The sequence below is a fragment of the Nocardioides panaciterrulae genome, from assembly GCF_013409645.1.
In the GTDB taxonomy this organism is placed as follows: domain Bacteria; phylum Actinomycetota; class Actinomycetes; order Propionibacteriales; family Nocardioidaceae; genus Nocardioides; species Nocardioides panaciterrulae.
Genome location: NZ_JACCBG010000001.1, coordinates 3,245,140 through 3,357,761, shown reverse-complemented (window position 1 = coordinate 3,357,761; position 112,622 = coordinate 3,245,140). Strand labels below are relative to the sequence as shown.

At 72.9% G+C, this 112,622-nt stretch carries 110 protein-coding genes and 2 tRNA genes (2 of these 112 only partly in view); 67 read left to right on the top strand and 45 right to left on the bottom strand.

Features of this window, described 5'->3' with window-relative positions; translation table 11 throughout:
• On the bottom strand, window positions 1-72 hold the beginning of the coding sequence (locus BJZ21_RS15985) for a hypothetical protein (RefSeq protein WP_179664658.1). 498 nt of this gene lie to the left of the window's left edge; 72 of the gene's 570 nt are visible here — the first part of the coding sequence; the start codon lies at window positions 70-72; its stop codon lies beyond the left edge, outside the window.
• Window positions 65-1,192 (bottom strand): ATP-dependent DNA ligase, encoded by a 1,128-nt coding sequence (locus tag BJZ21_RS15980; RefSeq protein ID WP_179664657.1) that lies wholly within the window; start codon window positions 1,190-1,192, stop codon window positions 65-67. The genes BJZ21_RS15985 and BJZ21_RS15980 overlap by 8 nt, the downstream gene beginning before the upstream one ends.
• Before the next feature lie 139 nt (window positions 1,193-1,331).
• Between BJZ21_RS15980 and BJZ21_RS15975 the strand changes: the two genes are divergently transcribed.
• A tRNA-Gln gene (locus BJZ21_RS15975) sits at window positions 1,332-1,413 on the top strand.
• 82 nt (window positions 1,414-1,495) lie between these two features.
• Window positions 1,496-2,986 (top strand): bifunctional UDP-N-acetylglucosamine diphosphorylase/glucosamine-1-phosphate N-acetyltransferase GlmU, encoded by a 1,491-nt coding sequence (gene glmU / locus BJZ21_RS15970; protein ID WP_179664656.1) that lies wholly within the window; start codon window positions 1,496-1,498, stop codon window positions 2,984-2,986.
• Between the two features lie 14 nt (window positions 2,987-3,000).
• On the opposite strand, the gene BJZ21_RS15965 is transcribed toward glmU, so the two are convergent.
• Both BJZ21_RS15965 and BJZ21_RS15960 read right to left on the bottom strand, forming a co-directional pair.
• Window positions 3,001-4,326, bottom strand: coding sequence for a hypothetical protein (locus BJZ21_RS15965; protein WP_179664655.1), 1,326 nt, complete (start codon window positions 4,324-4,326; stop codon window positions 3,001-3,003).
• Window positions 4,323-5,279, bottom strand: coding sequence for a nucleotidyltransferase family protein (locus BJZ21_RS15960; RefSeq protein ID WP_179664654.1), 957 nt, complete (start codon window positions 5,277-5,279; stop codon window positions 4,323-4,325). The genes BJZ21_RS15965 and BJZ21_RS15960 overlap by 4 nt, the downstream gene beginning before the upstream one ends.
• A gap of 118 nt (window positions 5,280-5,397) precedes the next feature.
• Here BJZ21_RS15960 and BJZ21_RS15955 point away from each other — a divergent pair, with 118 nt between their 5' ends.
• Window positions 5,398-6,378: a ribose-phosphate diphosphokinase gene (locus BJZ21_RS15955; protein WP_425490523.1), complete on the top strand. Its 981-nt coding sequence runs from the start codon at window positions 5,398-5,400 to the stop codon at window positions 6,376-6,378.
• 170 nt (window positions 6,379-6,548) lie between these two features.
• Here the strand turns inward: BJZ21_RS15955 and pepN are convergent, their stop codons facing one another.
• Entirely contained in the window at window positions 6,549-8,960 is a 2,412-nt protein-coding gene (gene pepN, locus BJZ21_RS15950) for an aminopeptidase N (RefSeq protein WP_179664653.1), read from the bottom strand.
• A gap of 101 nt (window positions 8,961-9,061) precedes the next feature.
• Between pepN and BJZ21_RS15945 the strand changes: the two genes are divergently transcribed.
• The 10 genes from BJZ21_RS15945 to BJZ21_RS15900 all read left to right on the top strand — a co-directional run bounded on the left by BJZ21_RS15945 (window position 9,062) and on the right by BJZ21_RS15900 (window position 16,235).
• Complete coding sequence (locus BJZ21_RS15945) at window positions 9,062-9,382, top strand: WXG100 family type VII secretion target (protein WP_179664652.1); 321 nt, start codon at window positions 9,062-9,064, stop codon at window positions 9,380-9,382.
• Entirely contained in the window at window positions 9,382-9,675 is a 294-nt protein-coding gene (locus BJZ21_RS15940; protein ID WP_179664651.1) for a WXG100 family type VII secretion target, read from the top strand. The genes BJZ21_RS15945 and BJZ21_RS15940 overlap by 1 nt, the downstream gene beginning before the upstream one ends.
• Window positions 9,675-11,045: a scabin-related ADP-ribosyltransferase gene (locus BJZ21_RS15935; protein ID WP_179664650.1), complete on the top strand. Its 1,371-nt coding sequence runs from the start codon at window positions 9,675-9,677 to the stop codon at window positions 11,043-11,045. Before BJZ21_RS15940 ends, BJZ21_RS15935 begins: the two co-directional genes overlap by 1 nt.
• A gap of 11 nt (window positions 11,046-11,056) precedes the next feature.
• On the top strand, window positions 11,057-11,680 hold the full coding sequence (locus BJZ21_RS15930) for a hypothetical protein (RefSeq protein ID WP_179661873.1): 624 nt from the start codon (window positions 11,057-11,059) through the stop codon (window positions 11,678-11,680).
• Window positions 11,681-11,922: 242 nt separating this feature from the next.
• Window positions 11,923-12,585 (top strand): 50S ribosomal protein L25/general stress protein Ctc, encoded by a 663-nt coding sequence (locus BJZ21_RS15925; protein ID WP_179664649.1) that lies wholly within the window; start codon window positions 11,923-11,925, stop codon window positions 12,583-12,585.
• 71 nt (window positions 12,586-12,656) lie between these two features.
• Window positions 12,657-13,250: an aminoacyl-tRNA hydrolase gene (gene pth, locus BJZ21_RS15920; RefSeq protein ID WP_179664648.1), complete on the top strand. Its 594-nt coding sequence runs from the start codon at window positions 12,657-12,659 to the stop codon at window positions 13,248-13,250.
• Between the two features lie 25 nt (window positions 13,251-13,275).
• Window positions 13,276-14,055, top strand: a complete 780-nt coding sequence (locus tag BJZ21_RS15915) for an inositol monophosphatase family protein (protein ID WP_179664647.1) — start codon at window positions 13,276-13,278, stop codon at window positions 14,053-14,055.
• 110 nt (window positions 14,056-14,165) lie between these two features.
• Window positions 14,166-14,774, top strand: a complete 609-nt coding sequence (locus BJZ21_RS15910; protein WP_179664646.1) for an HAD family hydrolase — start codon at window positions 14,166-14,168, stop codon at window positions 14,772-14,774.
• A gap of 164 nt (window positions 14,775-14,938) precedes the next feature.
• A complete protein-coding gene (locus BJZ21_RS15905) occupies window positions 14,939-15,319 on the top strand; it encodes a hypothetical protein (RefSeq protein ID WP_179664645.1) in 381 nt (126 codons plus the stop codon).
• 214 nt (window positions 15,320-15,533) lie between these two features.
• Complete coding sequence (locus BJZ21_RS15900) at window positions 15,534-16,235, top strand: lytic transglycosylase domain-containing protein (RefSeq protein WP_343052173.1); 702 nt, start codon at window positions 15,534-15,536, stop codon at window positions 16,233-16,235.
• Here BJZ21_RS15900 and BJZ21_RS15895 read toward each other — a convergent pair.
• Window positions 16,228-17,259: an LCP family protein gene (locus tag BJZ21_RS15895; protein WP_179664644.1), complete on the bottom strand. Its 1,032-nt coding sequence runs from the start codon at window positions 17,257-17,259 to the stop codon at window positions 16,228-16,230. The two genes, BJZ21_RS15900 and BJZ21_RS15895, sit on opposite strands and share 8 nt — an antisense overlap.
• A 199-nt stretch (window positions 17,260-17,458) precedes the next feature.
• Between BJZ21_RS15895 and BJZ21_RS15890 the strand changes: the two genes are divergently transcribed.
• The 3 genes from BJZ21_RS15890 to BJZ21_RS15880 are packed head-to-tail and all read left to right on the top strand — an operon-like array spanning window position 17,459 to window position 19,723.
• Window positions 17,459-18,091 carry a PIG-L deacetylase family protein gene (locus BJZ21_RS15890; RefSeq protein WP_179664643.1) on the top strand — a complete coding sequence of 211 codons (633 nt, stop codon included), beginning with the start codon at window positions 17,459-17,461 and terminating at the stop codon, window positions 18,089-18,091.
• Between the two features lie 2 nt (window positions 18,092-18,093).
• Window positions 18,094-18,645, top strand: coding sequence for a dTDP-4-dehydrorhamnose 3,5-epimerase (rfbC, locus tag BJZ21_RS15885; protein ID WP_179664642.1), 552 nt, complete (start codon window positions 18,094-18,096; stop codon window positions 18,643-18,645).
• Entirely contained in the window at window positions 18,632-19,723 is a 1,092-nt protein-coding gene (locus BJZ21_RS15880) for a class I SAM-dependent methyltransferase (protein ID WP_179664641.1), read from the top strand. Before rfbC ends, BJZ21_RS15880 begins: the two co-directional genes overlap by 14 nt.
• A 37-nt stretch (window positions 19,724-19,760) precedes the next feature.
• Here the strand turns inward: BJZ21_RS15880 and BJZ21_RS15875 are convergent, their stop codons facing one another.
• Entirely contained in the window at window positions 19,761-20,990 is a 1,230-nt protein-coding gene (locus tag BJZ21_RS15875) for a class I SAM-dependent methyltransferase (RefSeq protein ID WP_179664640.1), read from the bottom strand.
• A 346-nt stretch (window positions 20,991-21,336) separates the two neighbouring features.
• Here BJZ21_RS15875 and BJZ21_RS15870 point away from each other — a divergent pair, with 346 nt between their 5' ends.
• From BJZ21_RS15870 to BJZ21_RS15835, 8 genes are all read left to right on the top strand, one after another.
• Window positions 21,337-22,254 (top strand): phytanoyl-CoA dioxygenase family protein, encoded by a 918-nt coding sequence (locus BJZ21_RS15870; protein ID WP_179664639.1) that lies wholly within the window; start codon window positions 21,337-21,339, stop codon window positions 22,252-22,254.
• 44 nt (window positions 22,255-22,298) lie between these two features.
• The gene (locus tag BJZ21_RS15865) at window positions 22,299-23,366 is read left to right on the top strand and encodes an NAD-dependent epimerase/dehydratase family protein (RefSeq protein ID WP_179664638.1); all 1,068 of its coding nucleotides are present in this window, start codon (window positions 22,299-22,301) and stop codon (window positions 23,364-23,366) included.
• A 75-nt stretch (window positions 23,367-23,441) separates the two neighbouring features.
• Window positions 23,442-25,352 carry an asparagine synthase (glutamine-hydrolyzing) gene (gene asnB / locus BJZ21_RS15860; RefSeq protein ID WP_179664637.1) on the top strand — a complete coding sequence of 637 codons (1,911 nt, stop codon included), beginning with the start codon at window positions 23,442-23,444 and terminating at the stop codon, window positions 25,350-25,352.
• 20 nt (window positions 25,353-25,372) lie between these two features.
• Window positions 25,373-27,541: a bi-domain-containing oxidoreductase gene (locus BJZ21_RS15855; protein ID WP_179664636.1), complete on the top strand. Its 2,169-nt coding sequence runs from the start codon at window positions 25,373-25,375 to the stop codon at window positions 27,539-27,541.
• The gene (locus BJZ21_RS15850) at window positions 27,538-29,544 is read left to right on the top strand and encodes an alginate lyase family protein (RefSeq protein WP_179664635.1); all 2,007 of its coding nucleotides are present in this window, start codon (window positions 27,538-27,540) and stop codon (window positions 29,542-29,544) included. Before BJZ21_RS15855 ends, BJZ21_RS15850 begins: the two co-directional genes overlap by 4 nt.
• A complete protein-coding gene (locus BJZ21_RS15845; RefSeq protein WP_179664634.1) occupies window positions 29,544-31,112 on the top strand; it encodes a Wzz/FepE/Etk N-terminal domain-containing protein in 1,569 nt (522 codons plus the stop codon). Before BJZ21_RS15850 ends, BJZ21_RS15845 begins: the two co-directional genes overlap by 1 nt.
• Window positions 31,109-32,587 carry a GumC domain-containing protein gene (locus BJZ21_RS15840; RefSeq protein ID WP_179664633.1) on the top strand — a complete coding sequence of 493 codons (1,479 nt, stop codon included), beginning with the start codon at window positions 31,109-31,111 and terminating at the stop codon, window positions 32,585-32,587. Before BJZ21_RS15845 ends, BJZ21_RS15840 begins: the two co-directional genes overlap by 4 nt.
• On the top strand, window positions 32,584-33,792 hold the full coding sequence (locus BJZ21_RS15835) for a hypothetical protein (RefSeq protein ID WP_179664632.1): 1,209 nt from the start codon (window positions 32,584-32,586) through the stop codon (window positions 33,790-33,792). Before BJZ21_RS15840 ends, BJZ21_RS15835 begins: the two co-directional genes overlap by 4 nt.
• 34 nt (window positions 33,793-33,826) lie before the next feature.
• Here BJZ21_RS15835 and BJZ21_RS15830 read toward each other — a convergent pair whose 3' ends face one another.
• Window positions 33,827-34,582 carry a glycoside hydrolase family 12 protein gene (locus BJZ21_RS15830; RefSeq protein ID WP_218851520.1) on the bottom strand — a complete coding sequence of 252 codons (756 nt, stop codon included), beginning with the start codon at window positions 34,580-34,582 and terminating at the stop codon, window positions 33,827-33,829.
• 322 nt (window positions 34,583-34,904) lie between these two features.
• Between BJZ21_RS15830 and BJZ21_RS21485 the strand changes: the two genes are divergently transcribed.
• From BJZ21_RS21485 to BJZ21_RS15805, 5 genes are all read left to right on the top strand, one after another.
• Window positions 34,905-35,552, top strand: coding sequence for a phosphatase PAP2 family protein (locus tag BJZ21_RS21485; protein ID WP_179664631.1), 648 nt, complete (start codon window positions 34,905-34,907; stop codon window positions 35,550-35,552).
• A 281-nt stretch (window positions 35,553-35,833) separates the two neighbouring features.
• A complete protein-coding gene (locus BJZ21_RS15820; RefSeq protein WP_179664630.1) occupies window positions 35,834-37,168 on the top strand; it encodes an MATE family efflux transporter in 1,335 nt (444 codons plus the stop codon).
• The gene (locus tag BJZ21_RS15815) at window positions 37,165-38,106 is read left to right on the top strand and encodes a glycosyltransferase (RefSeq protein WP_179664629.1); all 942 of its coding nucleotides are present in this window, start codon (window positions 37,165-37,167) and stop codon (window positions 38,104-38,106) included. Before BJZ21_RS15820 ends, BJZ21_RS15815 begins: the two co-directional genes overlap by 4 nt.
• A complete protein-coding gene (locus BJZ21_RS15810; RefSeq protein WP_218851518.1) occupies window positions 38,103-39,122 on the top strand; it encodes a hypothetical protein in 1,020 nt (339 codons plus the stop codon). Before BJZ21_RS15815 ends, BJZ21_RS15810 begins: the two co-directional genes overlap by 4 nt.
• Window positions 39,119-39,946 carry a class I SAM-dependent methyltransferase gene (locus BJZ21_RS15805; RefSeq protein WP_179664628.1) on the top strand — a complete coding sequence of 276 codons (828 nt, stop codon included), beginning with the start codon at window positions 39,119-39,121 and terminating at the stop codon, window positions 39,944-39,946. Before BJZ21_RS15810 ends, BJZ21_RS15805 begins: the two co-directional genes overlap by 4 nt.
• Before the next feature lie 13 nt (window positions 39,947-39,959).
• Here the strand turns inward: BJZ21_RS15805 and BJZ21_RS15800 are convergent, their stop codons facing one another.
• The 9 genes from BJZ21_RS15800 to BJZ21_RS15760 all read right to left on the bottom strand — a co-directional run bounded on the left by BJZ21_RS15800 (window position 39,960) and on the right by BJZ21_RS15760 (window position 50,503).
• The gene (locus BJZ21_RS15800) at window positions 39,960-41,552 is read right to left on the bottom strand and encodes a right-handed parallel beta-helix repeat-containing protein (protein ID WP_179664627.1); all 1,593 of its coding nucleotides are present in this window, start codon (window positions 41,550-41,552) and stop codon (window positions 39,960-39,962) included.
• 93 nt (window positions 41,553-41,645) lie between these two features.
• A complete protein-coding gene (locus tag BJZ21_RS15795) occupies window positions 41,646-42,482 on the bottom strand; it encodes a sugar phosphate nucleotidyltransferase (RefSeq protein ID WP_179664626.1) in 837 nt (278 codons plus the stop codon).
• Window positions 42,479-43,711 (bottom strand): glycosyltransferase family 4 protein, encoded by a 1,233-nt coding sequence (locus BJZ21_RS15790; RefSeq protein ID WP_218851517.1) that lies wholly within the window; start codon window positions 43,709-43,711, stop codon window positions 42,479-42,481. Before BJZ21_RS15790 ends, BJZ21_RS15795 begins: the two co-directional genes overlap by 4 nt.
• Window positions 43,708-45,024, bottom strand: a complete 1,317-nt coding sequence (locus BJZ21_RS15785) for a UDP-glucose dehydrogenase family protein (RefSeq protein WP_179664625.1) — start codon at window positions 45,022-45,024, stop codon at window positions 43,708-43,710. Before BJZ21_RS15785 ends, BJZ21_RS15790 begins: the two co-directional genes overlap by 4 nt.
• A 322-nt stretch (window positions 45,025-45,346) precedes the next feature.
• Window positions 45,347-46,336 (bottom strand): GHMP family kinase ATP-binding protein, encoded by a 990-nt coding sequence (locus BJZ21_RS15780; protein ID WP_179664624.1) that lies wholly within the window; start codon window positions 46,334-46,336, stop codon window positions 45,347-45,349.
• On the bottom strand, window positions 46,333-47,043 hold the full coding sequence (locus BJZ21_RS15775; RefSeq protein WP_179664623.1) for a sugar phosphate nucleotidyltransferase: 711 nt from the start codon (window positions 47,041-47,043) through the stop codon (window positions 46,333-46,335). The genes BJZ21_RS15780 and BJZ21_RS15775 overlap by 4 nt, the downstream gene beginning before the upstream one ends.
• Entirely contained in the window at window positions 47,040-48,152 is a 1,113-nt protein-coding gene (locus tag BJZ21_RS15770) for an NAD-dependent epimerase/dehydratase family protein (RefSeq protein WP_179664622.1), read from the bottom strand. The genes BJZ21_RS15775 and BJZ21_RS15770 overlap by 4 nt, the downstream gene beginning before the upstream one ends.
• Window positions 48,149-49,297, bottom strand: coding sequence for a glycosyltransferase family 4 protein (locus tag BJZ21_RS15765; protein WP_179664621.1), 1,149 nt, complete (start codon window positions 49,295-49,297; stop codon window positions 48,149-48,151). The genes BJZ21_RS15770 and BJZ21_RS15765 overlap by 4 nt, the downstream gene beginning before the upstream one ends.
• 6 nt (window positions 49,298-49,303) lie before the next feature.
• A complete protein-coding gene (locus tag BJZ21_RS15760) occupies window positions 49,304-50,503 on the bottom strand; it encodes an HAD-IIIA family hydrolase (protein ID WP_179664620.1) in 1,200 nt (399 codons plus the stop codon).
• Window positions 50,504-50,929: 426 nt separating this feature from the next.
• On the opposite strand from BJZ21_RS15760, the gene mfd reads away from it, so the two are divergent.
• The 13 genes from mfd (at window position 50,930) to BJZ21_RS15695 (ending at window position 62,705) form a co-directional block, all read left to right on the top strand.
• Entirely contained in the window at window positions 50,930-54,505 is a 3,576-nt protein-coding gene (gene mfd / locus BJZ21_RS15755) for a transcription-repair coupling factor (RefSeq protein ID WP_218852053.1), read from the top strand.
• 13 nt (window positions 54,506-54,518) lie between these two features.
• Window positions 54,519-55,223 (top strand): hypothetical protein, encoded by a 705-nt coding sequence (locus BJZ21_RS15750; protein WP_179664618.1) that lies wholly within the window; start codon window positions 54,519-54,521, stop codon window positions 55,221-55,223.
• Between the two features lie 16 nt (window positions 55,224-55,239).
• Window positions 55,240-55,917, top strand: a complete 678-nt coding sequence (locus BJZ21_RS15745; RefSeq protein ID WP_179664617.1) for a MazG nucleotide pyrophosphohydrolase domain-containing protein — start codon at window positions 55,240-55,242, stop codon at window positions 55,915-55,917.
• Window positions 55,918-56,189: 272 nt separating this feature from the next.
• Window positions 56,190-57,482 carry a phosphopyruvate hydratase gene (gene eno / locus BJZ21_RS15740; RefSeq protein WP_179664616.1) on the top strand — a complete coding sequence of 431 codons (1,293 nt, stop codon included), beginning with the start codon at window positions 56,190-56,192 and terminating at the stop codon, window positions 57,480-57,482.
• A gap of 19 nt (window positions 57,483-57,501) precedes the next feature.
• A complete protein-coding gene (locus BJZ21_RS15735) occupies window positions 57,502-58,101 on the top strand; it encodes an FtsB family cell division protein (protein WP_246298514.1) in 600 nt (199 codons plus the stop codon).
• The gene (locus BJZ21_RS15730; RefSeq protein ID WP_179664614.1) at window positions 58,098-58,667 is read left to right on the top strand and encodes a DUF501 domain-containing protein; all 570 of its coding nucleotides are present in this window, start codon (window positions 58,098-58,100) and stop codon (window positions 58,665-58,667) included. The genes BJZ21_RS15735 and BJZ21_RS15730 overlap by 4 nt, the downstream gene beginning before the upstream one ends.
• Complete coding sequence (locus BJZ21_RS15725) at window positions 58,664-59,605, top strand: Ppx/GppA phosphatase family protein (RefSeq protein ID WP_179664613.1); 942 nt, start codon at window positions 58,664-58,666, stop codon at window positions 59,603-59,605. Before BJZ21_RS15730 ends, BJZ21_RS15725 begins: the two co-directional genes overlap by 4 nt.
• Window positions 59,606-59,717: 112 nt before the next feature.
• Window positions 59,718-60,113 (top strand): phage holin family protein, encoded by a 396-nt coding sequence (locus tag BJZ21_RS15720; protein ID WP_218851516.1) that lies wholly within the window; start codon window positions 59,718-59,720, stop codon window positions 60,111-60,113.
• Entirely contained in the window at window positions 60,110-60,358 is a 249-nt protein-coding gene (locus BJZ21_RS15715; protein ID WP_179664611.1) for a DUF3618 domain-containing protein, read from the top strand. Before BJZ21_RS15720 ends, BJZ21_RS15715 begins: the two co-directional genes overlap by 4 nt.
• Before the next feature lie 43 nt (window positions 60,359-60,401).
• The gene (locus BJZ21_RS15710; protein WP_179664610.1) at window positions 60,402-60,689 is read left to right on the top strand and encodes a hypothetical protein; all 288 of its coding nucleotides are present in this window, start codon (window positions 60,402-60,404) and stop codon (window positions 60,687-60,689) included.
• Window positions 60,690-60,736: 47 nt separating this feature from the next.
• Entirely contained in the window at window positions 60,737-61,576 is an 840-nt protein-coding gene (locus BJZ21_RS15705; protein ID WP_343052172.1) for a uracil-DNA glycosylase, read from the top strand.
• Window positions 61,577-61,600: 24 nt separating this feature from the next.
• Window positions 61,601-61,674: transfer RNA gene (locus tag BJZ21_RS15700), tRNA-Leu, on the top strand.
• 161 nt (window positions 61,675-61,835) lie between these two features.
• Window positions 61,836-62,705 (top strand): Bax inhibitor-1/YccA family protein, encoded by an 870-nt coding sequence (locus BJZ21_RS15695; RefSeq protein ID WP_179664608.1) that lies wholly within the window; start codon window positions 61,836-61,838, stop codon window positions 62,703-62,705.
• A gap of 25 nt (window positions 62,706-62,730) precedes the next feature.
• Here the strand turns inward: BJZ21_RS15695 and BJZ21_RS15690 are convergent, their stop codons facing one another.
• Window positions 62,731-63,780: a GDSL-type esterase/lipase family protein gene (locus BJZ21_RS15690; RefSeq protein WP_179664607.1), complete on the bottom strand. Its 1,050-nt coding sequence runs from the start codon at window positions 63,778-63,780 to the stop codon at window positions 62,731-62,733.
• Between the two features lie 97 nt (window positions 63,781-63,877).
• Here BJZ21_RS15690 and BJZ21_RS15685 point away from each other — a divergent pair, with 97 nt between their 5' ends.
• From BJZ21_RS15685 to BJZ21_RS15675, 3 genes are all read left to right on the top strand, one after another.
• Window positions 63,878-65,299: a cystathionine beta-synthase gene (locus tag BJZ21_RS15685; protein ID WP_179664606.1), complete on the top strand. Its 1,422-nt coding sequence runs from the start codon at window positions 63,878-63,880 to the stop codon at window positions 65,297-65,299.
• A 435-nt stretch (window positions 65,300-65,734) separates the two neighbouring features.
• Window positions 65,735-66,409 carry a response regulator gene (locus BJZ21_RS15680; protein ID WP_425490522.1) on the top strand — a complete coding sequence of 225 codons (675 nt, stop codon included), beginning with the start codon at window positions 65,735-65,737 and terminating at the stop codon, window positions 66,407-66,409.
• Between the two features lie 222 nt (window positions 66,410-66,631).
• Complete coding sequence (locus BJZ21_RS15675; RefSeq protein ID WP_246298513.1) at window positions 66,632-67,264, top strand: hypothetical protein; 633 nt, start codon at window positions 66,632-66,634, stop codon at window positions 67,262-67,264.
• A gap of 254 nt (window positions 67,265-67,518) precedes the next feature.
• Here BJZ21_RS15675 and BJZ21_RS15670 read toward each other — a convergent pair whose 3' ends face one another.
• On the bottom strand, window positions 67,519-69,144 hold the full coding sequence (locus BJZ21_RS15670) for a GAF domain-containing sensor histidine kinase (RefSeq protein ID WP_179664604.1): 1,626 nt from the start codon (window positions 69,142-69,144) through the stop codon (window positions 67,519-67,521).
• Window positions 69,141-71,969, bottom strand: a complete 2,829-nt coding sequence (locus BJZ21_RS15665) for a bifunctional acetate--CoA ligase family protein/GNAT family N-acetyltransferase (RefSeq protein ID WP_179664603.1) — start codon at window positions 71,967-71,969, stop codon at window positions 69,141-69,143. The genes BJZ21_RS15670 and BJZ21_RS15665 overlap by 4 nt, the downstream gene beginning before the upstream one ends.
• A 150-nt stretch (window positions 71,970-72,119) precedes the next feature.
• Here BJZ21_RS15665 and BJZ21_RS15660 point away from each other — a divergent pair, with 150 nt between their 5' ends.
• Window positions 72,120-72,719, top strand: a complete 600-nt coding sequence (locus tag BJZ21_RS15660) for a CBS domain-containing protein (protein WP_179664602.1) — start codon at window positions 72,120-72,122, stop codon at window positions 72,717-72,719.
• A 13-nt stretch (window positions 72,720-72,732) separates the two neighbouring features.
• On the opposite strand, the gene BJZ21_RS15655 is transcribed toward BJZ21_RS15660, so the two are convergent.
• Entirely contained in the window at window positions 72,733-73,173 is a 441-nt protein-coding gene (locus BJZ21_RS15655; protein ID WP_179664601.1) for a pyridoxamine 5'-phosphate oxidase family protein, read from the bottom strand.
• 134 nt (window positions 73,174-73,307) lie between these two features.
• Here BJZ21_RS15655 and BJZ21_RS15650 point away from each other — a divergent pair, with 134 nt between their 5' ends.
• Entirely contained in the window at window positions 73,308-74,327 is a 1,020-nt protein-coding gene (locus BJZ21_RS15650; protein WP_179664600.1) for a universal stress protein, read from the top strand.
• Here BJZ21_RS15650 and BJZ21_RS15645 read toward each other — a convergent pair.
• Window positions 74,302-74,790, bottom strand: a complete 489-nt coding sequence (locus tag BJZ21_RS15645) for a CBS domain-containing protein (RefSeq protein WP_179664599.1) — start codon at window positions 74,788-74,790, stop codon at window positions 74,302-74,304. The genes BJZ21_RS15650 and BJZ21_RS15645 overlap by 26 nt on opposite strands.
• 120 nt (window positions 74,791-74,910) lie before the next feature.
• On the bottom strand, window positions 74,911-75,309 hold the full coding sequence (locus BJZ21_RS15640) for a YchJ family protein (protein ID WP_179665738.1): 399 nt from the start codon (window positions 75,307-75,309) through the stop codon (window positions 74,911-74,913).
• A gap of 74 nt (window positions 75,310-75,383) precedes the next feature.
• Between BJZ21_RS15640 and BJZ21_RS15635 the strand changes: the two genes are divergently transcribed.
• Both BJZ21_RS15635 and BJZ21_RS15630 read left to right on the top strand, forming a co-directional pair.
• Complete coding sequence (locus BJZ21_RS15635; protein ID WP_179664598.1) at window positions 75,384-76,787, top strand: magnesium chelatase ATPase subunit I; 1,404 nt, start codon at window positions 75,384-75,386, stop codon at window positions 76,785-76,787.
• Complete coding sequence (locus BJZ21_RS15630; protein ID WP_179664597.1) at window positions 76,780-78,828, top strand: vWA domain-containing protein; 2,049 nt, start codon at window positions 76,780-76,782, stop codon at window positions 78,826-78,828. Before BJZ21_RS15635 ends, BJZ21_RS15630 begins: the two co-directional genes overlap by 8 nt.
• A 157-nt stretch (window positions 78,829-78,985) precedes the next feature.
• Here BJZ21_RS15630 and BJZ21_RS15625 read toward each other — a convergent pair whose 3' ends face one another.
• The 4 genes from BJZ21_RS15625 to BJZ21_RS15610 form a co-directional block, all read right to left on the bottom strand.
• Complete coding sequence (locus BJZ21_RS15625; RefSeq protein WP_179664596.1) at window positions 78,986-79,372, bottom strand: DUF2695 domain-containing protein; 387 nt, start codon at window positions 79,370-79,372, stop codon at window positions 78,986-78,988.
• A 267-nt stretch (window positions 79,373-79,639) separates the two neighbouring features.
• Complete coding sequence (locus BJZ21_RS15620) at window positions 79,640-80,491, bottom strand: ABC transporter substrate-binding protein (RefSeq protein ID WP_179664595.1); 852 nt, start codon at window positions 80,489-80,491, stop codon at window positions 79,640-79,642.
• 48 nt (window positions 80,492-80,539) lie between these two features.
• Complete coding sequence (locus tag BJZ21_RS15615) at window positions 80,540-80,965, bottom strand: VOC family protein (protein WP_179664594.1); 426 nt, start codon at window positions 80,963-80,965, stop codon at window positions 80,540-80,542.
• Between the two features lie 36 nt (window positions 80,966-81,001).
• A complete protein-coding gene (locus BJZ21_RS15610; RefSeq protein WP_179664593.1) occupies window positions 81,002-81,463 on the bottom strand; it encodes a helix-turn-helix transcriptional regulator in 462 nt (153 codons plus the stop codon).
• 33 nt (window positions 81,464-81,496) lie between these two features.
• On the opposite strand from BJZ21_RS15610, the gene BJZ21_RS15605 reads away from it, so the two are divergent.
• Genes BJZ21_RS15605 through BJZ21_RS15590 form a run of 4 tightly spaced genes read left to right on the top strand, consistent with a single transcriptional unit; the run spans window position 81,497 to window position 84,100 of the window.
• Window positions 81,497-82,276 carry a sulfite exporter TauE/SafE family protein gene (locus BJZ21_RS15605; RefSeq protein WP_343052171.1) on the top strand — a complete coding sequence of 260 codons (780 nt, stop codon included), beginning with the start codon at window positions 81,497-81,499 and terminating at the stop codon, window positions 82,274-82,276.
• Window positions 82,273-82,902, top strand: coding sequence for a YigZ family protein (locus BJZ21_RS15600; protein ID WP_343052170.1), 630 nt, complete (start codon window positions 82,273-82,275; stop codon window positions 82,900-82,902). The genes BJZ21_RS15605 and BJZ21_RS15600 overlap by 4 nt, the downstream gene beginning before the upstream one ends.
• 23 nt (window positions 82,903-82,925) lie before the next feature.
• Window positions 82,926-83,300, top strand: a complete 375-nt coding sequence (locus tag BJZ21_RS15595; protein WP_179664591.1) for a pyridoxamine 5'-phosphate oxidase — start codon at window positions 82,926-82,928, stop codon at window positions 83,298-83,300.
• 35 nt (window positions 83,301-83,335) lie between these two features.
• Window positions 83,336-84,100, top strand: a complete 765-nt coding sequence (locus BJZ21_RS15590) for a VOC family protein (RefSeq protein WP_179664590.1) — start codon at window positions 83,336-83,338, stop codon at window positions 84,098-84,100.
• 9 nt (window positions 84,101-84,109) lie between these two features.
• On the opposite strand, the gene BJZ21_RS15585 is transcribed toward BJZ21_RS15590, so the two are convergent.
• A complete protein-coding gene (locus BJZ21_RS15585) occupies window positions 84,110-85,018 on the bottom strand; it encodes a hypothetical protein (RefSeq protein ID WP_179664589.1) in 909 nt (302 codons plus the stop codon).
• Window positions 85,019-85,098: 80 nt separating this feature from the next.
• Here BJZ21_RS15585 and BJZ21_RS15580 point away from each other — a divergent pair, with 80 nt between their 5' ends.
• Window positions 85,099-85,620 carry a DinB family protein gene (locus tag BJZ21_RS15580; RefSeq protein WP_179664588.1) on the top strand — a complete coding sequence of 174 codons (522 nt, stop codon included), beginning with the start codon at window positions 85,099-85,101 and terminating at the stop codon, window positions 85,618-85,620.
• Window positions 85,617-86,126 (top strand): GNAT family N-acetyltransferase, encoded by a 510-nt coding sequence (locus tag BJZ21_RS21480; protein ID WP_179664587.1) that lies wholly within the window; start codon window positions 85,617-85,619, stop codon window positions 86,124-86,126. The genes BJZ21_RS15580 and BJZ21_RS21480 overlap by 4 nt, the downstream gene beginning before the upstream one ends.
• Here BJZ21_RS21480 and BJZ21_RS15570 read toward each other — a convergent pair.
• The gene (locus BJZ21_RS15570; protein WP_179664586.1) at window positions 86,073-86,981 is read right to left on the bottom strand and encodes a winged helix-turn-helix transcriptional regulator; all 909 of its coding nucleotides are present in this window, start codon (window positions 86,979-86,981) and stop codon (window positions 86,073-86,075) included. The two genes, BJZ21_RS21480 and BJZ21_RS15570, sit on opposite strands and share 54 nt — an antisense overlap.
• Before the next feature lie 52 nt (window positions 86,982-87,033).
• Here BJZ21_RS15570 and BJZ21_RS15565 point away from each other — a divergent pair, with 52 nt between their 5' ends.
• The gene (locus tag BJZ21_RS15565; RefSeq protein ID WP_179664585.1) at window positions 87,034-88,248 is read left to right on the top strand and encodes an MFS transporter; all 1,215 of its coding nucleotides are present in this window, start codon (window positions 87,034-87,036) and stop codon (window positions 88,246-88,248) included.
• Here the strand turns inward: BJZ21_RS15565 and BJZ21_RS15560 are convergent.
• The 6 genes from BJZ21_RS15560 to BJZ21_RS15535 all read right to left on the bottom strand — a co-directional run bounded on the left by BJZ21_RS15560 (window position 88,211) and on the right by BJZ21_RS15535 (window position 93,642).
• Window positions 88,211-89,548, bottom strand: a complete 1,338-nt coding sequence (locus BJZ21_RS15560) for an AarF/UbiB family protein (RefSeq protein WP_179664584.1) — start codon at window positions 89,546-89,548, stop codon at window positions 88,211-88,213. The genes BJZ21_RS15565 and BJZ21_RS15560 overlap by 38 nt on opposite strands.
• Before the next feature lie 92 nt (window positions 89,549-89,640).
• Complete coding sequence (locus BJZ21_RS15555; protein WP_179664583.1) at window positions 89,641-90,051, bottom strand: hypothetical protein; 411 nt, start codon at window positions 90,049-90,051, stop codon at window positions 89,641-89,643.
• A 91-nt stretch (window positions 90,052-90,142) separates the two neighbouring features.
• Window positions 90,143-91,003: an ABC transporter permease gene (locus BJZ21_RS15550; protein WP_179664582.1), complete on the bottom strand. Its 861-nt coding sequence runs from the start codon at window positions 91,001-91,003 to the stop codon at window positions 90,143-90,145.
• Window positions 90,990-91,907: an ABC transporter ATP-binding protein gene (locus BJZ21_RS15545; RefSeq protein ID WP_343052169.1), complete on the bottom strand. Its 918-nt coding sequence runs from the start codon at window positions 91,905-91,907 to the stop codon at window positions 90,990-90,992. The genes BJZ21_RS15550 and BJZ21_RS15545 overlap by 14 nt, the downstream gene beginning before the upstream one ends.
• A 62-nt stretch (window positions 91,908-91,969) precedes the next feature.
• Window positions 91,970-93,166, bottom strand: coding sequence for a hypothetical protein (locus tag BJZ21_RS15540; RefSeq protein ID WP_179664580.1), 1,197 nt, complete (start codon window positions 93,164-93,166; stop codon window positions 91,970-91,972).
• A gap of 116 nt (window positions 93,167-93,282) precedes the next feature.
• A complete protein-coding gene (locus tag BJZ21_RS15535) occupies window positions 93,283-93,642 on the bottom strand; it encodes a VOC family protein (RefSeq protein WP_179664579.1) in 360 nt (119 codons plus the stop codon).
• A gap of 151 nt (window positions 93,643-93,793) precedes the next feature.
• On the opposite strand from BJZ21_RS15535, the gene BJZ21_RS15530 reads away from it, so the two are divergent.
• The 3 genes from BJZ21_RS15530 (at window position 93,794) to BJZ21_RS15520 (ending at window position 96,048) form a co-directional block, all read left to right on the top strand.
• Window positions 93,794-94,828, top strand: coding sequence for an alcohol dehydrogenase catalytic domain-containing protein (locus BJZ21_RS15530; protein ID WP_179664578.1), 1,035 nt, complete (start codon window positions 93,794-93,796; stop codon window positions 94,826-94,828).
• Window positions 94,829-95,050: 222 nt separating this feature from the next.
• The gene (locus BJZ21_RS15525; protein ID WP_179664577.1) at window positions 95,051-95,602 is read left to right on the top strand and encodes a DUF488 family protein; all 552 of its coding nucleotides are present in this window, start codon (window positions 95,051-95,053) and stop codon (window positions 95,600-95,602) included.
• 113 nt (window positions 95,603-95,715) lie between these two features.
• Complete coding sequence (locus BJZ21_RS15520) at window positions 95,716-96,048, top strand: cupin domain-containing protein (RefSeq protein ID WP_179664576.1); 333 nt, start codon at window positions 95,716-95,718, stop codon at window positions 96,046-96,048.
• An 81-nt stretch (window positions 96,049-96,129) separates the two neighbouring features.
• Here BJZ21_RS15520 and BJZ21_RS15515 read toward each other — a convergent pair whose 3' ends face one another.
• Both BJZ21_RS15515 and BJZ21_RS15510 read right to left on the bottom strand, forming a co-directional pair.
• Window positions 96,130-96,486: a YciI family protein gene (locus BJZ21_RS15515; RefSeq protein WP_179664575.1), complete on the bottom strand. Its 357-nt coding sequence runs from the start codon at window positions 96,484-96,486 to the stop codon at window positions 96,130-96,132.
• A 126-nt stretch (window positions 96,487-96,612) separates the two neighbouring features.
• Window positions 96,613-96,999 carry a VOC family protein gene (locus BJZ21_RS15510; RefSeq protein WP_179664574.1) on the bottom strand — a complete coding sequence of 129 codons (387 nt, stop codon included), beginning with the start codon at window positions 96,997-96,999 and terminating at the stop codon, window positions 96,613-96,615.
• A 166-nt stretch (window positions 97,000-97,165) separates the two neighbouring features.
• Between BJZ21_RS15510 and BJZ21_RS15505 the strand changes: the two genes are divergently transcribed.
• Entirely contained in the window at window positions 97,166-97,663 is a 498-nt protein-coding gene (locus BJZ21_RS15505; RefSeq protein WP_179664573.1) for a GNAT family N-acetyltransferase, read from the top strand.
• A gap of 21 nt (window positions 97,664-97,684) precedes the next feature.
• On the opposite strand, the gene msrA is transcribed toward BJZ21_RS15505, so the two are convergent.
• A complete protein-coding gene (gene msrA, locus BJZ21_RS15500) occupies window positions 97,685-98,326 on the bottom strand; it encodes a peptide-methionine (S)-S-oxide reductase MsrA (protein WP_343052271.1) in 642 nt (213 codons plus the stop codon).
• Window positions 98,327-98,459: 133 nt separating this feature from the next.
• On the opposite strand from msrA, the gene BJZ21_RS15495 reads away from it, so the two are divergent.
• Genes BJZ21_RS15495 through ilvA form a run of 4 tightly spaced genes read left to right on the top strand, consistent with a single transcriptional unit; the run spans window position 98,460 to window position 103,807 of the window.
• Entirely contained in the window at window positions 98,460-99,641 is a 1,182-nt protein-coding gene (locus BJZ21_RS15495) for a cystathionine gamma-synthase (RefSeq protein ID WP_179664571.1), read from the top strand.
• 40 nt (window positions 99,642-99,681) lie between these two features.
• Window positions 99,682-101,109: a glutamate mutase L gene (locus BJZ21_RS15490; RefSeq protein ID WP_343052168.1), complete on the top strand. Its 1,428-nt coding sequence runs from the start codon at window positions 99,682-99,684 to the stop codon at window positions 101,107-101,109.
• A gap of 9 nt (window positions 101,110-101,118) precedes the next feature.
• A complete protein-coding gene (locus tag BJZ21_RS15485) occupies window positions 101,119-102,600 on the top strand; it encodes an AI-2E family transporter (protein WP_343052167.1) in 1,482 nt (493 codons plus the stop codon).
• Entirely contained in the window at window positions 102,593-103,807 is a 1,215-nt protein-coding gene (gene ilvA / locus BJZ21_RS15480) for a threonine ammonia-lyase (RefSeq protein WP_179664569.1), read from the top strand. The genes BJZ21_RS15485 and ilvA overlap by 8 nt, the downstream gene beginning before the upstream one ends.
• A 192-nt stretch (window positions 103,808-103,999) precedes the next feature.
• On the opposite strand, the gene greA is transcribed toward ilvA, so the two are convergent.
• Window positions 104,000-104,509, bottom strand: a complete 510-nt coding sequence (gene greA / locus BJZ21_RS15475; protein ID WP_179664568.1) for a transcription elongation factor GreA — start codon at window positions 104,507-104,509, stop codon at window positions 104,000-104,002.
• A 214-nt stretch (window positions 104,510-104,723) separates the two neighbouring features.
• On the bottom strand, window positions 104,724-105,131 hold the full coding sequence (locus tag BJZ21_RS15470) for a DUF4307 domain-containing protein (RefSeq protein WP_179664567.1): 408 nt from the start codon (window positions 105,129-105,131) through the stop codon (window positions 104,724-104,726).
• 71 nt (window positions 105,132-105,202) lie between these two features.
• Between BJZ21_RS15470 and mca the strand changes: the two genes are divergently transcribed.
• Together mca and BJZ21_RS15460 are read left to right on the top strand one after the other, a co-directional pair.
• Window positions 105,203-106,099, top strand: coding sequence for a mycothiol conjugate amidase Mca (mca, locus tag BJZ21_RS15465; RefSeq protein ID WP_179664566.1), 897 nt, complete (start codon window positions 105,203-105,205; stop codon window positions 106,097-106,099).
• Between the two features lie 12 nt (window positions 106,100-106,111).
• Entirely contained in the window at window positions 106,112-106,474 is a 363-nt protein-coding gene (locus BJZ21_RS15460) for a hypothetical protein (protein WP_179664565.1), read from the top strand.
• On the opposite strand, the gene BJZ21_RS15455 is transcribed toward BJZ21_RS15460, so the two are convergent.
• The gene (locus BJZ21_RS15455; protein ID WP_179664564.1) at window positions 106,356-107,198 is read right to left on the bottom strand and encodes a methyltransferase domain-containing protein; all 843 of its coding nucleotides are present in this window, start codon (window positions 107,196-107,198) and stop codon (window positions 106,356-106,358) included. The genes BJZ21_RS15460 and BJZ21_RS15455 overlap by 119 nt on opposite strands.
• Before the next feature lie 224 nt (window positions 107,199-107,422).
• Here BJZ21_RS15455 and BJZ21_RS15450 point away from each other — a divergent pair, with 224 nt between their 5' ends.
• On the top strand, window positions 107,423-108,460 hold the full coding sequence (locus BJZ21_RS15450) for an Acg family FMN-binding oxidoreductase (protein WP_179664563.1): 1,038 nt from the start codon (window positions 107,423-107,425) through the stop codon (window positions 108,458-108,460).
• A gap of 21 nt (window positions 108,461-108,481) precedes the next feature.
• On the opposite strand, the gene BJZ21_RS21475 is transcribed toward BJZ21_RS15450, so the two are convergent.
• From BJZ21_RS21475 to BJZ21_RS15430, 4 genes are all read right to left on the bottom strand, one after another.
• Window positions 108,482-108,862: a YhjD/YihY/BrkB family envelope integrity protein gene (locus BJZ21_RS21475; RefSeq protein WP_179664562.1), complete on the bottom strand. Its 381-nt coding sequence runs from the start codon at window positions 108,860-108,862 to the stop codon at window positions 108,482-108,484.
• Window positions 108,859-109,461: a YihY/virulence factor BrkB family protein gene (locus BJZ21_RS21470; RefSeq protein WP_179664561.1), complete on the bottom strand. Its 603-nt coding sequence runs from the start codon at window positions 109,459-109,461 to the stop codon at window positions 108,859-108,861. The genes BJZ21_RS21475 and BJZ21_RS21470 overlap by 4 nt, the downstream gene beginning before the upstream one ends.
• Before the next feature lie 79 nt (window positions 109,462-109,540).
• Window positions 109,541-111,151 (bottom strand): hypothetical protein, encoded by a 1,611-nt coding sequence (locus tag BJZ21_RS15435; RefSeq protein ID WP_179664560.1) that lies wholly within the window; start codon window positions 111,149-111,151, stop codon window positions 109,541-109,543.
• Between the two features lie 95 nt (window positions 111,152-111,246).
• Window positions 111,247-112,622, bottom strand: the 3' portion of a protein-coding gene (locus BJZ21_RS15430; RefSeq protein ID WP_179664559.1) for an FtsX-like permease family protein. The gene runs 1,168 nt beyond the window's last position; 1,376 of the gene's 2,544 nt are visible here — the last part of the coding sequence; its start codon lies beyond the right edge, outside the window — the gene reads right to left on this strand; its stop codon occupies window positions 111,247-111,249.

Genomic DNA, 112,622 nt, shown 5'->3' with positions numbered 1-112,622 from the left:
GGTCAGCTCCTGCTCGACGAGCAGCACGACGTGGTAGGTCTCGCCGTTGGGGGTGGGGCTGGTCTCACTCATCGCGATCGCCTCCCGGCAGGTCGTGGACACCCAGGATCCTAGCGAGGTCGTAGCTCACCGGCTCCTCCAGCTGGCCGTAGCCGCACGACTCGGGGTCGCGGTCGGGCCGCCACCGCTTGAACTGCGCGGTGTGCCGGAACCGGCGACCCTCCATGTGGTCGTACTTCACCTCGAGCACCAGGGCCGGCCGCAGCGGCGTGAAGGACAGGTCCTTGCCCGCGCTCCACCGGCTCTGCGTGCCGGGGACGCGGTCGGGGTTGGCGATCGCCCAGTCGGCCCACTCGCCCCAGGGGTGTTCCTCGACCGGCACGACCAGCGGCTGCAGCTCCTGCCACAGCTCGGCGCGCCGCTTCTCGGTGAAGCTCGCACTCACGCCGACGTGCTGGAGCCGGCCCTCGTCGTACAAGCCGAGCAGCAGGCTGCCGAGCAGCGGGCGCTCGGGGGTGCTGGTCTTGTGCTCGCGGTAGCCCGCGACCACGACGTCGGCGGTGCGCTCGTGCTTGATCTTGAGCATCGTGCGCGCGTTCGGTTGGTACCTCGCGTCGAGCGGCTTCGCGACCACGCCGTCGAGCCCGGCGCCCTCGAACTGGTGGAACCACTCCTCGGCCACGGCCGCGTCGGTCGTCGTGCGGGTCAGGTAGCAGGGCCCGGCCAGGTCTGCGAGCGCCTCCTCCATCGCCGCGCGGCGCTCGCGGAAGGGACGGTCGACGTACGACGTGTCGCCGAGCGCGAGCAGGTCGAAGGCGACGAACCCGGCTGGCGTCTGCTCCGCGAGCAGCTCGATGCGGGACTTCGCGGGATGGATGCGCTCCTGCAGCACCTCGAACTCCAGCCGCTCCTCACCGTCGCCGGCGGAGCGTGCCACGAACAGCTCGCCGTCGAGCACGCACCGCTCCGGCAGCTGCGCGCGGGCGGCCGCCACGACCTCCGGGAAGTAGCGGGTCAGCGGCTTGGTGTTGCGGCTGGTGAGCTCGACCTCGTCGCCGTCCTTGAACACCAGGCACCGGAAGCCGTCCCACTTGGGCTCGAAGCTCAGCCCGCCGACCGACGCCGGGTCGGGGATCCCCTTCACGGCCTTGGCGAGCATCGGCTGGAGGGGCGGCATCACGGGCAGGTCCACGACGCGACCCTAGCGCCGCCGGGGCCCTCGGGTCGGGGGTCATTCCTCGGTCTGCCGGTGGGTCTGCCGGTTGGTCTGCCGGTTGGTCTGCCGGGTCCGGGTGCTGCCCCGCCGGGCGGGCCCTAGGGTTAGAGGCCATTCCCCGGTTGGTCTGCCGGCAGGGCCCGCCTGACTTTGAATCAGGACTAGCGACGTAGGTTCGACTCCTACCCGGGGAGCCACCACCACGGCGGGCTCGCGATCCGGCCCCCCGTCGGCGAGAATGCCGCGCACGACCTCGATCCCCACCCCAGGACAGGGAGCATGGCCACCAATCTCACCGTCATCGTGCTCGCGGCCGGCGGCGGCACCCGCATGAAGTCCAAGACCGCCAAGGTGCTGCACCCGATCGGCGGGCGCAGCATGGTCGGCCACGTGCTGGCCGCGGTCCGCGAGGTCGAGCCCCAGCGGATCGTCGCGGTCGTGGGCCACCAGCGCGAGCAGGTCGCCCCGCACATCCAGCAGCTGGCACCCGAGGCGGTGCTGGCGGTCCAGGAGACCCAGGACGGCACCGGCCACGCCGTACGCATCGCCGTCGAGGCGGTGCAACGTGAGCACGGCGAGGTCAGCGGCACCGTCGTGGTGGCCTACGGCGACACGCCGCTGCTCACCGGCGCGAGCCTGCGCGCCTTCGCCGAGGAGCACGAGGCGGCCCAGCGGGCGGTCAGCATCCTCAGCGGGGTGGTGCCCGAGCCGTTCGGCTACGGCCGGATCCTGCGCAACCACGAGGGCGACGTCGAGGCGATCGTGGAGGAGAAGGACGCGACCGCGGTACAGCGCGAGATCGCCGAGATCAACTCCGGCATCCTGGCGCTGGACGCGGAGTTCCTGCTCGAGGCGCTGCCGAGGATCGGCAACGACAACGCCAACGGCGAGTACTACCTGACCGACCTGGTCCGGATCGCCCGCGACGCCGGGCTCACGGTCGGCGCGCACCTGCTCGAGGACGTGATGCAGACCGAGGGCGCCAACGACCGCGCCAAGCTCGCCGAGCTCGGCCGCGAGCTGAACCGCCGGATCCTCGACCGGTGGATGCGCGAGGGCGTCACGATCGTGGACCCCGACACCACCTGGGTCGACGCCGACGTGGTGCTCGCGCCCGACGTGACGCTGCTGCCCGGCACCCAGCTGCTGGGCGCGACCGTGGTCGCCGAGGACGCGGTCGTGGGACCCGACTGCACGCTGAAGGACTGCGAGATCGGCGCCGGCGCGAAGGTGGTGCGGGCGCACGGCGAGCTCGCGGTCATCGGCGCGGGCGCGAACGTCGGCCCGTTCACCTACCTGCGCCCCGGGAGCCGGCTCGGCGCCCGCGGCAAGCTCGGCGCCTTCGTGGAGACCAAGAACTCCGTGATCGGCGAGGGCGCGAAGGTACCGCACCTGTCCTACGTCGGCGACGCCGAGATCGGCGAGGGCACCAACATCGGGGCCGGCACGATCTTCGCCAACTACGACGGCGTGCAGAAGCACCGCACGGTCGTGGGCCGGCACGCCAGGACCGGGGCCAACAACACCTTCGTCGCGCCGGTCCGCCTCGGCGACGGCGCCGGTACGGCGGGCGGCACCGTGGTACGGGAGGACGTGCCGCCGGGCGCGCTGGCCGTCTCGGGCGGCCCGCAGCGCAACCTCCAGGGCTGGGCCGAGCGGAGGCGCCCGGGGACCCCCCAGGCAGCCGCCGCCCAGGCAGCCGCCGCCGAGGCCGCCGCAGCGGAGACCCGCTCGACCCGCGACGACGACGAGGCTGCCGGGACGGACTGACCCGCGGGCGCGGCTCAGGCCGTCCAGCGACGGCGCAGGGTGGCGACCACGCTGCGCTCGCCCGAGGCGCGCTCCAGCACAAGGTCGAGCCGGCCGCCGCCGCCGAAGCCGACGCGGGAGGCGTGGAACCGCGCGTGCCCGGCGTCGGGGCGCTCCGGCATCCGGCGGGCCAGCCCCGGTGACGGCCGGCCGGTGCGGGCCTCGCGCTCCTCGTGGTCACCGACCAGCAGCAGCCGCCAGCCGTCCGCGACGCTCGGGGCCAGCAGCAGCCGGCCGCTCAGCCGGGGCTCGTCCCCGGCCGCGTCCCCGGCCGCATCCTCGCGCCGGGGCTGGTCGGGCTGGTTGAGCTCGAGCAGGTCGACGTCCGGGTGTGACCACGTCGTCACCTCGACGAGGGGTGTGGCGGTCCGGCGTACCCAGTCCAGCACCACCCCCTGCAGCACCGGCCCCAGCGAGGTGACGTCGACGCCGTCGGGGTCCGGCGGGGCCAGGGCGGCGTCCACCTGGGCCTCGCTCCAGCCGGTGGCGGCGGCGAGGTCGGCCCGGTAGTCGCGGTCCGCCTCCAGCTGGCCGGGGGCGAACCGCTCGACCGCCTCGGGCAGCTCCAGCCGCACGTGGGACGGGGTGGCGGCGGCGAGGCCGGGCCACGCCGGCTGCAGCTCGGGTGCGACGAGGTTCAGCTGGCGGCAGGCCTCCACCTCGACGGCCGGCAGCCCGGTGTTGGTCCGGTCCGCGGCCGCGACGGCGTCGAGGCCCAGCAGCCGGAAGAAGTGGACCCCGGTGTCCCCGACCTCCTCGTAGCGGAACGCCTGCAGCGTCCCGGGGGCGAGGGCGTCACGCAGCGTGCGCACCGTGTCGAGCGGGTCCAGCGGCCGCTCGTTGGCGGCCACGAACGCGGCCAGCGGCTTGCGGTTGCCCCGCCGCCGGGTCAGCTCGCGGAAGAAGCTGCGCGCGTAGTCGAACCGGTTGCGCAGGTAGACCACGCCGCGGACGTCTTCGACCAGCCCCTGGCCGCGCAGCAGCCCGACCAGCTCGGCCAGCGCCGGGCCGGAGCCGGGCCGGGTCCAGGCCTCGGAGGACATCAGCACCTGGTCGCAGCCCGACGCGGCGATCTCCGCGGCCAGGCCCTCCAGCAGCGACCGGAACTGGCGGGGGTCATAGCGCTGGTAGACGAAGTGGGAGTGCCGCATCCCGACGTCGGGCTCGTCGGTGACCAGCCCGGTCTCCGGGTAGAGCCAGCCGCGGTCGGCCAGCTCGGCGCGCCGGGCCCAGATCTCGTGCTGGATCCGGGAGGAGCCGGCCTTGAACGAGCCGCAGTGCAGCCACAGCGTCCGGGTCACGAGCCCGCCCCCGCGCCCCGTCGGCTGCCGAGGTGGGCGAGGAACCCGGCGAACCGTTCGTGGGCCCGGTCCCAGTCGAAGCGGTACGTCGGGTCCGGCTCCCGCCACCCCGGCCCGTAGTTGGCCTCCAGCAGCAGCTCCGGCCGGCGCGGCAGCAGCACGACCGGCCCCTGGGTCCCGATCCGCCGCTGCTCGGGCGGGAGGACGTCGGCCGCCGCGACCTCGCCGTACGTGTGCGGCCAGACGAACATCCGGTCCCCGCCCTGCCAGGCCGGGAACAGGTCGATCTTCAACCCGTCAGCGGTGACGACCCGGCAGTGGCCGGGGCGGCGCCGCTCGAACTCCCGGTCCAGCAGGCCGGCCTCCGCCGCGTGGGCGCGCAGGTCGCGCCACTCCCGCGCGGCGCCTGCGGCGTCGGGGGAGTCGTCGCGGCCGAGCACGACCATCAGGTCGACGTCGTCGTCGTGCCCGAGGACGGTGCCGTCCCGCACCAGGCCCAGGAGGGTGCCGGAGTTGACCAGCACCGGGTGGCCGAGCTCGCCGAAGTGCGCGGTCAGGTCGGCGACCGCTCGCCACAGCGCGTCGGGGTCGCGGCTGTCCAGCGCGAGGCTGTAGCCGTGCGGGGTGAGGGTGTAGGGCGCGAGCGCCCGCCGGCACTCCTGCCAGAACCGGTCGAACGCGTCCGCCGCGCCATGCTCGACCCGGCGCTCGCGGATCTGGCGCAGCTGCTTGTAGCTGCGGGTCGGCCGCTGGCGGAAGGTCAGGTCGACCAGCACGCTGGCCTCGCGCCAGGCCCGTCCGCGGTCGGCGGCGTCGACGGCGTCGAGGCGGGCGCGGAGCTCCTCCCACTCGGCGTGGTCCCGCTCGGGACGCGTGCCGAGGACGACGAGGCGGCGGCGTACGTCGCGCACGACCGGCCTGCTCGTGGCCGGCGTGGGTCGCTCGGGGGGCACGCCCCGGGAGCCTAGGCCATGCGAGCCCCGTCACGTGCCGGACACCGGAGTTGGTCGCGGGGGCCGGGTGGTGAACAATCCGTGTACGCACATGTTCGGCGAGCCAGGGAGCGGCCCCGTGACCGGAATGAAGCGGACCACCGAGAAGAACCTCATGGTCTTCAGCGGACGGGCTCACCCCGAGCTCGCGCAGGAGGTCGCGTCCCTGCTGGGCACCGAGCTGGTGCCGCAGTCGGCGTACGAGTTCGCGAACTCGGAGATCTACGTCCGCTACGAGGAGTCCGTCCGCGGCTGCGACGCGTTCGTGATCCAGAGCCACACGGCGCCGATCAACGAGTGGATCATGGAGCACCTGATCATGGTCGACGCGCTCAAGCGCGCCTCGGCCAAGCGGATCACGGTGGTGATGCCGTTCTACGGCTACGCGCGCCAGGACAAGAAGCACCGCGGCCGCGAGCCGATCTCCGCGCGGCTGATGGCCGACCTGTTCAGGACCGCGGGTGCCGACCGGCTGATCACCGTCGACCTGCACGCCGACCAGATCCAGGGCTTCTTCGACGGCCCCGTCGACCACCTGATGGCGCTGCCGATCCTCGCCGACTACGTCCGGGAGAAGTACGGCGCGCAGCAGCTCGCCGTGGTCTCCCCGGACGCCGGCCGGATCAAGGTGGCCGAGCGCTGGTCGGCCCGGCTCGGTGGCGCGCCGCTGGCGTTCATCCACAAGACCCGCAACATCGACCGGCCCAACGAGACCGTCGCGAACCGGGTGGTCGGCCAGGTCGAGGGCCGGATCTGCGTGCTCGTCGACGACATGATCGACACCGGCGGCACGATCGTGAAGGCCGCCGAGGCGCTGATGGCCGACGGTGCGGCCGGCGTGGTCATCGCCGCGACCCACGCGATCCTGTCCGACCCGGCCGTGGACCGGCTGAAGAACAGCCCGGCCGCCGAGGTGATCGTCACCAACACGCTGCCGATCCCCGTCGACCGCCAGTTCGACAAGCTGACCATCCTGTCGATCGCGCCGCTGGTCTCCCGCGCGATCCGCGAGGTCTTCGAGGACGGCTCGGTCACCTCGATGTTCGACGGGCACGCCTGACCGAGTCGGCGATCGCCGGTGGGCGGTGACGTGGCCGCCGGCGGTGACCACCCCCGCCGTACGCCGAGTCGCCGTCAATTGACGCCGACTCGGCGCTCCGAGTGGGCTCGAGGTGCCAACGAGCGCCGACTCGGCGTGATCCGGGTGTCAACGAGCGCCGACTCGGCGGATCAGTCCAGGTCGTCGAGGTGGTCGTTCCAGAGCCGGGCGAGCACGGTCGGCACCGAGCCGGACGCGAGCAGTGCGGCCAGCCGGTCGCGCTGGGCGGGGGAGACCTCCAGGGCCGGGAACGCCCGGCCGACGACCAGTGAGAACCCCTGGCCCCGGCGGGCGGCAACGGCGGGTGCCTGCTCGAGGTAGGCGTCGACGTACGACGTGCACAGGTCGACCCGCTCGGGGTCCCACAGCCCGGCCGCGCAGGCCTCGAACACCCGGTTGGACACCTCCGGCTCGAGCATCCTCGCCCAGGCCGTCGCCTTGGCCTCGGCGGTGGGCCGGGCCGCCAGCGCCCGGGCGGCGCCGAGGTCGCCGGCCAGCGAGCCGTCACGCACCCGTTCGGCCTCGACGCCGTCGGCGTCCAGGGCGCCGAGCGCGCACAGCCGGGTCACCACGTGCCAGCGCAGCGCCGGGTCGAGGTCGACGCCGGTGTCGCTACGGCCGGCCGCGAGCCAGGAGCCCAACAGGCCCGCGTCGCGCGAGGTCGCGGCCAGGCCGCGGGTGAGGGCGATCGCCCGCTGCTCGTCGGGGCGGCAGGCCAGGCCGGCGGCGCAGGCGGCCGCCACCGCGTCGACCAGCCCGGGCACCTGGGCCGCGGAGGCGGTGCGTGCCCGGACCGGGCCCAGGGTCCGGTCGAGGATGGAGGCGACCAGGGTCGGGTGCGGCTCGGCGCCGAGGTGACGCGAGACGAGCTCGACGTACGACGCCAGCGGCAGCGCGCCGGTGCGGACCTCGTCGAACGCGTGGGCCCACAGCACCGTGCGCACCAGGTCGTCGTCGAGGGACGAGAGGTGCTCGCGCACGAAGGCCGTCGTGCCCGGGTCCAGGCGAAGCCGGGCGAAGGTCTCGCCGTGACTGTTCGGGACCACGGCCAGCCCGGCCCACTCGGGCAGCCGCACCGGCCGGTCCTCGAGGTCGACCAGGCGGCTGCCCGCCTCGCGGCCGTCCTCGTGGAAGGCGGTCACCCGGAACCGGTGCGGCCGCACCCCGTCCCGGACCAGCACCGGCACCCCGTCCTCGCCGCACTCGACCGCGATCGTGTCGAAGCCCGAGCGCCGCAGCCACAGCTCCGCCCACTCCCGGACGTCGCGCGGCGAGGCGGCGTCCAGCGCGCCGACCAGGTCGTCGAGGGTGGCGTTGCCGAACCGGTGCGCGGTCAGGTGGGTGTTCACGCCGGCGAGGAAGTCCTCGTCGCCGAGCCAGGTGACGAGCTGGCGCAGGCACGAGTTGCCCTTGGCGTAGGAGATCGCGTCGAAGTTCGTGAACGCGCTGTCCACGTCGGGCACGTCCTCGGGGAACGGCGCCACCGGGTGGGTGGAGCGGCGCTCGTCGGCGACGTACGCCCCCGGCTTGCGGCTCGCCTCGTGGGCGACCAGCGTCCCGGCGAAGCCGGCGCCGGCCTCGGCGACCCGGTAGCCCATGTAGTCGGCGAAGCTCTCGTTGAGCCAGGTGTCCTCCCACCAGCGCATGGTCACGAGGTTGCCGAACCACATGTGCGCCATCTCGTGGGCGATCACGGTCGCCCGTCGGCTGCGCTGGTCGTCGGTGACCCGGCCGCGCGGCAGCATCTCGTCGCGGTAGGTCACGCAGCCCGGCGTCTCCATCGCGCCCCAGTTGTGACCCGGTCCGAACAGCTGGTCGTAGGAGTCGAACGGGTAGGGCTCGTCGAACAGCTCCGCGTAGTGGTCGAAGCAGTCGGTCGTCGTGCGCTTCAGCTCCTCGGCGTCGCGGTCCAGCTCGGCCGCCAGGGACTTGCGGGCGTGCCAGCCGAACGGAAGTCCGGCGTGCTCCCAGGTCACCGAGTGCCACGGGCCGGCGCAGACCACGAACAGCGACGGGCAGATGCGCGGGGTGGTGGCGAAGCTCCAGCGGCCGCCGTCGCGCGAGGCGACCCGCCCGTTGGCGATCACCGTCCAGCGCGGGTCGGCGGTGACCGCGAGCGTGATCGGGCCCTTGAGGTCGACCTGGTCGAAGCAGGGGAAGACCCGCTGCGCGATGTCGAGGGAGAGGTACGCCGAGACGTACCGCTCGCCGTCCGCGGGGTCGGTCGTGGTGTGCATGCCGTCGCCGTCGGTGACGTAGGGGACCCGGGCCTCGACGACCACCTCGGTGTCGCCGGCCAGCCCCGTGAGCAGGATCCGGCGCCCGTCGTACGACGGGGACTCGACCGGCCGTCCGTCCACGACCAGACGCAGGTCGCTGGCGTCGGTCAGCTCCAGGAACGTCTCGGCCGCGGCCGCGCGGAAGCGGATCGTGGTCCGGCAGCCGTACGTCGGGCCGCCGCCGGTGAGGTCCAGGTCGATCTCGTAGGAGACGTCGGAGACGACGTCGGCGCGGGCACGGGCTTCGTCGAGGGTGAGGCTCACGGGACCACCCTGCCAGCCGCGTCAACGGGGATCGCGACGGGTGTTTGAGGCCGGGGGGCGTGGGTAGGAGCCGTGGCACCGCACATCCTCGGGAGGCAAGCGTGGACGACCTGGCGCTCGAGCACGCCACCCTGGACCGCGCCGTCTCGGCCGTCTCGACGGTCTTCGACGAGCTGACCGTGGCGGGACGCAGGCTGGACGCCCGGGCCCGCGGGTTCCTCGGCACCGGGTGGCAGGGCGAGGCCGCCGCGGCCTTCGCCGACGGCTACGAGGAGTGGGCGGCGGGTGCGCAGGAGGTGCTTGGGTCCGTCGCGTCCATGGCCGCGCTGATCGCGCAGGCCAACCAGCGGTTCGCGGACTCCGACGCCGCCGTGGGGGGGTCGATGCAGGCGATCGCCTCCCGGCTGGGCGGCCGCGGCTGATGAGCTTCCTGGTCGACCTGGGCGGGCTGGCTGACCTCGTGGGCGACATCGGGGCCTTCGACGCCGCCCTCGCCCGGCAGATCGCCAACCTGGAGCGGGAGATCGCGACCCTGCGCACCGTGTGGACCGGCGAAGCCGCGACCGCCCAGCTCGCAGCGCACCACCGGCTGCGCGAGGGGCTGGCGTGGATGCGCGCCGGGCTCGCGGAGATGCAGGCCGCCGGGCGGACGGCGCACGCGAACTACTCCGCGGCCGTCGCGTGCAACCTGCGCATGCTGGACGGGTTGGTCTGATGCGGCTCGAGGTCGAGCCGGCGGGCTACACCCGTGCGGCCGACCCGCTGCGCGACGCCGGTCAGTGGGTGGAGCAGACCCTGGACAACCTGCGCGCGGCGCTGGCGTCGTCGGCCGCGATGGCCGGCACCGACTCGGGTGGCCAGGGCTTCGCGACGTCGTACGACGTCGCGGCGGGGTCCGCGGCCGGTGCCGGCGCCGGCCTGGCCACGTCGTTCCACCGTCTGTCCGCGCTGGTGGCCACCGCGGCCCACAACCACGGGGCGGCGGAGGCGGCCTCCCGGCGCGGGGGCGGGACCGCGCCGCCGCCCCCGAGTGGCGCCGGAGCACGGGTTACGGCCTTCTCGCCCCCGTCGGCCATGGGCGGCAGCGGTGAGAGCCCGGACTGGTGGCACTACGTGCTGGACCACGCGGAGGGCCTGGTCTGGCCGAACGCCGACACCGGAGAGCTCAGGTCGGCCGGGCAGGCGTGGCAGGACGCGGCGCGCAGCCTGATGACGGTCACGGGCCAGTGCGACGAGGCGGTGGCGCTGCTGGGGGCGCAGCGCACGCCCGAGGCGCCGCACGCCCAGGCCGCGGTCCGTCGGCTCGGCGATCTCGTGGGTCAGCTGTCCCGCCAGTACTCCTCGCTCGGCCAGGCGTGCGCGCGGTACGCCGACCACGTCGACAGCGCCCGCGAGCAGAGCACCCACATCATGGAGGGTGTGCTGGCCGGGCTGGCGATCACCGCCGTGGTGGGAATCGGGCTGACGCTCGTGACCTTCGGCGGCTCGGATGCCGCCGCGGCGGCCGCGGCCTCGGCGGAGGTGGCCGCCGGCGCCGAGGAGGTGGCCGGCGTGCTGACGGTGTGCGCCGAGGCCGCCGGGGAGGGGGCTGCGGTGGCCGGTGATGTGGCCACCACCGCGGTCGACATCAAGTCCGGCCTGGCACCCTTCGAGGCCGCCGAGCCCGAGCTGGCCGAGGTCACGGCCGTCGAGGGGACCGAGGGCGGCGCCGATGGCGCGACCACGGGGCCGCGGCAGGTCTTCCGCGCCGACACCCGTGACCCGGAGACGATCTTCCGCGACGGCTTCCAGCCCAAGGGCAGCAACACCGACCTCACCGAGCACGTCACGATGAACCCGGCCAACTCCAACTTCGTGTCGACGACGCACAGCATGGAGTCCGCCGAGAACTTCGCCGGCCAGATCAGGTCCGACTACATCTACCAGGCGCAGGCCGAGGGGATCGACGTCAACGCGACCCTCGGCGAGAGCTCTCCCTTCCCGTGGGAGAATGAGATCGCCGTTCCGGGGGGCATCCCCGGCGAGGCCGTCGAGGGCGTGTGGGGCCCCGAGGGCTGGATCCCGAACCCGGCGTACCTCCCCTGAGGATGAGGAACATGACGACCGAGAGCCTCACCGTCCCCGTTCGCGTGGGCGACCAGTTCGCCGTCGGCCGGCTCGGCGTGGAGGTCGGCGACCGCGTGCGCCTCTCGCTGGACCTCGAGGGTCATGACCCGGTCGGGGCGGAGGGAGCCGACGTCCTCGACGCGCTGACCGGGCTGCGCCGGCAGGTTGAGGACGCCGGCGGCCTGCTGTGGGTCAACGGCGCGCGGCGCAACGTGCATGCGTCGGGCATGCTGCGCGAGGCGCGCGGCGGGCGGCTCGCCTACGTGCTTCCCGAGCGTCCGACCCCCGAGCAGCCCGAGACCACCGACGTGCTGGTCGGCGCCGCGCCGGACGCCGACGTCGTGAGCTGCGCCGAGCAGCAGCGGTGGTTCGATGCTTACCGGGGCGTCCCCGAGCAGGCGCGAAGCGGCCGTCGGCCGACCCCGAGGGAGGTCGCCGAGGCCCGCGACAACCCGGGAGCCTGGGTGTACGTCATCGCGGGCGGCCGCGACCCCGACGGCGAGGTCCCCCCGGAGGCGATCGAGGGCGCCTGGAAGGTGGGGCCGGACGGGGTGATCCTCGGTGACTTCGTCGAGAACCCGCACTACCGGCCCTCGGAGCAGGCGGGCTCCTGAACGCCCCGCCGGGACGATTCGCGTGCTGGCGTGCGCGCGGCTAGACTGCTGCGGTTGCCTCGGCGAGGGAGTCCCGGACTCGGGAGCTCCGTGATCGACAGGGCTGGCAGGACCACTGGTGCGCCGCGCTGCTCGAGACGAGTGCGCGGCCCTTTTCATGTGCGCAGTGCACGTGTGGACCGCCGCCGGCCGGGGCCACCGCACCGCTTCCAGGAGAACCGAAGGTCACGAGGAGAAGTCGCATGTCCGCCGAGAAGATCACCGCCGAGGCCCGCACGGAGTTCGGCAAGGGCGCGGCCCGCCGCATCCGCCGCGAGGACAAGATCCCCGCCGTCGTCTACGGCCACGGCAACGAGCCGACCCACATCACGCTCCCGGGCCACGCCACGATGCTGGCGCTCAAGCACGGCGGCACCAACGCGCTGCTCGAGGTCGAGATCGACGGCAACACCCACCTCGCGCTGACCAAGCAGGTCCAGATCGACCCGATCACCCGCCACATCGAGCACGTCGACTTCGTCGCCGTGAAGCGCGGCGAGAAGGTCCACGTCGAGGTCGGCATCCACCTCGTCGGCGACGCCGCCCGGCAGACCCTGGTCACCGTCGAGCAGCAGACCGTCGAGGTCGAGGCCGAGGCCACCCACATCCCCGAGTGGATCGAGGTCTCGATCGAGGGCGCCGAGGCCGGCACCCAGATCCACGCCTCCGACCTGAGCCTGCCCTCCGGCTCCACCCTGCTGACCGACCCCGAGGCGCTGGTCGTCCACATCAGCAACGCGCCGACCACCGAGCAGGTCGAGGCCGAGCTGGAGGAGGCCGAGGCCGAGGCCGGCATCGAGCGCGAGGAGTCCGACGCCGAGGCTGCGGCCGAGGCGAGCGAGGGCGACGGCTCCTCCGAGGAGTGATCCTGCGCCTGCTCGCCCGTCGAGCAGCGCGAGGACCCCGAGAACGCAGAGAGGGCCGGGATTCCGCAGCCATGACAGACACCGACGTGTGGCTCGTCGTGGGGCTGGGGAATCCCGGCCCTGCCTATGCCGGGCACCGGCACAACATCGGCTACCTCGTGGTCGACGAGCTGGCCCGGCGGATGGGCTCGTCCCTGCGCGCGCACAAGTCCGGGCGCGCCGACGTCGTCGAGGGCCGCCTGGGCGCCCCCGGTACGCCGGGTCCCCGGGTGGTGCTGGCCCGGCCCCGGTCCTACATGAACGAGGTCGGCGGACCGGTCAAGGCGCTGACCACCTTCTACAAGATCCCGCCCGAGCGCGTCATCGCGATCCACGACGAGCTCGACATCGCCTTCGGCACGCTGCGCTGCAAGCTCGGCGGGGGCGACAACGGCCACAACGGGCTGCGCTCGATGCGCTCCTCGCTGGGCACCGGGGACTTCCACCGGGTGCGCGCCGGCATCGGCCGGCCCCCGGGACGCCAGGACGTGGCGGACTTCGTGCTGTCGAACTACTCCAGCGTGGAGCGCAAGGAGCTGCCGTTCCAGGTCGACCACGCCGCCGACGCCGTGGAGACCCTCATCACCGAGGGCCTCGAGCGCGCCCAGCAGCGTTTCAACAGCTGAGCCGAGTCTCGCTAGGGTGGCGGGCGTGACTTTCGAACCCGGCACCCCGCCCGCCGAGGCGGCCACCGACGACCACGTCCTCGCCACCTGGCTCGCCACTGTCGCCGGGGAGCGACTGCTCGAGGTCCGCGCCGAGGGCCTGGAGGGCAAGGAGCTCAAGGACGCCGGCGACCGCGCCGCCCACGAGCTCCTGATGGGGCTGCTCGCCGAGCACCGGCCCGACGACGCCGTCCTCTCCGAGGAGGGCAAGGACGACAAGGTCCGGCTGGGGAAGAGCCGGGTGTGGATCGTCGACCCGCTCGACGGCACCCGGGAGTTCTCGGAGCCGCCGCGGGAGGACTGGGCGGTCCACGTCGCCCTGTGGCAGGACGGCGACCTCGTCGCCGGGGCGGTCGCCCAGCCGGCGCTGGGGGAGACCTTCAACACCGGCCGGCCGCCCGTCGTACCTCCGCGCAGCTCCGAGCGTCCCCGGATCGCCGTGTCGCGCACCCGCCCGCCGGCGTTCGTGCAGGCGCTGGCCGACGAGATCGGTGCCGAGCTGGTGCCGATGGGCTCGGCCGGGGTCAAGGTCATCTCGGTGACCCGCGACGTGACCGACGCCTACGTGCACGCCGGGGGCCAGTACGAGTGGGACTCCGCGGCGCCGGTGGCCGTGGCCCGGGCGGCGGGGCTGTTCACCTCGCGCGTGGACGGCAGCCCGCTGGAGTACAACCGCGAGAACGTCTCGCTGCCCGACCTGATCGTGTGCCGGCCCGAGCTCGGCGACCAGATCGTCGCGTTCGTCCGCAAGCACGGCACCGACTGAGCCCTGGTGCGAGCCGGCCGGGGACCGGTGGGGTCGGTGGCGTGCCGCAGGCCGGTGAAGCGCCGGCCGGAATCGACCACCGTCCGCCCGGCGGGGGCTAGGCTGCGCCGATGATCAAGCACGTGCTGCTCGACGCCGACGGTGTCATGCAGCGCGTGCCCGGGGGGTGGGTCGCCGCGCTCGAGCCGCACCTGGGCCTCCGCGCCCAGGAGTTCCTCGTCGCGGTGGCCGAGGACGAGCAGCCGTGCCTGCGGGGTGGCGGCGACTTCCTCGAGGCGATGGGCGGCCGGCTGGCCGACTTCGGCCTGTCCGGCACCGCGCGCGAGCTGCACCGCGCGGTGTGGTGCTCGGTCCAGGTCGAACCGACCTCGGTGGCCCTGGTGCACGCGCTGCGCGACGCCGGCTGCGCGGTCCACCTCGGCACCAACCAGGAGGCGCACCGGGCGGCGTACATGCGCGACGAGCTCGGGTACGCCGACCTCTTCGACGCCTGCTTCTTCTCCTGCGAGCTCGGGGCGGCCAAGCCCGAGCCCGACTTCTTCTGCCGGGTGCTCGACCGGCTCGGCTGCTCGGCGCCGGAGGTGCTGTTCGTGGACGACCACGAGCCGAACGTCGTGGCCGCCCTCGAGTGCGGTCTCGCCGCCGAGCACTGGCGGCTCGACGACGGCCCGGAGCTGCTGCGGCGCCGGCTGTCCACCTACGGGCTGACCCTGGCCTGACTCTTGGGCCGACTCCGGGGCCGGCTCCTCGGCGTACGGGCGTGACCGCTGGCCGGTCCGGCGCCGAATCTGCGACGTTCGGCCCTGCCGCCGCGCCAGACGGCCCGCGCAGGCTGGACCCCGCACGGCCGGGAGCGGGTGCCCGGCCCCGACGGGGAGGAACGATGCGCCGCCGTACAGACGTCTGGCAGTACCTGGAGATCGAGCTCGAGGACGCGGGGGACCAGTCCTGGTGGGCCGGCCTGATGGCCCCGGTCGCCACCGGCTCGGACAACGCCTACCTGCGCTTCGTGGGACGGGTCTGGGCCCCTGACGGCCGCCCGACCCGGCAGGTGGTCCACGGGGAGACCTTCCCCCGGTTCGTCGACCCCGACGAGCTGGATCCCGAGGATGCGTTCACCCCGGGGTGGGAACGGGCCCTGGAGCACCTCAGACGCTGGCTCGAGGCGGACGGCTGGGTGCCGGCCGGCCGCGGCGCCGAGACGTGGGCCTACCGCTACGTCCGCCCCGTCGTCCGGGCCCAGCGTCTGCCGCGAGGCGCCTGACCACCGGGCCGGTCCGGTGGACGGCCGGTCCCGCTGCCCGGTCGGCCGGCCGCCACGCCGCGCGTCCACGCCCCGGCGGTGAGTGAGCCACCGAACCCGCCCCGGAACGGGGGATGATCCACCGCCGGCCCTCGGGCTGGGTGGGGCCCGGAAGCCCGACCGGGACACCGGCCGGAGATACTCGATCCATGCTCCCGGCCCCGCTCCCCATCGCGTGAGCGGGCGGTTCGTCGCCGGGTTGGCCGTCTCGCTGGCCGTCGTGACCGGGGCCGGCTTCGCGATGTCCGCGCACGACCGTGGGGCGACCGCTCGGGGGTTGCACGCGTCCTCACGGCGTCACGTCGACGAGCTGCGGGTCCCGCCTCCGGCCGGGCGCCGGGTGGCGGTGCTGGCGCGGCGTACCGGGATCCCCGCGCCGGCGGTCCGCGCCTACGCGCGGGGCCAGCGCGGCGCCCCACCAGGCTGCCACGTCGGCTGGACCACGCTCGCCGGCATCGGCTGGGTCGAGTCGCGGCACGGCACCCTGGGCGGCCGGACCCTGCATGCCGACGGTCGGTCGAGCTCCCCGATCCTCGGGCCGGCCCTGGACGGGCACGGCCGGTTCGCCGCGATCCGGGCCACCCCCGGCTCCGCGGCGCTGCACGGCGACACCGTGTGGGAGCACGCGGTGGGGCCGATGCAGTTCCTGCCGTCGACCTGGGCCCGCTGGGCCAGCGACGGTGACGGCGACGGGCGCGCCGACGTGCTCGACCTCGACGACGCGGCCGCCGGGACCGCGCGCTACCTGTGCGCGAGTGGCGGCGACCTGGGCACCACGGTCGGCTGGGAGAAGGCCGTGCTGGCCTACAACCACAGCGACGCCTACGTCGACGAGGTGTACGCCGCGGCCTCGGCGTACGCCGCCGCGGTCAGTTGACCACCGGCGGTGTCTCCAGGGCGGGGTGCCGGTCGACCCACGGGGCGACCCGGTCGTCGCGGACGGCGGCCCACAGCCGGGCGTTCCCGCGGTGGTCGAGCCGGACGATGCTCTGGTCGCCGGCCCAGCCGAGCCCGGCCACCGGCGCGGTGAGGTAGCGGATGTCGGCACTGCGCAGGCTGTGCATCGACAGCGCCAGCTTGGCCATGTCGTCCGTGGACCAGCCCGAGTCGACGGTGAGGTGCCTGGTGACGGTGTCGAGGAAGTCGTAGAGCATCTTCGGGTCCACCTGCATCTCCTGGTGCAGGCTGCTCTCCATCAGCAGGCGGAGGAAGTTCTGCTGGCGGCGCACCCGGTCCAGGTCCCCACCCGGCAGGCCGTAGCGCTCGCCGACGTACGCGAGCGCCTGCTCGCCGTCCAGCGTGTGCGTTCCCTCCGTCCAGGTGATGCCGCGGGCCGAGTCGGTGACCGTGCTCGGCACAGTGACCGTCACGCCGCCGACCGCATCGGTGAGATCCGCGAAACCCGACCAGTCCACGATGGCGAGGTGGTCGATGCGCAGGCCGGTGAGCTGTTCGACGGTCGCCACCGCGAGGCTGGGGCCGGCGAACGAGAAGGCGGCGTTGATCTTCGCCGACCCGTAGCCGGGCACCTGGACCCAGCTGTCGCGCGGGATCGAGATGACGGAGGCACCCCGGCGGTCGGCGTCGATGTGGACCACCATGATCGTGTCGCTGCGCTGCTCGCCCGGTAGCCAGGCGGGTGCGCGCGCCAGGCTACCCGTGGTGGGCACCTCCGAGCGTCGGTCCGTTCCGAGGAGCAGGATGTTCACGGCTCGGCGCGCCGGGCCAGCGGGTCGTGAGGGCCGGTGCTGCAGCCCGGTGAAGACGGCGTCGACCCGGTCGATGTTGCCGGTCAAGCGGTGCTGCAGCCACAGCACACCGGCGCCGGCGGCCGCCCCCAGCAGCGCCGCACAGACGAGTAGGCCGACGAGCGCCCGTCGTACTCCTCGTCGCGCCGCCATGCGTCGACTCTCATCGGAGGGTGTGGTCCGCGAGGGGCACCGGACGGGCAGATCCCCACAACTGGGCACCGTGGCCTGGTCGTGAGCCTGCGACCGGGACCGGCGGTGGCCGGCGCGCCTCGCAGTGGTGCCCCGATTTGGGGTATGTGTCACGAGAAGACCGCAGCCGCGAGGCGGCGTCGGGGAATGATCCGCAGCGATGGATGCACTTCGACTGCCCGACGGCCCCCTGCACGTGCTGTGCGTGGGCGCCCATCCGGATGACATCGAGATCGGCTGCGGCGGGACCCTGCTGCGGCTGACAGAACGAGCGGAGCTCGAGCTGACCGTGGCCGTCCTCACCGGTACGCCGGACCGGGTCGCGGAGTCGACCGGCGCGCTCGAGGAGATCTGCCCCGAGGTGACGACGCACTTCGCCGCCCTCCCCGACGGCCGCCTGCCCACCCACTGGGAGGCCGCGAAGGAGCACCTGGAGGACATCGCCCGCCGGTGCCGGCCGCAGCTGGTGCTCACGCACCGCGTCGACGACGCCCACCAGGATCACCGCACCCTGGGCGTCATGGTGACTACGGTGTGGCGCGACGCCCTGGTGCTGCACTTCGAGATCCCCAAGTGGGACGGCGACATGGGGACGCCGTCCCACTACGTCGGGCTCACCCGGGAGCAGGCGCAGCGCAAGGTGTCCCTGCTCAAGCGCCACTTCCCCAGTCAGCACCCCCATGACTGGTGGGACGAGGAGGTCTTCCTCGGCCTGATGCGGTTGCGCGGCATGGAGTGCCGCCGGCCCTATGCCGAGGCCTTCCACGTGGCCAAGGCCCTGGTGGAGGTGTGACGATGCGCGTCGAGCACACGAGCCTCGCCGATGTGCTGCTGTTCCGGCCCTCTCCGCACCGGGACGAGCGTGGTTTCTTCACCCGTACCTTCGACGCGGAGGTGGTGGCGTCGGCGGGGCTGGACCCGGCAGCGTTCGTGCAGGACTCGCAGTCGCGGTCGGCGCACGGGACTCTGCGGGGCCTGCACGGCCGTAATGGGGCTGGCGAGGCCAAGCTGGTCCGGTGTGCGCACGGCGCGATCCTCGACGTGATCGTGGACGCCCGGCCCGACTCGCCGACGTTCGGGCAGCACCAGGCCTTCCGGCTCGACGACGAGGACTTCTGCCTGCTCTACGTCCCGCGCGGCTTCCTCCACGGGTTCCAGGTGCTCAGCGGGGTCGCCGACATCTGCTACCGCATCGACCGGCCGCACGACCCGGCCGAGGACCTCTCGGTCCGGCACGACGACGCAGACCTCGCCATCGGTTGGCCACTGCCGGCGGGGATCCTCAGCCCCCGGGACCGGTCGGCCGGCTCCTGGCGCGATCTCCTCGCCGGCGATGTCCGCGGCTGAGGCCCCGCGCTGCCGGGGCTGCCGGTCGGCCAGCGGCGAGGTCGTCCTGGACCTCGGCGATCAACCGGCCGCCGACCACTTCCCGCTCGCCTCGGACCCTGGGCCGGACCCGCGTCACCCGCTCGTCATGTGGTGGTGCGCGGACTGCGGCCTGGCGCAGCTGCTCGACGACACCACGGTTCCCGACGAGCCTCGAGCGATCGAGCCGCGCGCGGCGGTCAGCCAGGCTCACGACGCCGTGGGAGAGCTCGTCCGCAGCGGCCTGCTGCGCCCGGCCGAGTTCATTGAGTTCGCGAGCCCGCATGGCGGCTCGTGGGGGGATGCCCTGCGCGAGGCCGGCTTCCGGCCGGCGACGGGGACCCGGGCAGAGGTGGTCGTCGACGTCTACGGGCTGATGCACGATCGCGACCAGGCCGCCGCTCTGCGGGCGCGCGCCGAGGCGCTCTCCGAGGACGGGACGCTGCTGCTGCAGTTCCCGAGCTACGCGTGCACGCTTCGCCGTCGAGAGTGGAACGCGCTGCGACACGGCCACTTCGCCTACCACAGCGTGCCCGCCGCGCGGCGCCTGCTGGCCGACGCAGGGTTGTCGGTGTTCGCGGCCCGCAGCTACTCCCTGTACAGCGGTTCGGTCCTGCTCCTGGCCTCGCGCAGCGGTGCCGGTCCCGTCGCCGAGGCGACGGCGGTCGAGGACCTGGAGCGCGCCGAGTGCGCCGCCGGCGTCCTGGATCCCACGGCGATGGCGCTGCTGGCAGCCGCACTGGATCGCGACGTCGCCTGGCTCCGGTCGTGGGTGGCCGATCAGCGCGGAGGTGCCTGGCTGTACGGGGCCGGGTCCAGGGCCGTCGCGGTGCTCGCCGCCGCCGACCTGCCACCGGGCGCGGTCAGCGGCATCGTGGACGGGGCGCCGGCCAAGCAGGGCCGCAGGATGCCCGGCACGCGGATCCCGATCGTGGCGCCCGAGGCGCTGATGGCCGCGGACCCGGACCGCATCCTGCTGATGCTCCCCGATCTCGAGGAGGAGCTGCGGGACACCTGGCCGCGGTTGGCCGACCGCTGGGTGGTCTACGGCGCCCGGTGAGCGCGCCCGGTGAGCGTCGCCTGATGTGCCCAGCGGCTCAGAAGACCTCGAGTCGCGGGAGCGGCACCACCAGTCGAGCGCCCCACTCCCGGGTGTACTCCAGCTGGGCAGTGATCTCTTCGCGAAGGTTCCACGGGAGGATGAGGATGTAGTCGGGCCGCGTCTCGGCCAGCTTCTCCGGCGGGTGGATCGGGATGTGTGTCCCGGGGAGGAACATCCCCTGCTTGAACGTGCTGCGGTCGACGGTGTAGTCGAGCAGGTCCTCGCGGACACCAGCGTGGTTGAGCAGCGTGTTGCCCTTGCCTGGCGCGCCGTAGCCGGCCACGGTGCGTCCGTCGCGTCGGGCGGCGATCAGGAACTCCACGAGGTCGTCGCGGGCGGCGCTGACCACGTCGGCGAAGCCGGCGTGACCCGCCACGGTGTCGAGCCCGGCCTCCCGCTCGTCACGCAGGACCTGCGCGACCCGGTCGCTCTGCGGCGTCGCGTGCTCGGTCGGCATCGACCAGGTCCGCAGCGACCCGCCGTGCGTGGAGAGCTCCTGCACGTCGACGACCGTGAGACCGGCCTCGGCGAGCACCCGCTGCGTCGTGATCAGCGACAGGTAGGAGTAGTGCTCGTGGTAGATCGTGTCGTAGAGACGGTCGTCGATCAGCCGCAGCAGGTGCGGGATCTCGATCGTCGCGGTTCCGTCGTCCTTGAGCAGCGCGCGCAGCCCCTTGGCGAAGTCGACGATGTCCGGCACGTGCGCGAAGACGTTGTTGGCCGCCACCAGGTCGGCCTTGCCGTGCGTGGCGGCGACCTCGGTGCCCGTGACCTCCCCGAGGAACTCGCAGACGGTGTCGATGCCCTTGGCCCGGGCCACCTCGGCGATGTTCGCCGCCGGCTCGATGCCCAGGCAGCGAATCCCCCGGTCGCGCACGTGCTGCAGGAGGTAGCCGTCGTTGCTGGCCACCTCGACCACGAAGGAGTCCCCGTCGAGCCCGAGGCGCTCGACCGCGGCCTCGACGTAGCGCTTGGCGTGGGCCACCCAGGAGTCGGAGTAGGAGGAGAAGTAGGCGTAGTGGCTGAAGATGTCCTCGCCCGCGAGGTACGCCGGCAGCTGCACCAGCAGGCACGAGGAGCAGATCCGGACGTGGAGCGGGTAGAACGTCTCGCCCCGGTCGAGCTGGTCGGCCTCCAGGTAGCTCTCGCACGGCGGCGACATGCCGAGGTCGACGAAGGTCTGCGTCAGGTCGCTGCCGCACAGGCGGCACTTGGCGGCGGTCATCGCCGACCCCTCTCGGTCAGGTGGCCGTGTCAACGGAAGTTGGGTGGCCCAAGGACGGGGTCGACGCTAGGGGGGCCGGCAGCGCCGGGTCCCGGTCGTGGGGTGACATACCCCGAATGCGGGAGCGGCCCGGTCAGCCCGAGGATGTCGGACAGGTCGCGCTCGCCGCTCTCGCGCTGCCGCAAACCGCCGAGGGGACGAGCGTCTCGATCCGGCCGCTGGGGAGGGGCCGGGGGCTGCTCCCCAAAGTCAGGTAACCCGCCGGCCATCCGGCTCTCATCGGCCGTGACTCGGGTGTGATCCGACGAGTGAACAAGTTCCCGGTCCTCAGCCCTTGGAGTCTTTCGTGACCAGTGTCATCGTCGATCCGACGTGCACCGACGACGAGCGTCGCCACGCCCTCTACTCCGGCGACATCGTGGTGCACACCCACTCGCCGGCCATCGAGGCCTTCGTCTCCTTCACCCGCGGGATGATCGAGGAGGCGTTCAACGGTCGCGACCCCGAGACCGCGCAGTACGACTTGGACGTCAACGAGTACGCCGCGGTGTTGTCCCGGCTCAAGCCGACGTTCATCCACCACCCGGAGTCGAAGAGGCACCTGCGGGCCATCCTCGTCGAGCACGGCGCCGACCCGGAGCTGACCTACTTCGACGTGCCGCGGCTGCGCACGTCGACGTCCGACGACTACCTGACCACCGGCATCGCCTACGCCTTCCACCCGCACCGGGACACCTGGTACTCCGCGCCCATGATGCAGCTGAACTGGTGGCTCCCCATCTACGACGTGTCTCCGGACAACGTGGTCGCCTTCCACCCGCAGTACTTCGACCGAGGCATCGCCAACGGCAGCGACCGCTACAACTACTACGCCTGGAACCGCGACAGCCGCGCCATCGCCGCGTCTCAGATCGGTGTCGACAGCCGCGACCAGCCGAAGCCGGAGGAGCAGATCGACCTCGACCCGCAGATCCGGCCGGTGCCGCCGGTGGGAGGGGTGATGGTCTTCTCCGGGGCACAGCTGCACTCCTCGGTGCCCAACACGTCGGGGCGCACCAGGATCAGCGTCGACTTCCGCGTCGTCCACCGGGCCGATGTCGAGGCCGGCCGTGGCGCCGCGAACGTCGACTCGCGCTGCACCGGTACGACCATGCGCGACTACCTGCGGGTCTCCGATCTCGAGCGACTGCCCGCTGAGGTCATCGCGCCGTACGACGCGGGCGTGCCCGACGAGCTGCTCGAGTACGCCATCTACAACAGCTGAGCCACCTCGGCTCGGCCCACACGAACGGAAGAACGGGGTCATCGATGCGTGTTCTCGTCGCGGGGGACCGTGGCTACATCGGAGCAGTGCTGGTGCCGATGCTGATCGGGGCAGGTCACGACGTCGTCGGCCTCGACGCCGGCTGGTACGACGGCTGCGACTTCGGTCCGCAGCCGGCCGGCTACCAGTCGAGGACCGGCGACATCCGTGATCAGCGGCCGGAGGACCTCGACGGCTTCGAGGCGGTGGTGAACCTCGCGGCGATCTCCAACGACCCGGTCGGACACCTCAACCCGAAGGCGACGTACTCCGTCAACGCGCACGGCGCGGCGCACCTGGCCCAGGTCGCCCGCGAGGCCGGGGTGGCCCGCTACGTCTTCTCCTCGTCGTGCAGCCTGTACGGCGCCGCGGGAGACGCCGCGGTCACCGAGCAGAGCGAGTTCAACCCGGTCACGCCGTACGGCGAGAGCAAGGTGATGGCCGAGCAGCTCATCGGCAAGTTCGCCGACGACTCCTTCAGCCCGACCTACCTGCGCAACGCGACTGCCTACGGCTCGAGCCCGCGACTCCGGGCCGATATCGTCGTGAACAACCTGACCGGTGCTGCGCTCACCCGGGGCGAGGTCCGGCTGGAGAGCGACGGGTCGCCCTGGCGGCCGCTGGTCCACGCCGAGGACATCTCGCGGGCGTTCCTCGCCGTGCTCGCGGCCGATCGCGAGGTGGTGCACAACGAGGCCTTCAACGTCGGTCGCGACGAGGACGTCGTGCAGATCCGCACCATCGCGACCGCGGTCGCGGAGCGCACGGGAGCGCCCGTGACCTTCGCGGAGGGCGCCTCCGCCGACAAGAGGGACTACCGCGTCGACTTCAGCAAGATCAGCGAGCGCCTTCCGGACTTCAGGCCGCTGTGGACGGTGGCGGCCGGGATCGACGAGCTCGCCGCCGACATGAACCGCCACGGCTTGACGACCGCGCAGTTCGAGCACACCTTCGTGCGCCTCGCTCGGATCAACCGGCTCAAGGGCGAGGGCCTGCTGGACGAGCAGCTGCGCCGCACCCAGGACGAGGCCGGCCTCCGCGGCCCGGCGGGCGCGGACCGGGGGAGCCAGTGAGGACTCCCGGTCTTCTCCTCGTCGTGGCCCGCCCCGACAGCCGCCGGCATCCGGGCCCAAGGGGGGTATGAGGAGATGTGCGGCATCGCGGGTGCCTACCAGCAGCCCGAGGGCAAGTTGTTGACCTCGGTCATGGTGGAGCGCCAGGCACATCGCGGCCCCGACGCGTCCGCGGTCCTGGAGAGCGTCAATCCCCGCGCGAGCGTCGTGCTGGGCCACCTCCGGCTCTCGATCATCGACCTGTCCTCGGCGGCGGACGGGCCGTTCACCAAGAACGGTCTGACCATCTCCTACAACGGCGAGCTCTACAACTACCGCCAGCTGCGCGCCGAGCTCGAGCGATCCGGAGTCGCGTTCGCGACCAGCTCGGACACCGAGGTGGTGCTCGAGGCCTGGCGCGCATGGGGCCCTTCCGGGCTACGGCGATTCCGGGGGATGTTCGCGTTCGCCATTCACGACGCTGCCACCGACGAGCTGGCCCTGGCTCGAGATCCCCTCGGGATCAAACCGTTGTACGTGATGCGCAGAGGCGCCGGGATACTGTTCGCCTCCGAGCTGAAGGCGATCGTTGCCGCGGTCGGACCGGAGCTGTCGGTCGACCCTCTGGCGCTGGCCGCCTCGGCGCTCTACTACTGGCTGCCAGACCAGATCACCTCGGTGCAGGAGGTGTCCAAACACCCCCCGGGGTCGTGGACCGTCTATCGCCCCGACGGCACGAGCGAGAGCGGCCGATACTGGGATCCGGCAGAGATCTCGGCACGCGCGGCCCGAGGAGGCGCGCGCGACCTCCGAGCGGTCGTCGAAGCCTCGGTCGAGGCGCACCTCGTGTCGGACGTGCCCGTGGCGTCATTCCTCAGCGGCGGCCTCGACTCGAGCCTGATCACCGCCATCGCGCACCAGCACCACCCGGGCATCGAGGCCTACTCCATAGCGTTCCGGGGTGCGGATCAGCGCCTGGAAGCGATGCCGGACGACGCTCGGTACGCCCGCCGGATGGCCCAACACCTGGGAATCCGCCTGCATGAGATCGAGATCACGCCCGACGTCGTGGACGTGCTGCCGCGAGTGGTCGACATCCTCGACGAGCCGATCGGTGACCCTGCGGCCATCAACACCCTGCTCATGTGCGAGAGCGCCCGCGAGGCGGGAGTGAAGGTGCTGCTCTCCGGGATGGGGGCGGACGAACTGTTCGGGGGATACCGCAAGCACCTGGCCTGTCTGCTCGCCCTGCGCTACCAGCGAGCTCCCGGGCTGGCTCGACGAGGCGTCGCGGACCTGACGAACCGGCTTCCGGTGATCGCGGGGCGTCGTGGCCTTCGGACCGTCCGGTGGGCCCAGCGGTTCCTCTCGTTCGCCGAGCTCGGCGAGGAAGAGGCATTCCGCCGCAGCTACACGATGTTCGCCCCCGACGAGCTCGCTGGGCTTTTGCACCCCTCGTGGGGCCCCCAGGTCGACCAGCTGGTGGCGGGGCACCGGGAAATCTACGAAGACAACGATCTGGACGGCCCGGTGGCGCGGATGTGCCTGGCCGACAGCCGGCTCTTCCTGCCCGGTCTCAACCTCGCCTACACCGACCGCTCCAGCATGGCGGCCTCGTGCGAGGTCCGGGTGCCCTTCGTCGACCCCCACGTCTTCGAGGCCGCGTTCTCGCTCGGAGAGTCCGACCGCATCCGTGGGCGGCGCCAGAAGGCGGCGTTGCGCGATGTGGCGCGGCACTGGCTCCCGGACGAGATCATCGACCGGCCCAAGGCGTCGTTCGGAGTCCCGTTGCGCGCGTGGGTGAACAACGACCTGTCCGAGATCGTCGACGACGTCCTTCTCCACGGGGAGCTGGTCGCCACGGGGGTGCTTCGACGAGAGCCGCTGGCGCGGCTGGTGGCGGACCAACGATCGGGACGACGGGACTTCTCCAAACAGGTATGGCAGCTGCTGAGCCTGGAGATCTGGTACGAGCAGGCCCGGGCCGCCGGAGTACGAGCGGTCTAGGGGCGGGTGTGGGGGGAACGATGAAGCAGGTCGCACAGAACTACAAGTCCGGTGAGCTGGTCGTGCTCGACGCGCCGGCACCCACCTGCCGCCCGGGGGGCGTGCTGGTGCGCACGATGTACTCATTGATCTCGACCGGCACCGAGCTGATGAAGGTCTCCGAGGCCCGGCTCTCGCTGATCGGCAAGGCACGGGCGCGACCGGACCAGGTCAAGAAGGTGCTCGACTCCGTGGCGCAGCAGGGCCCGCTGGCCGCCTACCAGAAGGCGATGAGCAAGCTCGACAGCTACACCCCGCTCGGCTACTCGCTGTGCGGCGTGGTGGTCGAGGTCGGTGAGGGTGTCCTCGACCTCAGCGTCGGCGACATCGTCGCCGCCGCCGGCAACGAGTTCGCGCTGCACTCCGAGCTCAACTGGGTGCCGGTGAACCTCTGCGTGCGGGTCCCGGACGGTGTCCCGCCGGAGCAGGCCGCCTTCTCGACCGTGGGCGCGATCGCCATGCAGGGCGTGCGTCGCGCGGAGCCGCAGTTGGGGGAGGTCGCCTGTGTGATCGGACTCGGCCTGATCGGGCAGCTCGTCGTGCGTCTGCTGGTGGCGGCCGGGGTCAAGGTCGTGGGCCTCGACACGGTCGCCGCGCGTTGTCGCATGGCCGAGAAGGCAGGGGCGCTCGCCTGCGCCAGTCCCACCGCAGAAGGTGTCCGGCTGGTGGAGGAGGTCGCCCGGGACAACAGCCAAGGGCTCGGGTGCGACCACGTGTTCCTGGCTGCCGGCGGGCCCTCCAACGAGCCGGTCGAAGTCGCCGTGCGACTGGCGCGAGACCGCGGGCGGGTCATCGACATCGGCAAGACCCGGCTCGATCTGCCCTGGAACGACTACTACGAGAAGGAGCTCGACGTCCGCTTCTCGAGATCCTACGGACCCGGCCGCTACGACGATCGCTACGAGCTAGAGGGGATCGACTACCCCGGTGGCTACGTCCGATGGACCGAGCGTAGGAACCTCGCGTCGTTCCTGGACCTGGTCGCCGGTGGACAGCTGGACCTGTCCGCCCTGGTCTCGAGTGTTCACGACGTCGACGAGGCCACCCAGGTCTACGCCAGGCTCGGCGACGGCACGCTCGAGGGGATCGGACACCTCCTGCATTATCCCGAAGGCGATCGAGCGGCTGCCGTGGACGCCCGGCCCAGCCCCTCCGCGCTACCGCGCGCGACGCACACCGTGGCCGCGCGCCGACGCGCGACCGGTGACAGGCTCCGCGTCGGGTTCATCGGTGCGGGCAGCTATGCCACCTCCATGCTGCTGCCCCACCTGGCCGCCCAGGAGGGTGTCGAGCTGGCCTCGGTCGCCACGACCCGCTCGCTCTCAGCGATCAACGCCCAACGCAAGTTCGGCTTCGAACGGGTGAGCACCCGGGCCGACGACGTCCTCTCGGATCCCGCGGTGGACGCGGTGTTCGTCGTCACCAGGCACCACTCCCACGCCGAGTTCGTGTGCCGCGCGCTCGAGACCGGCAAGGCCGTCTTCGTGGAGAAGCCACTGGCGCTGGATGCGACCCAGCTCCAGCGGGTCGTCGACACGGTCGAGCGCACCGGGAACGACCGGCTCATGGTCGGGTTCAACCGGCGGTTCGCGCCGCTGGTCGCCGAGCTGACCGGTCACCTGCGCGGTTCGCGCGGGCCGCTCTCGATGCGATACCTCGTCAACGCAGGTGGAATGGATCCGAAGAACTGGTATCTCGACCCGGCCGAAGGCTCCCGCTTCGTCGGTGAAGGAGGGCATTTCGTCGACACGCTGTCGGCGGTCGTCGGACAGGACCCGGTCGCAGTCCACTCCTCCGTGCATGGGGACGACGTCCACTCACTCCTCGTCTACCCCGACGGCTCCACCGGGTCGATCGCCTACGTCACCACGGGGAGTCCCCGGTTCCCGAAGGAGACCCTCGATGTCTCCGGGGCCGGTGCCAACGCCCGGTTGGACAACTTCCGGAAGCTGTCCGTCTGGGGGACGGGCCGCGAGACGACCAGGCGCGCGTGGACGGCGGACAAGGGACAACGCCGGGAGATCGCGGCGTTCGTCGACGCGGTGACCGGTGGGGGGGACATGCCGATCAGCATCGAGTCCCTTCTCGCGACCACCCGGGCCACCCTGGCGATCGGTGGCGGTACCTCCGGGGAGGTCCTCTCGCCATGAGCTTCGACCTGCGGTGGTACGCCAGGCGCCTGCGACGGATGTCTGCGACCGAGATGGCGAGCAGGACCCGCGATCTCGTGCTGCGACGCGTGTGGACATCCCGACGCGTGCGGGTCGGCCACGACGCCGGGACGGTCCCCGGCCTGCGGGCGGATCGCCCGGGTCCGGTGCCCGTTCCGCTGGAGAGCGGCACGACACTGCCCGTCCAGGCGCGCCTCGAGGTCATCGATGCCGCGAACAGGTTGCTTGCCGGCGACTGGAGCGTGCTCGGGGTCGCGCGCCTCGACATCGTCTCCCCGGACTGGTTCCTCGACCCGGTGACGGGCAGGCGTGCCCCGCACGACACGTCGGCCTTCCGCATCGACCATCGAGACGAGACCGAGACCGGCAACGTCAAGGCCGTGTGGGAGCTCTCGCGACACCACCACCTCACCGTGCTCGCCGCGGCGTACTGGCTGACCGAGGACGAGCGGTATGCCGAGCTCGTCGACCGTCAGCTGCGTTCCTGGTGGGCATCGAACCCCTTCCTGACCGGTGTGCACTGGACCAGTGGGATCGAGCTCGGCGTCCGGCTCATCTCGTGGGCCTGGGTGCGGCGCCTCCTGGACAGCTGGCCGAAGGTCGGCGACCTGTTCGAGTCGAACCAGGACGCGCTCCTCCAGATCTGGTGGCACCAGCAGTACCTCGCCAGGTTCCCCAGCCGCGGATCCTCGGCCAACAACCACGCGGTCGCCGAGCAGGCCGGCCGCCTGGTCGCGGCGTGCGCGTTCCCCTGGTACGCCGAGTCGGACCGATGGCGCCGCGACGCCGGCGCGCGGCTCACCGGTCACTTCCTCGACAACACGTGGGAGGACGGGCTGAACCGCGAGCTGGCCACCGACTACCACCGCTTCGTCACCGAGCTGGTGACGGTCGCGGCGGTGGAGGCGTCGACCCATGGCGACGACCTGCCCGCGGAGGTCTGGGAGAGGTTGGCGAAGAGCTTCGATGCTGCGGCCGCGATCCTCGACGCGGCGGGGAGACCACCGCGGCAGGGCGACGCGGACGAAGGCCGCGCACTCGTCGTAGACGAACCCGACCAGGCCTCCTGGACCGGTCTCCTCGGCTGGGGCGCCTCGGTCGTCGGTCCCCGGCCGTGGTGGCCGGAACCCCGACCCACGGTGCTCGGTGCCGTGCTCGGGAGCCTCCTCGGCAACCCCCGGGAAGCTCCGGGCCGGGCACCGGTCCGTCCGCGCTCGTTCGCCGGCGCCGGCCTGACGATCCTCTCCACTGACCCTGACCGAGGTCCCGAGATCTGGTGCCGTTGCGACGGCGGCCCACTCGGCTTCCTGTCCATCGCGGCGCACGGTCACGCCGACGCACTCTCCGTCGAGGTGCGGCACGACGGGGTGGAGGTCTTGGTCGATCCGGGCACGTACTGCTATCACGGTGAACCGGCGTGGCGGAGCTACTTCCGGTCCACTCGAGCGCACAACACCGTCGAGCTGGACCGGACGTCACAGGCTCGTGAGGGGGGACCGTTCCTCTGGAGCACGGCGGTGCCGGTAGACCACGTGGTCGAGAGCGGTCTCGACGCGGAGGTGTCGACCTGGCAGGCGCGCCACCACGGCTACGGTCGCCTGGCAGGATCGCCCGTGCACGAGCGCACGGTCGGTCTGGACAAGTCCGCACGCCGACTCACGATCGCGGACCGGATCGGGTCGGGCGAGGGGCACGAGGTGCGTCTGCACCTCCACCTGGGCCCCGCCGTGACGGTGAGCCTAGACGGGTGCCGGGCCGAGCTGACCTGGACCGGCAGGGGCGGCGTGCAGGGCGGGGCGGCACTGTCCCTGCCCACTGAGCTGGCCTGGTCGGCGCACCGCGGAGAGATCGCCCCGATCCTCGGTTGGTACTCCCCGCGCTTCGGTGTCCGGCAACCGATCACGACCTTGGAGGGCGTCGGCACCTGGTCCGGTCAAGTGCTCGAGACGACCGTCCAGTTCGACGCGGTCAGGAGGGCCTGATGCCAGAGCAGATGGACGTGAGATCCGCGTTCTCCCTCATCCGTCGGCGACGGCGCTGGCTCGCAGCCATCGCGATCTTGGGCGCACTGCTGGGCGTCGCATTCGTGACCTGGAAGCCACCGCTCTACACGAGCACCAGCAAGGTGCTGCTCCCGGTGCGCCAGATCCAGGCGAACGGTGAGCAGACGGCCTGGGAGGCGAGCACACAGGTGAGCATCGCCGAGAGCGACGCGGTGCTCGGACCGGCGGCCAGCGCTGTGTCGCCCGCGCTCTCGCGGCGCGAGGTCCACAGCCTGGTGTCGGTGAGTGCACCGACTCCGGACGTGCTCGACATCACCGCACACGGCACGTCGGGTGCGGCGGCGACGGCGCTTGCGCGAGCCGTGGCCCAGGCGGAGATCGCCTACCAGCAAGAAGCGCCGAGCTCACTGTCCAGCGCCGAGCTGGTCGGGCTGCGGAACCGCCGCGACGCACTGCAGAAGACGCTGCACGACGTCGAGATCCAGGTCGCACGAGCACAGAGACGACTCGAGTCCGAGCGCGCGGACTCGACCGTCGCCCGGCGGGACGCGAGTGCGCTGGCGCAGCTGACGGCCCAGCAGACCGCCCTGGTGCTGGAGATCAACTCGCTGGAGACGAAGATGGCGGACGCGTCGGGGGGCGCCGGTGGACACATCCTCGACAACGGCAGCTCGGCCAAGCGACCGCGGCTGGTCCTCTGGTACCTCATGGCAGGGGTGGGAGGTGCGGCACTCGCGGTCGCCCTCTCCATCGTGGTGATGGTCGGCCTGGGTCGGCGCGATGCCAAGCTCGGCACCCGTGACGAGATCGCCGACGCGATCGGCAGCGAGGTGATCGCCTCTCTCAGAAGCCAGGTCCCGCGCAGCGTGGCCGCCTGGAGCTCTCTCCTCGAGCGCTACACCCCGAGCGTGGCGGAGGGATGGACCGTCAGGCTGGCGCTCGCGGGTCTGGGGCTCGACGACCTGGCGATGCGCAACTCCGAGACCCACGCCGGCGAGGTGTCGACTGCCGGGCACCGGCTGTGCGTCCTGAGTCTGGAGGACGACCCCCGGGCCCTGTCCCTGGGTCCGCAGGTCGCGTCGTACGCCGCCTCGATCGGCATCTCGACGAGGTTGGTCCCCGAGCAGGGGGACGCGACGGCGGCGCTGTGGGCCGCCTGTTCCTCCGCCGGCAACGAGGAGATCCGTCCGCACCTGAGGGTCTCGTCCCGGCGTCAGACCACTCATCCGGCGGAGCTGACGGTGCTCGTGTCCGTGCTCGACCGGCGCTCTCCCCAGATGCCTCCCCTGCATCGCTCGGCCATCGTCGTGCTGGCCGTCTCCTCCCGGGCGGCCTCCTCCGAAGACCTCGCGCGGGCGGCCGTGGTCGCCTACGAGGCCGGCTTCCGCATCTCCGGGGTGCTGGTCGCCGATCCGGACCCCCTCGACAAGACGACGGGGAGGCAGCTGCCCCACGAGCGACTGCAGCAGCAGCCCCTGCCGTCCCGGGGGAGCGGACCGCGTCCGGTCTCTCTGCGTGACTCGTCGTGGAAAGGGGGGGCGTCATGACCTCGACCTGGCACATCGAGGACGAGACCGTCGGGCGTCGTGACCCCGAGGTGGCGCCGGCCGGTGGCACGATGAGCCTCGCGTTCGTCCGGGCCACGCTGCGCAGGCTTTGGTACGTCTGGGTCGGGAGCACCGTTCTCGGGTCCGCCCTCGCACTGTGCTGGCTCGTCCTGATCCCTCCACAGAGCATCGGCACCGTGACCCTGTTGCTCGCGCACGACCCCACGACGCAGCCCGACACCGCCATGGCGACCGACGTCAGGCTGCTCCACACCCGAGCCGTGGCCCAGAGGCTGGCCGACGAGCTGGGTTCCGACGAGTCCCCTGACCACCTGCTCAGCAGCATCCTCACCGAGCCGGCGACCTCCAGCGTGCTGCAGGTTGACATCAACGGATCGAACCCGGAGGACGCCGTACGCCGGGCGCGCCTGCTCGGCCAGACGTACCTGGGCTACCGGCAGGAGCAGCTCACCCAGCAGTCCAGGGCCGCCACCGAGGGCTACCGCAAGCGCATCGCTGCGCTGCAGACCCAGGCCGACGCCCTCACGCACCAGTACGACCTGATCACGTCGAGGGGCGAGGACAGCCAACAAGCGGCGGACGTGCTCGCCCGACGGGGCCAGATGATCGGCCAGATCACCCAGCTGCAGGACCAGATCGAGAACGACACGCTCGAGGCCGACGCAGTCGTCACGGCCAGTCGGGTGCTGGACCAGGCCGCCCTCGTGCCGCAGTCGCCGCTCCGGCGCGCCGTCCTGGTCCTGGGGTCCGGGCTGATCGGTGGTCTGATGGTGGGGCTCGGGGCGGTCATGGTGTACGCCGTCACGACCGGTCGCCTGCGAAGTCGTGCCGACGTCGCGTTGGCCATGGGTGTCCCCGTGAAGTTCAGCGCCGGCCCGGTGGCGCCCAGGAGGCGCCGCGGGGAGCGTGATGCCGCTGCACTCGACCTGCTCGTCGACGGCCTGGAGACGGCGTTGCCGGCCGGCGGAAAGCCACCCCGGAGGCTCGGCTTGATCAGCGTCGACTGCGAGCGGGAGGGCGCGAAGGTGCTCGCCGGACTGGCGCGGCGTCTCGGCACGGAGACGTCGGTGCTCGCGGTCGACCTCGCCCGAACCGGTCTGCTCGCGCAGGAGCTGGGATCGCCGGCCTCGGCTGAGGCCGATGCTGAGGCTGAGGAGACGGCGGGCTGGATCGCCGTGGTGACCGGTCCGACCGTCGATGCGGTCGCGGACGTGATGCTCAGCCTCACGCCCTTCGAGATCGGTCGAGGACTGGGGCACGTGAAGTCCACGTCGTCGCGTTGCGTGGTGCTCGTCAAAGCGGGCCGGTCCACGACGGAGCGCCTGAACACCGTCGCGAGGGCCGCGCGAGCGGCCGGCCTGACCGTCGAGTTCGTGATGGTCGTGGGTGCCGACAAGTCCGACCAGAGCTTCGGCGGCGACATACCCATGGCCAAGGCACAGCCGGCGACATGACCGTCGTGATGCTCGGACGAGGAGACACACGACGGGCCGCCTCGGCCCCGCACCTCGACCGGTGGCTCCTGCTGGCGTGGGCAGCGCTGTTCCTCAACGTGATGCCGTTCTCGAGCGCACTGGCCCTCATCCCGTTTCCAGACCTGATGGGGAAGCTCATCTCGCAGGGCGCCCTGCCGCTCGCGCTGCTGTTCGCTCTCCTCGCCAACCCCAGGGGACTGCTGCGGCCCAACGTCTACGTGGTGCTGTTCGCCGTGCTCTGCACGCTGGCGTTGATGGTCAGTCCACACAACACGTTCATGCTGAGCTCCACGTTCCGCGCGGCCAGGTTCGCCGGGTTCATGCTCGTGCTGTGGCTGCTCAGCCCGTTCTGGGGACGCCGTGACCTGGCGCTGTTGCGTTGTCACCGGAACTGCCTCGCGGTCATCATCGCCTCGGTCTTCGTCGGTGCCGTCGTCTCACCTGGACGGGCCTTCTCCTTCGAGGGCCGACTGGCGGGCGTGATCTGGCCGATCTTCCCCACCGAGGTCGCGCACTACGCGTCGGTGCTGATGGGAATCACGGTCCTGCTCTGGATGTGCCGGGTGGTGCCTGGCCGCCATGCCGCGCCGATTCTCGCCCTGACCGTTCCTGTGCTGGTCGCGACCCACACGCGGACGGCGCTCGTGGGCGGCGCCGTGGCACTCGTCCTGGCCTCGGCCAGCCTGCTGCTCGCACGCTCCCGCGCACGCCGGACGTGGATGTGGGGCGTGCTGGTCGCGCCGACCGTTCTGGCCGTCTTCACCTCCGAGCTGGTGAGCTGGTTCCTGCGTGGACAGACCTCCAACGAGGCGGCGGGACTGACCGGACGCACCAGCGTCTGGTCGGCTGTATTGTCGCAACCGCGGCCGACCACCCAGGAGGTCTTCGGATCGGGGATGTCCAACCTGTCCTACAACGGGCTCCCTATCGACAGCAACTGGGTCGGCACGTACCTCGATCTCGGACTGGTCGGTGTCGCCATCGAGGCGGTGCTGCTCATCATCCTGCTCGTGACCGCACTCCTGAGGCCGTCGGGACCCGGCCCCGCCGTCGCGATCTTCCTCGTCGTCTACACGATCTTCAGCTCGATCACCCAGACAGGCATGAGTGGTCCTACGGGGACGCTCCTCGACCTGGCCGTCGCGTCCGCTGCGCTGACCCGATCACGGGGCAGCGAGATCTGAACCGGCGGACGAAGCCGGAGCCGGGCTCCGTGAGTCAGCGTCGGGTGGTCAGCGAGAAGTCGTTGACCTTGAACCTGGCGGGGCTGCCCCCGGTGGAGACGATCTCGAAGCCGAAGTCGATCGCGCCCAGCGTGACATCGTGCGGCAGGTGACCGCGTGCCACCAGCCAGTCGAGCATCTTCTTGAGGGCGAGCTTGCCGTGGGTCAGGCGGTGAGCGGGCACGAACGCGATGTAGCCGTTGTCGTCGGTGGCCCAGACCTTCCAGCGATGACCCCCGAAGCGCCGGGTCGCGACGTGGGAGGCGCCTGAGCCGGAAGGCACCTGGTGGAAGTTCTCCGTCCAGATCATGACCTCGTGCTCGCCGGGCACACCGTTGAGCCAGATGTCGTAGGCGGCGTCGTAGACGCCGACGTGCGGCGTCCGTGCTGCCCAGGTGCTGCTGATGTGGGAGAAGGAGCGCAGACGCGGCTCGTGGCCGGTGGACCAGTTGTGGAAGTCCTTGTGCACGTTGGGGTAGGTCTTGACCGCGCCGTCTCCGCTGGAGTTGTCAGCGGTCGCGGTGACCTTCCAGTTGCGGAACGAGCACGCGGAGAGGGTCTGGGACACGTGGTAGGACGAGGCGTTCCACATGTCGTTGTGCACCCAGTACCCCCGGTTGCCCCACATCCCGTCGGGGCTCGACGTGACGTACTCCGGATGTGTGCACGCGGCCGCCGTGGCGGTGTCAGCGGCCCCGAGTGGGAGCAGAAGACCTGCGACCAGTGCCAACACGACAGATAGGCGTTTCACTCCGGGACCCTCCACGGCTGATGTGCTCGTCGTCCGCCCGGTCGGCACGTCGGCTCGCCGGGGCGGGAAGGCGCCCCATGCTGCCACGTCGTCGACGGAATCGCGAGACCCCCGGACGTGCGCACGACAGCTCGGCTGCGCGGACCGACGTCTGCCCTCCGCAGTGGCAGGTATCGGCGGCCTGGGAGTCGGCGAGCGAGCCCGTCCCCTTCATTGATGACTGATCTGGACACGGCTACGGGTGGGCCACACGATGTTGCGCATGAGCGGAAGGGGCGGCAGGTGCGGCCCCGGTCGACATGTCGTCGTGGCGAGAAGACAGGTGCGTGCGGGGCTCGTCGCAGCGGGGACCTTCGTCGTCGTCCTGGTCGCGGTGAAGTCCGGCTTGACCCAGTCGTGGGACCGGCGGGCAGCCGACTGGTTCCGGCCCCACGACGAGTGGGGTGCGACTCAGGTGCTTCTCGGGCCTGTCATCGACGGGCTCGAGCCGCGTCGCTCCTACGTGCTTCTGGGCCTCGTGGCAGTCGTCCTCTGCCTGCGGCGCCGCAGCTGGCGGCCGGCTTGGTACGCCGCGCTCGTGGCGACCGCGAGCATGGGTGCCACGATTGCGGTCAAGGTGTTGACGCATCGTCCTGACCCGACCGGCGACGTACCCTCCACAGGAGGTAGCTTCCCGTCCGGGCACGTCGTGGCTCTGTCCGTCTGCCTGGCCTTTGTCGCGTTGATGTGCTGGAGGCGCACCCGGTGGTGGCACTGGGTCATCGTCTCCATCCCCCCGGCAGTGATGGCCGCCGCGCTCCTGTACTCGAACGCGCACTGGCTGACCGACGTGTTGGGTGGAGCCCTGCTCGCCGTCGCGCTTATCTGCTGGGCGGCTTCGCTGCCGCTCCGCACCCTCGTCACGGAGCCACGCGTCGCCGGGGATGAGGAGAACGGCCGGCCTCGGTCCGTCGTGGCCGAGAAGCCCTGACAGATCGACCCGTACCCAACTTAGGGGTCTGCGGCGCCCGTTGGCCGCGAAGTGGTGGAAGCGCCACAACAGTTGCATCCGGAGCCTTTCGTTCACGTGGTCCAGGGGGGAAGCTCGATGCAGATGGCTGTTCGCGGGTCAAGGGTGGTCTCGCCGCCCGACCTCGCGCGTGAGGCCGAGGTCGTCCCTGCCGCCGATGAGGTGCCCCGGTCCGACCGGGTGGTCCTCCGAGGCGGGGGCCTTCTTGCACCGAGACGTGCGGGCCCGAGGAGCTTGCCTTGATGTCCGTTGCAGTGCGGTACCGCGCCTCGCGGTTGGGACGGGCCCGCTGGGGACGGCACGGCACGACGCATCGGCTGGGCTGGGGCCTGGCCGATCAGGCGGTCTCCAGCCTGACCAACTTCCTCCTGGTGATCTTCGTGGCGCGGTCGCTCGGGCCCCGAGACTTCGGCATCTTCAGCCTGGCCTACGCCACCTACGGTTTCTCCCTCAGCGTCTCCCGCGGCGTCGCCACCGAGCCCCTCGTGGTGCGCTTCAGCGGGGTGGCGCGCGAGTCGTGGCGGGGCGCTGTCCGGGTGGCCTCCGGCACTGCCGCGACGGTGGGGTGTGTGATCGGGGCGACCTGCGGACTTGTGGGACTCGCGACGTCCGGTGCGGTGGGCGGCGCGCTGATCGCGCTCGGGATCGTGCTGCCTGGCTTGCTGCTCCAGGACAGCTGGCGCTACGCGTTCTTCGCCGCCGGCGAAGGCCGGAAGTCGTTCCTGAACGACCTGGCCTGGGGGTTGGCCCTCGTCCTGCTGCTGTCCTTCGCCGCCCACAGGGGTGGCGTCGCGTGGTTCGTGTTCGCCTGGGGTGGTGCCGGCGGCCTGGCTGCGCTGCTCGGGGCATTCCAAGCCAGGATCCGGCCGCGGCCGTTCGGCACCCGGGCCTGGCTGTCGCAGCAACGGGAGCTCGGCGCACGGTACTTGGCCGAGAACCTCAGCATGAGCGCGGTGACCCAGCTGCGCGTCACCTTCCTGGGGCTCATCGCCGGATTGTCGGCGGTCGGTCAGGTGCGCGCCGCTGAAGTGCTGCTCGGGCCGTGGCTCGCCGTCGTGATGGGTCTGAGCATGGTCGCCGTGCCCGAGGCAGCCCGGGCGCTACGTCGATCGGTGCGCGCCCTGGTGGCCTTCTGCATCGCCTTGGCGATCACCCAGGCTGTCGGCGTCGTCGCGTGGGGCCTCGCGATCATGCTCCTGCTGCCTGACCAGCTCGGGGTGCGCCTCCTCGGGGCGCTGTGGGTGCCGGCCTCAGCGCTGATCCTCCCGACCACCCTCGCGTTCGCGGGCATCGGCTTGATGAACGGCGCCAATGCAGGCCTGCGGGCGCTGGCGGCCGCACGCAGGAGCCTGCGGGCGACGCTCGTGTGCGCGTGCGCCTACCTGACCGGAGGTGTCGGCGGCGCTGCCGTCGGCGGCGCCGCAGGTTCGGCGTGGGGCATCGCAGCAGCCACGGGGACCGGTGCGGTCGTGTGGTGGTGGCAGCTCCGCGCCGGCCTGCGAGACCTGCACCGCTCGCCCGCACCCCCCGACCTGTCCGAGACCGTGCAACCTGACATGAAGGCGACCCTGTTGTGAATGCTCTGCCACGGCTCACTGTCGGTCTTCCCGTCTACAACGGGGAGAACTTCGTAGTGGAAGCGCTGGACTCCTTGCTGGGCCAGACCTTCACCGACTTCGAGCTGGTCATCTCTGACAACCACTCCACCGACCGCACCGAGGAGATCTGCCGCGAGTACGCCGCTCGGGACCAGCGGATCCGCTACCTGCGGCAGCCACGCAACATCGGGTGCAACCCGAACCACAACTTCCTGCTCGGTGAGGCGAGGACGCCGTACTTCAAGTGGGCCGCGCACGACGACCTCTACGGCCCCGAGCTGCTGGCCCTGTGCGTGGCGGTGCTCGACGAGCAACCGGATGTCGTGCTGAGCCACGTCGACAAGGCGATCATCGACGAGGAGGGGAAGGTGGTCCACAAGTTCGACTATCTCCTCGACACGGGCTCGCCCGACCCCGTCGCACGCTTCCGCAGCCTGCTGATCGCCGACGGTCCCGACGACGAGTATGGCGTGATGCGAACCCAGGTGCTGCGCAGCATCCGGCCCAAGGGCAGCTACCACCACGCCGCCCGGCCGTTCATGTCCGAGATCGCGTTCCGTGGACGGTTCCACCAGGTGCGCGAGCTGCTGTACTTCCGACGCGACCACGCCGGCCGAGGCGACCGGAGGGCGACCATCCCTGCGCTCAGCACGAACCTCGACCCGAACCGGGCGGGTCAAGGCACCCCCCGGTTGGTGGCCGAGTACGTCTACCGCTACTTCGAGGCCGTGGCCCGGGCGCCGATCTCCCGGTCCCAGAAGCTCGCCTGCTACCGCCTCCTCGTGGGCCGGCTGTCCGGAAGCGGGTTCCACCGGGCGAGGAGCCGCAACAGCGATCCGAACTGGTCGGCGGGCCAGCTCGCGACGACCGACTTGCCGGTGTCCGCCGGCACGACCAGGGGAGACACGACCTCATGACCACCACACAGACGCCTGGCACCTCGACTGCCCCGCCGCGTGCCGGCGACGTCGTCCGGGTTCGCAGCAGGGAGGAGATCCTGGCGACCCTGGACGCGAACGGGCGCCTCGACGGGCAGCCCTTCATGCCCGAGATGCTCGCGTTCGCGGGCCGTGACCTCCCCATCAGCGCGATCGCCCACAAGACCTGCGACACGATCAGCCGCCCGTCGACGGGCCTCCGGCAGCTCGAGCACACCGTGCACCTGGCCGGTGCCCGCTGCGACGGCAGTGCCCATGGCGGCTGTCAGGCCGGCTGTCTGCTGTTCTGGCGGGAGGAGTGGCTGGAGGACTCCGACGGCCGCCCGCTGCGCGCGCAGCCGCGGGCGGCGTCGAGCCCGGTCGCCACCGAGGAGACGCTGCACGCCGACACGGTCGCCGGCGCCGATGAAGACGGAGCCACCGTCTACCGCTGTGCCGCGACCGAGGTGCTGCGAGTCACCAGGCCGCTGCCTCCGCTCGAGCCCGCCCAGTACGTCGCGGACGTGCGCTCGGGCAACTTCGCGGCGGCGTACGTGCTCCGTGGCCTGCTCGTGCTGGCGTTCAACCAGTTCCAGAAGCTGAGCCGCAAGCTGCTGCCGCGGCAGGCGCGCATCGCGGACGGCCGGCCCTTTCCGTTCTTCCGTGGCACCGGACCGGGAACTGCGCCCGAACCCCTCCGGCTACAACCCGGCGAGCTCGTCGAGGTGAAGAGCAAGGACGAGATCATGGCCGCGCTGGGGCCCAACAGCAAGAACCGAGGGCTCATCTTCGACGGCGAGATGCTCCCCTTCTGCGGGCGTCGCGCCCGGGTGCTGAGATCCGTCGATCACATCATCGACGAGCAGACCGGCCGGATGATCCACCTACGTGACTGCGTGATCCTCGACGAGGTCACCTGCATGGGCAGATACCACCGATTCTGTCCCCGGGCGATCTACCCCTACTGGCGCGAAGCCTGGCTGCGGAGAGTGAACGAAGGAGTGAATGGACAATGACGACGATTCGGAGCCGGCTGGCCACCTCGCCGGTCGCGCGGGCGGCCGCACTTCCGCTGCGGACAGGCATGATCGCGCGGCATGATGCCCGTGTCGTCGGGCGGTCTGTCGACTGGCTGGTGCGCGGTCGCGAGACCACCAACCTCACCTATGACCTGGACCCGCTCAACCGGGAGCAGCTCTGCTGGTTCGTCTCCGCCGTGTCCGGCGCGGAGGTCGGACAGGCGCGGGAGTGGGTCACCGAGCTCGAGGACGACCAGGAGCTCTTCGATCATGTCGTGGCGAGTCTGTCGACCCACCCACGCCGGGGGATCGGTGCACGAGAGCCACACTGGGCGCGGCGGCTGGGGTGGTACGCCCTGGTCCGCGCGCTCGAGCCCGAGCACGTCGTGGAGACCGGGACCCACTTCGGTCTCGGCTCCTGTGCGATCGCGGCCGCACTGCTCCGCAACGGGCACGGGCGGCTGACGACGATCGACATCGACCCGCAGGCCGGCTACGTCATCGGGGGTCCATGGGCTGATGTCATCGACCAGCGGACGGGGAGCTCCGTCGAGCTGCTCGCAGGGCTGGACGACGTCGACATCTTCCTCCATGACAGCCTGCACACCTACGACTACGAGACCGCGGAGCTCGGTGCCGTCGAGCCGCGGCTGAGTCCGGGCGCAGTGGTGCTGTCCGACAACGCCCATGACTCGGCGGCCCTGTCGCACTGGGCGGAACGAACCGGCCGCCAGTACCTGTTCTTCAAGGAGCAGCCCGCGCGGCACTGGTGGCCCGGGGACGGTCTCGGCGTGGCCTGGAACGGCAAGGAGCCTGCCTGAGGGGGGTGAGACCTCACTTGCGGACGCTGCCGGCGTCCTGGTGCCACCGCGCCGACCGCCACGTGGACCAGGACACCCGCCCCGAGCCCAGGATCTCGATCATGAAGCGCCACGGCCCCTCGTAGACGTTGTTGCGCCAGATGTTGTCCTGGTGCAGGGAGACGGCCTTGGCGACCCCTCGGCCCACGAATGGTGACCAGCCAGGGACCGTGCCGACGTTGCCCACCAGTCCCATGAACCCGCAGCCTCGGGCGGCCGTGCACCCTCCGGGGATCTGTGCGGGGTCGAACATGAACGTGTTGTGCTCCACCCGGAGGTGCTGGGTCTTCCAGCGACAGTCGTCGATGTAGGGGGGTCGGGAGAGGAGGTGGGGATTGCGGCAGCTGGCGACGGTGGCGACCCCGGGGTTGACGAGCGTGGTGAAGTCCGTGCTCGGGTTGTAGGGCGATCCCGCGAACCGCGCAGGGTTCTCCCAGGCCATGATGCCCGACCAGTTGTTCACGAAGAGATTGCCCGAGATCCTGAAGTGGCGGTTGTAGAGGTTGCCCGCGCGCACGTCGCTGCCGGCCTCGGAGAGGTAGATGGCGCCGGTGGGGAAGTCGCTGCCCTCTTCGCGCCCGATCGTCCAGCCGTTGCGCGCGAAGGTGTTGTCGCGGATCAGCGCGTTGTAGCTGATCTCGTAGAACAGGCCTTCGCCGTCGTTGTCGCTGATGTAGTTGTGCCTGAACAGGAAGCCCACGTCGTCGGTGTCGGCCCACAGGCCCGGTCCGTAGTTGTGGTGGACGTAGTTGCCCACGACACGAGCGTTGCGGGTCTCCCAGAACTTGCCACCGCCCGAGCATCCGCAACCCGGCTGGATCGACTCCCAGTCGGCCGTGTTGTTGCGCACGATCTCGTTGCCGCGGAGCACGATGTCGTGGACGCCGTCGAACTCGAAGGAGTCGAAGCCGTACTCGCCGTTCTCGCGAAGGCAGTTCTTGACCACCCGGGATTCGTTTCCGAGGAAGACGCCGGCCCCGGCGTTGCGCTGGATGGTGTTGTGATGGACGTACCAGTTGTCTCCCGACGCCTGGTTGACCACGCCCTCACCGGGGTTGTCGTCGATGCCCTGGCCGAAGTCCTGGATCGTCAGGTAGGAGATCGTCACGTGCTCGGCGTAACCGCCGAACGCGTACCTGTTCACCTCTCGTCCTTCGATCACGGCGCCGGGCGCCCCGATGAAGGTGTCGCCGTCCTTCGGCCCGACCTGGTCGTAGAGGTAGTCCCCGAAGGTGTGGACGCCGGGTTCCAGCCAGAAGGTGGTCCCTGGCGCTGATCGGTCGACGAGGCTTGGCAGGTCCTGTGACGTGCGTACCGCCTTGGCGCCGGGCGGTGGGCTGGCCGGTCCGTCGAGCTGCCGAGTGCCGCAGACCTTGTTCGGGTCGCCCGCACCGGCGGAACGCTGGGCGGAGGACCGTTCCGCACCCGTCGCTGTCGCGGCCTCAGTCGCGACCCGCTTCGAAGGGGCGGGGACCGTCGGTACCGCACCGACCAGGGCTGCCAGGAGAACGATCACCACCACCGGTCGCAGGCGCCGCGAGGGTGGGGTGAGGCCGGGCTGGGTCATGGGGAACCTCCACCGAGAAGGGAACCTGGCGCCGGGACCGCTCTGCCTGCACCGGTGGACCCGACCAGGGGATGACGGCTGACCCCCGGTGGGTCACGGCGTGAACAGAAGGGGCACCTCCAGGGGAGGGCTGCTCGCGATGCCGGCGGTGCTCCCGCCCCGCCACAGTGCCCACGGGCTGCAGCCGCGGCGGTACAGGTCCTCCAGGTGGGTCCGCTCCTTGAGCGTGTCCATGGGTGCCCAGAAGCCGTCGTACGGGACGGCGCGTGTCCGACCGACCCTGGCCGCCTTGACGCAGCCGTTCATGACGAGGTCGTCGCCCTCCTCGAGGAAGTCGAAGATCCCCTGTCGCAGCACGAAGTAGCCACCGTTGATGCGGAACGGCAGTGCGCTGGCGGGCACCAGCTCCGTCACCCTGCCGTCGTCGTCGCTCTGGACGACGTGGAAGGAGTCCCCGGGCTTGACGGTGAGGAACTGAGCGACCGCATCCGTCTCGCAGAACTGGTCGATGAGCTCGTTCATCGGGGCGTCGGTCAGGACATCGCCGTAGTTGGCGAGGAAGTACTCGTCGCCCTCGAGGTAGGGACGCACGCGGCGCAGCCGCTCGCCGATGGGCGTGTCCATGCCGGTGTCGATGAACGTGATCGTCCAGTCGCTGATGTCGGTGCCGAGCATGTCGACGTGCTGACCGCCCTTGGTGAGGACGAAGTCGTTCGACGCCGTCTCGCGGTAGTCGAGGAAGTAGTCCTTGACCGCGTTGGCGCCGTGCCCGAGGCAGAGGATGAACTCGTTGTGACCGAAGTGCGCGAAGTACCGCATGATGTGCCACAGCACCGGCCGGCTGCCGATCGGCATCATCGGCTTGGGCAGGGACTGGTTGTCGGTCCGCATCCGCATGCCGAGGCCGCCACAGAAGAGAACGACCTTCATCGTGCGTCCTTTCGTCGAAGGTCCGAGGATCCCGAGCCGCCTGTCAGCTCGTCGAAGACTGCGAGGTACGACGGCGCCTGGTGCTCCCAGGCGAGCTGCGCCTCGATCCGCTCACGGCCGTGCTTGCCCATGAGACCGCGTGCCTCCGGGTCGTCGATCAGGTCCACGAGCGCCTCGGCGTACCCCTGCGGGCCGGACGCCGGGTCGGCATAGACCGCCGCCTCGCCGGCCGAGACTCGGGTCTCCTTCAGGTCGAAGGCGACGACCGGCAGCCCGAAGGACATGTACTCCATCGTCTTGTTCATCGTGGACACGTCGTTGAGCGGGTTTCGCGGATCGGGGGAGAGACCGACGTCAGCTGTCGACAGCACCTCGGCGACGTACGCGTCGGGAACCCTCCCCGGGAGATCGACGTAGTCGCGAAGGCCGAGCCGGTCCCGCTCGGCGACCAGCTCGGCGTGGCAGTCGCCGCCGCCCATCAGCGTGAAGGAGATGTCGGTGCGTCCGAGACCGTGCACGATGTGGTCGACCGCCGCGAGGGCGACGTCGACGCCGTCCTGCGGACCCATCACGCCCAGGTAGGCGACGAGATGGTCGCGTCCGCGCCGTTCCGACGGCACCGGTGCGACGGGCTTCATGACCTGGGGGTCCGGACCTGTCCGGACCACGGAGACGTCCTCCGGCGTCTTGGCGCCACGCTCGATCGCGATCCGCCGGTAGGACTCGTTGGTCGAGGTGACCCGGTCCGCGGTGCGGAAGGTCGCGCGCTCCAGCAGTTCCAGCCCCTTCAGCGCGAGCCTCGAGCCGCCGGGGAACCGCGACTCGAACAGCTCGGGGCACAGGTCGTGGTGGTCGAACACGAAGCGCGACCCGTCCCGCATCCGCAGCCAGCGCGCCAGCGGCCAGAAGATGTCGGGCGGGTTGCAGGCCTGGACGACGTCGAACCGGCCGCGACGGCGTGCCTTCAACGCCAGTCGCGCGGTCGCGAGGAAGGAGTACGCGTACTCCAGCACGTAGCCCAGCGCGCTGCCGCCGGGCGCGTAGGGGCGGTAGCCGTGGATGGTCACCCCGTCGACCACCTGGTAGGCGCCGGTGTTCTTGCCCCGCGGGCAGACCACGGTGACGTCGTAGCCGGCGTCGCGCAGGGTCTGGCACTCGAGCCAGACTCGCCGGTCGAAGGGGACGGGCAGGTTCTGGACGATGATCAGGACTCGCGGGGAGGCTGTCACCAGCCCACCCCGCTGTAGCCGGGCAGCTCCTCCACGCTGCGCCCCAGGCGGCCGGAGAGGTCGAAGATGTGGGGCGTAGTCGCCTCCCGCAGTGCGGCGGTCACCACCGGGCCGGTGGCGGAGACGAGGGCGACCTCAGCACCGGAGAGCGCCGCCTCGGGGCTGCCGGCCAGCAGCCGGCTGAGGTGGGGCAGCCGCTCCTCGACGTGGCGCCGGTTCGCGCCGACGAGCCTGTCCGGATTGATGATCGGGTCGTAGATGCGGACGTCGAAGCCCTTCCCGAGGAGTCGTTCGGCGAGCTCGACGTTCGGACTCTCCCGCAGGTCGTCGGTGTTTGCCTTGAAGCTGAGTCCGAGGAGCGCAACCCGTCGCCTCCCCGTGGCAACCACGCGCTCCACGATGTCGCGCACCACCAGCTCGTTCGTCAAGGTGGTGCCGGAGAGCAGAGGCGCATCGACACCGTTCATGCGGGCCATGTGCAGCAGGGCTCGTAGATCCTTCGGCAGGCAGCTTCCCCCGTAGGCGAAACCGGGCCGCAGGTACGTCGAGGCGATGTTCAGCTTGGTGTCCTCGCAGAAGATCTCCATCACCTCCCGCGAGTCGACACCGAACCCGCGGAACACTCGAGCGAGCTCGTTGGCGAACGAGACCTTTGTCGCATGGAAGGCGTTGCAGGCGTACTTCAACGACTCGGCGGTCGTGGTCGCGACGTGTCGGGTCTCGAGGTCCAGGAACGAGAACAGCTTCGCCACGGTGGCCGCGGCCTTCTCATCCGCCGTCCCCACCACGACGAAGGGGGGCGCGAAGAAGTCCTTCACACTGACGCCCTCGCGCAGGAACTCCGGGCACATCGCCGTGGCGACCTCCCAGCCCGGCACCGGTTCGGCGAACACTGGGGCGACCAGGCGGTCGACCGTGCCCGGGGGGACCGTGCTCCGGACGACGACGGCGTGGAATCCGCTGACCGGCGGTTCGACGAGAGTCATCGCGTTCCGGATCTCCGCGGCCACCTTCTCGACGTAGGACAGGTCGGTGCTGCCCAGGTTGCCGGACGGAGTGCCGACGCAGACCAGCGAGAGGTCGGAGTGCTTGATCGCGTCCGGGACCGAGGTGGTTGCGCGGAGTCGTCCGCTGCGTGCCCCGGAGGCGATGAGCTCGACGATGCCGGGCTCGACGACGGGACTCTCGCCGGCGTTGATGGCCGCGACCTTGGCGGTGTCGACATCGACGCCGACCACGGTGTGCCCGCTGTCGGCAAGGCCCGCCGCGGTGACCGTGCCGACGTAACCGAGGCCGAAGACAGTGACCTTCATTGAGCCCCCCACAACGATCCGAATGTCCCTTGGATGGGCCCTTTCGGACCCGATTGCCTCACTCTGGATCGGCCCGGGCGGTGGGCTGGCGGTAGCGGCCCCCAGTTACTCAACGTTAGGGAGCGGGACCGCCGGCGTGGCTGGCCGACCCCGCCGCCGCGGTGGGCCGCGCATCTGCCTGGTCTCATCACGAGGACGCCGAGGGGTGTCCGGCACTCGAGTACTCGCACCTTCTTGCGGGCCGTCGACGATCCCGCGAGGTTCGGAGCGCTCCAGGAACGACTCGCTCAGGGGAGCGCGACGCCTACTGGTCGTTCCGTGGTCAGCCCCAGATGTCCCGGTGTGCGTTGAGAACGACCCGGGAGCCCTGCGGGTCGATCCGGATGGGCAGCTCCTTGAGGTCGCCGAGCGCGGCCCGGACGGCGCCCTGGTGCTCGAGGGGACAGCTGACCAGGACGAACCCGCCACCACCGGCGCCGGCGATCTTCGCGCCCGTCGCGCCGGCCAGGAGGGCGGCCTCCACGGACTCGTCCAGGGCGGCGTTGGAGACCCCGGTGGCAAGCTCCCGCTTCGCCCGCCAGCTCTTCCCGAGCGCGACACCTACGCAGCCGGTGTCGCCGGCCCGCAGTCCGTCAGCCGCCTCGGCGGCGAGGTCGCGCAGCAGGTGCAGCTGGTGGAGCCGGTCGACGATGTTGTCGCGCTGCTCCGTGAGGATCGTGTCGGCGCTGCGGGTGATGCCGGTGTAGAACAGCAGCAGCTGGGACTGGAGCTCCCGGTGGGCGAGCGGGTCGAGCCCGATCTTGTCGACCGCCACCCGGTCGCCCGGTCCGAACCGGATGTCGCAGATCCCGCCGTACGCCGCGGCGTACTGGTCCTGCTTGCCGATCGGCTTGCCGCACCGCTCGATCTCGATGGTGCAGGCCCGCTCCGCGAGCTCCTCGGCCGACACCTGCCGCCCCTGGTAGGTGAAGAGCGCGTGCAGCAGGCCGACGGTGACGGACGACGAAGATCCCAGTCCCGAGCCCGTGGACGGGATGTCAGCCAGCGTGGTGATCTCCACGCCGCGGCGCACGCCGGTCATGTGCATGGCCTCGCGCACCAGGTCGTGCTGGAGGTCCTCGACGCGGCCGACGATCTCCTTGCTCGAGTAGTTCACGTAGATGTCGTCGTCGAACCGCTGCTTGACCACGACGTAGACATACTTGTCGATCGCCGCGTTGAGCACCCGGCCACCGTGCTCCCGGTAGTAGTGCGGCAGGTCGGTGCCGCCACCGACCAGCCCGATCCGCAGTGGCGTCTGGGTGATGATCATGCTCGGTGACCGCCTTCCCAGTCGGCCCACTCGACCCGGGCGCGTTCGAGCGCCTCGGGGCTGCCGATGTCGCGGAGGTAGGCCTCACCGAGGTCGACCACTCGGGCCCGGCCCACCAGCCGGGGGAGCAGGTGGTGCCCGAGGTCACGGGGCGTCGGACCCTCGACGAGGCCGAGGACGTCGGGGTGGAACGCGTAGATGCCGGCGTTGGCGAGGTGCCCGCGTGGGCGCTGCGGCTTCTCCTGGAACCCGACCAGCACTCCGTCGCGGACCTCGAGCACCCCGCACCGGGTCGGGTCGTCGGCGTGGAAGGCGGTCACGGTGGCCGGGGCGCCGCCCTCGCGGTGGGCCTTGACCAGGCGTTGCACGTCGAAGTCGGTGAGGTTGTCGGCGTTGACGGCCAGGAACATCTCCTCACCGTCGACGAAGTCGTGGTTGGCCCGCAGGGTCCCGGCGCTGCCGAGGAGGACCGGCTCGTGGACGATCCGCACCCGCGGCCGATCACCACGCCGGGCGACGTGGGAGACGACCTGGTCGGCGAGGTGGTGCACGTTCACGAGCACCTCGTCGACGCCGCCGTCGGCGAGGGTGTCCAGCCACCGGTCGAGCAACGTGGTGCCGCCGACCTCGACCAGGCACTTGGGCGTGTGGTCGGTCAGCGGGCGCAGCCGGGTGCCGAGCCCGGCGGCCAGCAGCACCGCCTTCACACCTCGGCCCTCCGGACCACGCCGAGCGCTCGCATCTTCGCGTCCGCCTCGGCGAGCACGCGCTCGAGGTCGGGCATGGTCTCCAACCACGCGGCGTACTCCGCCACCGAGTCCGCGGGCGTCCGCTTCGGCGACCAGCCGAGGGCGGTGAGCGCCTCGATGTCGGAGAAGATGTGGCGGGTGTCGCCGAAGCGGTACTCCCCACTGACGCGTCCGGGCCGGTCCGAGCCGTAGTGCGCGCGGACCACCTCGGCGAACTCGGCGGTCGTGTACGCCGCGCCTCCACCGACGTTCAAGGCACGGCCGACGGCTTGGGGGTGGGTCAGCGCCAGCTCGTTGGCGGCGACCACGTCGTGGATGTTGACGTAGTCGCGGACCGCCCGGCCGTCCTCGTAGAGGACCGGTGCGCCACCGAGGAGGTAGTGCAGGCAGAAGATCCGGCACGCGCCCGAGTAGGCGTTGTAGACCGACTGGCGGGGGCCCTGGACGATGCTGTAGCGCAGCGCGACGGTCGGGATCCCGTACCGCTTGCCGAGGTTGAGGGCAACCATCTCCTCGCCGTACTTCGACATCCCGTAGGCGTTCTGCGGGTTCGACACGCGCTCGGGCGTGCGCGTGAGCTCCAGTGCGCCGCCGCACGTCGGGCACGGGAGCTCCCACCGGCCGCGGCGGAGGGCCTCCTCCGGGCGCATGTCGGGCGTCTGCTCACCGTCCTGCGGGCACAGGTAGAGCCCCTCGCCCATCGCGGCCTGGGACGAGGCCACGACCACCCGCTCCAGGTCGAGCCCCTCGGCGACCGCGACCTCGAAGAGCAGCGCGGTCGAGCCCACGTTGACGTCGGTGAACCGGGCGAAGTCGGTGAGGTAGTCCTGGTAGGCGGCGAAGTGGTAGACGGCGTCGACGCGGCGGAGCAGGTTCGCCAGCAGGTCCCGGTTGCGCACGTCGCCGACGAAGAGGTCCACCCCCGGGGTCAGGTACTGGGGGCGGCCGCCGCGGTGCACGGGCTCGGTGAGGGCGTCCAGGACCAGCACCTCGTGGCCGAGGTCCACCAGCCGGTCGCAGGTGTGCGAGCCGATGAAGCCGGCCCCGCCGGTGACCAGGATCCTCACGAGGCACCGCCCGTCCGGCGATGGACCTCCCGGTACACCTCGAGGGTCTGGGCGCCGGTCCGTGCCCAGGTGAACTCGCCGGCCCGCTCCGGACCGAGCTTGCGCAGCCCGTCGGCGCTGTCCAGGCATGCCTCGACGATCGCCGTCGCCAGGGACGACGGGTCGTGAGGGTCGGCGAGCAGCGCGGCTCCTCCGGCGGTCTCCGGCATCGCGCTCCGGTCGGAGGTGACCACCGGGCACGCGCACGCCATCGCCTCCAGGATGGGCAGCCCGAAGGTCTCGTTGAACGAGGGGTACACGAAGACGTCGGCCGCGCGGTAGAACGGCACGGTGTCGGTGAGCGGCACGCCGCCCACCCAGCTGACCAGGTCGGCGAGACCCAGGTCCTCGGCGAGGCGACGCAGGCGTCCGGCGTACTCGGTGTCGCGGGCGGAGCCGACCACCACCAGCCGGTGGCCGGGGAGGGCCTCCCGGGCGAGCGCGAAGGCACGCAGGAGGCCCTCGCAGTTCTTGTAGGGCCACAGCGAGGACACGAACAGGACGAAGGGGCCGGTCACGCCGTACCGCTCGCGGAGGACGGCAGCGGCCGCCTCGCGGTCCCCCGGCCGGAAGACCTCGTGGTCCACGGCCTCGGGGATCAAGCACAGCTTCGCGGGGTCGACGTCGAGGTGGCGTTGCACCTCGGCGCGCAGGCTCTCGGAGTTGATGATGATCGCGTCGGCGACCTCGGCCGTCCGGGGATAGCTGCGCCGGCGGTACCAGCGGACCAGCGGCGGGATCGCGGCCGGGTCGGTGTAGGCGTGCATCGTCTTGAAGTGCGCGACCAGCCCCGGGGTCGGCTTCACCACCGGGGCGATGAGCGTGCTCAGCACGTCAATCCGGTGCCGCCGCAGCGCCACCGGCGAGTAGAGGTGCTCGCTGAGGGTGCGCAACCGGGGGTGTTCGTTGGACCACGGGAAGGTCAGGTGGCTCACCCCCCGTCCGGCGGTCAGGTGGCCCGACCTGGACCGGGGGCTGGTCATCAGGCAGATCTCCTCGTCGGCGGTCAGCCGCGCGGCCATCTCGGGGAGGACGCGGGTCCAGAACCAGTGCGCCCCCGAGGGATGGTCCGGGTGGTCGGTGAGCAGGTTGACGGCAACGCGCATGGCTGCTCAGAAGACCGTCGAGGCGACCAGGTCCGGAGCGATCCTGGACTGGCGGACGTACTGCGCGAGCAGGTGCATGCACACCTGGTGGGCGTCTTCGACCACGCCGTAGTTGTCCGACCGGACGTGGATCGAGGCGCTCGCCAGCTCCCGCGCCGGTCCGCCCTCGAATCCCGTGAGCGCGATGGTCTGCAACCCGAGGGCGTGTGCACACTCCATCGCCTCGACGATGTTGGGGGAGCGGCCCGAGGACGAGATCACCACCAGGACGTCGCCCGGACGTGCGAGCGACTCCAGCTGGAACCTGAACACCGACTCGTAGCCCATGTCGTTGGCGATGGCGCTGATCACCTCGATGTTGGTGCTGAGGCTGATCACCCGGGTTCGCAGGTCGGTGCCGGTCCGCACCCCCTTGCCGTGGTCGCACTGGAGGTGGTTGGCGATCGAGGCTGATCCGCCGTTGCCGCAGGCGAACACCGCCGCGTCCCGCTCGTACGCCGTGAGCAGCGTCTTCGCCGCGCGCTCGAGCTCCCCCAGGTCGACGGTCGCCAGCGCCCGCGCGAGCTCCTCGGAGTAGTCGTGGGCGAAGAAGCCGGCGGACTCGTAACGCGCGCGGGGGAAGCCGCTCGTGGGCAGCCGGTCGGGCCGCGCACCGGTGTCGCTCAGAACGAGCGCGACTGCTGTGGCCAGGTCGGGCACGGTGGTCACGCCCGGGTCGACCGGGTCGCCCGGTGCGGCGGCGCCGGAGGCGATGTGGATCGGACGGGCGCCCACCGCCCGTGCCAGGCCGATGTCCGAGGGCCGGTCACCCACCACCCAGGAGACGCTCAGGTCCAGGTCCAGCGCCTCGGCGGCCGCGTAGGCCATGCCCGGACCCGGCTTGCGGTCCCAGCTGGCCCGCGCGAAACCGGTGACGATGCCCTCGGGGTGGTACGGGCAGAACAGCCACAGGTCGACCCACGCACCGGCCCGGGCCAGCTCGGCGTCGATGTGGGCGTGCACCGCCTCGACGTCCGTCATGCCGAAGTGCCCGCGGGCCACGCCGGCCTGGTTGGTGACGACCGCGACCGGTACGCCGGCGGCGTTGAGCGCGGCGATCGCCTCGACCGCGCCGTCCAGGAAGCGCACCCGCTCGACCGAGCCGACGTACCCGTCGTCGGCGATGATCGTGCCGTCCCGGTCGAGCAGGACGCCCGGGCGGCTCATCGAGCCGTGCCCGTTCGCCGAATGCTCCGTGCTCCGTGCCTGTCCACGGCAACCCCCTCGTGGTGTTCGAGACGCCGGCGCGCGGGACGGGCCCTGCGCGGTGACGCGAGCGTACGAACGAGACGCGCTCGGCCGGGGGAGTTGCTCGGGCCGGTACCCAACTGTAGGGAGGGACCTGCCAGGCGACCCGCGGCTCCCCGCCGCTGTTCCAGTTGTGACGGTCGCGAGGGACTGGAAGACCCGGACCTCTCGGCCCTCCGCACAGGCGCGGGCACGTGCAACTGGTCGCCGTACACTCGAAGTCCCCCCCGGCCGCGCTTGGCAGGGGGCTGTCGTGCTGTCTCCACCGCACCCCCAAGGAGCCCCTCGGTGCCGATCTCCGGCCTCGCCGACGCAGTCCTCGCCGAGCCCGTCCTGGCCGAGGCCATGGCCGACGCCCGCGACGGGCTGCGCCCCGCCCTGGACCTGACCGGACCCGCGGCCCTGCGGCCCTTCGTCATCGCCGGCCTGGTCGGTGCCGGGCGCACCGTGCTGGCCGTGACCGCGACGTCTCGCGAGGCCGAGGACCTGGTCACCGCGCTCGGCGACCTGGTCGACCCCGCCGAGGTGGCCTACTACCCGAGCTGGGAGACGCTGCCGCACGAGCGGCTGAGCCCCCGCAGCGACACCGTCGGGCGGCGGCTGGCGGTGCTGCGCCGCCTGTGCCACCCCGGGGTCTCGTCGGATTCGACCACCGGAACACCGAACGGGCCCCTGAAGGTGGTCGTGGCGCCGGTGCGTTCGGTGCTGCAGCCCCAGGTCAAGGGTCTGGGGGATCTCGAGCCCGTCGAGCTCGCCCCCGGGGACAGCGCGCCGCTCGAGGACGTCGTACGCCGGCTGGCGGACGCGGCCTACTCGCGGGTGGACCTGGTGGAGCGACGCGGCGAGTTCGCGGTGCGCGGCGGGATCGTCGACGTCTTCCCCCCGACCGAGGAGCACCCGCTGCGGGTGGAGTTCTGGGGCGACGACGTCGAGGAGATCCGCAGCTTCTCGGTGGCCGACCAGCGCGCCCTGGACAAGGTCGAGCGGCTCTGGGCGCCGCCGTGCCGCGAGCTGCTGCTCACTGAGCAGGTCCGGGCTCGGGCAGCCGACCTGGGCCGCACCCACCCCCAGCTGGTCGAGCTGACCGACAAGATCGCCGCCGGCATCGCGGTCGAGGGTATGGAGTCGCTGTCACCCGTGCTGGTCGACGACATGGAGCTGCTGGTCGATCTGATGCCGGCCGAGACCCACGTGCTGGTGCTCGACCCCGAGCGCGCCCGCAGCCGTGCCCACGACCTGGTCGCCACCAGCGAGGAGTTCCTCGGTGCGAGCTGGGCGGCCGCCGCCGGCGGCGGGAGCGCGCCCATCGACCTCGGCGCCGCGTCGTACCGGACCCTCGCCGACGTGCGCCAGCAGTCGCTGGAGCAGGCCAAGCCGTGGTGGACCATGAGCCCGTTCGGGATCGCCGACGCCGGCGACGGGCGGCCGCTGCGCGACTCGCTCGGCGAGGTGGTCAGCGTCGACGTCGACGTGCTCGCGGGCGCGGTGCCGAGCCGGGAGCTGCCGGCGACGGCGGTCGACGCCTACCGCGGTGACGTCGAGCGGGCGCTCGCCGACGTGCGTCGCTGGCTGGGGGAGGGCAAGCGGTTGGCGGTCGTCCATCCCGGTCACGGCCCCGCGCAGCGCATGGTGGAGGTGCTCGCCGAGCACGACGTCGCCGCGCGGATGGTCGAGCCCGACGAGGTGGTGCTCGAGCCGAACGTCGTCACCGTGACCTGCGGCGCGCTCACCCAGGGCTTCGTCGACGACGGCGCCGGGGTGGTGCTGCTGACCCACGAGGACCTCTCGGGCCAGAAGTCCTCCACCCGCGACATGCGCAAGATGCCCGCGCGCCGCAAGCGGCAGATCGACCCGCTGGAGCTGAAGGCCGGCGACTACGTCGTGCACGAGCAGCACGGCGTCGGCCGGTTCGTGGAGATGAAGCAGCGTGAGGTCGGGGGCGCGGTGCGCGAGTACCTCGTGCTGGAGTACGGCGCCTCCAAGCGGGGCGCCCCGCCGGACCGGCTCTACGTGCCGGCCGACGCGCTGGACCAGGTGACCCGGTACGTCGGGGGCGAGCAGCCGTCCCTGGACCGGCTCGGCGGCTCCGACTGGGCCAAGCGCAAGGGCCGAGCCCGCAAGGCGGTCCGCGAGATCGCCGCGGAGCTGATCAAGCTCTACGCCGCCCGGCAGGCGACCCAGGGCTTCGCGTTCGGGCCGGACACCCCCTGGCAGCGCGAGCTGGAGGACGCGTTCCCGTTCCAGGAGACCCCCGACCAGCTCAGCACGGTCGACGAGGTCAAGGCCGACATGCGCCGGACCATGCCGATGGACCGCCTGATCTGCGGCGACGTCGGCTACGGCAAGACCGAGATCGCCGTCCGGGCGGCGTTCAAGGCCATCCAGGACGGCAAGCAGGTCGCCGTGCTCGTCCCCACCACGCTGCTGGTCAACCAGCACCTCTCGACGTTCACCGAGCGGATGAGCGGTTTCCCGGTCGTGCTGAAGGGCCTCTCGCGCTTCCAGACCGACAAGGAGGCCCGCGAGGTGATGGCCGGCATGGCCGACGGCAGCATCGACGTGGTTGTCGGCACGCACCGGCTGCTCAACCCCGACGTCCGGTTCAAGGACCTCGGCCTGATCATCGTCGACGAGGAGCAGCGCTTCGGCGTCGAGCACAAGGAGCAGATGAAGCGGCTGCGCACGTCGGTCGACGTGCTCTCGATGTCGGCCACCCCGATCCCGCGGACCCTGGAGATGGCGATCACCGGCATCCGCGAGATGTCGACGATCACCACCCCGCCGGAGGAGCGCCACCCGGTGCTGACGTACGTCGGGGCCTACGAGGACCGCCAGGTGGTCGCGGCGGTCCGGCGCGAGCTGCTGCGCGAGGGACAGGTCTTCTACATCCACAACCGCGTCAACTCCATCGAGAAGGCGGCGGCGCGGATCCGCGAGCTGGTACCCGACGCCCGGGTGGCCACCGCGCACGGCCAGATGAACGAGCGCCAGCTCGAGCAGGTGATGGTCGACTTCTGGGAGAAGCGCTTCGACGTGCTGGTCTGCACGACCCTGGTCGAGTCCGGCCTGGACGTCTCCAACGCCAACACGATGATCATCGAGCGCGCCGACACCCTCGGCCTCTCCCAGCTGCACCAGCTGCGCGGCCGGGTCGGCCGGTCGCGCGAACGGGCCTACGCCTACTTCCTCTACCCGGCCGAGAAGCCGCTGACCGAGACCGCCCACGAGCGGCTGGCCACGCTGGCCCAGCACTCCGACCTCGGCGGTGGCATGGCGATCGCGATGAAGGACCTCGAGATCCGTGGCGCCGGCAACCTGCTCGGCGGCCAGCAGTCCGGCCACATCGCCGACGTCGGCTTCGACCTCTACGTCCGGTTGGTCGGCGAGGCGGTCCAGGACTTCCGAGGCGACAAGGAGCCGGAGCTGGGGGAGGTCCGCATCGAGCTGCCCGTCGACGCGCACCTGCCGCACGGCTACATCCCCAGCGAGCGGCTGCGCCTGGAGATGTACAAGCGGCTGGCCGAGGTCCGCTGCGACGCGGACGTCGACCTGATCAACGAGGAGCTGCTCGACCGGTACGGCGAGCCCCCGCAGGAGGTCTCCTCCCTGCTGCTGGTCGCGCGGTTCCGGGCCCGGGCCCGCCAGGCGGGCGTCGGTGAGGTCACGATCGCCGGCAAGAACGTCCGGTTCGCGCCGGTGTCGCTGCCGGACTCGCGGGTGGTGCGGCTGAACCGGATGTATCCGAGGTCGATCGTGAAGACCCAGCTCGACACGATCCTGGTGCCACGCCCGCAGACCGCCGTGGTCGGGGGTAAGCCGATCTCGGGCATCGCCCTGCTTGAATGGGCCCGCGGTGTGATCGACGCCATCATCGACCCACCGCAGGAGCAAGCCCAGAACAAGCCCGCAACGGGCTCGTGAGCGAGGAGAAGTCGTGAGCATGTCCCGTCCGCTGCTCGGCGTGGTGTCCCTGTCGTTGACCGTCCTGCTGGGCGGGGGACTGTCCGGCTGCGGCGTGGCCGGCACCGCCTTCCACCCCGGCGTGGCCGCGCAGGTCGACGGCGACACGATCACCGTCTCGAAGGTCGACGACGTCGCGCACAGCTACTGCGACGCGATCGTCAAGCAGCTCCAGGCGCAGAACCAGGCGCTGCCCCTGAGCTACCTGCGCGGCGGGGTCGCCGGCGAGCTGACCCTCCGGGCGGCCGCCGAGCAGTTCGCGCACAAGTACGGCGTCGGCCCGGGGGACCAGTACCAGCGCAAGGTGACCCAGCTCCAGACCGCCACCTCCACGCTGCCGCAGGACCAGGTGGACGCCGTGGTCGAGATCGAATCCGCCGGCACCTACATCTCCGGGGTCCAGCAGGCCGTCGGCGAGAAGCTGCTGCAGCAGCAGGGCACCGCCCAGCCGTCGCTGTCCGCGGCGAGCAAGGCCGGCGCGAAGGCGTTCGTCGCGTGGCTCGACCAGCAGGACGTCGACATCAACCCGCAGTTCGGCGTCGAGCTCAAGAACGGGCAGGCGGTGCCGACCGACACCAGCGTGTCCTACCCGCTGAGCGACGCGGCCAAGCAGGGCACCGCCCAGACCCCGGACCAGACCTATGCCGCGGGGCTGCCAGCCTCGCACCGCTGCGGCTGAGGCCGTCGCCGATCCTGTGGCCGATCCCGTGGCCGGTCCCGGCTCCACCTCCGACGAGCCCCTGCTGGAGTTCCGCGAGGTGATGCGCCGGCTGCGCGCCGAGTGCGGGTGGAAGCGGGAGCAGACCCACCGGTCGCTGTCCAGGTACCTCCTCGAGGAGCTCCACGAGACGCTCGAGGCCCTCGACACCTGGGAGCACGCCGCGGATCCCGCCGACCCGGCGGCCGCCGAGCACCTGTGCGAGGAGCTCGGCGACCTGCTGCTGCAGGTCTACTTCCACGCGGTGATCGCCGAGGAGGCCGGCAGCTTCACCCTGGACGACGTCGCGCGCGGCATCGTCGAGAAGATGCGACGTCGCAACCCGCACGTCTTCGCCCCCGAGGGAGAGCCCCGTGCGCCCGCCGGCGACGCGGCGGCGATCAACGAGGCCTGGCAGGAGATCAAGGCGGCGGAGAAGGCCCGCTCCTCGGTCACCGAGGGCCTCCCGCCGACGCTGCCGGCCCTGCTGCACGCCGACAAGGTGCTCGACCGGCTCGCTCGCGAGCGCCGGCGGTCAGCGGTCGAGGAGGTGGCGCAGCGGCCCTCTCGAGGCTCCGACGTCGGGGACCGACTCCTCGCGCTCGTGGCGGAGGCGCACGACGCCGGCGTCGATCCGGAGCAGGCCCTGCGTGACGCGGTCCGCCGCCTCCTCTGACCCGGCTCCTTGTTGAGTTGGGCCCGGTGCCGGTGCGAGTTGGGTCCCGTGCCGGTGCGAGTTGGGCCCGGTGCCGGTGCGAGTTGGGCCCGGTGCCGGTGCGAGTTGGGCCCGGTGCCGGCGGGCGAGGCGTGGACGACGTCGTACGGCGTCAGCCACCGTCGCTCGGACCGACCCGGCCCCACCCGCCTCACCGGGACTAGGCTGGGGCGCGGCCGTCGCCGGTAGGAGGGACGGCCCGACCCACTCGATCCAGACCCAGGAGCGACCCCGTGGCATCCATCGAAGCTGTCGGCGCCCGCGAGATCCTCGACTCGCGCGGCAACCCCACCGTCGAGGTCGAGGTCCTGCTCGACGACGGGTCCTTCGCCCGGGCGGACGTGCCCAGCGGTGCCTCCACCGGCGCCTTCGAGGCGGTCGAGCTGCGCGACGGCGGCGACCGGTACGGCGGCAAGGGCGTGGCCAACGCGGTCGACGGGGTCATCCAGACGATCGGCCCGGCGGTCGAGGGCCTGGACGCCGACGACCAGCGCCTGGTGGACCAGACCATGCTCGAGCTCGACGCCACGCCCAACAAGGCCAAGCTGGGCGCCAACGCGATCCTCGGCGTCTCGCTCGCCGTCGCGCGCGCCGCGGCCGACTCCGCCGGCCTACCGCTCTACCGGTACGTCGGCGGCCCGAACGCGCACGTGCTCCCGGTGCCGATGATGAACATCCTCAACGGGGGCTCGCACGCCGACTCCAACGTCGACATCCAGGAGTTCATGATCGCGCCGATCGGCGCGAGCACCTTCCGCGAGGCGCTCCAGCACGGCGCGGAGGTCTACCACGCGCTGAAGTCGGTGCTGAAGAAGAAGGGCCTCGCGACCGGACTCGGCGACGAGGGCGGCTTCGCGCCCGACCTCGACAGCAACCGCGCGGCCCTCGACCTGATCGCCGAGGCCGTCGCCGCGGCCGGGCTGGACCTCGGCACCGACATCGCGCTGGCGATGGACGTCGCCGCGAGCGAGTTCTTCGCCGCGTCGGATTCCGGGCCGGGTTCCTACGCCTTCGAGGGCGGGACCCGGTCGGCCGCCGAGATGACCTCCTACTACGCCGAGCTGGCCTCGGCGTACCCGATCGTCAGCATCGAGGACCCCCTGCACGAGGACGACTGGGACGGCTGGAAGACGCTCACCGACGAGCTCGGGGGGCGGGTGCAGATCGTCGGTGACGACCTCTTCGTCACCAACGTCGAGCGGCTCCAGCGCGGCATCGACGGCGGCCAGGCCAACGCGCTGCTGGTCAAGGTCAACCAGATCGGCTCGCTGACCGAGACCCTGGACTCGGTGGAGCTCGCGCACCGCAACGGCTACCGCTGCATGATGAGCCACCGCTCGGGCGAGACCGAGGACACCACGATCGCCGACCTGGCGGTGGCCACGAACTGCGGCCAGATCAAGACCGGCGCGCCCGCGCGCTCCGAGCGTGTCGCCAAGTACAACCAGCTGCTGCGCATCGAGGACGAGCTCGGCGAGGCGGCGCGCTATGCCGGTGCGGCCGCGTTCCCCCGATTCCGCGGCTGAGCGGGGGACAATCCTCCCCATGGCCGACAACCGCCGTACGCCGCGCCGGGGCGCTGCCGCCAAGGGCAGCAGCCCCCGGGGGCGCAGCGGTCCCGGGCGGACCTCGTCCGCGGCGCGACCCCGTCCGGCGGTGCCGTCCGGCGCGGCCGGCGACGGCCCGGAGGGGTCCCGCGGCGGCCGCGGCCCCCGGTTCACTAGCCGTGCGGTCATCCTGCTCGTGGTGGTCGCGGTGCTGGCGGTGTCCTATGCCTCGTCGATGCGTGCCTACCTCCAGCAGCGCTCGCACATCACCGATCTCAAGGCCCAGATCGCGCAGCGCCAGGCCGACATCGATCAGCTCGAGCGCGAGAAGCGTCGCTGGCACGACCCCGCCTTCGTCCAGGCGCAGGCGCGGCAGCGGTTCGGCTACCTGATGCCGGGGGAGAAGTCGTACGTCGTGCTCGGCGAGGACGGCCAGCCGCTGCAGAGCGAGAGCTTGACCGACCCCGCGACCGTCGCGCAACGCGCGCCGACGGCGTGGTGGACCGCGGAGTGGAGGTCCGTGGAGCTGGCGGGCAACCCGCCCAAGCCGCAGGCGCCGCCCGCGGCCGAGATCGGAGCCGGGAAGAAGAGCCAGTGAGTGAGAACGTGTCCGCCCGCGACATCGCGGCGGTCGCGGCGCAGCTCGGCCGGGAGCCGCGAGGTCTCCACGAGGTCGGACACCGCTGCCCGTGCGGCAACCCCGACGTCGTGACGACCGAGCCCCGCCTGCCCAACGGCACGCCGTTCCCGACGACGTTCTACCTGACCTGCCCCCGCGCGGCCTCGCGGATCGGGACCCTCGAGGGGTCGGGGCTGATGAAGGAGATGCAGGACCGGCTGGCGACCGACCCCGAGCTCGCGGCGGCGTACGCCCGGGCGCACGAGCGCTACCTCGCGGCCCGCGAGGCGCTGGGCTCGGCGCCCGAGATCGCCGGGATCTCGGCCGGAGGCATGCCCGACCGGGTCAAGTGCCTGCACGTGCTCGCCGGCCAGGCGCTGGCGCAGGGACGAGGCGTGAACCCGCTCGGCGACGAGGTGCTCGACGCGCTGGGGGACTGGTGGTCCTCGGGGCCCTGCGTCGAGGTCGCGGAGAGCGTGCCCGACGCCGGCGCCGACGCCGACACCGGGACCGACGACTCCGGCGAGACCGCCGGCCCCGCGTGAGCGTGGTCGCCGCGGTCGACTGCGGCACCAACACGATCAAGCTGCTGGTCGCCGAGGTCGCCGGGACCGCACAGCGCCCGACCCTGGGCCGCCAGCTGGTCCGGGAGACCCGGATGGTCCGGCTCGGCGAGGGCGTGGACCGCACCGGCCGGCTCGCGGACGCCGCGCTGGGGCGGGCGTTCGCCGCGCTCGACGAGTACGCCGAGCTGATCGGCTGCCACGACGTGGCCCGGATCCGGTTCTGCGCGACCTCGGCGACCCGCGATGCCGCCAACGGCGACGTCTTCGCCTCCGGGGTCCGGCAGCGGCTGGGCGTCGACCCGGAGGTGATCAGCGGCGCCGAGGAGGCCGGGCTTGCCTTCGACGGCGCGATCCGGAACCTGCGCTCGGCCCCGGCCGAACCGGTGCTGGTGATCGACATCGGCGGCGGTTCGACCGAGCTGGTGCTCGGCTCGGGTGGGTCGCCCGACGTTGCCCACTCCATGGACATCGGGTCGGTCCGGCTGCACGAGCGGCACCTGCACTCTGACCCGCCCACCGCGGCCGAGGTCGCGGCCTGTGTCGCCGACATCGACGCCCATCTCGACGCTTGCCCCGTCGACGTGACCCGAGCGGCCACGGTGCTGGGCGTCGCCGGCACGGTGCTCACGGTCGTCGCGAGCGCGCTCGACCTGCCCGAGTACGACGCCGCCGCGATCGACCAGGCCGTCGTACCCGTCCCGCGGGTGGCCGAGGTGGTCGACCGCCTCATCGGTCTGTCCGTGGCGCAGCGCCGCGACCTGCCGTACATGCACCCCGGCCGTGCCGACGTCATCGACGGCGGCGCGCTGATCCTCGCCCGGGTCCTGTCCCGCACCCACGCCGAGTCGCTGGTCGCCTCCGAGGCCGACATCCTCGACGGCATCGCCTGGTCGCTGGTGGGCGAGGCGACCGGGTAGTCCGTGACGTTTCGGCCCGCCAGCTGCCCGATCGAGGGCCGAAACGTCACGGACTACCCCGAGGGACGGGTTACTTCCGCGCGCGGGTGGGCACGGAAGTTTCATGACGCACATGCAGAGTCCGCCACCTGAGGAGCCGATCGGCGCGCTGGTGCACCGCCTGTCGGAGCAGATCCCCGAGCTGGTGCGCAGCGAGCTGCGGCTCGCCCAGGCCGAGCTCACCGAGAAGGGCAAGAAGGCCGGCATCGGCATCGGGATGTTCAGCGTGGCCGGGCTGCTCGCCTTCTTCGGCGTCGCGACGCTGATCACGACCGCGATCCTCGTCCTGGCGCTGTGGCTGCCCGCGTGGGCAGCGGCCCTGATCGTCGCCGGTGTGTTGCTGATCGTCGCCGGCGGCGCCGCCCTGGCCGGCAAGAGGGAGGTCCAGCAGGCAACCCCGCCGGCCCCGGAGAAGACCATCGCCAGCGTCCGCGCGGACGTCGAGGCCGTGAAGGGAGCCCACCGATGAGCAGCAACGGCGCCTCGCCCGAGCAGATCGAGGCCGACATCGCCCGCCAGCGCGAGGAGCTCGCCGCGACCGTCTCCCGGCTCGAGGCCAAGCTCGACGTCAAGACCCGAGCCCGGCACAAGGCCGCGGAGCTCAAGGACCGCGCCACCACCGACACCGGCAAGCCGCGGCCGGAGCTGCTGGCCGGGGCGGGCATCGCGGTGGCCGTGCTGGTGGCGCTCGTGGTCCGGCGACGCCGCCGCTGACCGACCGATCCACCACCCCCCGCAGAACACCGAGGAGCACCCGATGATGAAGAAGCTGACCCTGCTGGCTGCCGGAGCCGCCGGCTACGTGCTGGGCGCCCGCGCCGGTCGCGAGCGCTACGACCAGATCGTCGCCGGCGCGCAGCGGTTCGCCGGCAACCCCAAGGTGCAGGCGGCCGCGCACCGGGCGCAGGACACCGTCGCGCAGCAGGCGCCCGTGGTGGCCGACGCGGTCAAGGAGAAGGCCTCGTCCGCCGCCGGCGCGGTGGCGGACAGGATGCCGGGCGGTGGCTCGTCGGACGCCGGCACGTCCGGCGCCCCCTTCAGCTGACCCGCAGGCGTACGGCGGGGCCCGAGCGGGTGCGGGAGGATGCGGACGTGACCGCCCTCCCGCACCCGATCTCCGGGCAGCCGTTCGAGTCCCCGGTGCCACCCGGCACCGGCTGGCCCGAGGACCCGGGTCGCCCGGACACGCCCGTCGCCCGCACGCCGGCGCAGGTGCGCCGGCTCGCCGGGGCGGACACCCTCGGCGAGCTCGAGGCGCGGGTCTCGGTCTGCCGGGCGTGCCCGCGCCTGGTCGCCTGGCGCGAGGACGTGGCCCGCGACAAGCGCGCGTCGTTCGCCGATCAGCCCTATTGGGGTCGGCCGATCGCCGGCTGGGGCGCTGAGGACCCCCGCGTGCTGATCGTCGGGCTGGCCCCGGCGGCCAACGGCGGCAACCGCACCGGCCGGATCTTCACCGGCGACCGCTCCGGCGACTGGCTGTTCGCGAGCCTGCACCGGGTCGGCCTCGCCACCCAGCCGACCAGCGTGCACGCGGGCGACGGCCAGCGGCTGCTCGACGCTCGGATGGTCGCGGCGGTGCGCTGCGCCCCGCCGCTGAACAAGCCCACGACCGCCGAGCGGGACACCTGCGCGCCGTGGCTGGACGCCGAGCTGGCGCTGGTCGCCGACTCGGTCCGCACGGTGGTGGCGCTCGGCTCGTTCGGCTGGAGCGCCGCGCTGGCCGCCTTCCGCCGGCTCGGCTGGGAGGTGCCCCGTCCCGCGCCCCGCTTCGGCCACGGCGCCGAGGCGGTGATCGGTTCGCCCGGGCACGAGGTGGCGCTGCTCGGCTGCTACCACCCCAGCCAGCAGAACACGTTCACCGGCAAGCTCACCGAGCCGATGATCGACGAGGTGCTCGGTCGCGCCGCCGCTGCTGCGAGAATCCACCGGTGATCACGCGCGCGCCGCGCGGTCGAGGCCCCCGTATCCCAATCGGCAGAGGAAGTCGCCTTAAAAGCGATCGAGTGTGGGTTCGAGTCCCACCGGGGGCACCCGCCGGCCCACCACGCCTGGCAGCCGCAAGTGCCGCAGGTCCCCTCCGGGAACGCCGGGACCTGTGAAAGCGTTGTGAACGGTGAGTCCTCATAGACTCGACTCGCAGGCGGGCCGTCAGGGGACGGCTTCCACCCCCGGCCTCCAAGGAGGAGACCACATGCAGAGCAACAACCCGGTGTTCCGGCGCTCGGAGCAGTTCAACCGTGCGACCCCGAACGCCTACGGCAACCAGACCTACGCCGGCAACGGCGGTGCGTGGTCCGGCTACGGCCAGGCCGGCACCCAGTCCGACCCCGCCACCTGGGGCGTCGGTACGCCGGGGGCGCCCACCACCGTCGCGGCGCCGATGACGATCGACTCGGTCGTCCAGAAGACCGCGATCTCGCTGGGCACCGTGATCGTGTTCGCGCTGGCGACCTGGATCCTGACCCCGGCCCTGAACGTGCCGAACGCGAACCTCGCGGGGCTGTCCACCGCGGTGACCGTCGGCGCGCTGGGCGCGTTCGCGCTGTCGATGGTCAACTCGTTCAAGCGGGTGATCAGCCCGGCGCTGGTGCTGGCGTTCTGCGCGTTCGAGGGCGTCGCGCTGGGTGGCCTGAGCAAGCTGTTCGACGCCTCGTTCGGCGGCAACGTCGTCTCCGGTGCCGTGATCGGCACCTTCGCCGCCTTCGCCGGCACGCTCGCGGCGTACAAGGTCTTCGACATCAAGGTCGGCCACAAGTTCCGCATGTTCGTGATGGCCGCCGTGTTCGGCATGGTCGGCCTGAGCCTGATGGAGATGGTGCTGGGCCTGTTCGGCGCCCAGCTGGGCCTGTTCGGCTTCGGCGGCCTGGGCCTGCTCACCGCGATCGCCGGCCTGGTGCTCGGCGTGTTCATGCTGGTGATGGACTTCGACTTCGTCGAGCAGGGCATCGCCAACCGGCTGCCCGAGGTGGAGTCGTGGCGCGCGGCGTTCGCGATGACCGTCAGCCTGGTCTGGATCTACACCAACCTGCTGCGCCTGCTGGCGATCCTGCAGCAGGACTGATCGAACCCCTGCCATCCGGCAGGGCTCAGCTGGTGGCCGCCGCCTCGGACGAGGCGGCGGCCTCGCTGTTCTCGCTCTCGGACTCGGGCGCCTCGCCGGGGGTCTCCGGGTGGCTGCGGCGGTGCCGCAGCTCGACCCACAGCCCGCGTACGCCGCGGCGCGCGCCGGCGATCTCGGTGCCGTCCAGCTCGGTGCCGGGCCGGTTGACCGCCTGCACCGCCGCGGTGGCGATCGGGAGCACGCCCTCGCCGCGGAACGCCTCGGGCTGCTCCTCGCCCTCCGGGACCAGGCCGAGCGCGGCCAGCGCGGAGGGCAGCAGCACGGTGACCAGCCGGCGGTAGCCGTCGGCCGAGGGGTGGAACTGGTCCGGGCCGAACAGGATCGCCGGCGCGGCCGCGAACTCCGGGCCGAGGATCGAGCCGAGCGAGACCGTCCGGCCGCCCTCCTCGACCACCGCGATCGTCTGGGCGGCCGCCAGCCGGCGCGACCAGGCCCGGGCGACCTGCTTGAGCGGCGGGGCGATCGGCTTGACCGTGCCGAGGTCGGGGCAGGTGCCGACGACGACCCCGACGCCGGCCTCGCGCAGCCGGCGTACCCCCTCGGAGAGCTGGCGCACCGAGTGCGAGGGCAGCACGGTGTGGGTGACGTCATTGGCGCCGATCAGGATCACCGCGACGTCGGGCCCGGTGGGCAGGGCCCGGTCGATCTGGGACCCGAGGTCCGAGCTCTGGGCGCCCACGACCGCCAGCTCCCGCAGGTGCACGCGCCGGTCGGCGCGCACGGCCAGCCCGCTGGCCAGGAGCGCGCCGGGGGTCTCCTCGACCCGGCCCACGCCGTACCCCGCCGCGCTGGAGTCGCCGAGCAGCGCGATCTTGATCGCGGGGCCGGGCCGGCCCCGGCCGTACCAGCCGGTGGCGTCCGGCGGCGGGAGCTCGCGGAGCGTGCCGATGGTCCGGCGGGCCATCCTGGCCTCCAGCGTGAGCACGCCGTACAGCCCCGCTCCCAGCACCGACAGTCCGCCGCCCCCGAAGGCTGCGGCGGACGCGAGCTTGCGCGCGGCGGCTGCTTTCCCCACACCTCAACTCTACGGAGGCGCCCGCAACCCGCTTCCGCAACGGAGGATGCGTGCCGGGTTTTGGGGGCGGAGCGGCGCGGAGCAATACATTGGCGGGATGCAGTACGTGAACTCGCTCCTCGACCTCATCGGCAACACCCCGCTGCTGAGGCTCTCGCGGTCCCTCGCCACCCCCGACGGACCCTCCTTCGACGACGCGGCGCCCGGGCACGGCCCGCTGTTGCTGGCGAAGGTGGAATACCTCAACCCCGGTGGGTCGGTGAAGGACCGCATCGCCACCCGGATGATCGAGGCGGCCGAGGCCTCCGGCGCGCTGCAGCCCGGCGGCACCATCGTCGAGCCGACCTCCGGCAACACCGGTGTCGGGCTGGCGATGGTCGCGCAGGCCAAGGGCTACAAGTGCATCTTCGTCTGCCCCGACAAGGTCAGCGAGGACAAGCGCAACGTGCTGAAGGCCTACGGCGCCGAGGTCGTGGTGTGCCCGACCGCGGTCGCCCCCGAGCACCCGGACTCCTACTACAACGTCTCCGACCGGCTCGCCTCACAGCCGGGCGCCTGGAAGCCCGACCAGTACTCCAACCCCAACAACCCCCGCTCCCACTACGAGACGACGGGCCCGGAGATCTGGGCCCAGACCGAGGGCCGGATCACCCACTTCGTCTGCGGTGTCGGCACCGGCGGCACGATCAGCGGCATCGGCCGCTACCTCAAGGAGCAGAACCCGGACGTCCAGGTGATCGGCGCCGACCCGGCCGGCTCGGTCTACTCCGGCGGCACCGGCCGCCCGTACCTCGTCGAGGGCGTCGGCGAGGACTTCTGGCCCGAGACCTACGACCGCTCGGTCGCCGACCGGATCATCGAGGTCTCCGACGCGGACTCCTTCGCGTTCACCCGGCGGCTCGCCCGCGAGGAGGCGCTGCTCGTCGGCGGCTCCTCCGGCATGGCGGCGTACGCCGCGAAGCAGCTCGCGCTCGAGCTCGCCGGCACCCCCGAGGGGGAGGACGCCGTGATCGTGGTGCTGCTGCCGGACTCCGGCCGGGGCTACCTCACCAAGGTCTTCAACGACGAGTGGCTCGCGCAGTACGGCTTCCCGGTCGAGGGCGCCCAGCAGGAGGCGCAGACGGTCGGCGACGTGCTGCGCGGCAAGGACGGCCGGCTGCCCGACCTGGTGCACACCCACCCGGCCGAGACCATCGCCGAGGCCGTCCACATCCTGCAGGAGTACGGCGTCTCGCAGATGCCGGTCGTCCGCGCCGAGCCGCCGATCGTGGCCGCCGAGGTGGCCGGCTCGGTCTCGGAGCGGACCCTGCTCGACGCGCTGTTCACGGGCACCGCGCGGTTGACTGACCCGGTCGAGCAGCACATGTCGCCGCCCCTGCCGACGATCGGCTCGACCGAGCCGGCGAGCGCCGCGGTGACGCTGCTGGAGAAGGCCGACGCGGTGCTGGTGCACGAGGACGGCAAGCCGGTCGGCGTGCTCACCCGCCAGGACCTGCTGGCGTTCCTCGCGAAGGGCTGACCGGCCCGGGGTAGGGATCTGGGGTCCGACGCACCCGACCGCTCCGGGACCTTGGTCCCGGAGCGGGGGTGCGTCCGGCCGTCCCGCGCCGGACGCGTGGTCTCTTAACGTCGAGACACCATCCCGCGCGCCGTCAGGAGCCCCGTTGGACCCCCTCGAGCTCGCCCGCGGGCAGCTGGGCAGCATCACCACCGTTCACTCCTTCCTGTTCCTGCCGACCACCTCCGGGTTCTCCGCGCTGGTGGCGGGCTACGGGACCACCCGCGTGCGCACCCGCGGCCCGCACCGGCTGCGGCCGTCGAGGTCGGTCTGGACCGGCTGGACCGGCTGGACCGGGTGCAGGACCTCATCGACCCACTGTGGGCGCGGGGCCATAGGCCCTCCCGGGTCAACGCGTAGACAACTGCGGACGAAGGACGAACCATGGGTGTAGACATGGAAGACATGAGCGAGACCACGACACCGATCCGGGTGTACCTGCTCGACGACCACGAGGTCGTCCGGCAGGGCCTGCGCTTCCTGCTGGAGGCCGCCGGGGACATCGAGGTGGTCGGCGAGTCCGGTTCGGCCGAGGACGCCTCCCACCGGATCCCGGCGCTCCGCCCGCACGTCGCGATCCTCGACGCGCGGCTGCCCGACGGCTCCGGCATCGAGGTGTGCCGCACGGTGCGGGCCGTCGACCCGTCGATCAACGCGCTCATCCTGACGTCCTACGACGACGACGAGGCGCTCTTCGCCGCGATCATGGCCGGTGCCGCGGGCTACGTGCTGAAGGAGATCAAGGCCTCCGACCTGATCAGTGCGGTGCGCCACGTCGCCGGCGGCCACTCGCTGATCGATCCGACGCTCACCTCGCGGGTCCTGGAACGGGTCCGCAACGGCCCGGCCACCGCGCCCGAGCTCGCCGAGCTCACCGACCAGGAGCTCAAGCTGCTCGGCTACATCGCCGAGGGCCTGACCAACCGGCAGATCGGCGAGCGGATGTTCCTCGCGGAGAAGACCGTCAAGAACTACGTCTCCTCGATCCTGGCCAAGCTCGGGCTGGAGCGTCGTACCCAGGCCGCCGTACTCGCCTCGAAGCTGCTCGACCCCGCCGACAGCCGCCGCTGAGAGACCGCCGAGTCGGCGCTCGTTGACGCCCAGTGGGTACGCCGTGTGTACCCCGAGTCGGCGCTCGTTGACGCCCGGGGGTACGCCGAGTCGGCGCTGCTTGACGCGCGCTGGGACGTCTGTGTGCAGGACCTGTGGCTGGTGGGGCCATGACCATGCGCCCTGCTGGACGAGGTGATGCGAGCGCGATCCTCAGGTGTCGAACAACCGCAGGAGTGCGCCATGAGCCTCACCCATCCCCGCCAGAACCGGCGACACCGAGACGCTCCCCAGACGACCCAGAAGCCGACGACCCGGGAACGGCCGCCGCTGCGGGTCGCGGAGACGCCCAGCAGGCACCAGGCCGCCGCGGCGCGTCGTGCGGTGGCGACGCTGCGGATCGCGTTCGGCCTGACCTTCCTGTGGGCCTTCTTCGACAAGCTGCTCGCGCTGGGCTACCACACCGGGTACGACGCCAACGGTCACCTGGACCGGTTCGGTGACGCGGCGTGGATCCACGGCGGCAGCCCGACGTACGGCTTCCTCTCCTCAGCCGACGGTCCACTGCAGAGCTTCTGGCACGCGGTCGCCGGCGATGCCTGGGCCGACTGGCTCTTCATGCTGGGGCTGCTGGGCGTGGGGGTGGCGTTCACGCTGGGCGTGGGCATGTGGCTCGGTGCCGCGGCCGGGGCGTTGATGTACCTGATGATGTGGAGCGTCGTGCTTCCCCCGCAGAACAACCCCGTCCTCGACGAGCACCTGCTCGGCGCGCTGACCCTGGTCACGCTCGCCCTGCTCAACGCCGGCGGCAGCTGGGGGCTCGGACGTTGGTGGGCCCGCACCGGACTGGTGCGCCGCTGGCCCGCCCTCCGCTGAGGTCGGCCGCGACCGGGCCCGGTTGGACCAGCGACCCGGACCGCGTCCGGGGCGTCAACGAGCGCCGACTCGGCGGGCCCTGGGGTGTCAACGAGCGCCGACTCGGCGGGCCCTGGGGGTGTCAACGAGCGCCGACTCGGCGTGCCCTGGGGTGTCAACGAGCGCCGACTCGGCGGGCCCTGGGGGTGTCAACGAGCGCCGACTCGGCGTGCCCTGGGGTGTCAACGAGCGCCGACTCGGCGTGGCCTGGGGTGTCAGCCGACCGGTGCGTGCCAGACGACCGAGACCCCCGTCGGCTCGTGGGGCAGGACCTGGAGGTCCCCTCCGAGCGCGAGGGCCTGCCGCCGCGCCTGGCCGAGCTTGGTCTCGAGCAGCTCCACTCGCGCCGCGGCCGGGCCGTCGTGACCGTCGTCGGAGACCGTCAGGCGGACCTCGGAGCCGACCACCGCGAGCTCCACCTCCACCGCCGTCGCGTCGGCACGCTCCACCACGTCGGCGACCGCGTCCCGCAGCACGGCCACGAGCCGGGCGCGCACGGTGGCGGTGATGACGGTGTCGACGGGCCCGGAGGTGCGGACGACGGGGCGGAAGCCCAGGGCCGGGGCGTACTCGTCCACCACCGTGCGGATCTCGGCACGCACGGAGCCGGCGTGCCGGTGCTGCAGCTCGAAGATCGTGCCGCGGATGTCGCGGATGGTCAGGTCGAGGTCGGAGACGGCCTGCTCCAGGCGTTCGGCGACGTCCGGCCGGCTGGTGAGCAGCGCGGTGCCCTGCAGCTGCAGCCCGGTGGCGAAGAGCCGCTGGATCACGGTGTCGTGCAGGTCCCGGGCGATCCGCTCACGGTCGGAGATGACCGCGAGCTCCTCGCGGTCGGCGTACGCCGCGATCCGGTCCAGCGCGAGGGCCGCCTGGTCGGCGAACGAGGTCAGCAGCTCGCGTTCCTCGGCCCGGCCGGGACAGGCGGTCCGGTCACAGACCGAGACCAGCACGCTCGGGGGCGCCAGGTGCGACCGCAGAGGTACGGCGAGCACGCACAGCTCACCGACCTGGAACGAGACCACCTCGCGGCCCGACCCGGCGCGCTCGACCTCGTCGAGCACCGAGTCCACGACGCCCCGGTCGAGCCGATCGCTGGAGATCGTGCGCCCGTCGTCCTGGCCCGGGTGCAGGACAGCGACCGCGAGCACGCCGGAGACGGTCCGGACCGTCCGGACCAGTCGGTGGAGGGCGTCATCGAGCCCGGCGGGGGGCTGCAGCTCGTCGGCGAGGTCGGCCCAGGCCTCGAGCCAACGGCGGCGTCGCTCGCTGGCGGCGTACGCGCGCGCGTTCTCGATGACGAAGCCGGCCGCCGCGGCCAGCCCGTGGACCAGCACCTCGTCCTGCTCGGTGAAGGCGGTGCCCCCGGCCTTCTCCGCGAGGTAGAGGTGGCCGAAGAGCGTGCCCCGGATCCGGATCGGCATGCCCAGGAACGTGCGCACCGCCGGCAGCCCCTCGGGGAAGCCCCGGAACCGGGCATGGGTGGTCAGGTCGTCCAGCCGGAGCACCTCCTCGCTCTGGTCGGTGATCGGGACGATCCCGGTGCCGGAGGACAGGTGGCGCGCGAAGGTGGCCCGGAGGTCCTCGTCGCCCCCCTTGGTCACCAGGTCCACCAGCGTCCTGCCGTCGGGGCCGACGACGGCGAGGGCGCCGTACCGGGCCGCGGTGAGCTCGGTCGCGGACTCGACCAGCCGGCCGAGCACGGCACCGAGGTCGAGGTCGCTGGCGACGCTGAGCACCGCGTCGAGCAGGGCCTGGGCGGCACCGGGCAGCGCCGGTGCGGCGGAGTGCGCCCCCGGCGGCGGGGCGTAGCCGTCGGCCGTCGGGGCGAGGTGGGCGGTCATCGGGGGCTCCTCAGCTGGCGGGGGATCCCCGCGTTGAGTTCGGGGGCCGCGGCCAGCCGGACCTTGACGTCCACCAGCGAGCAGCCCTGGGCCGTCACGACCACGGGGTTCAGGTCGAGCTCGGCGAGCGCGGGCAGGTCGGCGGCCAGGGCGCCCAGTGAGACGACGAGCCCCACCAGTGCGTCGATGTCGCCGCGCGGTGACCCACGATAGCCCTCGACGAGGGGCCAGATCCGCAGCGAGCGCAGCGCCCGCTCCGCATCGGCCCTGCTCACCGGGGGCACGAGGAAGGCCCGGTCGTTCCACAGGTCGGTCGCCACCCCGCCGGCGGCGACCATGACCAGCGGTCCGAACCCGGGGTCGCGTACGACGCCGAGCGCCACCTCGACCCCGCTGATGACGGGCTGGACCAGGATCGGCACCTCGTCGTGCCCGAGCTCGGCCTCGAAGTCGCGGGCGGCGGCGACCACCTCGACCGCGGACTCCAGCCCCACCCGGACCAGGCCGCGGTCGGTCTTGTGCACGACGCGCTGGTCGGCGACCTTGACCGCGACCGGGAAGCCGATCCGGGTCGCGGCTGCCGAGGCGGCCAGCGGGCTGTGCACGAGGGTGCCGGTGGGGAGCAGGCCGTAGGGCTCGAGCAGCCGCGTCACCTGCTCGACCCCCAGCCAGCCGCCGCCCTCCGTCATGCCCTCGAGCAGCTCGTTGGCCAGGCGACGGGTGGCGGCCACGACCTCCTCGTCGGTGGTCGGCGGGTCCTCGTGCGGCACCCGCAGCCAGGCGGCATAGGCGTTGGCGTGGCCGAGCGCGCGCACCGCGGCGCTGCCGGAGCGCAGCACGGTGACGCCGGAGCGGGCGGCGTCCCGCGAGTCCAGGCCGCCCATCGGCACCAGCACCATCGGCTTGTCGGGGTGGGCGGCCCGCGCCCGGCCCAGGGCGGTGACGATGGGACCGGTGTCGGTGACGTTGGTGCGCACCAGCACCACCACGAGCGCGTCGACCTCGTCCGAGCCGAGCAGCGCGCCGGCCATCGCGGCCAGGTCGTCGGCGGTGGCGCCGGCCCCCGCGTCGACCGGGTTGCTGGTGCCGGTGGTGCCGGAGACGTGCTCACCGATGCGGGCCCGCAGCCCGGCCGACAGCTCGGGCACGACCAGCCCGTGGCCGTCGGCCGCGTCGGCCGCGAGCACGCCCAGGCCGCCGGCGTTGCTCAGGATCGCCAGGCGCGGGCCCGCGGGCAGCGGCTGCTCCGCGATCACCAGCGCGGTCTCGGCCATCTCCTCGGCGCTGCGGCAGCCGATCACGCCGGCCTGCGCGAACAGCGCGTCCACGCCCACGCCCGGGGTGGTGGCGGCCGCGGTGTGCGAGGCCCCGGCCCGCCGGCCGCCCGCGGAGCGGCCGCCGACCACCGCGAGCAGCGGCTTGCGCTCGGAGAACCGGCGCGCCACCCGCGAGAACTTCGGGGCGTTGCCGAACGACTCGAGATAGAGCGCCGCGGCGCTCACCCGGTCGTCGTCCCACCAGGCGGCGAGCAGGTCGTTGCCGGACACGTCGGCCTTGTTGCCGAGCGAGACGAACGACCCGATGCCCAGGCCGAGCTCGCGCGCGACGTCGATCAGCGCGATCCCCACGCCCCCGGACTGGGAGGCGATCGCCAGCCCCCCGGGTGGCGGCACCGCCGGGCTGAAGGTGGCGTTCAACCGGATGTCGGGGTGGTTGGCCATCAGCCCGAGGCAGTTGGGCCCGACCAGCCGCATGCTGTGCTCGCGGGCCCGGTGCAGCATCTCCCGCTGGATGGTGGTGCCGGTGCCGCCGAGCTCCTCGAAGCCGGAGGAGATCACCACGGCCGCCGAGACGCCGGCCCGGGCGGCCTCGTCGATCGTGTCCAGCACCCGGGGGGCCGGCACGGCCACCACGAGCAGGTCGACGTGCCAGGGCACCTCGGCCAGGCTGGGGTACGACGGGACGCCGTCACCCGGGCCGGGCCCGCCCGGTTCGCGGCCCGGTTCGCGGCCGGGTCCGCGGCCGGCCTGCGGGTGGATGAGGCAGAGGTCCCCGGCGTACCCGCCGGAGCGGATCGAGCGCAGCACGGCCGCGCCGACCCCGGTGCCGTTCCCGCGCGCCCCGACCACCGCCACCGTGGCGGGGTAGAGCAGCGGGGCCAGCGACCGGGCCTCGGACCGGAACTCGCGCTCGTCGGCGGTGGCGACGGCCCGCGCGGAGGCGGCGGTGCCCATCTCGACGTGGACGGTGCCCTCCTCGGTGCGCCGCGCGACCTCGAAGCCGGCGTCGAGGAACACCCGCAGCATCGGGGTGTTCTCGGCCAGCACCTCCGCGAGGAACCTGCGTACGCCCTGGTCCCGCGCCGCCGCGGCCAGGTGCTCCAGCAGGAGGCTGCCGACGCCACGGCCGCGCAGGGTGTCGGTGACCAGGAAGGCGACCTCGGCGACGTCGGCGTCGACCCGTTCCGCGGTGGCCAGCGCCACGATCCGGCCGTGCACGGTCGCGACCAGGCAGGCGATGGTGTCCGCGCCCCCGCCCTCGAAGAGGTGGGCGACGTACTCCCGCCCGGCCCGCCGGCTGGTGGCGAAGAACCGCAGCCGCAGGCTGGCGTCGGAGACCTCGTCGTGCAGCGCCTCCAGGCCCGGCCGGTCCTCCGGGCGTACCGAGCGCACCGAGGCGACGGTGCCGTCGGCGAGCAGCACGTCCGCCGGGGGCGGGCCCGGGGGAGGCAGCACGAGTCCGCGCGCCGGCGCCTCCGGCGCCGGCGGGTCGAGGCGTCCCCCGGAGCGCGCGCGCCGCTGCCCGGACGCAGGGTGCACGGTCATGCAGCGATCCTCCGGGGCGCGGCCGCCCGGGACACAGGGCCGATGTGCCTCGCGCGCCGTGGCTTCGGCCCCTCCCCGCGGGGTCGGCCGGCGGCTGTGCTGGGAGCAGCCGGGCAGGCCGCAGGGGAGGCCCGGGGAGGGGGAGGCTCCATGCTGGTGCACGAGCTGATGACCAGCCCGGCGGTGACCGTGGCGCCGGAGGTCTCGGCGAAGGCGGCGTTGCGGCTGCTGGCCGAGCACGGGATCACCGCGATGCCCGTCGTCGACGCGGCCGGGGCCCTGGTCGGGGTGGTCAGCGAGGCGGACCTGATCCGCGGGGCGGTGCCACCCGACCCCCGCGCCCACGAGATCCCGGTGCCGGTGACGTCCGGCCCCTCGCCGCACCGGGTCGCGGACCTGATGAGCCACGTCCCGCTCAGCGTGCGCGCCGACGCCGACCTGACCGTGGCCGTCGAGCTGATGTCCGGGACCGCGGTCAAGAGCCTGCCGGTGCTGCGCGACGGCGTGGTGGTCGGGGTGGTCAGCCGCCGGGACGTGGTCGCGGTGCTCGCCCGCAGCGACGCCCGGATCGCCGCCGAGGTCGAGGACCTCGTGCGCGCGGCCGGCCTCGCGTGCGCGGTGCAGGTGGAGGAGGGCGTGGTGGTGCTCGACGGCCTCGACGACGCCCGCGACCAGGACCTGGCCCGGGTGTTGGCCAGCACGGTCCGGGGCGTGCTGGGGGTCCGGTTCGGACGGCCTTCGCCTGCCTGACCCTGCGGCGCCCTCACAGGCTGCGCCGGGCCGGCATCCGGCTCAACGCGTCCCAGCCGGCACCCACCCGCCGCCCGGACAGCTCGGTCCAGCGAAGTCGCAGGTAGAGCGTCCGGGAGCCGCCCACCCAGGGCTGCGGCGCCCACACCTCGCGGATGTGGTCCAGCTCGTCGATGTCGGTGACGAAGTCGCCGCGCCCCCGGGCCACCACGCTCCAGCCGCGCTGCTCGTCGTAGTCGAACTGGTCGACCTCGAAGGCCAGCGTGGTGTCGCGGCCGTAGCTGCCGAGCAGGCTGTACGGCGAGGTCCGGACGACGATCGCGTCGTCGACGACCGAGTAGTTGACCGGGATGATGTGCGGCCCGGTGGGCGTGGCGATCGCGATCCGCCCGGCGACACCGGCGCGCAGGAGGGCCTCGCACTCCTCGCGGTCCAGGTCGATGAGCTCCTGCACGTCCAGCCCCTTCGTCTCGTCCTCCCGGCCCTCATGCTCCCGGCCGGCGCGCGGGAGCGGTCAGGGCCGATGGTCCTGTCGTCCTGCCCGATGCGCCCTGCCCGCTGGGTGGCGCCCGGACCAAGGTGACCACCATGGAGAGCAACAGGCACGACCCGGTGACCCCGGCCGGCACCGTCGTCGTCGGGGTCGACGGCTCCAAGCCGTCCGACCAGGCGCTGGACTGGGCCACCGAGCAGGCCGCGCTGGAGCACCGGACGCTCACGCTGGTCCACGCGCTCGGCCCGATGGGGACCAGCGGGACGGCCTGGCTGGACCAGGCCGGGGTGAACCGGCGCGACATCCTCGAGGCCATGCGGGGCGACGGCCACGACCTGCTCGACCGCGCGCGCGAGCGGGCGCTGCGCCGGCACCCGCACCTGGAGGTGCGCGAGGTGCTGCGCATGGTCGATCCCCGCGAGGCGCTGCTGGAGCTCTCCCAGGACGCCACCATGGTGGTGCTCGGGTCCCGCGGCCGGGGTCCGGTGCGGAGCCTGGTGCTCGGCTCGGTCAGCGCGGGGGTCTCCCGGCACGCCGCCTGCCCGGTGGTGGTGCTGCGGCCGCGCAACGTCGGCGTCGTACGCCGGGGCGTGCTGGTCGGTGCGGACGGCACCCCCCGCTCCCGCGCCTCCCTGGAGTTCGCCTACCGGCAGGCGTCGTTGCGCCGGCTGCCGCTCACGGTCCTGCACTGCTTCTGGGACGCCGCGGGCGTCTCGGCCGCGTCGCGGATCGTGGCGGCGGGGGAGGAGGGCGTGGAGGACGAGCGGCTGCTGCTGGCCGAGTCGGTGAGCGGGATGACCGAGAAGTTCCCCGACGTCAGCGTGCGCCTGGAGCTGGCCCGCGGGCTGGCCGACGACGCCCTGGTCCGGCTCTCCCAGCAGATGGACCTGGTCGTGGTCGGCTACCACCCGATGCGGCCGCTGGCGGGCCTGGTCTACGGCTCGGTCGCCTCGACGGTGCTGGAGCACGCGTCCTGCATCGTCGCGGTGGTGCCCGAGCCCGACGTGGCGGTGCCGGCCGAGGCGACGCCGGACACCGCGGCGGACACGGCCCGGGACACGGCCAGTGACACGGGGGCGGTCGAGGAGCTCAGCGCACCCGACGTGCCGGCGTGACGCGACGCGCCCCCAGGTGGTGACCGGCCACCAGGGCGACGATGTCGGTCCAGGTGACCAGGCCGACCACCCGGCCGTCGTGGTCCACCACCGGCAACGCGTCGACGAGCTCGGCCAGCATCACCTCGGCCGCCTCGCGCACGGTCGCGTCACGCCGGACCCGCGGCGGCCGGCCGCCGACGTGGGCGCCCACGGAGGGCCGGCCGCCGCCGGTGGTCGCGATCGCCGCGAGCACGTGCTCGGCCGAGAGCAGGCCGCGGAACGTGCGGTCGGGGTCGACGACCAGCAGGTGCCGCACGGCGTGGCGCAGGAACACGTCGACCGCCACCATCAGGTCGACGTCGGAGCGCACCGCCACCAGCCGGCGGCTCATGATGTCGGCCACCAGGGGCTCGCCGGCCGCGTCGTCGGGTGGCTCGGGCAGGTCCGGCGGGGCCGCCAGCTCGCGCTCGGGGTCGATCACGACCTCACGGTCGGCCCCCTCCGGCGTGCTCGTCAGAGGAGAAGGTCACTCCTGTCCGCGCGCCCGCTCCAGGGCCCGCTCTGGGACCCGCTCTGGGGCCGGCCGAGGGGCGGCCGCCGGTCAGCCGCGGGACGGGTCGAGGTCGCCGTCGACGTAGACCCAGCGACCGGCGCGACGCTCGAACCGGCTGCGCTCGCGCAGCACGCCCGGCCCGGCCGGTGTCTCGTAGCTGGCCGCGAACTCCACCGTGCCGGTCTCGTCGTCGGGGCCGCCGCCGGTGGTGGCGAGCACCTCGAGCCCGGTCCAGGTCAGCGCCGGGTCCGGTGTCAGGTCCTCGGGCCGGGTGCGCGGGTGCCAGGTGCGGAAGACGTGGCCGAGGTGGCCCACGGCGTACGCCGAGTAGCGCGAGCGCATCAACTCCTCGGCGGTCCCCGCGACGGCCGCGCCGCGGTGCAGCCGGCCGCAGCAGCCGTCGTACGTCGCCGCGCTGCCGCACGGGCAGCGCTGCTGGAGGCTCATCACGGTGGCACCGTAGCGGGAACCGTGACGCGCACCGGCCCGGGGCGCTTGACGGGGCGTCGTAGCGTGAAGTGGTGACCTCTGCTTCCACCAGCACACGTCCGACCATCGCCACCGTCGGGGCGCTCCGGGCCTCCGGCCACGAGCAGAAGGCGCTCCGGACCGAGCTCCGCGACAACCTGCTCGCCGCGCTGCGGGAGGGCCGGGACCCCTGGCCGGGCCTGCACGGGTTCGAGGACACGGTGATCCCGCAGCTGGAGCGGGCGTTGATCGCCGGCCACGACGTCGTCCTGCTCGGGGAGCGCGGCCAGGGCAAGACCCGGCTGCTGCGCACGCTGGTCGGGCTGCTCGACGAGTGGTCGCCGGTGATCGCCGGCAGCGAGCTCGGCGAGCACCCCTACGAGCCGATCACGGTCACCAGCCGCCGGCGGGCGGCCGAGCTCGGCGACGATCTCCCGGTGGACTGGCGGCACCGCGACGAGCGGTACGCCGAGAAGCTCGCCACCCCGGACACCTCGGTGGCCGACCTGATCGGCGACGTCGACCCGATGAAGGTGGCCGAGGGCCGGTCACTGGGCGACCCCGAGACCATCCACTTCGGCCTGATCCCGCGCTCCCACCGCGGGATCGTCGCGATCAACGAGCTGCCGGACCTCGCGGAGCGGATCCAGGTCGCGATGCTCAACGTGATGGAGGAGCGTGACATCCAGATCCGCGGCTACGTGCTGCGGCTGCCGCTGGACGTGCTGGTGGTGGCCAGCGCGAACCCCGAGGACTACACGAACCGCGGCCGGATCATCACGCCGCTCAAGGACCGTTTCGGCGCCGAGATCCGCACGCACTACCCGACCGAGCTCGAGGACGAGGTCGCGGTGATCCGCCAGGAGGCGCACCTGGTCGCCGACGTGCCCGACCACCTGGTCGAGGTGCTCGCCCGGTTCACCCGGGCGCTGCGCTCCTCGAGCTCGGTGGACCAGCGCTCGGGCGTCTCTGCGCGGTTCGCGATCGCCGGTGCGGAGACGATCGCCGCGGCGGCGTTGCACCGCGCCACCTCCCAGGGGGAGGACGAGGCGGTGGCCCGGGTGGTCGACCTGGAGACCGCCGTGGACGTGCTGGGCGGCAAGATCGAGTTCGAGACCGGCGAGGAGGGCCGCGAGACCGAGATCCTCACCCACCTGCTTCGCACCGCGACCGCGGAGACCGTGCGCCAGCACTTCCGCGGCCTCGACTTCGCGGTGCTGGTCGACGCGATCGAGCGTGGCTCGCTCGTCACGACCGGCGAGCAGGTCACCGCGCGCGACTTCCTCACCGGCCTCCCGGTGCTGGGGGAGTCCGAGCTCTACGACGAGGTCTGCGACCGGCTCGACGCCACCACCGACGGCCGGCGCGCGGGGGCGATCGAACTCGCGCTCGAGGGGCTCTACCTGGCCCGCAAGGTCAGCAAGGAGACCGGTGGCGGGGAGACGGTCTATGGCTAGCCGCCGGCCCGGCCACGGGCACAGCTCCCGCTACGGGCGGTACGCCGGCGGCCCGGACCCGCTCGCCCCGCCGGTCGACCTGGCCGAGGCGCTGGACGCGATCGGCGAGGACGTGATGGCCGGCTACTCGCCCGAGCGGGCGATGCAGGAGTTCCTGCGCCGCGGCGGCCGGGACCAGACCGGCCTGGACGACCTGGCCCGGCGGGTGGCCGAGCGGCGGCGCGAGCTGCTGCAGCGGCACCACCTCGACGGCACCATGACCGAGGTGCGCGAGCTGCTGGACCGGGCGGTGCTCGAGGAGCGCAAGCAGCTGGCCCGCGACCCGATGATGGACGAGGGTGATCGCGCCTTCCGGCAGATGCAGCTCGACGGCCTGCCGCCGTCGACGGCCGCCGCGGTCTCCGAGCTGGCCGACTACGACTGGTCCTCGCGGCAGGCCCGGGAGGACTACGAGAGGATCAAGGACCTGCTCGGGCGGGAGCTGCTCGACCAGCGGTTCGCCGGCATGAAGCAGGCCTTGGAGAACGCCACCGACGAGGACCGCGCCGCGGTCAACGAGATGCTGGCCGACCTCAACGGGCTGCTGGAGAAGCACCGGCTGGGCGAGGACACCCAGGCCGACTTCGAGGAGTTCATGGACAAGCACGGGGACTTCTTCCCCGAGCGGCCGGCGAACATCGAGGAGCTGCTCGACTCCCTGGCCCAGCGGGCCGCGGCGGCGCAGCGGATGCTGAACTCGATGTCGCCCGAGCAGCGCGAGGAGCTGATGCAGCTCTCCGCGCAGGCGTTCGGCTCCCCGGAGCTGATGGACGCGCTGGGCCAGCTCGACGCGAACCTCCAGGCGCTGCGCCCCGGCGAGGACTGGGGCGGCGCGGAGCAGATGTCCGGCTCCGAGGGGTTGGGCCTGGGCGACGGCACCGGCGTGTTCCAGGACCTCGCCGACCTCGACGAGCTCTCCGAGCAGCTCTCGCAGTCCTACGAGGGCGCGCGGATGGACGACCTCGACCTCGATAAGCTGGCGCGCCAGCTCGGCGACGAGGCCGCGGTCGACGCGCAGACCCTGCAGCGGCTGGAGAAGGCGCTGCGCGACACCGGCTACATGAAGCGCGGCAGCGACGGCGAGCTCCGGCTCAGCCCGAAGGCGATGCGCCAGCTCGGCAAGGCCCTGCTCCGCGACGTGGCCCAGCGGATGTCGGGACGGCAGGGTCAGCGCGACCTGCGGCAGGCCGGCGCGGCCGGGGAGCTGTCCGGGGCCACCCGCGAGTGGGCCTTCGGCGACACCGAGCCGTGGGACGTGACCCGCACGGTCACCAACGCGGTCGTCCGCACGGTCGCCGAGGGCGGCGACGCCCGCCGCGCCGTAAGCCTGGAGATCGGCGACGTCGAGGTCACCGAGACCGAGGCCCGCACCCAGGCGGCGGTGGCGCTGCTGGTCGACACGTCGTTCTCGATGGCGATGGACGGGCGCTGGGTGCCGATGAAGCGGACCGCGCTCGCGCTGCACACGCTGATCCGCTCGCGGTTCCGCGGCGACCACCTGCAGCTGATCGGCTTCGGCCGGCACGCCGAGGTGATGGAGATCGAGCAGCTCACCGCGCTCGACGCGATGTGGGACAAGGGCACCAACCTGCACCACGCGCTGCTGCTCGCCAACCGGCACTTCCGCAAGCACCCGAACGCCCAGCCGGTGCTGCTCGTCGTGACCGACGGCGAGCCGACGTCGCACCTCGAGCCGGACGGCGAGGTGTTCTTCTCCTACCCGCCGCACCCGCTGACCGTCGCCTACGGCGTGCGCGAGCTCGACAACGCCGGCCGCCTCGGCGCGCAGACCACGTTCTTCCGGCTCGGCGAGGACCCCGGGCTGGCCCGGTTCATCGACTCGATGGCGCGCCGGGTCGACGGCCGGGTCGTCGCCCCCGAGCTCGACGACCTCGGCGCCGCCGTCGTCGGGTCCTACCTCGGCTCCCGCGGCTCCCGCTCCACCTTCGGCGATCCCTACGGAGACTGGTTCGGCGGCCGCGGCTTCTGGGTGGGCGACTGAACGTTGAGTTGGCCCTCCCGCCGGGTTGAGTTGGGCCTCGCGCCGGGTTGAGTTGGGCCTCGCGCCGGGTTGAGTTGGGCTTCCCGCCGGGTTGAGTTGGGCTTCCCGTCGGGTTGAGTTGGGCCTCGCGTCGGGTTGAGCTGGGCTTCCCGCCGGGTCAGCACTGGTGGCGCTCCCAGTTGGCGCACCAGCGCGTGGAGGTACGGCGTACGCCGGCGCAGGCGGGCAGCTCCTCGGGTGGCTCGACCTCGTCGGTGTGCACGTCGCGGACCAGCATCGGCCGAGCGAGCCGGAGGCCGTTGAGGAAGATCTCGCAGTCGCAGAATCCGCCCATGCCGCCGAGCCGTCGCTCCAGCCCGGTGGCCGTGGGGGATCTCAGCTCCCGGAACCGCTGCGACCACCGCAGCGTCGTGTTGCAGCCGAACTCCTCGAGCATCCGCGCCACGTAGCAGGCCAGGCACTCCGACCTGCCCGGGAGCGTCGCTGCGTCGGCCACCACCCGCAGCTCCGCCTCGAGCTGCTCCACCAGCGTCATCTCGTCCATCCCGACCTCCGCTTCCGACGACCTGCCCGGAGGTCTACCGAGGAGCACCGACATCCGGCTGCGGAGGAGGCCGGCGGCAGCGTCATCCCGCTCGGCTGTGGTCGCTCGGCCGAGTTGCCCGGCGGAAGGCCCAACTCAACCCGGTGCGGGGCCCAACTCAACGCGGTGCGGGGCCCAACTCAACGCGGTGCGGGGCCCAACTCAACGCGGTGCGGGGCCCAACTCAACGCGGTGCGGGGCCCAACTCAACCCGGTGCGGGGCCCAACTCAACGATGGGGGTGGAGGATCGCCGCGAGCTCCTCGACGCCGTCGACGAGGCGAGTGCCGGGGCGGGCCCAGGCGGCGTTGGCGTCGACCGGGTGCACCGGTACGCCCGGGGGCAGGACGCCCGAGGCGACGAGGTCGTCGGCGAGCGCGGTCGCGCCGGCGAGGTCATAGCCGCAGGGCGCGACCACGACAACCTCGGGGCGGGCCGCGTGCACCGCCTGCCAGGTCACCCGCTGCGACTTCGCGCCCGGCTCGGCCAGCAGCGGCGTGCCGCCGGCCGCCTCGATCATCTCCGGCACCCAGTGGCCCGGCGCGAACGGCGGGTCGGTCCACTCCAGCAGCATCACCCGGGGCCGCGACCGGCCGGCGACGCGGCGCCGTACGACGTCCAGCCGGCCCCGCAGCGACCCCACCAGCGTCGTGGCCTCGGCCTCGTGACCGGTGGCCCGGCCCAGCGCCTCGATCGAGCCGAACACCTCGTCCATCGTGTGCGGGTCGATCGTGAGCACCTCCGCGGTGCACCCCAGGTGGGCCAGCGCGTCGTCGACCACCGAGACGTCGACGGCGCAGACCGCGCACAGGTCCTGGGTCACCACGAGGTCGGCGTCCAGATCGGCCAGCGCGCCCGCGTCGAGGTGGTAGAGGTCCTCACCCCGCGCCATCGCCCCGCTGACGAACGCGTCGATCTCCGCCGGCGTCAGCCCCGCCGGCATCGCCGAGGTCGACACGATCCGCCGGGTCCGCGCCTCGGCCGGGTGGTCGCACTCGAAGGTCACGCCGATCACGTCCGGGCCGGCCCCGATCGCGAACAGGATCTCGGTGGTCGAGGGCAGCAGGGACACGATCCGCACCGCCCCAGCCTAGGCGCGGCTCGGCAGGGACCCCGGCAGGGGACCGGCTCAGGGCACCGCCACGCCGGTGGTCTGGGTGAGCCGCACGGAGTTGCCCGAGGGGTCGCGGAAGCCCGCGTCGATGCCGTAGGGCCGCACCTCCGGCGGCTGGGTGAAGACCACGCCCCGGGCGGTCAGCTCGTCGTAGCTGCGCTGACAGTCGTCGGTGCCGAGGAACAGCGTGCCGGCGAACCCCTTGGCGACCAGGCTCCGGATCTCCTGGCCGGTCGCCTCGTCGGTCATGGGTGGGCCGGGCACCGACATGAGCACGACCTCCACCTCCTGGTCGGGCGTGCCGACGGTCAGCCAGCGGAAGTCGCCCATCTCCGGCAGGGTGACGTCCTGGCGCAGCTCCATGCCGAGCTTGCGGGTGTAGAAGTCGAGGGCCTCGTCCTGGTCGTGGACCCACATCTGGACGGCGTCGAGCTTGATCATGGTCTTCCTCTCGTTGGCAGGTCTTCGACCTCGACACTAGGCGCGTGAAACGGGCCCGGTCTTCTCCGAACGTGCTGGATCGGAAGCGGGTGGCACGGGCACGTGGCCGGGCCGCCCGTACAGTCGCCGGACGCAGGCGGGGACCACGGCGTACGCCGTCGCCGGGGGGTACGCCGCGCGGTAGGCCGTCGGGCTCATCGCGTAGGTGCGCGAGAAGGTGGTGGTGAACGAGCCCACACTGGTCAGCCCGACGGCCATGCACACCTCGGCGACCGAGCGGTCGGTGTGCCGCAGCAGCGACGCGGCGCGCTCCAGGCGTCGGGTGAGCAGGTAGACGTGCGGCGACTGGCCGAAGGTCCGCTTGAACGCCCGCGAGAAGTGGGCGCGGCTGAGCCCGGCCGCGGCGGCCATCGCCTCGACGTCGACGCCGTCGGCGAAGGCACGGTCGGCGAGGTCCCGGGCGCGTAGCAGGTGGCGTTCGATCGGCAGGCTGGTCATCACCAGCAGTATCCCTCGACCTAGGGTGGCGCGGTGGTCGATCCCTCGCTTCCGACGATGTTGCTGCTGGGTGGGGCGGGGTTGATGGCCGGGTTCGTCGACGCGGTGGTGGGCGGCGGCGGCCTGATCCAGCTCCCGGCGATCCTGCTCGGGCTGCCGGGAGCGAGCCCCGTGCAGGTGCTCGGCACCAACAAGCTCGCCTCGATCTGCGGCACCAGCGTCAGCAGCGCGACCTACTACCGGCGCGTGCGGCCCGACCCGCGCACGTTCGGCCCGCTGATGCTGCTGGCGTTCGCCGGCTCGGCGCTCGGCGCGGTGGTCGCCGCCCACATCCCGGAAGCCGCCTTCGAGCCGCTCGTGCTGGTGGCCCTGGTCCTGGTCGGCGGCTACGTGCTGTTCCGGCCGAGCCTGGGCGGCACCACCGCGCTGCGCTTCTCCGGTCACCGGCACACGATGGCGGCGATGCTGACCGGCCTGGGCATCGGGTTCTACGACGGGGCGCTCGGCCCGGGCACCGGCAGCTTCTTCGTGTTCACGCTCGTCGGCCTGCTCGGCTACTCCTTCCTCGAGGCCTCGGCCAAGGCCCGCCTGGCCAACTGGGCCACGAACCTGGCCGCGCTGTGCATCTTCGTCCCGCAGGGCGGGGTGCTGTGGAAGGTCGGCCTGGTGATGGGGGCCTGCAACCTCGCCGGCGGCTACCTCGGTGCGCGTACGGCGGTCGCCCGCGGCACGCGCTTCGTGCGGATCTTCTTCATCGCGGTCGTCACCGCGTTCATCGTGCGCATCGGCGGGGGCCTCGCGGGGGTGTGGTGACCGACTCCTACCTCACCCTCGCGCGGGACGGCGAGGCCGAGATCGAGGTCAAGCGGTCCCGGTTCCTCTGCACCCTGGTCCGGGTCGAGGACGAGGAGTCCGCGCGGGCCGTGGTGGACCGGCTGCGCCGCACCCACTGGGACGCGCGGCACCACTGCTCGGCGTTCGTGCTCGGCCCGGACGGCGCGGTGGAGCGGTCCAGCGACGACGGCGAGCCGGCCGGCACCGCGGGCGCGCCGATGCTGGAGGTGCTGCGCGGACGCGGGGTCAGCGACGCGGTCGCGGTGGTCACCCGCTGGTTCGGCGGCACGCTGCTCGGCGCCGGCGGGCTGGTGCGGGCGTACGGCGACGCCGTACGCGCCGGTCTCGACGCCACCGGCACGCTGCGCCGCGACCTGCTCCGCGAGCTCGAGCTCGAGGTCGGCCACGCCGACGCCGGCCGGGTCGAGAGCGACCTGCGGGCCCGGGGGATCGCGGTCCTCGACACGACGTACGCCGCGACCGTGGTGCTTCGCCTCGGGGTGCCGGTGGCCGAGGTCGAGCGGCTGCACGCGCTGGTGGCGGAGCTGACCGGTGGGACCGCCACCGCGGTCGAGGCCGGCGCGCGGTGGGTCGACCGGGGCTGAGGGCCGCGGCGTAGCCTCGGGCCATGAGCATCCCCGTCGACGTGGCCGACCTGGCGAGGGCGCTGAGCGACTTCGGCGCCGGCTACCTGCTGACCGTCTCCGACCAGGCGCGGGTCAAGGCCGTGACCGTCGAGCCCTGGGTCCGCGACGGCGCCCTGCTGGTCTCCGGGCCGGGCAAGGGCTCGTGCGCGAACATCGGCTCGAACCCGGACGTCACCGTGCTGTTCCCGCCGCTGGTGCAGCACGGCTTCACGCTGCTCGTCGACGGCACCGCCGAGGTGGACGGCGACGACGTCCGCGTGGTGCCCTCGCACGCGGTCCTGCACCGGCCGGCCGCGCACGCCGACGGGCCGCCCGCGCCCGGCGGCTGCGGCAACGACTGCCACCCGGTCGGCTGACTCCGGGCAGGTCCGGGCGATCGGACGGCTTGCCGGTGACCACTGCCTGTGACGCGTCCACGCCGGTCGGGCCCTTCTGGATCACCGCGTTCCTGGACCTCGCGCCCGAGGAGCACGGGCGGGCGGTGGCGTTCTGGCAGGGCGTGACCGGCTACGACCGGTCGCCGGCGCGCGGCGAGCGCGGTGAGTTCGTCACGCTGCTGCCGGGGGACGGCGACGACTACCTGCGCGTCCAGCGGCTGGGCGGCGGAGCGTCCCGGATCCACCTCGACCTGCACGTCGTCGACCTCGACCGAGCCGTCCGCCGTGCCGGGTCCCTCGGCGCCCGGGTGGTGGGCCGCCCGCCGCAGGGCTACCTCGTCCTGGAGTCCCCAGGCGGGTTCGTCTTCTGCCTGGTCCGGGGACCTGCCTCTCAGCGGCCGCGCCCGGTCCGCTGGCCGGGTGGGCACCACTCGGCGGTCGACCAGGTCTGTCTCGACGTCCCCGCGTCGCCGTACGCCGGGGAGTGCCGCTTCTGGAGCGAGCTGACCGGCTGGGCGCTGACCGGGCGGGACGGGCACGACGAGTTCGCGCGGCTCGGGCGCGACGACCGGCTGCCGATCCGGTTCCTCCTGCGGCGGCTGGAGGAGCCGACCGGCCCGGTGCGGGCGCATCTCGGCCTCGCCACCACCGACCGGGCCGCCGAGACGGCACGCCACGAGGAGCTCGGCGCCACTGTGCTCGACCCGGACCCGCGTGGCTGGACGGTGCTGCATCCACCAGCCGGCCCGGCGTACTGCCTCGCCGAACGCACGCCCTGACCTCGCCGGCTAGACCGGGTCGCACCCGCTGCCGTAGAGCCGGTAGCCGGGCGTCGTCACGTCCACCCGCGCGCTCCAGGTGGCGGTGCCGTCCGACCAGCGGAACACGCCGACCACACCGCCCGGTAGCGCCGCGAAGAGCTTCGCGGCGTCCTCGCCCCTCAGGCACACGGCGAGCTCGCCCGGCGACCCCGCGGGGGCCGGGACGGCCATCTGCTCGATCGGCTCGTCGAAGGGCCACGCGGCCATCGGGTAGGGGTTGGCGGCGTCGGGCCGGCTGAAGAGCAGCCCGATCTCGTCCGGCACCCACGGTTCGGGACCGGACACCAGGTCGTCGGCGTACGACGTGGGGTCGGCCAGCCGGGTGGCGGTCCGCCAGAGCGAGGGGAAGCGGGGCGACTCCTCCGACCCGGAGACCACGCCCCCCGCGCCGAAGAAGAACGCCACCGACCGGCCCGACGGCGTGACCCCGCCCTGGCCGAAGGCCCCCGGCTCCGCGTCGAGGATCCCGAGCCGGGCGAGTTCACCCAGCGCCCGGTCCAGACCCGCGCCGGAGACCCGCCAGGTCACGAACGCGTCCCGGGTGGCGTTCACCGAGGTGTCGCCCACCCGCACGACGCGGCCGTCGCTGGAGAGGCTGAGCATCGCGCTGCCGTACCCGTCGTCGATGGCGATCCGGACCAGGGTGCCGTCGGCGTCCGGCGCGAAGCCGTGCCAGGACTGCGGCGCAGCCGGGGCGACGAGCGGCGGCGCGGACGACGACGTGTGCGCCGGCCCGGGCGCCGGCCCGGGAGACGGCATGGTCGAGGCCTCAGCGGACGAGCCCGAACCCGGACTGGCCGAGTGGGTGTCGGCGGGCGCCACCCATCCACCGAGCAGCACCGCCAGCAGCAGCGTCCAGATCCCCCATCCCACCATGCCCCGATTGTGGGGCCGGGACGCACCGCTGTCCGCGAAACCGCTGGCTCGGTGTCGGGACGCGCCCATAGCGTGGCGCCATGACCACCTCCGAGCGCGTCGACCCGCCCCTGGCCGGTGACGAGAAGGCCACGCTGGTGGGCTTCCTGGACTTCCACCGCGACACCCTGCGGCTGAAGACCGAGGGGCTGACGGCCGAGCAGCTCGCCGCCACGCACGCCCCCTCGACGATGACCCTCGGCGGGATGCTCAAGCACCTCGCCTTCGTGGAGCACTGGTGGTTCGAGTGCGTCTTCCTCGGCCGGGAGTACGCCGAGCCGTGGGCGTCGGTGGACTGGCGGGCCGACGCCGACTGGGACTGGCACAGCGCCGGGGCGGACAGCCCCGAGGACCTGCGGGGGCTGTTCGACCGGGCGTGCACGGCCTCCGACGCCGTGGTCGCCGCGGTCGAGGACTGGGCGACGCTCTCGCAGCGCACCGGCCGGGAGGGGCTGGCGTTCAGCCTGCGCTGGATCATCGTGCACATGGTCGAGGAGTACGCCCGCCACAACGGCCACGCCGACCTGATCCGCGAGTCGATCGACGGGCGGACGGGCGAGTGAGCGGCCGCGTTCCCGACCCGCGGATCCGCCCGGCGACCGACGAGGACTGGCCGCGGATCTGGCCGTTCTTCGACGCGACCGTGCAGGAGGGGGAGACCTACGCGTTCCCCCTCGACCTCACCGCCGAGACCGGTCGGGGCTGGTGGATGGAGCGACCGCCGGGCGAGACCGTGGTGCTCGAGGACGACGGCCGGATCCTCGGCAGCGCCAAGATGGGCCCGAACCGGCCCGGGCACGGCGACCACGTCGGCACCGCGTCGTTCATGGTCGCGCCGGAGGCCCGCGGCCGCGGCGTCGGCCGGGCGCTGGGGGAGCACGCGGTGGCCTGGCACCGCGGGCGCGGCTACCGCGGCATCCAGTTCAACGCGGTGGTCGAGACCAACACCGCCGCGGTCGCGCTGTGGCGCTCGCTGGGGTTCGAGGTGGTCGGCACCGTGCCCGGCGCCTTCCGCTCACCCGCGCACGGGTACGTCGGGCTGCACGTGATGCACCTTCCCCTGGCCTGAGCGCCTCGGAGCCGGCGAGTCGGCCGCGACCGCCGCGCGGACCAGCGTCAGGGCGTCCTCCACGCTGCCGGTCACGTCGCGGATCGGGAACAGCGTGCCGCGCACCACGCGGTCCCGGTCGACGACGAGGGTGATCCGCTTGAGCCGCGGCGTGCCGTGCAGCCGGAAGGTGGGCAGCCGCAGCGCGGTGGCCAGGCCCAGGTCCAGGTCGGAAACCAGCGGGAACTGGATCCGGTTCCGGCGCGCGAACTCCGCCTGCTCCTCGGGGCGCTGGGTGCTCACCCCGAGCACCCGGGCGCCGAGCGCGGCGAAGTCGTCGAGGCGGTCGCGGTAGGTGCAGGACTCCAGCGTGCAGCCGGCCCCACCCGGCACGTCGTCGAGGCCGGCCAGCGCCGAGCCGGGGTAGCAGTAGAGCACGGCGTACGCCGCGCCGGCCGGTCCGAGCGGGTCGGGGTCGAGGGCGGGCACCGTCCGACCGACCAGGGCGGCGACGCGGTGTGCCTCGGCGGTCTCGGCGGAGGCGGTGGCGCTGGTCGACCCGTCGCCGAGCAGCCAGGTGTCGCCCCACTCCTGCAGCGCGGCGAGCACCGGCAGCGCGGCGCGGCCACGCGCGGTCAGGACGTACTCGAAGCGCTCCGGCCGCTCCCGGTAGCGGACCCGGCGCAACACGTCGGCCTCGACCAGCCCGGCCAGCCGCTGGGCCAGCACCTTGCGGGAGATGCCGCTCTCGAGCAATTGCTCGAAGCGCCGGTGGCCCCGCGCGACGTCGCGCAGCACCAGCACCGACCAGGCGTCGCCGAGCACCCCGACGGCGTGCGCGACCCCGCAGTCGTCCTCGGGGGTGCGCCGGGTCATGGCCTCACCCTAGACTGCGTCTCCAAAAGAAACTGACCGCGAGGAGAGTGGCGTGCGGGACGTCCCCCGGGTGGTGTGGGTGCTGGCGGCCGGTCGGTTCGCGAGCTCGGCCAGCTCCTTCCTGATGCTGTTCCTGACGCTCTACCTCTCCGGCCCGCGCGGGCTGGCGGTGCCGGTGGCCGGCGTCGTGGCCGGCGCCTACGGGGTGGGCATGCTGGTCGGGAACTTCACCGGCGGCCGGTGGGGGGACCGGTTCGGGCACCGCCGCACGCTGGTCGGGTGCTCGACCGTCGCCGGCCTGGGCGTGGCCGTGGTCCCGTGGCTGCCGGTCCCGGTGCTGGCCGTCGCGCTGCCGGGGCTGGCCTATCTCTCGGCCACGGCGGCGGTCTCCAACGGCGCGCTGAGCGCGCTGGCCGTCCAGCGGGGCGACCGTCGGACGGCGGTGGCCATCGGCCGGGCCGCCTCCAACGCCGGGTTCGTGCTCGGCCCGCCGCTGGGCGCGCTGCTCGTGGCGCACAGCTGGGAGGCGCTGTTCGTGGTCGACGGGCTGATGACGCTCGCGGTGCGGTTCACGGTCGCGCGGAGCCTGCCGCGCGAGCAGCAGCGGGCCACCGGTCGTGGCGACGGCCCGAGCCTGTGGCGGGCGCTGCGCGCCGACCGGGCCCTGATGGGGCTGCTGCCCGCGGTCGTGCTCGTGGACGTCGTCTATCGCCAGCTCTACACCACGCTGCCGATCCACCTGCGCGACGCCGGGCAGCCGGTGGGGCTCTACACCGCGCTGATCGCGATCGGCTCCGGGCTGATCCTGCTCCTGGAGATCCCCGTGGCGCTCCGGCTGCGGCGGTTCCCGTCGCACCCGATCATCGCGCTGGGGTACGCCCTCGTCGGCGTCGGCTTCGCTCTCTTCGCGCTGCCGGTCTCCGCAGGCACGACCATCCTCGCGATGGTCGTGCTCACCGCGGGCGAGATCCTCTACAAGACGACCGCGACCGCGCACGTGCTCGATGCCGCGCCCGACCACCTGGTCGGCCAGTACCAGGGGCTCTACACCGGTGCCTCCACCAGCGGCACGATGCTCGCGGCTCCGGTCGGCACCGCGGTCTATGCGCTCGCCCCCGGCCTGCTCTGGCCGGCGTGCGGCCTCGCGGCCCTGGTCGCGGCGTACGCCGTCCTCGCCTCCGGCCGGACCCGGCCCCGCAGCGGCCCGGGGGTGGGAGCGTCCCGAGGGATCAGACCGGCTCGGCGAAGCCCGGCAGGTAGTCGGTGAGGATCGCGCGGAACGGCGCCTCGGCCTCGAGCTGGCTGAGCAGGCCGACGCCGCCGAGCCAGGTGCGGTGGATGAGCAGGTACGCCGGGGGCAGGTTCAGCTTCATCGCCACGGTGTACGACGGTGCCCGGGGGTCGTTGATCCGCGCGAACTGGGTGCGCATCCACTCCCGCGAGAACCGGAACCGCTCGACCTGCGTCGGCTCCACGAACGGGCCGAGGTACTCCAGCAGCAGGTGCGGGTCGACCGTGATCCCGTCCTTGATGAAGCCCTCCGCGCGCAGGCCCTCGACCAGCTGGTCCTCGTCCTCGTCCGAGGCGATCCGGATCAGCCGGCCCATCGCCTCGGGCAGGCCGCGCGTGGGGAGCCGGGCGACCGCGCCGAAGTCGAGCACCCCCAGCTGCCCGGGCCGGCCCGCGGCGTCGGGGATGATCCGGAAGTTCCCGGGGTGCGGGTCGGCGTGCAGCATGCCGGTGCGCGCCGGGCCGGAGAACAGGAAGCGGACCAGCAGCTCGCCGTAGTGGTCGCGCTCCTCCTGGGTGCCGTCGGCGATGATCGTGGCCAGCGAGGCGGGGCTCTCCAGCCACTCGGTGACCAGCACCGCCGCGCCCACCTCGACCACGGCCGGCACCACGATGCCGGGGTCGTCGCGGAACGCCTCGTGGAAGGCGGTCTGCGCCGCCGCCTCGAGGTGGTAGTCCAGCTCGTCCTCGGCCCGCGCCTGCAGCTCGGCGATCAGCGGCTTGATGTCGACGCCGGGCACCAGGCTGCCGACGGTGCGCGCCAGCCGGGCGAGCTGGCGCAGGTCGGAGCGCAGCGCGTCGCCGGCGCCCGGGTACTGCACCTTGACCGCGACCTCGCGGCCGTCGTGCCAGCGGCCCTTGTGGACCTGCCCGATCGAGGCGGCCGCGGACGGACCGCCGTCGAGCCAGACCAGGCGCTCGCGCCAGTCCTCGCCGAGGTCGCGGGCCAGCACCTCGCGCACGGTCTGGGTCGGCATCGGCGGCGCGGAGTCCTGCAGCTTGGTGAGCTGGTCGCGGTAAGGCCCGGCGACCTCGTCGGGCAGCGCCGCCTCGAGCACCGAGAGCGCCTGGCCGAACTTCATCGCGCCGCCCTTGAGCTCGCCGAGGGTGCGGAAGAGCTGCTCGGCGGTGCGCTGCTGGATGTCGGTCATCACCGCCTCGGCGGGCTTGCCGCCCAGGCGCTTGCCGAGTCCGAGCGCGCTGCGCCCGGCGTACCCGAGCGGGAGCGCGGCGAGCCGCGCCGTTCGTCGCGCGGCGTTGCGCGGGAGGTCGCTCACGACACCCTCCCGCACGCGTGCCTGAGCCAGGAGTGAGACATCGACTCGATGCTACCGAGCCGATGGTCGCCGGAGGGTCCGACGAGCCTGGCCTAGTGCACGGTGACGGTGATCGTGGTGCTCGAGGTGGCGATGTCGGGGTCGCGCGGGTCGCCGATCACCTTGAGCATCCGCTCGCCGGTCATCTGCAGGGCGATGTGCAGCCGGTAGCGGTTGTTGCGGTTGGTCTGCTGGACCGCGCCGGGCAGCTGCTGCCAGTGGCCCTGCCGGAACGTCTTCACGCGGACCGTCGCGGGCACCCGCTCGCCCTGAGACCACACGGCCCCGAACAGGTGGAAGCGCACGCCCGCGGTCGGCGTGGTGTCGTCGGTGTGCACGGTGGTGCGGCTCGGGATCAGCGTGGGGGCGGCGGCCTGGGCGCCGGCCGGGACAGCCAGGCCGGCGGCGGCGGCGAGTGCGACGAGGGCGCCGGCGGTCCGGCGGGTTCGGATGCGTGTCTCCATGCCTCGACTCTGCGTCGCGGGATCGTCCCGGTGACGGGGAGGGGGTCACGTGCTGGGTGGTCGAAGGACCCGCCCCGGTCCCGGCACGGGCTCAGCTCGTGACGTCCTTGCCGGCGAACCGCGCCCAGGCGGCGAGCAGGAACACCACGGCGTACGCCGCCGCCACGTAGAGGCCGTGGGCGAGGCCGCCCCAGGCGACGGGATCTCGGAACAGGTCGCCGAACGCGGTCCAGTTGTGGGTGATCAGGTAGGGGTGGATCCAGGAGACCTGCGGGATCGTGTCGAGGATGAAGCTGGCGGTGCTGAACACCAGGATCGCGATGGTGGCGCCGATCGGCTGCTCGGTGAGCGTGGAGACGAACAGGCCGACCGCGCCGAGCGAGGCCATGCCGCAGGCGAGGTACGCCGTGGCGAGCGCGACCCGGCCCGCGCCCTCGGCGAAGCCGACCTGGGTGCCCGAGAGCAGCGTCATCGGCCCGCCGCCGAACAGCAGCAGCCCCACCACCATCCCGGTGACCGACACCAGGAAGGTGGCGGTGAACGCGCCGACCACGATCGCGGCGTACTTCACCGCCAGCAGCCGCGGCCGCGAGACCGGCACCGCGAGCAGGTAGCGCAGCGTGCCGAGGTTCGCCTCGCCGGCCACCGAGTCGCCGGCGACCACCGCGACGGCCAGCGGCAGGAACAGGCCCATCTCGATGGTCAGCGCCGCGAGCGCCACGAAGAGGCCGTTGTCGGTGATCGAGCGGAAGAAGTCGGGGGCGTCGCGGCCCGGGCGGGAGGCCTGCAGCCGGACCGCGACCCCGATCAGCACCGGCACGCCGGCCAGCACCAGCAGGCCGGCGAGGTTGCGCCGCCGGCGGAGCATCAGCCGCAGCTCGGAGAGCAGGAAGCGCGGCGAGGGGCCGCGACCGGCCACCGGCCGGGCGGGGGCCGCCTCAGCCGCTGACATCGAAGCCCTCCCCGGTGAGCGAGACGAACACGTCCTCCAGCGTCGGCGCGTCCACGGCGAAGCCGGTGACCGCGAGGCCGCCCTGCACGCAGGCGGACACGACCCTCTCCGGCGCGACCCCGGCCAGCCGGCCGACCGCGCGCCGGCGTACGACGCGCACGTCGGCCAGCCCCAGCTCGCGCAGCACCGCGGCGGCGGTCTCGGGCCGGTCGGTCTCGATGCTCGCCTCGACCTCGCGGTCCCCGCGCAGCTCCGCGGCGGTCCCCTGGGCGACCAGGCGGCCGACGTGCATGACGCCGAGGTGGGTGCAGACCTGCTCGACCTCGGCGAGCAGGTGGCTGGACACCAGCACGGTCGTGCCGTCCTCGGCCAGCGACCCGATCAGGGTGCGCACCTCGCGGGTGCCCTGCGGGTCGAGCCCGTTGGTGGGCTCGTCGAGCACCATCAGGTCCTTCGGGGTCAGCAGGGCGGCCGCGATCGCCAGCCGCTGGCGCATGCCCAGGGAGTAGGCGCGGTAGCGCTTGCCCGCGGCCGGCAGCAGCCCGACCCGGTCCAGCGCCCCGTCGATGCGCCGCGCGGCGGTGCCCCGCTCGGTGGTCCGGTCGGCGGCGTCGAGGCGCACGAGGTTGTCACGCCCCGAGAGGTAGGGGTGGAACGCCGGGCCCTCGACCAGGGCCCCGACCCGCGGGAGCGCCCGCCCGGCCCGCAAGGGCATCGGCTCCCCGAGCAGCTCGACGCTGCCCGCGGTCGGGGTGACGAGCCCCAGCAGCATCCGGATCGTCGTGGTCTTCCCGGAGCCGTTCGGCCCGAGGAACCCGAAGACGGCGCCGGTCGGCACCGTGAGGTCGATGCCGTCCACGGCGGTCTGGTGGCCGAAGCGCTTGGTCAGGCCCCGGGTCCGCACCGCGGCTCCGACGTCGGGCGCAGCCCGAGCGGGCCCCACGGACGGCGCCGACGCGAGCCCGGTCACCGGGCCGCGAGCGCGTCGTACAGCGTGGTCGGGGGCACGGCGCCCACCGCCACCCGCCCGTCGTCGGTCAGCACCGCGGAGAACAGCGTGCCGGCCAGCAGGTGGCCGCTGCCCCACGAGCCCGACACCTGCGGCAGCATCCGCAACAGGCTCGGCAGCGACATGCCGCCGGGGCCGCCGGGACTGCCGGCGTTGCCGCCGCTCGAGTTCGGGGAGTCGGCGGACGGCGAGGGGGAGGGCAGCTGGGCGACCACGACCGTGGACCACCCGGAGCCGACGACCTGCGGACGGGGCGCGCCGTGGCCCGCCGCAGCCCCGGGGCCGGGACGGTGGCCGGCCCCCGGGCCGGTGTGGGAGCCGAGGTCGGCCGGCGAGCGCTCGGTGACCTTCGCGCCGGGCGGCGGGCTGAAGTCGAAGACCGAGGCGGCCGGGGCGGTGGGGTCGAACGAGGTGAAGCCCACCTCGAGCGCGGGCGTGCTCGCACCCCGGGCGAAGACCTGCACCCGCGTCGGCACGTGGGTCGCGCCGTCGATCGCGATCCGGACCGACCCGACCAGGGTGCCGCGGTCGCGGGGCTGGAGCACCAGCTGGTACGCCGGGCGGCCGGCCACCACCGCTGTGGGGTCGGTGCTGACCGCCGTGGTCGGGTCGACCGCCTTGAGCAGCCGGTCGGCGAGCTGCTGGGGGGTCATCGGCTCGCCGGGCGCCGGGGTCGCGGGGCCGGTCCCGCTGCCGGCACCGCTGCCGGGCTGGGCGGCCGCTCCGGTCGGCAGCGTGACGTGGGTGGCCGCGTCCTTGGCGCTGGACCAGGTCCACAGGTCGGCGCCGTTGCGGATCAGGTCGGACTCGCCGAACTGGCCGAGCAGCGCGATCCGCACCTGCTGGGGCCCGGCGGACCAGACCCGCATCGTGTGGGTGCCGGAGACCAGCGAGGAGAACTCCGCGCTGTTGCCGCCGGCGAGGCCGGGCAGGGCGGGCAGGCCGAGGTCGCTGGTCTGCCGGACGGTGCCGGAGAGGCCGTCGAGCCGGGCCTTCTGGACGTCGACGAGCAGCTGGGCGGCCGTGCGGGGCGCCAGGGAGTCTCGGGCGGTCGCCGTCACCGCGGAGACGATCGAGCCCGCGCTGAGCAGCAGCACGGCGGCCACCAGCGGGACGAGCCACCGCAGCGCGGGGCGACGAGTGAGCGTGGTCACCCCTCCATGGTGCCTCGCGGGTGCTGAGAAGCCCCTGAGAATGCGGGAGGAATGCTCGCGGGCGGCGAGGGGTCGCCGGTCGGGGACCGGCCCGGGTCGTCGCCGCCACCCGGCCGTCAGCTGACGCAGAGGCAGAACGGGTGGCCGGCCGGGTCGAGGAAGACCCGGAAGGTGGTGCCCGGCTGGTGCGCGGCCTTGGCGGCGCCGATCTCCAGCACCGCCGCCTCGCCGCGGTCGAGGTCCTCGACCATGACGTCGAGGTGCACCTGCTGCGGGACGTCCTGGCCCGGCCACTCCGGCGCCCGGTAGCCGGCGACCTGCTGGAAGCAGATGCAGCTGCTGCCGTCCTCGGGGCGGATCTCGGCCCAGTCGTCGTCGGCCTTGACCTGCCAGCCGAGCAGGGTGCCGTAGAAGGACGCCAGCGCACCGGCGTCGGGGCAGTCGAGCACGAAGCTCGGGTATCTCGCGATGGCCATGACCGCACGCTAGGACAGTGCGCCGACACCCGCGAGGGGTCCGGCGTCCGGCCCGGCGTCCGGCCCGGCGTACGACCCGTCGTACGACCCGTCGTACGACCCGTCGTACGGCGCGGGCAGGATGGCCCTCCCCGTCCCGAGAGGAGCCGCCGTGCGTGCCGTGGTCTTCGACGCCTACGGGCAGCCGCCCGAGGTCCGCGAGGTCCCCGAGCCCGACTGCCCGCCGGGGGCGGTGGTGGTCGCGGTGCGGGCCACCGGCGTGTGCCGCTCGGACTGGCACGCCTGGCGCGGCCACGACCCGGTCACGCTGCCGCACGTGCCGGGCCACGAGCTCGCAGGCGAGGTCGTCCGGGTCGGCGAGGGTGTCCGGCGGGTGGCGGTGGGCGACCGGGTGACCGTGCCGTTCGTCTGCGGCTGCGGCGCCTGCGAGCTCTGCCTGGCCGGCGACGCGCAGGTCTGTCCGGCGCAGTACCAGCCGGGCTTCACCGGCCCGGGCTCGTTCGCCGAGCAGGTGATGGTCCCGGCCGCGGACACCAACGTGGTGCGGCTGCCCGACGCGCTGGGCTTCGTGGAGGCGGCGGCGCTCGGCTGCCGGTTCGCGACCGCGTTCCGCGCCGTGCAGGCGCACGGCCGGGTCCGGGAGGGCCAGTGGCTGGCGGTGTGGGGGTGCGGCGGCGCCGGGCTCTCCGCGGTGATGGTCGGCCGGGCCCTGGGTGCGCGGATCGTCGCGGTCGACGTCTCCGCGGCCGCGCTGGAGCAGGCGACGCGGCTCGGCGCCGAGCTGGCGGTCGACGCCGGCGACCTGGAGGCCGCCGTGCAGCAGGTCCGTACGGCGACCGGGGGCGGCGTCCACGTCGGCATCGACGCGATCGGCGCACCTGCGGTGGCCGCGGCGTCGGTGCGGTCGCTGCGCCGCCGCGGACGCCACGTCCAGGTCGGGCTGCTGCTCGGCGAGCACGCGCTGACCGCGCTGCCGATGGACCTGGTCGTCGCCCACGAGCTGGAGGTGATCGGCTCCCACGGCATGGCCGCGGCGGACTACCCCGCGATGCTCGACCTCGTGACCGGTGGCCGGCTCGACCCGCGGGCGCTGGTCGCGCGGGTCATCGGGCTCGACGAGGCCGGGGCCGCGCTGGCCGCGATGGACCGCCCGGGTCCGCCGGGGCTCACCGTCGTCGAGGTGTGACCCCACCGGGCCCCGACCTGCCGATCCCGGAGGAGATCTTGGGCCACCCGATGACCCAAGGTCTCCTCCGGGATTTCTCGCCGGGAGCCTTGACCGGGCGGCCCCGCCTGGGTGGCCACCCCTGAGGTGGCCACCCCTAGGGTGGCCCGTGATGGACAGATCGAGGGTCGGCCGCACCGCCGCCACGGGACGGCTGCCGCCGCTCCAGGTCCCGGGCGCGGCGTGGGGAGCGCGAGCACGGTGCTGACCTTCGGGCACGGAACCGCCACCCAGGAGGAGCTGACCGCCCTGCTCCTCGGCGCGGAGGTCGGGCGGGTGGTCGACGTACGTCGCTTCCCCGGCAGCCGGCGGCACCCGCACGTGGCCACCGACCGGCTGGCGCGGTGGCTGCCCGCCGCGGGCATCGACTACCGCTGGGACGTCGACCTCGGCGGACGGCGCCGGCTGCCGGCGGACGAGCCGGACGCGGACCCGTGGTGGCGGGTCGAGGCGTTCCGCGCCTACGCCGCCCACACCCGCACCCCGGACTTCCACGACGCCGTCGGGCGGCTGCTCGAGGACGAGGCGCGGCCGGACGGCGGCCGGGTCGTGGTGATGTGCAGCGAGTCGCTGTGGTGGCGCTGCCACCGGCGGATCCTCAGCGACGTGCTGGTGCTGCTGCACCACGTCGAGGTCGAGCACCTCACGCACGACGGCCGGACCACCCCCCACGTCCCGGCGCCGGGTGCGCGCGTGGCTGCCGACGGCCTGCGCTACGACCTGCCCGCGGACTGAGCACCCAGTGCCCGCGGACTGAGCACCCGCCCGCGGACTGAGCACCCGCGGTGTGCGTGCCGCCGCGGCTCGGACCGGTGGCGCCGGGCGTCGCCGGCGGTTAGGTTGCCGGGATGAGCGACTTCGTCATCCGGGAGTGGCGGCTGCGGCCGTACCCGGGGGACCAGGCGCCCCTGCACGTGCACCACCGCGGCGACGAGGGGTTCATCGTGCTCGACGGGCGGATCGAGGTGCAGGACGGGGCGACCCGCCACCGCCTCGAGCGCGGCCAGCTGCACGTCGTACGGGCAGGCTCGGCGCACACCTTCGCCACCGTCGGCGACGAGGGGGCCCGGGTCCTGTGCGTCATGACCCCGGAGATCGACCGGCTGGTCCAGCGCCTGCACGAGCCCGACGTGGCGGACCTGGCCGCGGTCTGGGCCGAGCACCACTCGGCGCTGGTCTGACTGGCGCGGGGCGCGGGGCCCCGGCCGGAGTCGCGGACGCGTCGGGGTCGCCGGTGAGGACGGTGACGAGCTCCGCGGGGCTCACGAGTCCTGCGGAGTCCGCTGGAACCGGCGGACCTCCTGCGGCCAACCGCAGGCCTCCGCGATCCTGCCCGCCCACATCTTCGCGGTCTCGTCGTCGGCCGCGTCCACCACGGTGAACCCGCCCAGGAACTCCGTGGTCTCGACGAAGGGCCCGTCGGTGACCAGCACGGTGCCGCTGGTCGCGTCCGCGCTGAACACCGGGCCGTCCTCCTCCAGGCCGCCGGCGAAGACGTAGGACCCGGCCTCCTTCATCTCGGCCAGCACCGCCATGACCAGCGGTCCGCGCCCCCGGAACCACTCCTCGGTGTGGTCGCCGACCCACTGCTGGTTGAAGTAGATGAGGTACTCGGCCATGACTGCTCCTCCTTGTTCCGGCGGACCAGGTGTCCGCGCGCTCACCTCGTCGACGAACGGCGAGCGGCGAGTTCGACAGGATCATGCCGGAAACTTGACTGTCGTGTCGGCCTCCGGGTCCGCTCCTCACACTCGCTTGGCGACCAGCTCGACCAAGGTGCCGTCGGGGTCGCGGACGACGGCGTTGCGGTTGTTGTTGCCCGCGTCGTGCGGCGCGGTCACCGTGGGGGCTCCGACGGTGGTGACGGCGTCGAAGGCGGCGTCGACGTCGTCGACCCAGAAGACCAGGGACATCGCGGGCCGCCCCACCTCGGCGTCGAGCCCGTGCACGCGTCGGGCGGCCTCGGCTGTGCTGAGCGCGAGGACGAAGCCGCCGGCGCTCATCTCGACGTGTTCGGGGGTGCCCTCAGAGGGCGTTCGGAACGTCTCGGGAAGCCCCAGGACGCCCTGGTAGAAGCTCAGCGCCGCCTGGATGTCGTGGGTGAACACGTTGACGAGCCCCGAGGTGATCACGACCTCAGGCTAGGCCACGCCGGTCAGGCGGTCTCGGGAAACTTCACGCCGGTGGTGGCGTGGCCGCGGCAGCCGTGCGGGTTCTTGGCGAGGTACTGCTGGTGAGAGCCAGTACAGCAATCGGCGTACTCGATCCCGAACGTTCCGCTGCGCCTAGAGTGGAGCGGTGTCCAGGTTGGAGCGGTTGCGTGCTGACCACGCACCGGCCGTTCTGGCCTTCGAGCTGGCGAACCGTGCCTACTTCGCCCGTTCGATCTCAGATCGAGGTGACGAGTTCTTCGACGCCTTCGCCGACCGGCACAACTCCATGCTGACCGATCAGGAGGCCGGCATCGGCGCGTTCTTCGTCCTTGTCGACGACGACGGTTCGGTTCTCGGCCGGTTCAACCTCTACGGCATCGAGCACGGAACTGCGGACGTCGGCTATCGGGTTGCGCAACAGGTTGCGGGCCGCGGCGTGGCGACCGCGACGCTGGCGCGGCTGTGTCGGCTGGCAGCCGACGAGCCCGGTTTGCACACGCTCAAGGCAGCCACCTCGCACGGGAATGTCGCGTCCCAGAGGGTGCTGCTCAAAGCCGGGTTTGTGCCGATGGGGCCGGCCAGGCCAGCCAAACTCGGAGGCAAGTCAGGCACGTGCTACCAGCGCGACCTCGCCGCAGAGTGAGCCCGCGAGACAACCCTTTGTTCAGTCCCGAGGAAACTTCACACCGGTGTTGGCGTGGCAGCGGTACCCGTGCGGGTTCTTGGCGAGGTACTGCTGGTGGAGGTCCTCGGCGTAGTAGTAGGTCGGGACCGGCCGGATCTCGGTGGTGATGTCGCCGAGGCGCCGGCGGCGCAGCTCCGCGCCGTACACCTCGGTCAGCTCGCGCGCGACCTGCTCCTGCTCGGGGGTCGTGTAGTAGATCGCCGAGCGGTACTGGGTGCCGACGTCGTTGCCCTGGCGCATGCCCTGGGTCGGGTCGTGCACCTCGAAGAACGTCCTGACCAGGTCGGCGTAGGAGACCTGGCTGGGGTCGAAGACGACGCGCACGGCCTCGGTGTGGTTGGTGCGGCCGGTGCAGACCTCGTCGTACGACGGGTTCGGTGTGGTGCCGCCGGCGTACCCGACCGAGGTCGACCACACGCCCGGCAGCTGCCAGAACACCTCCTCGGCGCCCCAGAAGCAGCCCAGGCCGAAGACCGCGACCTCGTAGCCGGCCGGCGCCTCGTCGGTCACCAGGGGGGTGCCGAGCACGAGGTGCTTCTCGGCGAGGTGGAAGGTCCGCTCGCTGCGGCCCGGGAGGGCCTGGTCGGGGGCGACGAGCTCGGACTTGTGGCGGCTGAAGATGGACACGCGCTCTCCTCGGGTCGGGGCGGTCAGCGGTCTGCAACCAGGACAACAACGCGAGACCGCCAGTCGTTCCCCGCCGGCTGGCCCGGGTCTGGGGCGCGGCTGGGCCGGGGCTCGGTAGCCTCGGGCCATGAGTGAGCAGCAGCACCGACAGAAGTCCGGGTTCGAGACGCGTGCGATCCACGCGGGCTACGAGCCGGACCCCACGACCGGCGCGGTGATCCCGCCCATCTATGCGACCTCGACGTACAAGCAGGACGGCGTCGGCGGGTTGCGCGGGGGCTACGAGTACAGCCGCTCGGCCAACCCGACCCGCACCGCGCTCGAGGGCGCGCTGGCGGCGCTGGAGGAGGGTGAGCGCGGCTTCGCGTTCGCCTCCGGCCTAGCCGCCGAGGACACCCTGATCCGCTCGGTCTGCCGGCCCGGCGACCACGCGGTGATCCCGGACGACGCCTACGGCGGCACGTTCCGCCTCTTCGACAAGGTCGAGAAGGTCTGGGGTCTCGAGCACAGCCCGGCCGCGGTCTCCGACGTCGACGCGGTCCGCGCCGCGATCCGCCCGGGGCAGACGAAGCTGGTGTGGGTCGAGACGCCGACCAACCCGCTGCTGAACATCGGCGACATCGAGGCGCTCGCCGCGGTGGCCCACGACGCCGGCGCGCTGCTGGTCGTCGACAACACCTTCGCCTCGCCGTACCTCCAGCAGCCGCTCACCCTGGGCGCCGACGTGGTGCTGCACTCCACGACGAAGTACTGCGGCGGCCACTCCGACGTCGTCGGCGGCGCGCTGGTCGTCCGCGACCTCGACCTGGCCGAGCAGGTCACCTTCCACCAGAACTCCATGGGCGCGGTGCCCGGCCCGTTCGACGCGTTCCTCACCCACCGCGGGCTGAAGACCCTCGGCGTGCGGATGGACCGGCACTGCGACAACGCCGAGCGGGTCGTGGAGTTCCTGACCGGCCATCCGTCGGTCCACCAGGTGATCTACCCCGGGCTGGAGGAGCACCCCGGCCACCGGGTCGCCGCGAAGCAGATGAAGCGGTTCGGCGGCATGGTCTCCTTCCGCGTGACCGGCGGCGAGGCGCAGGCGCTCGCGGTCTGCGAGCGGGCCGAGGTGTTCACGCTCGGGGAGTCCCTGGGCGGCGTCGAGTCGCTGATCGAGCACCCCGGGCGGATGACGCACGCCAGCGTCGCCGGCACCGACCTCGAGGTGCCCGCCGACCTGATCCGGCTCAGCGTCGGCATCGAGACCGCCGACGACCTTGTCGCCGACCTCGACCGGGCCCTCGCCGGTGCCCTCGCCGGTGACTGAGGGACGAGCGCCGAGCGTCTCGTCCCCCGGGGAGTCGGACGTGCGGATCTGCGTCGACTTCGGCTCCACCTTCACCAAGGCCGCGTTGGTCGACCTCGACCGGGGGCGGATCGTCGCCTCGGCCTCGCACCGCACCACGATCCCCGCCGCCGACGGCAGCGGCGACATCCTCGAGGGGTACGACGCGTGCCTCGCGCAGCTGGTCGACGCCGACCCCCGGGCGGCGGACGCCGAGGCGCTGGCCTGCTCGAGCGCCGGCGGGGGCCTGCGGATCGCGGTCGTCGGCAACGAGGAGCTGGTGACCGCCGAGGCGGGCCGCCGGGTCGCGCTGTCCAGCGGCGGGAAGGTCGTCGACGTGATCGCCGCGGCCGGCCTCCCGGACGGGGCGCCGGAGGACGGCCCATACCGGGCCCTCGGGCAGACGACCCGGCCCGACGTCGTCTTGCTGACCGGCGGCACCGACGGCGGCAACGCCGAGGTGATCGTGCGCGCCGCGCGCGACCTGGTCGAGGCCGGCTGGCGCGGCCCGGTCGTGGTCGCCGGCAACGTCGAGGCGCAGGCCGAGGTCGCCGCGGTGCTGGCCGGCCTGCCGCACGTGCTGGCCGACAACGTGGTGCCGCGCATCGGCGTGCTCGCCCCCGACTCCGCCCGGGCCGCGATCCGGGAGATGTTCCTGTCCCACGTGATCGGCGGCAAGCACCTCTCCGGGCGGGCCGACCCCGCGACGGGCGCCGGGCACCAGTTCACCGCGATGGTCCGCGGCGCCACCCCCGACGTCGTGCTGACCGGCGTCGAGCTGCTGGCCCGTGGCCTGGACGCGGAGCGGCCCGGGGTCGGTGACGTGGTGGTCGTCGACGTGGGTGGGGCCACCACCGACGTGCACTCGGTCGTCGAGGTCGACCCCGAGGACGGCTCCGTCGACGCCTCGGGGCTGGCCCGCGAGGTGGTCGCCACCACGCCGGTCACCCGCACCGTCGAGGGCGACCTCGGCATGCGCTGGTCCGCGGTCACGACCGTCGCCGAGGCCGGGCTCGCCGACCTCGAGGACGCGGCCGCGCGCCGCCAGCAGGACCCGTCGTACCTCCCCGACAGCGACGCCGAGGCCGACGCCGACGAGGCCATCGCCCGCGCCGCCGTCGGGCTGGCGCTGCGTCGCCACGCGGGCCGGTCCCGGGTCGTGGTCAGCCCGGAGGGCCGGGTCGTCGAGCGCACCGGCAAGGACCTGCGCGAGGTCGCGCTGATGGTCGGCTCGGGCGGGGTGCTCCGCAACGGCCGGCCCGGCGTCGCCGACCGGGTGCTGGCCGGCAGCCTCGGCGCCCACCTCGAGGGCGGCTGGCAGCTGCCGGAGCGGCCCCGGGTCGTGGTCGACGCCGACTACGTGCTCGCCGCGGCCGGCCTGCTGGCCGGGCAGCACCCGGACGCGGCGTACCGGCTGGCGATGCGGGTGCTCGACCCCCTGGCTGGGTAGCCTGACGCGGTGAGCAACGACGCGGGCCGACCGGGGAACGGCGGCCGGGGCGAGGACCCCGGCGACAACCCCGGCACGGGGTCCGACCAGGGGTCCGACCAGGGGTCCGACCAGGGGTCCGGCCAGGCGGCCGACGGGAGGTCCGACGGGGGGACCCGCACCGGGGCCGGCGGCACGGTCGCCGGGGCGGTGGCTGGTGGCGGCGCCGGCGGACGCCGCCGGTTGCCGATCCCCGGCCTGCGCCCCCGGATCCAGGACGACGAGGGCATCGCCCAGCGCCTGGCCCACCAGTGGTCCCAGATGCGCGAGGAGCGCAAGGCCGAGCCGGAGCCGATCACCGCCGGGCCCTCGAACTTCACCCGCGCCCAGGTGCCCTGGGGCCTCGACCTCGCCGCGGCCTGGGGCTGGCGGTTCCTGGTCATCGTGGCCGCCGGGTACGTCGTGTTCTGGGCGGTCGGGTTCTTCGCCGTGGTGGTGCTGCCGATCGTGGTGGCGCTCCTCATCACCGCGCTGGTCAGCCCGGTCGTCGCCGGCCTGCAGCGGATCGGCCTCCCGCGCGGGCTCTCGGCGTTCCTGGTCGTGCTCGCCAGCCTCGCGTTCATCGTGGCGCTGCTGACCTTCGCCGGGCAGCAGGTCGCCAACGGCGCCAACGACCTCGCCGACCAGACCGTCAAGGGCCTCGACGAGGTCAAGCGGTGGCTGAAGACCGGGCCGCTGCACGCCAGCGACAGCCAGATCCAGCACTACATCGGTCGGGCCCAGGAGGCGATCACCCCCTCCCCGGACAAGTCGATCCTGTCCCGGGTCACCGAGGTCGGCACCGCGGTCGGTCACGTGGTCGCGGGGCTGTTCATCGTGCTGTTCTCCACGTACTTCTTCCTCGCCGACGGCGAGCGGATCTGGGCCTGGATGGTGCGGCTCTCGCCGCGCGCCGGCCGCCGCCACGTCGACAGCTCCGGGCGCGTCGCCTGGGTCTCGCTGACCCAGTTCGTGCGGGCCACCGTGATCGTGGCCGGCACCGACGCCATCGGCATCGTGATCGTGGCGACGATCCTGGGCGTGCCGTTCGTGCTCGCGATCGGCGTGCTGGTCTTCCTCGGCGCGTTCGTCCCGATGGTCGGGGCGACGGTGGCCGGCACCATCGCGGTGCTGGTCGCGCTGGTCGACCAGGGGCCGATCACCGCGCTGTTCATGCTCGGTGGCGTGATCCTGGTCCAGCAGATCGAGGGCCACGTGCTGCAGCCGTTCCTCATGGGCCGGTGGGTCTCGCTGCACCCGCTCGGCGTGATCGTCGCGATCGGCTGCGGGGTGCTGGTCGCCGGGATCCCCGGGGCCCTGGTCGCGGTGCCGTTCGCCGCGGCGGTCAACGCGGTGGTGCAGCACCTGGCCAACTACACCGCGCCGGGGGACGAGGCCGAGGAAGGGCTCGCCGAGGACTACCGAGAGATGGGCGAACGAGCCCCGAGCAGGGAGACGCTGGAGCATGAGTGAGGTCGCCACGGTGACACTGGCCGACATCGAGGCCGCCCGGGAGGTGTTGCGCGGTGTCGCGGTCGACACCCCCATGGAGGAGTCGCGCTGGCTCTCGGCGTACGCCGGGGGCCCGGTGCGGCTGAAGTGCGAGAACCTGCAGCGCACCGGCTCGTTCAAGGCGCGCGGCGCCTACGTGCGGATCTCCCGGCTCTCCGCCGCGGAGCGTGCCAACGGCGTGGTGGCCGCGTCGGCCGGCAACCACGCCCAGGGCGTGGCGCTGGCCGCGCAGCTGCTCGGCATCAAGGCGACCGTGTTCATGCCCGAGGGGGCGCCGATCCCCAAGGAGAACGCGACCCGGGGCTACGGCGCGGACGTGGTCTTCCACGGCCGCTACCTCGAGCACGCGCTCGAGGCGGCCGAGAAGTTCGCCGCCGAGACCGGCGCGGTGCTGATCCACCCCTTCGACCACGTCGACATCGTGGCCGGGCAGGGCACCGTCGGGCTGGAGATCCTCGAGCAGGCGCCGGAGGTGGAGACGATCGTGGTGCCCACCGGGGGCGGGGGCCTGCTGGCCGGGATCGCGATCGCGGTCAAGCAGCTGCGGCCCGACGTACGCGTGGTCGGCGTGCAGGCCGCGGGCGCCGCGGCCTACCCCGACTCGCTCGCGCACGGCCGTCCGGTGCCGCTGGAGTCGATGCGGACGATGGCCGACGGGATCGCGGTGGGCCGGCCTGGCGACATCACGTTCGCAGCGGTGCGCGACCACGTGGACGAGGTGGTCACGGTCTCGGAGGACTCGCTGTCGCGGGCGCTGCTGGCGCTGGTCGAGCGGGCCAAGATGATCGTGGAGCCGGCCGGCGCCGCGGCGGTCGCGGCGATCCTGGACCGGCCCGCGGAGTTCCGGACGCCGACCGTCGCGCTGCTCTCCGGCGGCAACATCGACCCGCTGCTGCTCGGCAAGGTGATCCGGCACGGCATGGCGGCAGCCGGGCGCTACCTGACCCTGCGGGTGTGCATCCCCGACCTGCCCGGCGAGCTGGCCACCCTGCTCGGCGAGGTCAGCGCCGAGGGCGCGAACGTCCTGGAGGTCATGCACGAGCGCAACTCAGCCGCCCTGCACCTCGGCGAGGTCGAGGTGCACCTCCAGCTCGAGACCCGCGGCGTGCCGCACGCCGAGGCGGTGGCCACCCGGCTGCGCGAGCGGGGCTACCGGGTCTTCGCCTGACCGGCCCCGCCCCAGCCCGGCTGCCGAGACGGCACTTGCGTCGACTCTCAGCAGCGCGAGGAGGCATTCCGAGGCACTCTCAACGCGCCGACCGGGCACTTCGTGCAGCAGAAGTGCCCGGTCGCGTGGCTGAGAGTGCCCCGGAGTGCCGTCTCGGCCCGGTGAGAGTGCCCCGGAGTGCCGTCTCGCGGATCAGCCGGTGTAGGGCTTGGCGTCGAGGATGACCACCTCGAGCATCTTGCCGGTGGGGGCCTCGTAGGAGAGGGTGTCGCCGACCTTGGCGCCGATGATGGCCGAGCCGAGCGGCGACTGGGGGGAGTAGACCTTGATCCCCGACACCGAGTCCTCGATCTCGCGGGCGCCGAGCAGGAAGGTCTCGGCGTCGTCGTCGTCATCGCCGACGAACTTGTAGGTGACCTTCATGCCGGGCTCGACGATGCCGTCGTCGGCCGGGGTCTCGCCGACCTCGGCGCGGTCGAGCATGTCCTCGAGCTGCCGGATCCGGCCCTCGACCTTGCCCTGCTCCTCGCGGGCGGCGTGGTAGCCGCCGTTCTCCTTCAGGTCGCCCTCGTCGCGGGCGGCGCTGATCCGGGCGATGACCTCCTGGCGGACCGGACCCTTGAGGTCCGCCAGCTCCGCCTTGAGCTTGTCGTAGGCGTCCTGGGTCAGCCAGATCGTGCCCTGCTCGGTGGACTGCGTCATGGGTACTCCTGGGAACACTCGTGGGCCGGCGGGACCAGCCGCCGGATGATCAGTGCGGGTTGTCCCGTTCGGGCGACCTGCGGTCTGCCTCGAGCAAGCGGGCCCGTGGCTGGACCCGGGGGCGGGACAGTCAGAAGGATCAGTCTAACAATCCGATGGTCGCCGCGCAGGTCGGCGCGTGGTCCCGGTCACGCAGGAGGTACGACGGGGCGGGTCACTGCGGCTGCGGCTGGCCGGGGGCGGTGCAGCCGACCAGCTCGATCGAGGTCGCGCGGCGCTCGGTCCGCACCCGCTCGACCAGCGGTTGCGGGGCGCCGTACCGCGGCACGAACGACAGCTCGCCCACGATCGCGTGGTCGGCGGCGGAGGCGCGCAGCAGGCAGCGGGCGCGGACGTCGGCGTCGTGCAGGTGCACCGAGACCTTGACGGTCGCGGCGTGCTCGCCGTCGACGGACCAGCCGACCAGGTCGGAGTCGACCTGGGGGTCGACGTGCGCCCAGGCCGCCCACCCCAGCCAGCCGAGGAACGCCAGCGCCACGACCGCGCTCGCCGCGATCGTCACCCGGCGGCGCCAGGGCGCGGGCGCGCCGTACCGTTCGCGGAGCGCGTCGGAGGTGGTCACCCCCACATGCTCGCACCCGCGCGGGCGCACCCGCCCGCGGGCCGGCGACGCCGAGACCTACGATGAGACCCATGTCGCACGCCCTCCGCAGCGGCCCTCGCGCCGGCCTGCGCCTCATGCACGTCCACGCCCACCCCGACGACGAGTCGAGCAAGGGTGCGGCGACGACGGCGCGCTACGTCGACGAGGGGGTCGACGTGCACGTGGTGACCTGCACCGGCGGCGAGCGCGGGTCGATCCTCAACCCCAAGATGGACCGCCCCGACGTGCTCGAGAACATCAGCGAGATCCGGCGCCAGGAGATGGAGCGGGCCCGCGACATCCTCGGCGTGCGGCAGGACTGGCTCGGCTTCGTCGACTCCGGCTGGCCGGAGGGCGACCCGAAGCCGCCGCTGCCCGAGGGCTGCTTCGCGCTGGTGCCGGTCGAGGAGGCGGCCGAGCCGCTGGTCCGGCTGATCCGCGAGTTCCGTCCGCACGTGGTCACGACGTACGACGAGAACGGTGGCTACCCGCACCCCGACCACATCATGTGCCACAAGGTGGCGGTGGCGGCGTTCGAGGCGGCCGGTGACCCCGCGCGCTACCCCGGGGCCGGCGCGCCGTGGCAGCCGCTGAAGCTCTACTACCACCACTCGTTCAACCGGCCGCGCATGCAGGCCCTGCACGACGCGATGCTGGCGCACGGCCTGGAGTCCCCCTGGGAGGAGCGGCTCAAGGACTGGAAGCCCGACCCGGAGTGGGACGACCGGATCACCACCCGGGTGCCGTGCGGCGACTACTTCGGGGTCCGCGACCAGGCGCTGCTCGCCCACGCCACCCAGATCGACCCCGACGGCCACTGGTTCGCGATCCCGCGCGAGCTGCAGGAGAAGATCTGGCCGACCGAGGACTACGAGCTGGTCGTGAGCCACGTCCCCAGCCAGACCCCGGAGGACGACCTGTTCGCCGGGGTCCCCGACCACGCCTGAGAGACTGGACCCATGTTCCTCACGACCGTCACGGACCTGGTGGCGCAGCCCGTCTGGGCCCAGGTGCTTCCGTTCACCGACGCGCCGCCGAAGCCGGAGGACGTCAAGGCGGGCTGGACCGCCTTCGCGCTCTTCCTCCTGCTCGGCGTCGCCGTGGTGCTGCTCGCGGTCAGCCTGGTCAAGCAGCTGAAGAAGACGCAGGTCGCCAAGGACGCCGGGGTGTACGGCGACGCCCCGGCCGCCCGCCGCGACTCCGCTAGCTCCGCTGACTCCCGTGACTCCGGCGACTCCGGTGACTCCGGTGCCCCTCGGGGCGCTCGCGCCTCGGCGGACCCGGCCGGGGACCCGGAGAACCACGACCACCCGACCGCCTGACCGTCTCAGGGCAGGGGTTGTCAGCCTCTTCTCTCGGTGGATGGGCGTTGCAGGGGCTGACAACCGAGGGAATCCCCGGCTGGCCGGGGATTCCTGCAGGGGCGCCTCGCCCCAGCCGCACCACGCGCACCAGGCAGTCCCAGGCGGTGCGGGCCGGCTGCTCGCCGTGCCCGTCCTCGACGGTCCGGGGGACCCGGCCGGCGCGCACGACCTCGAACGAGCGGTCGCCGAGGTCGGCGAGCACGTCCTCGGCGGTCATCAGCACCGCCGGGTCCTGGGGTCCGCCGGTGCCCTCGGCGAGGTTGGTGGAGTCGTGGGCCACCAGCAGGAACGTGCCACCCGGACGCAGCGCGTCGAAGGCCCGTCGTACGGCGGCCCGGCGCTGGTCGGCGGGTAGCTGCAGGTAGGCGACGACCGCCACGTCGTACTCCTCCTCGGCCCGCCAGGCAGTCGCGTCGGCGCACTCCCAGCGCACGGTGCCCCGCAACTGCTGGTCGGCGGCGAGCCGCCGGCCCTTGTCGAGCGCCACCTGGGAGAAGTCCACCGCGGTGACGTCCCAGCCGCGGCCGGCCAGCCAGATCGCGTTGCGGCCCTCGCCGGCCGCCAGGTCGACCGCGCGGCCCGCGGTCAGCGCGGTCAGCTCCTCCTCGACGAACCGGTTGGGCGTGACCGACCACACCAGCTCGGCCGCGGCATACCGCTGGTCCCAGTCATTCGCGTCCACGCCGCCACGCTACCGCCGCCCCGGCCGAGCCCCGGCCAGCCCCGGCCAGCCCGGCTCCACCGCCGGGTAACGATCGTTCGTCCCGGCGCCCGGGACCAAGTGCCCTGCTCGCGACCGTCGCCGCCCGGGAGGCTGGCGAAGGCACTTGCGAAGGCAGTTGCCCGAGCAGTTCCTCGAGCAATTGCTCGAGGAATGCCAAGCCATCAGGCACAGGAAGGCGTTCGATGAGCGAGACCACCACCACGGCCCCGGGGCCAGCAGCCGAGTCGAGGCCTGCTCCGCCCGCGGTGCCGTTCCGTGAGCTGGTGGAGCTCGCGTGTCGGGCGCCGAGCCTCCACAACACCCAGCCCTGGCGGTGGCGGGCGGACGGCACGCGGTTGCGGCTGTACGCCGACCGCACCCGTCAGCTCCCGCACTCCGATCCCGACGGCCGTGCCGTGGCGATCAGCTGCGGGGCGGCGCTGCACCACGCGCAGGTCGCGGCGGAGGCGCTGGGCTGGGAGGTCGTCGTACGGCGCTGCCCGGACCCGGCCGACCCGGACCTGCTGGCCACGCTCGACCTGGCCCCGGGGCGTGTTGTCCCCGCGGCCCAGGAGCGGCTCGAGGCGCTGCGGGCCCGCAGCACCGACCGCCGCCGGTTCACCTCGTGGCCGCTCCCGGCCGAACGACTGGACCGACTCGCCGAGCGGGCCGCCGCCTGGGGGGCGAAGGTCGTCCCCGTGGTCGATCCGGGTCGGCAGGTGGCCCTCGAGGAGCTCATGCGTCGCGCCGACGAGATCGAGCGCGGCGACCCCGACCACGTCGCCGAGGTGGCGCCGTGGGTCGGGTCGCGCGGTGCGCAGGGGGTGCCGGTCACCAGCATCCCGGAGGTGAACCCGCACCGGCCGGCGGTGCCGTCGCGCTACCAGCCCGGCGAGCCGGCCGACCCGCGGGGCGAGCTCCCGGACCCGCAGGGCGAGCCCGGCGAGTTCGTGGAGGGGCTGATGGTGCTGGGCACGCTCGAGGACGACCCGCCGGCCTGGTTGCGCTGCGGGGAGACGCTGAGCGCGCTGTGGCTCGGCACCCTGCGACAGGGCCTGTCCCTGCTGCCGCTGAGCCAGGTCACCGAGGTGCCCGCCACCCGCGAGCGGCTGCGCCATGACGTGCTCGACGGCCTGCTGTGGCCGCAGCTGACGGTCCGGGTGGGCTGGCAGGAGATCACCCGAGGCCCGCTGCCGCGCGCACCGCGTGGTCCGGTCGAGGAGGTGCTCCGCTTCGACTAGGGACCGCGGGGCCGAGGCCGGCTACGAGCCGTCCACCACGTGGCCGTGCGGGCGGCCGGGGTCGTCGAGGGCGGGGGAGTCCTGCCCGGCGCGCAGCGCCTCGAGCTGGGCGCAGACCGCAGCGCCGTAGAAGAACGAGATCGAGCAGAGCAGCGACCACATCAGCAGTACGACGATGCCGGCGAGCGGGCCGTAGGTGCTGCCGAAGGACGAGCTGACCTTGACGTACGCCGCGAGCGCGCCGGTGGCCGCCAGCGTCAGCACCACCGCGATCGCGGCGCCGAGGGCCAGCCAGGACAGCGCCGGCTGCCGGCGACGTGGCGCGTGGTCGAGCAGGACGGCGATCGCGAAGACCAGCATCACCACGGCCACCGGCCACCGCGCGACCTGCCAGGCGGTCACGGTGCCGGGGGACCAGCCGTACCACCGGTGCATGGCCTGCCGAAGGGCCCGCCGGCCACCAGCATCAGGAAGCCGACGCCCACCGGTCCGGCCAGGACCGCGGTGAGCACCGCGGAGCGCCCGTACTTGCGCAGCGCCGGCCGGTCCCGGCGGATGCCGTAGATCCGGTTGCTCCCGCGCTCGACCTGGGCCATCGCGGTGGTCATGGAGACCAGCGAGAGCGCCAGCCCGAGCACCAGCGCCAGCTCGCCGGTGGAGTCCCCGCCCCGGTGGCTGTCCACCGCCTTGGCCAGCGCATCGGTGCCGCCCTGGCCGGGGGAGACGTGCTCGATGGTCGCCGCGACCACCCGGCTGGGCCGCTCCGCGTCCAGGTCGGTGGCCAGCCCGGTCAGCGCCAGCAGGAACGGCACCAGCGCCAGGCACGTCTGCAGCGCCAGCGCGCGGCTGCTGGTGAAGCCGTCGCCGTAGCGGAACCGCTCGAACGCCCCCAGCAGCACCCGGCGTACGCCGACCCGCCGGACCAGCCGCCAGGCGTCCTCCACGTCGAGCTCGTCGCCGTCCATCTCGATGGTCACGGGGACGAGGCGCGCGGTGGTCATGGCGGCAGCCTATTTGGCGACCGGTCGCGGGATCACCGGGCCGTCGTCGAGCGGGTCCCAGCCCCGCGCGGGCGCGCTGTCAGCCCCGCGCGAGCGCGCTGTCGGCCTCGTAGATGGTGAACCCCCCGGGGGTGGCGACCCGGGTGTAGTGCTGGCGGAGCACGGGCACGGCGGTGGTGGCGTCCACGCCCCACGTCTCGAGCTTGGCGCCGAAGACCACGAGCCAGGTGGGTCGGTCCGGGCCGCTCAGCACCCGGGTGAAGGCCCGCAGGTGGGGATCCCGGACCCGCACCGGCAGGCTCCAGAGCTGCGGGTAGGGGCTGGACAGCCCGGTGGCGCGGAGGATGGCGGGGTCGCCGAACGCGACCACGCCGGTGTCACCGGGTCGCGCGTGGGTGCGCAGGAAGTGGATGACCCCGGCGTCCGCTCCGGGGCCCGGGACCCGACCGTGGGAGACCACGGTGCCGACCGCGACGACCACGGCGGCAAAGACGAGCGAGATCCTCACGCCGCGCCGCAGCCGTGGTCCGGCGTCGGCGAGCACCGCCGCGACCAGGACCAGCCCGGTGATCAGGGCGATCTGGTAGTGCCACCAGAAGCTGCCCCCGCCGGCGATCCCCACCGCCTCCCAGCCGAGCGCGGCGAGCGCCAACACGGCCGCGTGCCTGGGGCCCGTGGGGGAGTCCGGCAGGTCCCCTCGCCGTCGCAGCAGCGCGGCGAGGAGCAGCAGCACCAGCAGCGGGGCGCCGCTGAGCGCGAACGCCCCGAGCAGGTGGGTGAGCCGGGTGTCGTTGGTGTTGGCGGCACTGCTCGCGATCACCTGGGCGGCGTGGAACCGGAACTCGACCAGGGCGTTCCAGAGGGGCGCCGGGCCGGTGCCGAGCAGGTCGGCGACCCCGAGCACGACCGCGGTGACCAGGAGGGCGCCGAGCGCGAACCAGCCGCCGGCGCGGGCGGCCCGGCCCAGCGCGGCACGCCGGGTTCCACCGGCACCGGGCCGCAGCACGGTGAGCACCAGGGCGGTGGCGGCCACGACCGCCACGTCGATCATGTTCTGCTTCACCAGCGCCGCAGCAGCCCCGAGTGCGCCCGCGGCGACCCACCAGCGAGCCGGGTGGCCGGCGCGTCCGGAGAACGCCGCGAGCACGCAGCCGGTCCCGGCCAGCAGGAACGGCAGCGCCAGCAGCTCGCCGTCGATCTCCTGGGCGTCGAAGAGCGGCGTGCTCACGAAGACTGCTGCGGTCGCGGCTGCGTAGACCGGGCCGGTCGGGCGCTGGGCCACCAGCCGTCCGATCCACCCGGCGAGCAGGACGCACGTGACGGCGACCGCGATACCGAGCAGGCGCAGCGCGACCGTGCCGCCCCCGGCGTCGGCGACCCGGAAGAGCGCGATCAGCAGCGGGGGCCGGTCCACCCAGTAGTCGCCGTACAGGCTGGTCCCCGGCCGCCACTGGGCGGCGACCATGAGGAGGCCGCCCTCGTCCGAGCTCAGCGCCCGGCCCAGGAACGGCAGCCGGACGGCTGCCGCGAGCACGGCGGCGACGACGATCCAGGCGCGTGGCGGGAGACCGCCCAGCGCCCGGCGGACGCCCCGGCGCGGACGGGGCGGGGCCCGCCGCGGACCAGCCGTTGGTCCCCGGAGGCCCGCGACGTCGGTCCCGGACCGCGGCTGCCGGTCGGGTGCGTCCATGACCGCAACGTACGTCGCTCGCCTGAAGCCGACATGAACGGCCCACCGGTCCTGCTGACGACGTCGTCCGGCCGGGAGCGGGTGACGAGGGACAGTCAGTCGACGGTCACCGCCCGCAGCACGTCGACCCGGCTGGCGCGCCGGGCCGGGCCGACCGCGGCGAGCACCCCGACGACCGCCGCGACGACCAGGTAGACCACCAGCGTCGCGACCGGCACGCGGACGGTGCTGACGCCCTGCTCGACCAGCGCCCGGCTCAACGCGACGCCGGCGAGGGTGCCGAGCGCGAGACCGGTGAGCGCGCCGAGCAGCGACATCAGCACCGACTCCCGGCGTACGACGGTCCGCACCTGCCGCCGGGTCGCGCCGACCGCCCGCATCAGCCCGAGCTCGCGGGTGCGCTCGACCACCGAGAGCACCAGCGTGTTCACGATGCCGAGGATCGCCACCACGACCGCGAGCAGCAGCAGGGCGGTGACCAGCCCGAGCATCTGGTCGATGCCGGCCTGGGCGTCCGCGGTCAGCTCGGCGGGGTTCTTGACGTCGACGTTCGGGAAGTCCGCCCGCATCGCCCGGGTCAGCTCGGCCTCGACCGCGGCCCGGTCGGCGCCGGCGGCCTCGTGCACCAGGACCGCCACGTCGAGCCGGGAGGTCACGTTGCCGGCGAAGTCGGGCAGCGCGACGACGTAGCCGGTGCCGATCACCGAGTCCCGCGCGAAGGTCGCCGCGACCCGGAAGTGCCGTTCGCCGGTCTCGGGGAAGGTCACCGCCACGTCGTCGCCGGGACCCACGCCGAGCTTCGCGGCCTGGTCGGTGCCGAGCAGCATGGTGCCGGCGCCGAAGTCGGCGAGGTCGCCGGCGCGGATCCCGAGGTCGACGACGTCGGTGAGGCCCTCGGTGCCGAGGCCGGCGACCGCCGCCGAGCCGCCGGCGACCTGCGCCTGGGTGTGGCGCATCTCCACGACCGACGCGACGCCGGCTTGGTGGCGGACCCGGTCGGCCACCTCGGGGCTGAACCCGGCGCCCGGGCCCGGGGGCTGCAGGATCAGGTCGGCCCGGTTGCCGGCGTCGACGAGGTCGGCGACCGACGCCTTGGTCGAGGCGGCGGTGACCGCCACCGCGCTGACCACGGTCAGGCCGATCGTGAGCGCGAGCGCGGTGGCCGCGGCCCGCTGCGGGGTCCGGGCGATGTTGCGGGCCGCGAGCCGCCAGCCGCCGCCGCGCGGACCGCGGTCGGCGAGCCGGGCGATGCCCCGCGCGAGCAGCGGCCCGCACACGACCAGGCCGGCGAAGGCCACCAGCGTGCTGACGCCGGTGAGCGCCGGCTGGTCGCCGACGCTGAGGCAGGCGAGCATGCCGAGCACGCCGAGCCCGAGGACCAGCGAGCCGGCCAGGACGCGGCGGCGGCTCAGGCCGGTGCTGACCGCCTGGGCCTCGCGCAGCGCCTCGACGGGGCCGACCCGGGTGGCGC

Coding starts and splice junctions, on each gene's coding strand:
- BJZ21_RS15875 (WP_179664640.1), bottom strand. CDS start 20,990: ATGACCGCCGCCAAGTGCCGCCTGTGCGGCAGCGACCTGACGCAGACC.
- BJZ21_RS15680 (WP_425490522.1), top strand. CDS start 65,735: ATGGAAGACATGAGCGAGACCACGACACCGATCCGGGTGTACCTGCTC.
- BJZ21_RS15720 (WP_218851516.1), top strand. CDS start 59,718: ATGCAGAGTCCGCCACCTGAGGAGCCGATCGGCGCGCTGGTGCACCGC.
- mca (WP_179664566.1), top strand. CDS start 105,203: ATGTCGCACGCCCTCCGCAGCGGCCCTCGCGCCGGCCTGCGCCTCATG.
- BJZ21_RS15580 (WP_179664588.1), top strand. CDS start 85,099: ATGACCACCTCCGAGCGCGTCGACCCGCCCCTGGCCGGTGACGAGAAG.
- BJZ21_RS15625 (WP_179664596.1), bottom strand. CDS start 79,372: ATGGACGAGATGACGCTGGTGGAGCAGCTCGAGGCGGAGCTGCGGGTG.
- BJZ21_RS15570 (WP_179664586.1), bottom strand. CDS start 86,981: ATGACCCGGCGCACCCCCGAGGACGACTGCGGGGTCGCGCACGCCGTC.
- BJZ21_RS15760 (WP_179664620.1), bottom strand. CDS start 50,503: ATGAGCCGCCCGGGCGTCCTGCTCGACCGGGACGGCACGATCATCGCC.
- BJZ21_RS15715 (WP_179664611.1), top strand. CDS start 60,110: ATGAGCAGCAACGGCGCCTCGCCCGAGCAGATCGAGGCCGACATCGCC.
- BJZ21_RS15795 (WP_179664626.1), bottom strand. CDS start 42,482: ATGAAGGTCGTTCTCTTCTGTGGCGGCCTCGGCATGCGGATGCGGACC.
- BJZ21_RS15905 (WP_179664645.1), top strand. CDS start 14,939: ATGCGCCGCCGTACAGACGTCTGGCAGTACCTGGAGATCGAGCTCGAG.
- BJZ21_RS15650 (WP_179664600.1), top strand. CDS start 73,308: ATGGAGAGCAACAGGCACGACCCGGTGACCCCGGCCGGCACCGTCGTC.
- BJZ21_RS15615 (WP_179664594.1), bottom strand. CDS start 80,965: ATGATCAAGCTCGACGCCGTCCAGATGTGGGTCCACGACCAGGACGAG.
- BJZ21_RS15670 (WP_179664604.1), bottom strand. CDS start 69,144: ATGACCGCCCACCTCGCCCCGACGGCCGACGGCTACGCCCCGCCGCCG.
- BJZ21_RS15855 (WP_179664636.1), top strand. CDS start 25,373: ATGAAGCAGGTCGCACAGAACTACAAGTCCGGTGAGCTGGTCGTGCTC.
- BJZ21_RS15585 (WP_179664589.1), bottom strand. CDS start 85,018: ATGGTGGGATGGGGGATCTGGACGCTGCTGCTGGCGGTGCTGCTCGGT.
- BJZ21_RS15850 (WP_179664635.1), top strand. CDS start 27,538: ATGAGCTTCGACCTGCGGTGGTACGCCAGGCGCCTGCGACGGATGTCT.
- BJZ21_RS15940 (WP_179664651.1), top strand. CDS start 9,382: ATGAGCTTCCTGGTCGACCTGGGCGGGCTGGCTGACCTCGTGGGCGAC.
- BJZ21_RS15895 (WP_179664644.1), bottom strand. CDS start 17,259: ATGGCGGCGCGACGAGGAGTACGACGGGCGCTCGTCGGCCTACTCGTC.
- BJZ21_RS15450 (WP_179664563.1), top strand. CDS start 107,423: ATGAGCGAGACCACCACCACGGCCCCGGGGCCAGCAGCCGAGTCGAGG.
- BJZ21_RS15800 (WP_179664627.1), bottom strand. CDS start 41,552: ATGACCCAGCCCGGCCTCACCCCACCCTCGCGGCGCCTGCGACCGGTG.
- BJZ21_RS15890 (WP_179664643.1), top strand. CDS start 17,459: ATGGATGCACTTCGACTGCCCGACGGCCCCCTGCACGTGCTGTGCGTG.
- BJZ21_RS15660 (WP_179664602.1), top strand. CDS start 72,120: ATGCTGGTGCACGAGCTGATGACCAGCCCGGCGGTGACCGTGGCGCCG.
- BJZ21_RS15595 (WP_179664591.1), top strand. CDS start 82,926: ATGAGCATCCCCGTCGACGTGGCCGACCTGGCGAGGGCGCTGAGCGAC.
- BJZ21_RS15520 (WP_179664576.1), top strand. CDS start 95,716: ATGAGCGACTTCGTCATCCGGGAGTGGCGGCTGCGGCCGTACCCGGGG.
- BJZ21_RS15820 (WP_179664630.1), top strand. CDS start 35,834: ATGTCCGTTGCAGTGCGGTACCGCGCCTCGCGGTTGGGACGGGCCCGC.
- BJZ21_RS15845 (WP_179664634.1), top strand. CDS start 29,544: ATGCCAGAGCAGATGGACGTGAGATCCGCGTTCTCCCTCATCCGTCGG.
- BJZ21_RS21470 (WP_179664561.1), bottom strand. CDS start 109,461: ATGACCACCGCGCGCCTCGTCCCCGTGACCATCGAGATGGACGGCGAC.
- BJZ21_RS15805 (WP_179664628.1), top strand. CDS start 39,119: ATGACGACGATTCGGAGCCGGCTGGCCACCTCGCCGGTCGCGCGGGCG.
- BJZ21_RS15765 (WP_179664621.1), bottom strand. CDS start 49,297: ATGCGCGTTGCCGTCAACCTGCTCACCGACCACCCGGACCATCCCTCG.
- glmU (WP_179664656.1), top strand. CDS start 1,496: ATGGCCACCAATCTCACCGTCATCGTGCTCGCGGCCGGCGGCGGCACC.
- BJZ21_RS15665 (WP_179664603.1), bottom strand. CDS start 71,969: ATGACCGTGCACCCTGCGTCCGGGCAGCGGCGCGCGCGCTCCGGGGGA.
- BJZ21_RS15780 (WP_179664624.1), bottom strand. CDS start 46,336: ATGATCATCACCCAGACGCCACTGCGGATCGGGCTGGTCGGTGGCGGC.
- BJZ21_RS15840 (WP_179664633.1), top strand. CDS start 31,109: ATGACCTCGACCTGGCACATCGAGGACGAGACCGTCGGGCGTCGTGAC.
- BJZ21_RS15555 (WP_179664583.1), bottom strand. CDS start 90,051: ATGGAGACACGCATCCGAACCCGCCGGACCGCCGGCGCCCTCGTCGCA.
- pth (WP_179664648.1), top strand. CDS start 12,657: ATGACAGACACCGACGTGTGGCTCGTCGTGGGGCTGGGGAATCCCGGC.
- BJZ21_RS15710 (WP_179664610.1), top strand. CDS start 60,402: ATGATGAAGAAGCTGACCCTGCTGGCTGCCGGAGCCGCCGGCTACGTG.
- greA (WP_179664568.1), bottom strand. CDS start 104,509: ATGACGCAGTCCACCGAGCAGGGCACGATCTGGCTGACCCAGGACGCC.
- BJZ21_RS15925 (WP_179664649.1), top strand. CDS start 11,923: ATGTCCGCCGAGAAGATCACCGCCGAGGCCCGCACGGAGTTCGGCAAG.
- BJZ21_RS15495 (WP_179664571.1), top strand. CDS start 98,460: ATGAGTGAGCAGCAGCACCGACAGAAGTCCGGGTTCGAGACGCGTGCG.
- BJZ21_RS15835 (WP_179664632.1), top strand. CDS start 32,584: ATGACCGTCGTGATGCTCGGACGAGGAGACACACGACGGGCCGCCTCG.
- BJZ21_RS15910 (WP_179664646.1), top strand. CDS start 14,166: ATGATCAAGCACGTGCTGCTCGACGCCGACGGTGTCATGCAGCGCGTG.
- BJZ21_RS15535 (WP_179664579.1), bottom strand. CDS start 93,642: ATGGCCATCGCGAGATACCCGAGCTTCGTGCTCGACTGCCCCGACGCC.
- BJZ21_RS15460 (WP_179664565.1), top strand. CDS start 106,112: ATGTTCCTCACGACCGTCACGGACCTGGTGGCGCAGCCCGTCTGGGCC.
- BJZ21_RS15610 (WP_179664593.1), bottom strand. CDS start 81,463: ATGACCAGCCTGCCGATCGAACGCCACCTGCTACGCGCCCGGGACCTC.
- BJZ21_RS15515 (WP_179664575.1), bottom strand. CDS start 96,486: ATGGCCGAGTACCTCATCTACTTCAACCAGCAGTGGGTCGGCGACCAC.
- BJZ21_RS15630 (WP_179664597.1), top strand. CDS start 76,780: ATGGCTAGCCGCCGGCCCGGCCACGGGCACAGCTCCCGCTACGGGCGG.
- BJZ21_RS15810 (WP_218851518.1), top strand. CDS start 38,103: ATGACCACCACACAGACGCCTGGCACCTCGACTGCCCCGCCGCGTGCC.
- mfd (WP_218852053.1), top strand. CDS start 50,930: ATGGCCGACGCCCGCGACGGGCTGCGCCCCGCCCTGGACCTGACCGGA.
- BJZ21_RS15785 (WP_179664625.1), bottom strand. CDS start 45,024: ATGAAGGTCACTGTCTTCGGCCTCGGTTACGTCGGCACGGTCACCGCG.
- BJZ21_RS15640 (WP_179665738.1), bottom strand. CDS start 75,309: ATGAGCCTCCAGCAGCGCTGCCCGTGCGGCAGCGCGGCGACGTACGAC.
- ilvA (WP_179664569.1), top strand. CDS start 102,593: ATGAGTGAGGTCGCCACGGTGACACTGGCCGACATCGAGGCCGCCCGG.
- BJZ21_RS15930 (WP_179661873.1), top strand. CDS start 11,057: ATGACGACCGAGAGCCTCACCGTCCCCGTTCGCGTGGGCGACCAGTTC.
- BJZ21_RS15880 (WP_179664641.1), top strand. CDS start 18,632: ATGTCCGCGGCTGAGGCCCCGCGCTGCCGGGGCTGCCGGTCGGCCAGC.
- BJZ21_RS15435 (WP_179664560.1), bottom strand. CDS start 111,151: ATGGACGCACCCGACCGGCAGCCGCGGTCCGGGACCGACGTCGCGGGC.
- BJZ21_RS15735 (WP_246298514.1), top strand. CDS start 57,502: ATGGCCGACAACCGCCGTACGCCGCGCCGGGGCGCTGCCGCCAAGGGC.
- BJZ21_RS15685 (WP_179664606.1), top strand. CDS start 63,878: ATGCAGTACGTGAACTCGCTCCTCGACCTCATCGGCAACACCCCGCTG.
- BJZ21_RS15935 (WP_179664650.1), top strand. CDS start 9,675: ATGCGGCTCGAGGTCGAGCCGGCGGGCTACACCCGTGCGGCCGACCCG.
- rfbC (WP_179664642.1), top strand. CDS start 18,094: ATGCGCGTCGAGCACACGAGCCTCGCCGATGTGCTGCTGTTCCGGCCC.
- BJZ21_RS15550 (WP_179664582.1), bottom strand. CDS start 91,003: ATGTCAGCGGCTGAGGCGGCCCCCGCCCGGCCGGTGGCCGGTCGCGGC.
- BJZ21_RS15675 (WP_246298513.1), top strand. CDS start 66,632: ATGAGCCTCACCCATCCCCGCCAGAACCGGCGACACCGAGACGCTCCC.
- BJZ21_RS15865 (WP_179664638.1), top strand. CDS start 22,299: ATGCGTGTTCTCGTCGCGGGGGACCGTGGCTACATCGGAGCAGTGCTG.
- asnB (WP_179664637.1), top strand. CDS start 23,442: ATGTGCGGCATCGCGGGTGCCTACCAGCAGCCCGAGGGCAAGTTGTTG.
- BJZ21_RS15695 (WP_179664608.1), top strand. CDS start 61,836: ATGCAGAGCAACAACCCGGTGTTCCGGCGCTCGGAGCAGTTCAACCGT.